The 115,343-nt window shown below is 38.6% G+C and carries 112 protein-coding genes, 2 tRNA genes, 1 other RNA gene, 5 pseudogenes and 2 other annotated features (2 of these 122 running past the window's edge); of the genes and pseudogenes, 83 read left to right on the top strand and 37 right to left on the bottom strand.

What is annotated here, in order from left to right; translation table 11 throughout:
- From JCM15457_RS04040 to dltD, 15 genes and pseudogenes are all read left to right on the top strand, one after another.
- On the top strand, positions 1-366 hold the 3' end of the coding sequence (locus JCM15457_RS04040; RefSeq protein ID WP_034987901.1) for a DHH family phosphoesterase. It extends 606 nt beyond the left edge of the window; 366 of the gene's 972 nt are visible here — the last part of the coding sequence; its start codon lies off the left edge, out of view; it ends in the stop codon at positions 364-366.
- Positions 359-1,681: a DEAD/DEAH box helicase gene (locus JCM15457_RS04045; RefSeq protein WP_034987903.1), complete on the top strand. Its 1,323-nt coding sequence runs from the start codon at positions 359-361 to the stop codon at positions 1,679-1,681. The genes JCM15457_RS04040 and JCM15457_RS04045 overlap by 8 nt, the downstream gene beginning before the upstream one ends.
- A gap of 288 nt (positions 1,682-1,969) precedes the next feature.
- A pseudogene (alaS, locus tag JCM15457_RS04050) lies at positions 1,970-4,617 on the top strand (alanine--tRNA ligase).
- A gap of 294 nt (positions 4,618-4,911) precedes the next feature.
- The gene (locus tag JCM15457_RS04055) at positions 4,912-5,175 is read left to right on the top strand and encodes an IreB family regulatory phosphoprotein (protein ID WP_034987905.1); all 264 of its coding nucleotides are present in this window, start codon (positions 4,912-4,914) and stop codon (positions 5,173-5,175) included.
- Entirely contained in the window at positions 5,172-5,612 is a 441-nt protein-coding gene (gene ruvX, locus JCM15457_RS04060) for a Holliday junction resolvase RuvX (protein ID WP_034987907.1), read from the top strand. Before JCM15457_RS04055 ends, ruvX begins: the two co-directional genes overlap by 4 nt.
- 15 nt (positions 5,613-5,627) lie before the next feature.
- The gene (locus JCM15457_RS04065) at positions 5,628-5,915 is read left to right on the top strand and encodes a DUF1292 domain-containing protein (protein WP_034987909.1); all 288 of its coding nucleotides are present in this window, start codon (positions 5,628-5,630) and stop codon (positions 5,913-5,915) included.
- Between the two features lie 160 nt (positions 5,916-6,075).
- Entirely contained in the window at positions 6,076-6,330 is a 255-nt protein-coding gene (gene zapA / locus JCM15457_RS04070) for a cell division protein ZapA (RefSeq protein WP_034987910.1), read from the top strand.
- Between the two features lie 8 nt (positions 6,331-6,338).
- On the top strand, positions 6,339-6,881 hold the full coding sequence (locus tag JCM15457_RS04075; protein ID WP_034987912.1) for a CvpA family protein: 543 nt from the start codon (positions 6,339-6,341) through the stop codon (positions 6,879-6,881).
- A gap of 12 nt (positions 6,882-6,893) precedes the next feature.
- Positions 6,894-9,254, top strand: coding sequence for an endonuclease MutS2 (locus JCM15457_RS04080; RefSeq protein ID WP_034987916.1), 2,361 nt, complete (start codon positions 6,894-6,896; stop codon positions 9,252-9,254).
- 83 nt (positions 9,255-9,337) lie between these two features.
- Positions 9,338-9,646, top strand: coding sequence for a thioredoxin (trxA, locus tag JCM15457_RS04085; protein ID WP_034987918.1), 309 nt, complete (start codon positions 9,338-9,340; stop codon positions 9,644-9,646).
- 332 nt (positions 9,647-9,978) lie between these two features.
- A complete protein-coding gene (locus tag JCM15457_RS11885) occupies positions 9,979-10,128 on the top strand; it encodes a teichoic acid D-Ala incorporation-associated protein DltX (RefSeq protein ID WP_081778182.1) in 150 nt (49 codons plus the stop codon).
- A gap of 17 nt (positions 10,129-10,145) precedes the next feature.
- Positions 10,146-11,669 carry a D-alanine--poly(phosphoribitol) ligase subunit DltA gene (gene dltA / locus JCM15457_RS04090; protein WP_034987919.1) on the top strand — a complete coding sequence of 508 codons (1,524 nt, stop codon included), beginning with the start codon at positions 10,146-10,148 and terminating at the stop codon, positions 11,667-11,669.
- Positions 11,669-12,874: a D-alanyl-lipoteichoic acid biosynthesis protein DltB gene (dltB, locus tag JCM15457_RS04095; protein WP_034987922.1), complete on the top strand. Its 1,206-nt coding sequence runs from the start codon at positions 11,669-11,671 to the stop codon at positions 12,872-12,874. Before dltA ends, dltB begins: the two co-directional genes overlap by 1 nt.
- A gap of 21 nt (positions 12,875-12,895) precedes the next feature.
- Entirely contained in the window at positions 12,896-13,126 is a 231-nt protein-coding gene (gene dltC, locus JCM15457_RS04100; protein ID WP_034987926.1) for a D-alanine--poly(phosphoribitol) ligase subunit DltC, read from the top strand.
- Positions 13,126-14,379, top strand: a complete 1,254-nt coding sequence (dltD, locus tag JCM15457_RS04105; protein ID WP_034987929.1) for a D-alanyl-lipoteichoic acid biosynthesis protein DltD — start codon at positions 13,126-13,128, stop codon at positions 14,377-14,379. The genes dltC and dltD overlap by 1 nt, the downstream gene beginning before the upstream one ends.
- Before the next feature lie 359 nt (positions 14,380-14,738).
- On the opposite strand, the gene JCM15457_RS04110 is transcribed toward dltD, so the two are convergent.
- Positions 14,739-15,251, bottom strand: a complete 513-nt coding sequence (locus JCM15457_RS04110; protein WP_034987932.1) for a YslB family protein — start codon at positions 15,249-15,251, stop codon at positions 14,739-14,741.
- Positions 15,252-15,422: 171 nt separating this feature from the next.
- Here JCM15457_RS04110 and JCM15457_RS04115 point away from each other — a divergent pair, with 171 nt between their 5' ends.
- The 5 genes from JCM15457_RS04115 (at position 15,423) to JCM15457_RS04140 (ending at position 17,729) form a co-directional block, all read left to right on the top strand.
- Positions 15,423-16,019 carry an XTP/dITP diphosphatase gene (locus JCM15457_RS04115; protein WP_152537270.1) on the top strand — a complete coding sequence of 199 codons (597 nt, stop codon included), beginning with the start codon at positions 15,423-15,425 and terminating at the stop codon, positions 16,017-16,019.
- The gene (locus JCM15457_RS04120; RefSeq protein WP_439645836.1) at positions 16,016-16,555 is read left to right on the top strand and encodes a metallophosphoesterase; all 540 of its coding nucleotides are present in this window, start codon (positions 16,016-16,018) and stop codon (positions 16,553-16,555) included. The genes JCM15457_RS04115 and JCM15457_RS04120 overlap by 4 nt, the downstream gene beginning before the upstream one ends.
- A 258-nt stretch (positions 16,556-16,813) precedes the next feature.
- Positions 16,814-16,886, top strand: a tRNA-Glu gene (locus JCM15457_RS04130).
- Between the two features lie 309 nt (positions 16,887-17,195).
- On the top strand, positions 17,196-17,489 hold the full coding sequence (locus tag JCM15457_RS04135; RefSeq protein WP_034987943.1) for a hypothetical protein: 294 nt from the start codon (positions 17,196-17,198) through the stop codon (positions 17,487-17,489).
- 167 nt (positions 17,490-17,656) lie between these two features.
- Positions 17,657-17,729: transfer RNA gene (locus JCM15457_RS04140), tRNA-Gln, on the top strand.
- Between the two features lie 120 nt (positions 17,730-17,849).
- Here the strand turns inward: JCM15457_RS04140 and JCM15457_RS12335 are convergent.
- The 6 genes and pseudogenes from JCM15457_RS12335 to JCM15457_RS04160 form a co-directional block, all read right to left on the bottom strand.
- Positions 17,850-18,809: pseudogene (locus tag JCM15457_RS12335) on the bottom strand (ISL3 family transposase).
- Entirely contained in the window at positions 18,742-19,098 is a 357-nt protein-coding gene (locus JCM15457_RS12035; protein WP_152537273.1) for a transposase family protein, read from the bottom strand. Before JCM15457_RS12035 ends, JCM15457_RS12335 begins: the two are co-directional and overlap by 68 nt.
- Before the next feature lie 301 nt (positions 19,099-19,399).
- A complete protein-coding gene (locus JCM15457_RS04150) occupies positions 19,400-20,044 on the bottom strand; it encodes a hypothetical protein (protein WP_034987947.1) in 645 nt (214 codons plus the stop codon).
- 14 nt (positions 20,045-20,058) lie between these two features.
- Positions 20,059-20,409, bottom strand: coding sequence for a hypothetical protein (locus JCM15457_RS04155; RefSeq protein ID WP_051993281.1), 351 nt, complete (start codon positions 20,407-20,409; stop codon positions 20,059-20,061).
- A complete protein-coding gene (locus tag JCM15457_RS11630) occupies positions 20,402-21,178 on the bottom strand; it encodes an AbiH family protein (RefSeq protein WP_051993282.1) in 777 nt (258 codons plus the stop codon). The genes JCM15457_RS04155 and JCM15457_RS11630 overlap by 8 nt, the downstream gene beginning before the upstream one ends.
- Positions 21,178-22,050, bottom strand: coding sequence for a DUF8370 family protein (locus tag JCM15457_RS04160; RefSeq protein WP_034987950.1), 873 nt, complete (start codon positions 22,048-22,050; stop codon positions 21,178-21,180). The genes JCM15457_RS11630 and JCM15457_RS04160 overlap by 1 nt, the downstream gene beginning before the upstream one ends.
- 803 nt (positions 22,051-22,853) lie before the next feature.
- Here JCM15457_RS04160 and JCM15457_RS12245 point away from each other — a divergent pair.
- On the top strand, positions 22,854-23,261 hold the full coding sequence (locus tag JCM15457_RS12245) for a hypothetical protein (RefSeq protein WP_034987953.1): 408 nt from the start codon (positions 22,854-22,856) through the stop codon (positions 23,259-23,261).
- 463 nt (positions 23,262-23,724) lie between these two features.
- Here JCM15457_RS12245 and JCM15457_RS04175 read toward each other — a convergent pair whose 3' ends face one another.
- From JCM15457_RS04175 to efp, 8 genes are all read right to left on the bottom strand, one after another.
- Entirely contained in the window at positions 23,725-24,309 is a 585-nt protein-coding gene (locus JCM15457_RS04175) for a hypothetical protein (protein ID WP_235725560.1), read from the bottom strand.
- Between the two features lie 211 nt (positions 24,310-24,520).
- Positions 24,521-24,682, bottom strand: coding sequence for a hypothetical protein (locus JCM15457_RS12135; RefSeq protein WP_156406579.1), 162 nt, complete (start codon positions 24,680-24,682; stop codon positions 24,521-24,523).
- Between the two features lie 806 nt (positions 24,683-25,488).
- Positions 25,489-27,132: a 6-pyruvoyl-tetrahydropterin synthase-related protein gene (locus tag JCM15457_RS04190; RefSeq protein WP_034987962.1), complete on the bottom strand. Its 1,644-nt coding sequence runs from the start codon at positions 27,130-27,132 to the stop codon at positions 25,489-25,491.
- A 262-nt stretch (positions 27,133-27,394) separates the two neighbouring features.
- Entirely contained in the window at positions 27,395-28,582 is a 1,188-nt protein-coding gene (locus JCM15457_RS04195) for an MFS transporter (RefSeq protein WP_034987965.1), read from the bottom strand.
- A 761-nt stretch (positions 28,583-29,343) separates the two neighbouring features.
- Positions 29,344-29,838 (bottom strand): hypothetical protein, encoded by a 495-nt coding sequence (locus JCM15457_RS04200; protein ID WP_034987968.1) that lies wholly within the window; start codon positions 29,836-29,838, stop codon positions 29,344-29,346.
- Positions 29,839-30,089: 251 nt separating this feature from the next.
- Positions 30,090-30,341: a potassium channel family protein gene (locus JCM15457_RS12600; protein ID WP_338040117.1), complete on the bottom strand. Its 252-nt coding sequence runs from the start codon at positions 30,339-30,341 to the stop codon at positions 30,090-30,092.
- A gap of 527 nt (positions 30,342-30,868) precedes the next feature.
- Complete coding sequence (locus JCM15457_RS04210) at positions 30,869-31,180, bottom strand: hypothetical protein (protein WP_034987969.1); 312 nt, start codon at positions 31,178-31,180, stop codon at positions 30,869-30,871.
- Positions 31,181-31,418: 238 nt separating this feature from the next.
- Positions 31,419-31,976 carry an elongation factor P gene (gene efp, locus JCM15457_RS04215; RefSeq protein WP_034987971.1) on the bottom strand — a complete coding sequence of 186 codons (558 nt, stop codon included), beginning with the start codon at positions 31,974-31,976 and terminating at the stop codon, positions 31,419-31,421.
- 402 nt (positions 31,977-32,378) lie between these two features.
- On the opposite strand from efp, the gene JCM15457_RS04220 reads away from it, so the two are divergent.
- Positions 32,379-33,026, top strand: a complete 648-nt coding sequence (locus tag JCM15457_RS04220) for a DUF1345 domain-containing protein (RefSeq protein WP_034988327.1) — start codon at positions 32,379-32,381, stop codon at positions 33,024-33,026.
- 133 nt (positions 33,027-33,159) lie between these two features.
- Entirely contained in the window at positions 33,160-34,269 is a 1,110-nt protein-coding gene (locus JCM15457_RS04225) for an SLC13 family permease (protein ID WP_034987973.1), read from the top strand.
- 342 nt (positions 34,270-34,611) lie between these two features.
- Here the strand turns inward: JCM15457_RS04225 and JCM15457_RS04235 are convergent, their stop codons facing one another.
- The 4 genes from JCM15457_RS04235 to JCM15457_RS11635 all read right to left on the bottom strand — a co-directional run bounded on the left by JCM15457_RS04235 (position 34,612) and on the right by JCM15457_RS11635 (position 37,948).
- Entirely contained in the window at positions 34,612-35,229 is a 618-nt protein-coding gene (locus JCM15457_RS04235; RefSeq protein WP_034987977.1) for a sugar O-acetyltransferase, read from the bottom strand.
- A gap of 616 nt (positions 35,230-35,845) precedes the next feature.
- Complete coding sequence (locus tag JCM15457_RS12505; protein ID WP_268870103.1) at positions 35,846-35,977, bottom strand: hypothetical protein; 132 nt, start codon at positions 35,975-35,977, stop codon at positions 35,846-35,848.
- Positions 35,978-36,147: 170 nt separating this feature from the next.
- Positions 36,148-36,438, bottom strand: a complete 291-nt coding sequence (locus JCM15457_RS04240; protein WP_034987978.1) for a hypothetical protein — start codon at positions 36,436-36,438, stop codon at positions 36,148-36,150.
- A gap of 649 nt (positions 36,439-37,087) precedes the next feature.
- Positions 37,088-37,948 (bottom strand): sunset domain-containing protein, encoded by an 861-nt coding sequence (locus tag JCM15457_RS11635; protein WP_051993283.1) that lies wholly within the window; start codon positions 37,946-37,948, stop codon positions 37,088-37,090.
- Between the two features lie 381 nt (positions 37,949-38,329).
- Here JCM15457_RS11635 and JCM15457_RS04250 point away from each other — a divergent pair, with 381 nt between their 5' ends.
- On the top strand, positions 38,330-38,692 hold the full coding sequence (locus tag JCM15457_RS04250; protein ID WP_034987980.1) for a hypothetical protein: 363 nt from the start codon (positions 38,330-38,332) through the stop codon (positions 38,690-38,692).
- A 130-nt stretch (positions 38,693-38,822) separates the two neighbouring features.
- Positions 38,823-39,602: a tyrosine-protein phosphatase gene (locus tag JCM15457_RS04255; RefSeq protein WP_034987983.1), complete on the top strand. Its 780-nt coding sequence runs from the start codon at positions 38,823-38,825 to the stop codon at positions 39,600-39,602.
- An 81-nt stretch (positions 39,603-39,683) separates the two neighbouring features.
- Here JCM15457_RS04255 and JCM15457_RS04260 read toward each other — a convergent pair whose 3' ends face one another.
- Positions 39,684-40,370 (bottom strand): beta/alpha barrel domain-containing protein, encoded by a 687-nt coding sequence (locus JCM15457_RS04260; RefSeq protein WP_034987984.1) that lies wholly within the window; start codon positions 40,368-40,370, stop codon positions 39,684-39,686.
- A 228-nt stretch (positions 40,371-40,598) separates the two neighbouring features.
- Between JCM15457_RS04260 and JCM15457_RS04265 the strand changes: the two genes are divergently transcribed.
- Together JCM15457_RS04265 and JCM15457_RS04270 are read left to right on the top strand one after the other, a co-directional pair.
- Positions 40,599-41,504, top strand: coding sequence for a phosphatase PAP2 family protein (locus JCM15457_RS04265; protein WP_034987987.1), 906 nt, complete (start codon positions 40,599-40,601; stop codon positions 41,502-41,504).
- A gap of 117 nt (positions 41,505-41,621) precedes the next feature.
- Positions 41,622-42,494: a cation diffusion facilitator family transporter gene (locus JCM15457_RS04270; protein WP_034987989.1), complete on the top strand. Its 873-nt coding sequence runs from the start codon at positions 41,622-41,624 to the stop codon at positions 42,492-42,494.
- 264 nt (positions 42,495-42,758) lie between these two features.
- Here the strand turns inward: JCM15457_RS04270 and metF are convergent, their stop codons facing one another.
- Both metF and metE read right to left on the bottom strand, forming a co-directional pair.
- Positions 42,759-43,631, bottom strand: a complete 873-nt coding sequence (gene metF, locus JCM15457_RS04275) for a methylenetetrahydrofolate reductase [NAD(P)H] (RefSeq protein WP_034987992.1) — start codon at positions 43,629-43,631, stop codon at positions 42,759-42,761.
- Positions 43,618-45,882, bottom strand: a complete 2,265-nt coding sequence (gene metE, locus JCM15457_RS04280) for a 5-methyltetrahydropteroyltriglutamate--homocysteine S-methyltransferase (RefSeq protein WP_034987995.1) — start codon at positions 45,880-45,882, stop codon at positions 43,618-43,620. Before metE ends, metF begins: the two co-directional genes overlap by 14 nt.
- 141 nt (positions 45,883-46,023) lie before the next feature.
- On the opposite strand from metE, the gene JCM15457_RS04285 reads away from it, so the two are divergent.
- The 5 genes from JCM15457_RS04285 to JCM15457_RS04305 all read left to right on the top strand — a co-directional run bounded on the left by JCM15457_RS04285 (position 46,024) and on the right by JCM15457_RS04305 (position 51,131).
- A complete protein-coding gene (locus tag JCM15457_RS04285; protein WP_034987997.1) occupies positions 46,024-46,956 on the top strand; it encodes a LysR family transcriptional regulator in 933 nt (310 codons plus the stop codon).
- Between the two features lie 181 nt (positions 46,957-47,137).
- Positions 47,138-48,595: an amino acid ABC transporter substrate-binding protein/permease gene (locus JCM15457_RS04290; RefSeq protein ID WP_034987999.1), complete on the top strand. Its 1,458-nt coding sequence runs from the start codon at positions 47,138-47,140 to the stop codon at positions 48,593-48,595.
- Complete coding sequence (locus JCM15457_RS04295; RefSeq protein WP_034988002.1) at positions 48,595-49,335, top strand: amino acid ABC transporter ATP-binding protein; 741 nt, start codon at positions 48,595-48,597, stop codon at positions 49,333-49,335. Before JCM15457_RS04290 ends, JCM15457_RS04295 begins: the two co-directional genes overlap by 1 nt.
- A 92-nt stretch (positions 49,336-49,427) precedes the next feature.
- Entirely contained in the window at positions 49,428-49,694 is a 267-nt protein-coding gene (locus tag JCM15457_RS04300; RefSeq protein ID WP_034988003.1) for a hypothetical protein, read from the top strand.
- Positions 49,695-49,922: 228 nt separating this feature from the next.
- A complete protein-coding gene (locus JCM15457_RS04305) occupies positions 49,923-51,131 on the top strand; it encodes an MFS transporter (RefSeq protein ID WP_034988005.1) in 1,209 nt (402 codons plus the stop codon).
- 90 nt (positions 51,132-51,221) lie between these two features.
- On the opposite strand, the gene JCM15457_RS04310 is transcribed toward JCM15457_RS04305, so the two are convergent.
- Entirely contained in the window at positions 51,222-51,551 is a 330-nt protein-coding gene (locus tag JCM15457_RS04310; RefSeq protein ID WP_034988007.1) for a hypothetical protein, read from the bottom strand.
- Positions 51,552-51,666: 115 nt separating this feature from the next.
- On the opposite strand from JCM15457_RS04310, the gene JCM15457_RS04315 reads away from it, so the two are divergent.
- The 3 genes and pseudogenes from JCM15457_RS04315 to manA all read left to right on the top strand — a co-directional run bounded on the left by JCM15457_RS04315 (position 51,667) and on the right by manA (position 54,347).
- On the top strand, positions 51,667-52,356 hold the full coding sequence (locus JCM15457_RS04315; protein ID WP_034988008.1) for a histidine phosphatase family protein: 690 nt from the start codon (positions 51,667-51,669) through the stop codon (positions 52,354-52,356).
- Positions 52,349-53,349: pseudogene (locus JCM15457_RS04320) on the top strand (serine hydrolase domain-containing protein). Before JCM15457_RS04315 ends, JCM15457_RS04320 begins: the two are co-directional and overlap by 8 nt.
- 32 nt (positions 53,350-53,381) lie before the next feature.
- Entirely contained in the window at positions 53,382-54,347 is a 966-nt protein-coding gene (manA, locus tag JCM15457_RS04325) for a mannose-6-phosphate isomerase, class I (protein ID WP_034988011.1), read from the top strand.
- 287 nt (positions 54,348-54,634) lie between these two features.
- Here manA and JCM15457_RS04330 read toward each other — a convergent pair whose 3' ends face one another.
- Together JCM15457_RS04330 and JCM15457_RS04335 are read right to left on the bottom strand one after the other, a co-directional pair.
- Positions 54,635-55,339, bottom strand: a complete 705-nt coding sequence (locus JCM15457_RS04330) for a type 1 glutamine amidotransferase (RefSeq protein ID WP_034988014.1) — start codon at positions 55,337-55,339, stop codon at positions 54,635-54,637.
- A 2-nt stretch (positions 55,340-55,341) separates the two neighbouring features.
- Positions 55,342-56,691 carry a Mur ligase family protein gene (locus JCM15457_RS04335; protein ID WP_034988016.1) on the bottom strand — a complete coding sequence of 450 codons (1,350 nt, stop codon included), beginning with the start codon at positions 56,689-56,691 and terminating at the stop codon, positions 55,342-55,344.
- A 232-nt stretch (positions 56,692-56,923) separates the two neighbouring features.
- Between JCM15457_RS04335 and JCM15457_RS04340 the strand changes: the two genes are divergently transcribed.
- The 28 genes from JCM15457_RS04340 (at position 56,924) to JCM15457_RS04475 (ending at position 82,103) form a co-directional block, all read left to right on the top strand.
- Positions 56,924-57,508 (top strand): thymidine kinase, encoded by a 585-nt coding sequence (locus JCM15457_RS04340; protein ID WP_034988329.1) that lies wholly within the window; start codon positions 56,924-56,926, stop codon positions 57,506-57,508.
- A 57-nt stretch (positions 57,509-57,565) separates the two neighbouring features.
- Positions 57,566-58,648 (top strand): peptide chain release factor 1, encoded by a 1,083-nt coding sequence (gene prfA / locus JCM15457_RS04345; protein WP_034988018.1) that lies wholly within the window; start codon positions 57,566-57,568, stop codon positions 58,646-58,648.
- Complete coding sequence (gene prmC / locus JCM15457_RS04350; protein ID WP_034988020.1) at positions 58,641-59,492, top strand: peptide chain release factor N(5)-glutamine methyltransferase; 852 nt, start codon at positions 58,641-58,643, stop codon at positions 59,490-59,492. The genes prfA and prmC overlap by 8 nt, the downstream gene beginning before the upstream one ends.
- A 15-nt stretch (positions 59,493-59,507) precedes the next feature.
- Positions 59,508-60,536: an L-threonylcarbamoyladenylate synthase gene (locus JCM15457_RS04355; RefSeq protein ID WP_034988024.1), complete on the top strand. Its 1,029-nt coding sequence runs from the start codon at positions 59,508-59,510 to the stop codon at positions 60,534-60,536.
- A 54-nt stretch (positions 60,537-60,590) separates the two neighbouring features.
- Positions 60,591-61,220: a uracil phosphoribosyltransferase gene (gene upp, locus JCM15457_RS04360; RefSeq protein ID WP_034988330.1), complete on the top strand. Its 630-nt coding sequence runs from the start codon at positions 60,591-60,593 to the stop codon at positions 61,218-61,220.
- A gap of 392 nt (positions 61,221-61,612) precedes the next feature.
- Positions 61,613-62,326, top strand: coding sequence for a F0F1 ATP synthase subunit A (gene atpB / locus JCM15457_RS04365; protein ID WP_034988026.1), 714 nt, complete (start codon positions 61,613-61,615; stop codon positions 62,324-62,326).
- A gap of 19 nt (positions 62,327-62,345) precedes the next feature.
- Positions 62,346-62,570 carry a F0F1 ATP synthase subunit C gene (gene atpE, locus JCM15457_RS04370; RefSeq protein ID WP_034988029.1) on the top strand — a complete coding sequence of 75 codons (225 nt, stop codon included), beginning with the start codon at positions 62,346-62,348 and terminating at the stop codon, positions 62,568-62,570.
- A 48-nt stretch (positions 62,571-62,618) separates the two neighbouring features.
- Positions 62,619-63,143: a F0F1 ATP synthase subunit B gene (gene atpF / locus JCM15457_RS04375; RefSeq protein ID WP_034988031.1), complete on the top strand. Its 525-nt coding sequence runs from the start codon at positions 62,619-62,621 to the stop codon at positions 63,141-63,143.
- Positions 63,130-63,672 (top strand): ATP synthase F1 subunit delta, encoded by a 543-nt coding sequence (gene atpH, locus JCM15457_RS04380; protein ID WP_034988033.1) that lies wholly within the window; start codon positions 63,130-63,132, stop codon positions 63,670-63,672. Before atpF ends, atpH begins: the two co-directional genes overlap by 14 nt.
- Before the next feature lie 22 nt (positions 63,673-63,694).
- Entirely contained in the window at positions 63,695-65,206 is a 1,512-nt protein-coding gene (gene atpA, locus JCM15457_RS04385) for a F0F1 ATP synthase subunit alpha (RefSeq protein WP_034988035.1), read from the top strand.
- A 19-nt stretch (positions 65,207-65,225) separates the two neighbouring features.
- On the top strand, positions 65,226-66,173 hold the full coding sequence (locus tag JCM15457_RS04390) for a F0F1 ATP synthase subunit gamma (protein ID WP_034988037.1): 948 nt from the start codon (positions 65,226-65,228) through the stop codon (positions 66,171-66,173).
- A gap of 22 nt (positions 66,174-66,195) precedes the next feature.
- The gene (gene atpD / locus JCM15457_RS04395) at positions 66,196-67,599 is read left to right on the top strand and encodes a F0F1 ATP synthase subunit beta (RefSeq protein ID WP_034988040.1); all 1,404 of its coding nucleotides are present in this window, start codon (positions 66,196-66,198) and stop codon (positions 67,597-67,599) included.
- Between the two features lie 17 nt (positions 67,600-67,616).
- On the top strand, positions 67,617-68,042 hold the full coding sequence (locus JCM15457_RS04400; RefSeq protein ID WP_034988042.1) for a F0F1 ATP synthase subunit epsilon: 426 nt from the start codon (positions 67,617-67,619) through the stop codon (positions 68,040-68,042).
- A 405-nt stretch (positions 68,043-68,447) separates the two neighbouring features.
- Positions 68,448-68,684, top strand: a complete 237-nt coding sequence (locus tag JCM15457_RS04405; protein ID WP_034988045.1) for a DUF1146 family protein — start codon at positions 68,448-68,450, stop codon at positions 68,682-68,684.
- Between the two features lie 82 nt (positions 68,685-68,766).
- Positions 68,767-70,071 (top strand): UDP-N-acetylglucosamine 1-carboxyvinyltransferase, encoded by a 1,305-nt coding sequence (gene murA / locus JCM15457_RS04410; protein WP_034988048.1) that lies wholly within the window; start codon positions 68,767-68,769, stop codon positions 70,069-70,071.
- 198 nt (positions 70,072-70,269) lie between these two features.
- Positions 70,270-71,265 (top strand): rod shape-determining protein, encoded by a 996-nt coding sequence (locus JCM15457_RS04415; RefSeq protein ID WP_034988051.1) that lies wholly within the window; start codon positions 70,270-70,272, stop codon positions 71,263-71,265.
- 42 nt (positions 71,266-71,307) lie between these two features.
- Positions 71,308-71,556, top strand: coding sequence for a membrane protein insertion efficiency factor YidD (gene yidD / locus JCM15457_RS04420; protein ID WP_034988052.1), 249 nt, complete (start codon positions 71,308-71,310; stop codon positions 71,554-71,556).
- 22 nt (positions 71,557-71,578) lie between these two features.
- Positions 71,579-71,803 (top strand): DUF2969 domain-containing protein, encoded by a 225-nt coding sequence (locus JCM15457_RS04425; protein ID WP_034988053.1) that lies wholly within the window; start codon positions 71,579-71,581, stop codon positions 71,801-71,803.
- A gap of 90 nt (positions 71,804-71,893) precedes the next feature.
- Positions 71,894-73,093, top strand: a complete 1,200-nt coding sequence (locus JCM15457_RS04430) for an FtsW/RodA/SpoVE family cell cycle protein (protein ID WP_034988054.1) — start codon at positions 71,894-71,896, stop codon at positions 73,091-73,093.
- Between the two features lie 88 nt (positions 73,094-73,181).
- The gene (locus JCM15457_RS04435) at positions 73,182-73,535 is read left to right on the top strand and encodes an arsenate reductase family protein (protein ID WP_034988055.1); all 354 of its coding nucleotides are present in this window, start codon (positions 73,182-73,184) and stop codon (positions 73,533-73,535) included.
- A 162-nt stretch (positions 73,536-73,697) separates the two neighbouring features.
- On the top strand, positions 73,698-74,477 hold the full coding sequence (gene sufC / locus JCM15457_RS04440) for a Fe-S cluster assembly ATPase SufC (protein ID WP_034988056.1): 780 nt from the start codon (positions 73,698-73,700) through the stop codon (positions 74,475-74,477).
- A 15-nt stretch (positions 74,478-74,492) separates the two neighbouring features.
- Positions 74,493-75,785, top strand: a complete 1,293-nt coding sequence (sufD, locus tag JCM15457_RS04445; protein WP_051993284.1) for a Fe-S cluster assembly protein SufD — start codon at positions 74,493-74,495, stop codon at positions 75,783-75,785.
- Entirely contained in the window at positions 75,766-77,004 is a 1,239-nt protein-coding gene (locus tag JCM15457_RS04450) for a cysteine desulfurase (protein WP_034988057.1), read from the top strand. Before sufD ends, JCM15457_RS04450 begins: the two co-directional genes overlap by 20 nt.
- The gene (sufU, locus tag JCM15457_RS04455; RefSeq protein WP_034988059.1) at positions 76,991-77,464 is read left to right on the top strand and encodes a Fe-S cluster assembly sulfur transfer protein SufU; all 474 of its coding nucleotides are present in this window, start codon (positions 76,991-76,993) and stop codon (positions 77,462-77,464) included. Before JCM15457_RS04450 ends, sufU begins: the two co-directional genes overlap by 14 nt.
- Positions 77,465-77,485: 21 nt before the next feature.
- A complete protein-coding gene (sufB, locus tag JCM15457_RS04460; RefSeq protein ID WP_034988061.1) occupies positions 77,486-78,889 on the top strand; it encodes a Fe-S cluster assembly protein SufB in 1,404 nt (467 codons plus the stop codon).
- 57 nt (positions 78,890-78,946) lie between these two features.
- Positions 78,947-79,108, top strand: a complete 162-nt coding sequence (locus tag JCM15457_RS11895) for an IS3 family transposase (protein ID WP_081778183.1) — start codon at positions 78,947-78,949, stop codon at positions 79,106-79,108.
- A 988-nt stretch (positions 79,109-80,096) separates the two neighbouring features.
- Positions 80,097-80,297 (top strand): cold-shock protein, encoded by a 201-nt coding sequence (locus tag JCM15457_RS04470; protein ID WP_034988066.1) that lies wholly within the window; start codon positions 80,097-80,099, stop codon positions 80,295-80,297.
- 864 nt (positions 80,298-81,161) lie between these two features.
- Positions 81,162-82,103 (top strand): NAD(P)H-binding protein, encoded by a 942-nt coding sequence (locus JCM15457_RS04475; protein WP_034988069.1) that lies wholly within the window; start codon positions 81,162-81,164, stop codon positions 82,101-82,103.
- Between the two features lie 356 nt (positions 82,104-82,459).
- Here JCM15457_RS04475 and JCM15457_RS04480 read toward each other — a convergent pair whose 3' ends face one another.
- Entirely contained in the window at positions 82,460-83,005 is a 546-nt protein-coding gene (locus JCM15457_RS04480) for a DUF975 family protein (protein ID WP_161633660.1), read from the bottom strand.
- Positions 83,006-83,297: 292 nt separating this feature from the next.
- Here JCM15457_RS04480 and JCM15457_RS04485 point away from each other — a divergent pair, with 292 nt between their 5' ends.
- Entirely contained in the window at positions 83,298-84,239 is a 942-nt protein-coding gene (locus tag JCM15457_RS04485; RefSeq protein WP_034988070.1) for an NAD(P)H-binding protein, read from the top strand.
- Positions 84,240-84,402: 163 nt separating this feature from the next.
- Here JCM15457_RS04485 and JCM15457_RS04490 read toward each other — a convergent pair whose 3' ends face one another.
- Positions 84,403-84,684 (bottom strand): hypothetical protein, encoded by a 282-nt coding sequence (locus tag JCM15457_RS04490; RefSeq protein WP_034988071.1) that lies wholly within the window; start codon positions 84,682-84,684, stop codon positions 84,403-84,405.
- A gap of 240 nt (positions 84,685-84,924) precedes the next feature.
- Between JCM15457_RS04490 and JCM15457_RS04495 the strand changes: the two genes are divergently transcribed.
- A complete protein-coding gene (locus JCM15457_RS04495) occupies positions 84,925-85,764 on the top strand; it encodes an aminoglycoside phosphotransferase family protein (RefSeq protein ID WP_034988073.1) in 840 nt (279 codons plus the stop codon).
- A 132-nt stretch (positions 85,765-85,896) separates the two neighbouring features.
- On the opposite strand, the gene JCM15457_RS04500 is transcribed toward JCM15457_RS04495, so the two are convergent.
- Genes JCM15457_RS04500 through JCM15457_RS12345 form a run of 4 tightly spaced genes read right to left on the bottom strand, consistent with a single transcriptional unit; the run spans position 85,897 to position 90,492 of the window.
- On the bottom strand, positions 85,897-86,820 hold the full coding sequence (locus tag JCM15457_RS04500; RefSeq protein ID WP_034988074.1) for a Ppx/GppA family phosphatase: 924 nt from the start codon (positions 86,818-86,820) through the stop codon (positions 85,897-85,899).
- A gap of 2 nt (positions 86,821-86,822) precedes the next feature.
- Positions 86,823-88,988 (bottom strand): RNA degradosome polyphosphate kinase, encoded by a 2,166-nt coding sequence (locus tag JCM15457_RS04505; protein WP_034988076.1) that lies wholly within the window; start codon positions 88,986-88,988, stop codon positions 86,823-86,825.
- Complete coding sequence (locus JCM15457_RS12340; RefSeq protein ID WP_235725563.1) at positions 88,985-89,590, bottom strand: hypothetical protein; 606 nt, start codon at positions 89,588-89,590, stop codon at positions 88,985-88,987. The genes JCM15457_RS04505 and JCM15457_RS12340 overlap by 4 nt, the downstream gene beginning before the upstream one ends.
- Positions 89,587-90,492: a hypothetical protein gene (locus JCM15457_RS12345; protein ID WP_235725565.1), complete on the bottom strand. Its 906-nt coding sequence runs from the start codon at positions 90,490-90,492 to the stop codon at positions 89,587-89,589. The genes JCM15457_RS12340 and JCM15457_RS12345 overlap by 4 nt, the downstream gene beginning before the upstream one ends.
- 292 nt (positions 90,493-90,784) lie before the next feature.
- Between JCM15457_RS12345 and JCM15457_RS04515 the strand changes: the two are divergent.
- Together JCM15457_RS04515 and JCM15457_RS04520 are read left to right on the top strand one after the other, a co-directional pair.
- A pseudogene (locus JCM15457_RS04515) lies at positions 90,785-91,905 on the top strand (D-alanine--D-alanine ligase family protein).
- Between the two features lie 356 nt (positions 91,906-92,261).
- The gene (locus JCM15457_RS04520) at positions 92,262-92,819 is read left to right on the top strand and encodes a DNA-3-methyladenine glycosylase I (protein WP_034988078.1); all 558 of its coding nucleotides are present in this window, start codon (positions 92,262-92,264) and stop codon (positions 92,817-92,819) included.
- A gap of 170 nt (positions 92,820-92,989) precedes the next feature.
- On the opposite strand, the gene JCM15457_RS04525 is transcribed toward JCM15457_RS04520, so the two are convergent.
- From JCM15457_RS04525 to JCM15457_RS04535, 4 genes are all read right to left on the bottom strand, one after another.
- Positions 92,990-93,484, bottom strand: coding sequence for a universal stress protein (locus tag JCM15457_RS04525; protein WP_034988080.1), 495 nt, complete (start codon positions 93,482-93,484; stop codon positions 92,990-92,992).
- Positions 93,485-93,567: 83 nt separating this feature from the next.
- Positions 93,568-93,852 (bottom strand): hypothetical protein, encoded by a 285-nt coding sequence (locus tag JCM15457_RS04530; protein WP_051993285.1) that lies wholly within the window; start codon positions 93,850-93,852, stop codon positions 93,568-93,570.
- 227 nt (positions 93,853-94,079) lie between these two features.
- Positions 94,080-94,270: non-coding RNA, 6S RNA (gene ssrS / locus JCM15457_RS11900), on the bottom strand.
- Between the two features lie 35 nt (positions 94,271-94,305).
- Positions 94,306-95,604: a replication-associated recombination protein A gene (locus tag JCM15457_RS04535; RefSeq protein WP_034988335.1), complete on the bottom strand. Its 1,299-nt coding sequence runs from the start codon at positions 95,602-95,604 to the stop codon at positions 94,306-94,308.
- A 146-nt stretch (positions 95,605-95,750) separates the two neighbouring features.
- On the opposite strand from JCM15457_RS04535, the gene JCM15457_RS04540 reads away from it, so the two are divergent.
- On the top strand, positions 95,751-97,862 hold the full coding sequence (locus JCM15457_RS04540) for a hypothetical protein (protein ID WP_034988082.1): 2,112 nt from the start codon (positions 95,751-95,753) through the stop codon (positions 97,860-97,862).
- A 281-nt stretch (positions 97,863-98,143) separates the two neighbouring features.
- Here JCM15457_RS04540 and rpsD read toward each other — a convergent pair whose 3' ends face one another.
- Both rpsD and JCM15457_RS04550 read right to left on the bottom strand, forming a co-directional pair.
- The gene (gene rpsD / locus JCM15457_RS04545; RefSeq protein WP_034988085.1) at positions 98,144-98,752 is read right to left on the bottom strand and encodes a 30S ribosomal protein S4; all 609 of its coding nucleotides are present in this window, start codon (positions 98,750-98,752) and stop codon (positions 98,144-98,146) included.
- A gap of 217 nt (positions 98,753-98,969) precedes the next feature.
- Positions 98,970-99,425, bottom strand: coding sequence for a free L-methionine (R)-S-oxide reductase MsrC (locus tag JCM15457_RS04550; protein ID WP_034988089.1), 456 nt, complete (start codon positions 99,423-99,425; stop codon positions 98,970-98,972).
- Positions 99,426-99,590: 165 nt separating this feature from the next.
- Between JCM15457_RS04550 and ezrA the strand changes: the two genes are divergently transcribed.
- The 15 genes and pseudogenes from ezrA to JCM15457_RS04625 form a co-directional block, all read left to right on the top strand.
- The gene (gene ezrA / locus JCM15457_RS04555) at positions 99,591-101,297 is read left to right on the top strand and encodes a septation ring formation regulator EzrA (protein WP_034988090.1); all 1,707 of its coding nucleotides are present in this window, start codon (positions 99,591-99,593) and stop codon (positions 101,295-101,297) included.
- A 293-nt stretch (positions 101,298-101,590) separates the two neighbouring features.
- Positions 101,591-102,739, top strand: a complete 1,149-nt coding sequence (locus tag JCM15457_RS04560; RefSeq protein WP_034988093.1) for a cysteine desulfurase family protein — start codon at positions 101,591-101,593, stop codon at positions 102,737-102,739.
- A gap of 23 nt (positions 102,740-102,762) precedes the next feature.
- Complete coding sequence (gene thiI / locus JCM15457_RS04565; RefSeq protein WP_034988096.1) at positions 102,763-103,980, top strand: tRNA uracil 4-sulfurtransferase ThiI; 1,218 nt, start codon at positions 102,763-102,765, stop codon at positions 103,978-103,980.
- Positions 103,981-104,021: 41 nt separating this feature from the next.
- Positions 104,022-104,232, top strand: a binding site (T-box leader).
- A 52-nt stretch (positions 104,233-104,284) separates the two neighbouring features.
- A complete protein-coding gene (locus tag JCM15457_RS04570) occupies positions 104,285-106,945 on the top strand; it encodes a valine--tRNA ligase (RefSeq protein WP_034988098.1) in 2,661 nt (886 codons plus the stop codon).
- 204 nt (positions 106,946-107,149) lie between these two features.
- Positions 107,150-108,456, top strand: a pseudogene (locus tag JCM15457_RS04575) (bifunctional folylpolyglutamate synthase/dihydrofolate synthase).
- Positions 108,457-108,483: 27 nt separating this feature from the next.
- Entirely contained in the window at positions 108,484-109,134 is a 651-nt protein-coding gene (locus JCM15457_RS04580) for an HAD family hydrolase (protein WP_034988100.1), read from the top strand.
- A 49-nt stretch (positions 109,135-109,183) separates the two neighbouring features.
- Positions 109,184-109,855, top strand: a complete 672-nt coding sequence (radC, locus tag JCM15457_RS04585; protein ID WP_034988102.1) for a RadC family protein — start codon at positions 109,184-109,186, stop codon at positions 109,853-109,855.
- Positions 109,856-109,941: 86 nt separating this feature from the next.
- Entirely contained in the window at positions 109,942-110,154 is a 213-nt protein-coding gene (locus JCM15457_RS04590) for a cold-shock protein (RefSeq protein ID WP_034988104.1), read from the top strand.
- A 169-nt stretch (positions 110,155-110,323) separates the two neighbouring features.
- Positions 110,324-111,328 carry a rod shape-determining protein gene (locus JCM15457_RS04595; RefSeq protein WP_034988106.1) on the top strand — a complete coding sequence of 335 codons (1,005 nt, stop codon included), beginning with the start codon at positions 110,324-110,326 and terminating at the stop codon, positions 111,326-111,328.
- 94 nt (positions 111,329-111,422) lie between these two features.
- Positions 111,423-112,274 (top strand): rod shape-determining protein MreC, encoded by an 852-nt coding sequence (gene mreC, locus JCM15457_RS04600; protein WP_034988108.1) that lies wholly within the window; start codon positions 111,423-111,425, stop codon positions 112,272-112,274.
- A gap of 12 nt (positions 112,275-112,286) precedes the next feature.
- Complete coding sequence (gene mreD, locus JCM15457_RS04605) at positions 112,287-112,802, top strand: rod shape-determining protein MreD (RefSeq protein WP_034988110.1); 516 nt, start codon at positions 112,287-112,289, stop codon at positions 112,800-112,802.
- A 14-nt stretch (positions 112,803-112,816) separates the two neighbouring features.
- Complete coding sequence (locus tag JCM15457_RS04610; protein WP_034988112.1) at positions 112,817-113,488, top strand: septum site-determining protein MinC; 672 nt, start codon at positions 112,817-112,819, stop codon at positions 113,486-113,488.
- Between the two features lies 1 nt (position 113,489).
- Positions 113,490-114,296, top strand: coding sequence for a septum site-determining protein MinD (minD, locus tag JCM15457_RS04615; RefSeq protein WP_034988113.1), 807 nt, complete (start codon positions 113,490-113,492; stop codon positions 114,294-114,296).
- A 54-nt stretch (positions 114,297-114,350) separates the two neighbouring features.
- Positions 114,351-114,579: a binding site (T-box leader), on the top strand.
- Between the two features lie 72 nt (positions 114,580-114,651).
- Positions 114,652-115,302, top strand: a complete 651-nt coding sequence (locus JCM15457_RS04620) for an amino acid ABC transporter permease (protein ID WP_034988115.1) — start codon at positions 114,652-114,654, stop codon at positions 115,300-115,302.
- A 13-nt stretch (positions 115,303-115,315) separates the two neighbouring features.
- Positions 115,316-115,343: the 5' end (the start) of an amino acid ABC transporter ATP-binding protein gene (locus JCM15457_RS04625; protein WP_034988118.1), read on the top strand. The gene runs 611 nt beyond the window's last position; the window shows 28 of its 639 coding nt (coding positions 1-28); the start codon lies at positions 115,316-115,318; its stop codon lies beyond the right edge, outside the window.

Raw genomic sequence — 115,343 nt, forward strand, 5'->3', positions numbered from 1 at the left:
GCTTACGTCTATGAGAATATGACGATTACGGAAAATGGAGCGGCATATATCGTATTAACCAGAGAAGTGATGGCAAAATTTGCGATAAAAGATGCAAGTACTGCTCCAATCGTACCTTTACTGGGTAAAATAATCGGAGTCAAGTGTTGGACAATTCTTGTGCAGCAAAAGGATGGATCCTTCCGGTTGCGCATTCGTTCAAAGGGACCTGTTATTAATGAACTTGCTAAAGAGTATGCAGGAGGAGGGCATCCGTTAGCAAGCGGGGCCTTTATGCCTGATGCAGAGAAAATACCAGAATATATTAAGAAGCTGGATGCCGTAGCTGCTAGTTACGAGGATCATACAGGAGAAACTAATGATTAATTCATTTAAAGAATTTGGTTTTCAGCCTTTTCTTGAAAAGGCGTTAGATAAAATCCATTTTACAGAACCAACTGAAGTTCAAAAAAGATTGATACCACTGATAATGAAAAATCAGAGTGTTGTGGGTCAGTCCCAGACAGGAAGCGGGAAAACACATACTTTCCTGTTGCCGATATTGAATGCAATCAAAGTGGACAATGAGAGTGTTCAGGCAGTCATTACAACACCAAGCCGTGAACTTGCATATCAGATCTATGAAGCCGCAAAGCAATTGGGTGACCAAGAAGACCATCCGCTAATGATTCATAACTATGTAGGAGGAACGGATAAACAGCGACAAATTGAAAAGCTGCATCATCATCAACCTCAAGTGGTGATCGGCACACCAGGACGAATTCTAGATCTAGTCAAAAGTAATGATTTGGATATTCACAATGCACATTACATGGTAGTAGATGAAGCTGATATGACTTTGGATCTGGGATTTTTGAAGGATGTTGATGCAATCGCATCGACCTTACCAAAGGATTTGCAGATGCTAGTCTTTTCTGCAACTATTCCTGCCAAACTTAAACCATTTCTGCGCAAGTACATGCAGGATCCAGTCATTGAAGTTATTGAAAATAAGAATATTATCAGCCCGACGATCCACAACTGGTTACTTTCAACCAAGGGGCGGAATCGAAATGAGATAATCTACAAATTGTTGACGATTGGACAGCCATATATGGCATTGGTTTTTACCAATACTAAAACACGTGCTGATGAATTGACAGACTTTCTGCGTGCCCAAGGGTTAAAGGTAGCTAAAATTCATGGTGGAATTCCACCTCGACAGCGTAAGCGTGTTATGCGTGAAGTTCAGAATCTAACATATCAGTTTGTGGTAGCAACTGATTTGGCGGCTAGAGGTATTGATATTGAGGGCGTGTCGCATGTCATTAATGATGATCTGCCTGATGATCTGGAATTCTTCATTCATCGAGTGGGTCGAACTGGGCGTAATGGGATGTCGGGCACTGCGGTGACGCTCTATAGTCCGAATGATGATGAAAAAATCTCTGAACTCGAAAAAATGGGAATAAAATTTCAACCTAAGGTTTTGAAGAACGATGAGATCGTTGATTCATATGATCGTGACCGACGGCAAAAACGTAAGGTCAAGAAAGAACAACTTGATATTAATTTGATTGGTTTGGTGAAAAAGGAACGTAAGAAACGTAAACCTGGATATAAAAATAAAATCAAAAAAGCAATCAGACGTAAAGAACAACAGGAACGAAAAATCTCACGTAGGCAAAAGAAACGTGACTAATAGCTGTTCGTACGATTGACATTTTAATTTTTTTTGGCTATACTTTGAGAGAATTCAGGATATGCTTGGTGGGTGCGTCATTTAAAGAGAGGATCCGATTGGTGCAAGGATCAGTGACATCCATTCAAGTGCTCCCTGTAAAGATAGAAAAAACGTCACTCAACGTTATCGAGCTTAAAGAGGTAAACGACAACATCGTTGCAAGTAAGGTGGTACCGCGCAGAAAGCGTCCTTACTCGCAGCGGTGTTTTTATGTTCATTAAGAAGAGAAAGGGTGTAATTTTAAGAATGAAAGAGCTGTCAAGTTCACAAATCAGACAAATGTATTTGGAGTTTTTTAAAGAAAAAGGGCATGATATTATGCCAAGTGCATCACTGATTCCACATGATGATCCAACTTTGCTGTGGATCAACTCCGGAGTTGCAACAATGAAGAAATTTTTCGACGGGAGTGTTGTACCGAAGAACCCGCGTATTACCAGTTCACAGAAGAGTATACGAACGAATGATATTGAAAACGTTGGGCATACAGCTCGTCACCATACGCTATTTGAAATGTTGGGAAACTTTTCTGTCGGTGATTATTTCAAGAAGGAAGCCATCACATGGGCGTGGGAATTATTGACAAGTCCTAAATGGTTTGCGATGGATAAAGAACGTTTGTATGTCACGGTCTATCCTAAAGACACCGAAGCTAAACGTATTTGGCATGAAGTTGCTGGTGTATCCCAAGATCATATCTATGAAGTTGAAGACAACTTTTGGGATATCGGACAAGGGCCTAGCGGACCTGACTCAGAAATTTTTTATGATCGGGGGCAGGACTTCAATGACCTACCCGAAGATGATCCAGAAAACTATCCTGGCGGTGAAAATGAGCGTTATCTCGAGATCTGGAATATTGTCTTTTCTGAATTTAATCATAAACCCGATGGAACCTACGAGCCGCTTCCACATAAAAATATTGATACCGGCATGGGTTTAGAACGTGTAGTTTCAGTTTTTCAGAACGCACCAACTAACTTTGAAACTGATCTTTTCTTGCCACTTATTAAACAGACAGAAAAGTACAGTGCTGACAAAAAATACGGTCAGTCAAAAGAAAGCGATGTTTCCTTCAAGGTTATCGCAGATCACATTAGGGCAGTTACATTCGCAATTGGTGATGGGGCGATTCCGTCTAATGAAGGCAGAGGTTATGTTATTCGTCGCTTGATCAGAAGAGCTGTTATGCACGGTCAAAAACTAGGAATAGAGCATGCATTCTTGTATGAATTGGTACCTGTTGTTGGCAAAATTATGCAGTCGCATTACCCTGAAGTACTCGAACAAGCAGACTACATTGCCAAGGTTGTGCGTAGCGAGGAAGATCGTTTTAACGAGACTTTGAAAGATGGACTTGAGCTTCTTAATGAGATGATTGTGGAAGCTAAGAAACAATCAAGTAAAGAACTGTCGGGTAAGACAGCATTTAAGTTATATGATACCTATGGGTTCCCAATCGAATTAACGAAAGAGTACGCAGATGATCAGGGAATGTCGATTGATCAAGCTGGTTTTGATCAGGAAATGAAGCAGCAAAAGGAACGAGCTCGTGCAGCGCGAAGCAATGCTAAATCAATGGGAGTTCAAAAGGGGCTCTTAACAGATATCAAAACAAAAAGCAGTTATGTTGGATATGATCGCCTGAAGGTTGAAGGGACTTTAAAAGATATCATCGTGGAGGACAAACTCGTTGAAAAGGTCGAGAACGGTTCTGCACAATTGATCTTTGACCAGACACCATTTTATGCTGAAATGGGTGGTCAAGTTGCTGATACTGGAAGTATAAAAGATACTGAAGGTAAAACAGTTGCTGTAGTAACGGATGTGCAGCATGCTCCAAATGGCCAGAATATGCACACTGTTAAGGTTTTGCATCCGCTAACTAAAGAAAAAGTGTATGTTCTCCAAGTGGATAAAGCCTTACATGATAAAACACGCAAAAATCACACGGCAACTCATCTGCTTGATCAAGCCCTGCGTGATGTTTTAGGATCACATACGCATCAGGCTGGTTCCTTAGTGGAGCCTAATTATCTGCGCTTTGACTTTACCAATCTCGGCTCTGTGACAAGGGAAGACTTACTGAAGATTGAAAGAATCGTCAACGAAAAAATCTGGCGAACATTCCAGTCAGGACGATTGAAACTGACTTTGATTCAGCCAAAAAACTCGGCGCAATTGCACTTTTCACTGAAAAATACGGTGATATTGTCCGAGTTGTAAAAATCGACAACTACTCGATTGAATTGTGCGGTGGGAATCATGTTGATAATACTAGCGAGCTTGGGTTGTTCAAGATCACATCTGAATCCGGTGTAGGTGCAGGCGTCAGACGAATTGAAGCCGTGACCTCAAAGGAGGCATATGAATTTCTCGAAAAACGTAATCAGCTCCTTGAAAGTATCAGCGAACAGATGAAAATTGTACAGCTAAAAGAAATACCACACAAATTGGAGCAATATCAAGCTCAGATTAAGGATTTAGAACAACAAAAACAAGCGCTTGAAGATAAGTTTGCACAACAACAAGCAGACTCAGTCTTTAAGCAAGTTGAGGAAATCAAGGGCAAGACTTTGATCAAGGCACAAGTCAAGGTTTCGGGAATGGCACAGTTGCGTCAGTTAGCTGACCAGTGGAAAACCAAAAAGTATTCAGACGTATTAGTGCTCGCCACAGCAACTAAAGACGGAAAGGTCAATTTGATTGCCGCAGCAAGTGCATCAGCAGTCAAAGCAGGTTTGAAGGCTGGAGATTTGATCAAAACCATTGCTCCGTCAGTTGGCGGCGGTGGCGGTGGCCGTCCAGATTTGGCACAGGCTGGTGGGAAAACCCCCGCTGGGATTGCAGATGCTTTGAAGGCTGCCAGTGAATGGCTCGAACAAAAAGCATAAGAATAATTTCGCTTTTTCAATTTTAAATAGCGTATTTTAAAGGGATCAGGTCAAGCTTTGCATTTTGACCTGATCCTTTATTTAAGCTGAGTTATCATAATTAGATTCGGACTATGTTATGCTTATAACTTACAATTTTAAAAATTAACGTTTGTTGCTGTATTCTATCCATTAGCCAACTTTCATTTGACAGTTGTGTTACGGAAAGGTTACAAGCATGTGTTTTGATTGTGACGAGCTTTTTTCTCTAGTAGAATGATACTAGGAGTTGTTATGCATGCGGAGGTGCTTGCGATGAGTTCATTAGATAAGACAATGTATTTTGATTTCGAAGACGGGCGTCGAAAAGGCGTACATGAAACCTTAGACACTGTGTATAAGGCATTGGAGGAAAAGGGGTATAATCCGATAAACCAGATTGTGGGATATTTATTATCTGGAGATCCGGCCTATATTCCTCGTTTGAATGATGCACGTAACTTAATTCGAAAACACGAACGCGATGAAATAGTTGAGGAATTGGTTCGATCATACCTTGACAAGGGGGAAATCAAGTGACGCGCTTAATGGGCTTGGATGTTGGCTCCAAAACAGTTGGTGTTGCCGTTAGCGATCCATTGGGATGGACGGCTCAAGGTATCGAGATTGTCGCGATAAATGAAGAAAAGAAAGAATTCGGCATTGAACGTGTCAAAGAACTGGTCAAGAAATATGAAGTTACTGGTTTTGTTCTCGGTTTACCAAAGAATATGAACAATACTTCAGGTCCAAGGGTTGAGGCTTCTCATAATTATGGTTCCTTGCTTGAAGAAACTTTTGGTTTGCCGGTAGATTATCAGGATGAACGGCTGACAACAGTTGAGGCTGAAAGAATGCTGGTGGAACAAGCGGACACGTCGCGAAAAAAGCGAAAAAAGGTCATTGATAAGTTGGCGGCTGGCTTGATCTTACAGAACTATTTGGATCGCAAAGGGCCCTTGCTCAGTGATAACTAGAAATGAGGAATATCCATGGACGAAAAAGACAATTTAATAACGCTCGTAGACGAGAATGGGAATGAAACGTTATACAGAATTTTGTTCACTTTTGAATCTGATGATTATGGGAAATCATATATCTTGTTAATTCCCGCTGATTCGCAGCCGGAAGAGCAAGTAGATGTGCTTGCCTTCTCATTTGATCCAGATGAAAATGGCGAAGCGAATGATGCTGAGTTGCATGATATTGAAAGCGACGAGGAATGGGATATGGTCGAAGGAGTGCTTGACACTTTCCTGAATGATGAAAAGATGCAGTAACTGCTTTTTTGGAAACTGATGTAACGATAGAGTCTATCTTTATAAGACTCTATTTTTTTTCACACAGAAGATTTGCTGGACGAGGCAAACATTAGTTTTGTCGCTTCTCTATTTATGCTAAAATTAGTTAGTGCATTCTGAATTGAAGGAGGTCAATAAAATGTCTGAGGGAAAAAGACGTTTTAAAGCCCATATAGACGGTAAAGACTATATTATCATTGGGGAGAGTAGTACCGAACATATGGAGACCGTTGTAAAATTAGTAGACCAGCAGCTTCAGGAAATCAATAAGTTGCTGCCGAATCTGAGCAAGGAAAGGGCAGCGATCCTGTTAGCGATTAATGCTGTGTCCGATCAGATATATAAACAAGAGGAATTGGATAGATTAGAACAGCAGACGGATGACAACAAGTAGGTGAAAACATGCTTATATCTTTGCTAATAATTATAGTATTGTTTTTTTCATATATCAGAGGGGCTAGACGTGGCTTTTTTTTAACGTTAATGAATTTTGTTGGAATTATTGCCTTGTTTATAATTGCAAATATATATGCTGATACAGTGAGCTTTTGGATTGAGAAGACCGTTGCATTTTTCACGGGAAAAACATCTTGGAGTGCAGCTCAAGGTGCTGCATTTACCGGTAGTACCTTATTTTATCACGGGCTTGCATACTGGCTGATCATTATTGTCGGAGGAATTATTTTCAGTTCGGTCGCACGTAAGTTAAATTTGATAACCCGTTTACCCGTTATCAGCCAGCTTAATGCAATAGCTGGTGGGATATTGTCATTAGTGATATCCTACTTGCTTATTTTTGCCACTCTGTTGATTTTAGCTGGCTGGCCGGCAGAAAACGTTAACCGCAGTGTGAAACAGTCATCACTGGCAATGTTTATTTTGAAGGAAACTCCAGTTATTTCACAAAACCTATACCAAAATTATTTACAGCAGCCAAACGAATAGGGGGGTGCGAAAGTGAATACGAAAGCATTAGATGTTCTGGAATACAATAAAGTAATTAAAAAATTGTTTCAATTCATTGTTACTCCGATGGGTGAAAAAAAAGTGCGCTCATTACAGCCAAGCAATGATCTGAGTACAATTCAAAAAGCTTTGGCTCAAACCAAAGACGGTGCTGATATTTTGCGACTTAAAGGGGGGATTCCGCTCCCTAAACTGCATAATATTAAGCCTTATTTGAAAAGATTGGATATTGGTGCAGCGCTAAATGGCAAGGAACTTGCGGCTATTGGTCGTGTTTTGCGTGCAACAAATGAAGTCAGACGTTTTTTTATTACTCTGGACGACGAAAAAGTTGAACTAGAAGAACTTTATGGACTAACAGACGATCTGCAGGTTTTACCGGAAATAAATAAACGACTTCTTACAGCTGTCGAAACTGATGGTCATGTTACTGACGAAGCATCCAGTGTTTTGCGTAATATTCGCAAAGCAATTGCAACGACGGAGAATCAGCTGCGTGACCGTTTGTCAGACTTCATTCATGGTAATTCTGCAAAATATTTAAGTGACGCAGTGATAACGATCAGAAATGATCGTTATGTTATTCCTGTCAGGCAAGAATATCGCAACCATTTTGGCGGCGTTGTCCATGATCAGAGCTCGTCGGGGCAAACCTTGTTCGTCGAACCAAAAGCAATCGTTGAATTGAACAATCGACTAAAGCAACAGCAGGCACAAGAAAAAGAAGAGATTCAGCGTATACTACAAGAACTCTCAGAGTTGATCGCACCCTATACAGCAGAGTTGGAAAACAACGCTGATATTTTAGGGACTTTTGACTTTGTCAATGCTAAAAGCAAATATGCAGCTGCCATCAAAGCAACAGAACCGCAGTTGTCGGTTCAAAATGATATCTACTTAAGACAGGTTTGGCATCCATTGTTGAAAATGGAAGAAGCTGTCCGTAATGATATCATGCTGGGCAAGGATTATCAGGCAATTGTTATTACTGGTCCAAATACAGGTGGGAAGACGATAACGCTTAAGACCTTAGGCCTTATTCAGATGATGGGGCAAGCGGGCCTGTTCATTCCAGCTTTTGAAGGCAGTCGAATAGGGATTTTTAATGAGATATTTGCAGACATTGGCGATGAACAATCTATTGAACAGAATCTTAGTACTTTTTCATCGCATATGACCAATATTGTTTCTATTCTTGAAAAGATCGATGAACACTCGCTAGTGCTGTTCGATGAGCTGGGAGCCGGAACAGATCCGCAAGAAGGCGCAGCTTTGGCAATTGCTATTTTAGATGCAGTCGGTGCTAAAGGCAGTTATGTTTTAGCAACGACTCATTATCCTGAACTGAAAGCGTATGGCTTTGATCGTCCGCAAACTATCAATGCCAGCATGGAATTCGATGTTGATACGCTGCAGCCGACCTACCGTTTGCTAATCGGTATTCCCGGAAGGAGCAACGCGCTAGATATTTCGCAAAGGCTTGGTCTGGATAAGCAGATAATCAACCAGGCACGTCAGTTGACACGCAGTGACAGTCAGGACTTGAATAATATGATTCAAGATTTGGTTCAGAAACGACGTATGGCTGAAGAAGAGCATATTAGTTTGCAGCAGAATTTGCGTGATGCAGAGAAATTGCATGCAGATTTAGAAAAAGAGTACCAAAAATTCGACAGCAAGCGGGATGACCTGCTTGAAAAAGCCAAGATAAAAGCCAACAGTATTGTGGAAACTGCCACCCAAGAGTCGGATAAACTAATTGGTGAGTTGCGACAGATGAGATTGAATGCTGGTAGTCAGGTTAAGGAAAATGAATTGATCGATGCAAAAACAAAAATGAATCAATTGCATCAACCAACTAACTTACGCAAGAACAAGGTTTTGCAAAGGGCCAAACGACAGCAAGAATTTCATTCCAACGATGATGTCATGGTGAAATCTTACGGACAGCAGGGGGTTTTACTGCAAAAACTCAGTAAAAACGAGTGGGAGGTCCAGCTAGGAATTCTCAAGATGCGGATCAGCGAAAATGACCTTGAAAAAATACGGGTTAAGGACAATAAGACAAAAGGCACGCGGTCAACGCTGAAAACAGCAAGGCAATCGCATGTGTCGCCCCGCCTTGATTTACGTGGGCAGCGTTATGAAGAAGCATTGACTAATGTTGACCGTTATATGGATGCTGCTATTCTAGCCGGGTATGCCTCAGTAACGATCGTTCACGGCAAAGGGACCGGCGCTTTGCGTCAGGGAATTACCGATTATCTGACGCAAAATCGAAGTGTCAAAAGTTTCAAGTTTGCACCGCCGAATGCTGGTGGAAATGGTGCAACGGTTGTTTATTTTAAATAAGAAATGTTAGGCAGATAAGTTGTTTTTTTGGCTCTTTCTGTTATGATTTACTTACAAAAAGAAAGCTAGGGAGGAATTTTGAAATGAAAGAATTAACAGATAAGACATTTGATAATGAAACAAGTGCAGGTGTGACTTTAACTGATTTCTGGGCTACATGGTGTGGCCCGTGCCGGATGCAGTCCCCGGTTATTGAACAGCTTGATGAAGAATTAGGCGACAAAGTATCTTTCAGTAAGGTCGATGTTGACCAGAATACTGCCGTAGCAAGTAAATTCGGTATTATGAGCATCCCAACTCTGCTTATCAAGAAGGATGGCGAAGTTGTTGATACTTTAGTAGGCTACCATCCTAAAGAACAGATTCAAGCAAAATTAGAGCAGTATATCTAAACTTTATTAGATTGATTTAATGAATAGCTGGCCTTCCTAATGCGAATGCTGCCTGAGCGCTATGGGCGTAGTTTTGGCACAATTTGCGTTGGAAGGCTTTTTGTGTTGCAATTGTTCTTAAAAGTATTGACTAATTCAACAGACAAATATTATTAAGTTTCTTAAATTTTGCTGCGACAATCTTTATAAAGTTTTATGAAAATTATGGTTGTAAATATTTCATTTTCGTGACATTCTAGATAATAGGCAATTTGTTAGCCGGCTATTCGTCGCGCAATTAGGGATAAGCTTAAACATCTAAAAAAGACAGATGATGTTGGGAGGCATAACTTATGAACAAGAAACAGGCCCCTCTGATCAAAAATGAAGTTTTGCGTTTTGTTTTACGAACAGCGCTGTATTTTGTGATCATGTTAATTTTGGTCTATCTGTATAATTACAGTGGAATCAATGGGCCGCATTTTATTTACAACGAGTTTTAATCAGGGAGAGATAACGAATGAAAAAGAATATCATTGAAAAAATTGATGAGTATGCTGCGACTGACCCTAGTCGCGTCGCATATGAATACTTAGGGAAGGCTAACACTTACCAAGAATTAAAAGAGTATTCAGATGCACTAGCAGCTTATATCGATTCAATGGGATTGGCTGAAAAAACACCGATCATTGTTTATGGTGGACAAACTTTTGAAATGGTAGCTGCCTTTTTAGGGGTAGTCAAAGCGGGACATGCCTACATACCGGTCGACACAAATTCTCCAGGAGAACGATTGACGATAATCAATCAAATAGCTAAGCCGGCAGCATGTATCGCAGTTGAAGAGCTGCCTCTGGCTATGCCGGGGTTACCACTCATCGACCCCACGGAGCTGGAGAGTATTTTTGGCAAACATGTCCAAGGAACTTCCAAGGAGAAATGGATCGCTGGTGACGACACTTTTTATATAATCTTCACTTCTGGAACAACGGGTGTTCCGAAGGGAGTCCAAATCAGTCATGACAATTTGGTGAGTTTCCTAGATTGGATGCAGAATGATTTTGGAATCAGTAATAGACAGAGTTTCTTATCACAGCCGCCATATTCCTTTGATTTATCGGTAATGGATTTGTATCCAGCTTTGACACGCGGTGGCAGATTAGTCGCGTTACCGAAATCAGTTACTGACAATTTCAAAGAACTTTTTGCTGAGTTGCCTAAACTTGCTTTGAATGTCTGGGTTTCAACACCCTCATTCATGGATATCTGCTTATTGGAACCAAGTTTCAATGAACAGAATTATCCGAGTTTGTCACACTTCCTTTTTTGTGGGGAAGAGCTGACGCACAAGACAGCGGCAACATTGAATACACGTTTTCCGCACGCACATGTTTTTAATACATACGGACCAACGGAAACAACGGTTGCTGTCAGTCAAGTCGAGATCACCAAGCAGGTCTTAGATGATTACAAACGACTGCCTATCGGGATTGCGAAGACGGATACCTCGATCCGAGTAGTAGATGACCAACTGCAGGATGTTCAGAAAGGGCAGGATGGTGAGATTATTATCAGTGGCCCAAGTGTATCCAAGGGATATTTGAACAATGCCGAGAAAACAAAGCAGGCTTTTGTTAAGCTACATGGACAGACGGCTTATCGAACCGGTGATTTGGGCCAGTTAGATAGTGCAGGGCAGTTACTTTATAAGGGGCGGATTGATTTTCAGATCAAGCTGCATGGTTTTCGAATTGAGTTGGAGGAGGTTGATCATCACTTGGACCAAGTTTCTCTGATATCACAAGCAACAACGGTACCTAAATATGGTAAAGATCATAAAGTAAATCAATTGATCGCTTATGTTGCGGCCAAAAAGAATGATTTTAAAAGCAATTTTGAGTTGACGAAAGCAATCAAAGAAGAGTTAAAAAATCTGATGATGCCATATATGATGCCACAAAGATTTGTGTATCTTGATGCTCTACCACTAACACCTAATGGTAAAGTCGACCGTAAGCGTCTGATTAAAGAGGTCAACGGATAATGCCGAATATGCAGCCGTATCAAAATCCAACGTATTTTTTAATCTTAGGTGTAGCACTATTGCCGATTATGATCGGAATGTTGTTTGGAAAAAAATTACATTGGTATCAAACGTTGATCTCTTTTGCCTTCTTGCTTCTGACCTTTGGCGGTCCAAAATGGGAGCAAGGAATTGCATTGATCTGTTATATTGTTTTTGAGGTTTGTTTAATCGGAATATATCATGCGTACCGGCAAAAGAAAAATGCCACGTGGATCTTTTACCTAGCAGTTATTTTAGCGATAATCCCACTGGTGATCGTAAAGATCACACCGGCACTTGAACATGGACGGGCGTCTTTTATCGGTTTTCTAGGTATAAGCTACCTAACGTTTAAGGTAGTTCAAATAATAATGGAGATACGCGATGGGATCATTAAGGAGTTCAAGCCTTGGTTGGTACTCCAGTTTTTACTATTTTTCCCAACGATTTCCTCGGGGCCTATAGACCGATATCGACGTTTTGTTAAGGATTATAATAAGTCGGTTGTGCGCGAGAAATACTTGGAACTACTCGACAAGGGTGTTTGGTATATATTCTTAGGTTTCTTATATAAGTTTATCTTAGCGTACTATTTCGGTTCAAGACTTGAACCAGTTGTTTCACGGTTAGCAGTTAGTCATGGTGGTATATCTTGGTGGCTCGTAGCGTATATGTATGTGTACTCGATGGACCTATTCTTCGATTTTGCCGGATATAGTTTATTCGCAGTTGGTGTAAGTTATATTATGGGAATTGAAACGCCGATGAACTTCAACCGACCGTTCAAGGCACATAACATCAAAGACTTCTGGAACAGGTGGCATATGACATTGTCGTTTTGGTTCCGTGATTATATCTATATGCGGTTAGTATTTTTTATTATGAAGAATAAACTGATAAAAAGTCGAATAACGATTGCAAATGTGGGGTATTTTACATTGTTCCTGATCATGGGATTCTGGCATGGATTGACATGGTATTATATTGTTTATGGTCTCTTCCACGCATGTGCTATTATATTATGCGATGCATGGCTTCGCTTCAAGAAGAAGCACCAAGCACATATTCCAAGTAATAAATTCACTGAGGCACTTGCAATCTTTGTAACGTTTAATACAGTTTGCTTTAGCTTTTTGATTTTCTCGGGATTTTTAAATGTATTATTTTTCCACGGTACAAATTAATATAAAAGGGGATATTTAAAAATGAAGGATCAAGTTATTGAAATTTTAGAAAATTTAACAGGAAGCGATGAAGTCGGCAAAGATTTAGATGTTAATCTGTTTGAGTCGGGCCTGCTTGATTCAATGGGAACAGTGCAGCTTTTGTTAGAACTACAATCTCAATGTGGCATTGATGTTCCTGTGTCTGAGTTTGAACGTAGTGAATGGGATACGCCTAATAAAATAATTGCGAAAGTTGAAAATATGCAGTAATGAATGTTTTCAAAAAACTATTTCAAATTTTTGGGCCTATAGCTCTTGCGGCACTTATATTGTTTGTTTTTCTCATCTCCCCGTTCGGTGTCAAAAAAATATCGCAAACAACGATCCAAAAAGCAGCTCTTTCACAGTCGCCTAATATCTTTAAGGGATCAGCGGTGAAAGAAGCAGCCATGTCGCAGAACTATGTTCCATTCTTTGGATCATCAGAACTGTCCCGTATGGATGCCTTACACCCGTCGGTCTTAGCGCAAAAATACCAACGTAACTATCGTCCGTTTCTCTTAGGATCGCCTGGAACACAGTCACTTACTCATTATTGGGGGATGCAAGGCATAAGTAAACAGCTTACAAATAAAAAAGCTGTTTTTATCATTTCTCCGCAATGGTTTGTGAAAAAGGGGATCGATCCCAATGCTTTCAGTTTTTATTATTCCAATCTGCAAACGGTCGAATGGCTGCGTCATGCTCGTGACACGCGAATGGATCGGTATGCAGCCTCGCGTTTACTGAACATGCCGTCCGCACGTTCGTCAGAGACGTTGGAACGATGCATTTTAAGAGTTGCGGCGGGACAAAAACTAACTTCGAATGAAAAAACATATTTGGATTTGAAATACAATATGTTGAAGCATGAGGATCAGATGTTTTCAATGCTGATGTTGAAAGACAGAAGGTCCTTGATTGAAGAGGGCGAAAAGCAGCTGCCCGACGAATACAATGTTGCAAAACTAAGCCAAGTTGCAGAAAACTTAGGACACAAGAATACGACCAATAATCGTTTCAATGTTGATAATAATTTTTGGAACAAAAGGTTAAAGAAGAATTATCAAAAACTAAGGAACGAACAGAGCAATTTTAGCTACCTTAAGTCCGTTGAGTACTCCGACTTCCAACTTGTCTTGAATCAGTTTGCAAAACAACATACCGACGTACTCTTCATTATCCCGCCGATTAATCAAAAGTGGGCTGATTATACTGGTTTATCGATGAACATGATACATCAGTTCAATCATAAGATTAAACATCAATTGAACTCGCAAGGATTCGATAACGTTGTTGATTTGAGTGATGATGGTGCTTCACCATATTTTATGCAGGATACGATCCATTTAGGTTGGAAAGGCTGGCTTAAGGTGGATCAGCATGTTAATCCATTTTTGAGTCAGAAACAAAGAACTCCTGTTTATAAAATAAATAACTATTTCTACACGAAGAGTTGGCAGCAAAGAGAAAATATTAACTAGGCGAACAGATAAATTTTGTGGTACATTAGTTCAAAAGTCTTAAGCTAAATCAAAAAGAGATTGGGTCAAAAGATACAATTGATCCGATCTCTTTTTGTTGTTTTCAGGGGGATTGTAAAAAATATTCGCCTTACTGGTTAGTCATGGCGAGGATGTATTGTATGGGCACGACTTGCAACACGTACTTCGCTATAATCCAAGAAGTGGAATGTGCCCCATGAAACGTGTCTATGTGGAATATAAGAAGAGGAGGCAGGTTATAATTGAGGAATACTTTAAAAGCTAATTTTTGGTTGATTCAGCTCTTGATCTTAGTATGTTTTTTAAGCTTCATAAATGTGTTCCATCAAATTCTTCGTCTATTCCTTATTACTTTTTTCAGTCAATTCAGTTAAATGAAGCGGGTCCTGTTCTGGAATAAGATTAGGATCTATTTTATCGTTGCGGTCCAACTGATTAAGGAACGTTACAACATTTTTACGCTTATCAATATCTTTAATAATCGTTTCAGAAATAAAGCCATTTTGATTTTGAATCGTTTCAGCAATGAAACCTGCTTCGAGTAAGAAGTCTGCTTGGGGATTATTTGTAAGACGCTGTTTTACGATCGTCCCTTCCAATTTGAAGATTTGCTGTTTCTTATCACTTTTTGTTTTTTGCAGTTTGCCCCAGTTTGCCTGCTGGAAAAACAAAGGAAGATCCTCTTCAGCAGCTAAGAGAAATTCGCGTGCTAGTTTTTTTCCAGACCAGTACAAAATATTAGCGTTATCGCCGATCAAGTCCGGCAGTAAGTAATCTCGGATAAGTGCGTATCCAAATAGTGCGGTTTGTTTGTTGCTGTCCATCAATTCGTGGAATAGTTTGGCATCCATGGTTAGTCTCCTCTGTTAAAATCTATCTTCAATTATACCTTGCTGATTTTTAAAACAAAGACTAAAATCATATTTTTCATCAATTTGAATAAATTTGCTGTGCTGGAAAGAAATGTGAAAATGTATTATATTTGTAAAAGTAGTTAAATGCTTTTTAGTGGAGGCAAGCTTGTGACAACAATTTTGATAGCAACAAAAAATGAAGGTAAGGCAAAAGAATTCAGGGCCTTTTTTGAACCTAGGGGTTTCAAAGTCAAAACATTGAATGAGATGGAACAGGTACCGGAAATTATTGAAAATGGACAAACATTCGAGGAGAATGCACTTCTTAAAGCAGAGACATTGACAAATAAATTAAAAATGACAGTACTGGCGGACGATTCAGGTTTAATGGTCGATGCGTTGAATGGTGCTCCTGGTATTTTTTCAGCGCGCTATGCGGGGGACCATGATGATGCTGCTAACAAGGTTAAACTGCTGCATGAATTAAAGGGAGTACCGACAGATAAGAGAACAGCTACCTTCCACACCTCATTGGTAGTGACAAGCATTGCTAGAAAACCGCTTATCGTCGAAGGTAATGTGAAAGGCTTTATCTTGGAAAAAGAACGGGGAACAGATGGTTTTGGCTATGATCCACTATTCTATCTACCAAGTTTGAAAAAAACTTTTGCTGAGCTGACACCCGCTGAAAAAAATAAGGTCAGCCATCGTGGTAAGGCTGTTAGGGCTTTGAGCGTGAACTTTGATGATTGGTGGGAGAAATGATGAGTGAAGAGAAGACGAAGATATTGGTAGTCAGTGATAATCATGGTGACCATAAAATATTGGATAAGTTGATTGCAAAATATGACGGGGTGGTCGATGCAATGTTTCACTGCGGTGACTCGGAATTGGAACCTGATGATAAAATTTTTGAGCATTTTGCAGTGGTCACGGGCAATTGTGACTATGATCCTGAATTCGCAGAGTATCTGGTACAGGATATAAACGGTACGCGTGTGCTATTAACGCATGGTCATTTGCTGGGTGTCAATTTAGGCTTGGCACGCCTGAGCCTTTTTGCGCAAGAGAAGCAGGCACAGATTGCTTTATTTGGGCATACACATCGCTTAGGAGTCGAATACATTAATGGGTGTCTCTACCTTAATCCAGGCAGTATTAGCTTCCCACGGGGAAAATACAGCCAACTAGGCGGAACATATGCGATTATTGGCATAACGCCTGCACAATTTGAGGTCAGTTACTATAATCGTGCTTTTGAAAAGGTTCCTGAGCTTCAGTTCGTTTTCACTAGGAATTAAAAGTTTAAGGCAAAGGAAGATGAAAGTGCAAAACGAATTAAAGCAGCTTTATATTAAATTATTAAAATGGAGTGTGACAGTTTTAATTTTGTTTGTATCAAAACAGATTTTGGGTTACAATTGGCTGGACTTAGTAGTTATTGCAGGATGCATCTATTGCCTTTTTATCTTTGCGGTCTGTATTTATCTGCAATACAAGATTTTAAAAAAATAGTCTTGACAGTTACTGTGGATAATGTATAATTATAAGAGTAATTTTGCCCGTTGGTCAAATTGGTTAAGACGTCGCCCTCTCAAGGCGGAGTTACGGGTTCGATCCCCGTACGGGTGATAATAGTATCTCTTTTTAATAATAGGAGATGGGCCAAAACTTGGTTTTGGCCCATCTTTATTGCTATTGTGAGGCTTTTTAGCAACAGTAGCGAGCATAATAAACTCGGAGTGAAGAAGCTTGATTTTTTATTTCAGAAGGTTTTTACACGCAAAAAAACATTGTGGCGCAGCTGTGAGGCATGCTGAGTTTTAAGAAAAAAGTGCAGATTAAATAAATTGATACTATAGTTTAAACTGCTATAATTGAATATGAAGTCGGTCGTTGGGCTTTATACGATAAATGAGTGGTTAGTAAAGGAGGAGTGACATGCTGAGAAAAACTAAAAACTTTTTACAGGCAAACAACATAAACTATAAAAAAGAGCACGTCAATCCACTGATTGTTCCGGAAAGAGTTTATGTTCTAAAATTCGGGAAGACAAAACTTAACAATCGTTTTATCGTTGAGCACACATATACTTGGACAGGTAGGATTAAGATAAACAAGATTTCTCTGCGTTTACACGGGCAACAGAGCCCGCGTGAGTTTCCAAATGAAACAGAGCTGTTGCACTACCTGAAGAGGAACATCAAGCGTTATACAGCTGATGTCAAAGAATAATAGCCAAAGACAAAAGAGCTGGAGCAACATCAAAGATGACCTGCCCCAGCTCTTGTCTGTCTAACGTAATCCAGCGCTAAAATGGATTACAGGTATCTGAGCAGATATTTTTTAGAAATTCTATTGACAAAAAAGCCAAAATCTATTATTATGAAATAGTTGATTTTTGGGCATTCGCCAAATTGGTAAGGCAGCGGACTCTGAATCCGCAATTTACTGGTTCGAGCCCAGTATGCCCAATGATGTCACTTAATTGACCGTTAATCGAGGTTAACTCCTTGATTAGCGGTCTTTTTATTTTTTGAGTCTCTGTCAAACTATATTGGTGGAACCATGAAGTCATCTGAATAGAGGGCTTCTTTATTTTACAATTAAAAGAATTCTGGCATAAAAATGATTCATAGTTTTAAATCCATAACAGATGCGTTTAAGTGCTTTGATTTTACGATTGATTCCTTCGATAGATCCATTGGAAAGCGATGATTCACAGCTATTTGAAATATATTTTAAATTCTTTTTCAGGGTTGTAATTGAAGTATCCATTGGGGATTGCTGTTTTTTGTAATTAGTTAGAACTCGATTGAGTTTTTGGAAATTTTGTTTTTTAATTGCTTCTTGTATTTGGTGAGCTATTTCATATAGCATATTTAAGTTTTGAACTAGTAGTAAGCCCTAAATCAATCAGGTTTTGTTGCGTCATATATTCGTTAAGGCCTCTGAAATATTGTGTTTTTGAACAATTGCTTTTTCAGTGTCTTTATGAAACAAACGCCAATTGATTTTTAAAGCTTTGTAAACGCGATTATGCTTATCGCCTTGTCGCTTTAAAAGCGTAACTCGAAGTTGATCAAACGCCTGATGTACCAATTGAACAATGTGAAAACGCTCAATAATGATTTCAGCATTCGGGAAAAGGCGTCTGCTGAAAAATTGATAATTGACATTCAAATCAATGACAACTGATTTAACGGCTGAACGCTCAGCAAGAGAGTAACGATTCTCAAAGTAAGCGCAAATACTTTTAGACAAGCGATTATCAAGAATTGAGACCAAATTATGATTTTTAGCATCGATGGCAATAAATGAATATGATTTGGCAACAGATTTGAACTCATCAAAACAAAGATGTTCAGGAAGAGCAGCAACACGCCGAGGTCTTTGAAAATTACGATATAAGATTCGTGCAACTGAACTAGGTGAAAGACCAACTATCTTGGCAATCGTGACGCTGGTAAGTGATTGTTTGGCTAATTTAAAGACAGCAGAATTGAGTCCGGTTGTAAGAGTGATTTTTTTCAACAATTGGAGTATGGGCTCCACAAGTTATTTGACAAGATTTACAAAAATAACGTTGTTTTCGAAGATACATCAAAATCATTGGACCATTAAGCGTTGTTAAACGAAGCTTGGTTAAGGTGATGCCATTTTTTATTAATGATTCAAAGCCACAGTTAAGGCAGTGGAAAAGCTGATAACTAAGACGAGCATGGACAACTTTAAAATGAAAGACAATGCCTTTTTTAGTGGGTTTAAGGTCTTCAACTTTAGAAAATTTGATATTTGGGTCTTTTATTTCAAGTAATTGTGCGATAAAATTCGATTGGGACATGGTTTATCCTTCTTTCGATTGGGTTTGGTCACTTAAATCGTAACATAGGATGCCATGTCCTTTAACGTATAAAACAAAAAACTGATGTTGATTTTATGTTTCACCAATATCAGAAAGTATAGACCCGATTATTCTAGAGAATCTTTTTTGTGTGCAAACAAATAGATCCTCTAGTTAAAGAGAGTCCATGAGTGATGTGGATTGTTCAAGTCCACTTTATGATGTGAAATACTATAAGTATCACCATTTCTAACTAGATGATATCATTTTCTGATTATTTAAGTCCAATATGTAATAGTCGTTAAACACCTTTTAGCTTTTCTGAAACATTTTTTGTAAAACCAAGTTTATTCAAAAGTTGTTGATAACTTTTAAAATAATTCTTTTCGTTTATTAAGGTGCCATCATCTGTTCTCATCCAAAAGTTTCCTCTTGAGTCTTTAAAAAGCATAATGACACCGTAGTTTACACCATTAAGGCTTGAGGAATATTGTAGATTATTTGGATAGAAATTATATATTTCTTTTTCAGGAGGAACTATATCTAGAAACCATTTGTATGAGTCACCATATTTTTTTATTTCCTGAATTTTACTGTTATTGTATTTTTGAGAAACTTTTTTATTACCATTAAAATTTCTTTTTACAACAATTAAGTAAACATTGTAGATAGGTTGAGAAGAAGAATTGATAGCTTGTACAAGAAAATTCATGTTACCATTAGGAGTTTTTTTATGTTGATTAATCCATGAAGAAACATCTGTAGCTTGTGCAGATAAAGATGCATTTTGCTTACTTTTAAACTCACTTTGTGTTATTTTTAACTGCTTATTTGTGCAAGAAAGTGATTTATGGTTAAAATAAATTGTTACACCAAGAGCAATAATGGTGATAGCTGTAGTAATATAAAAAGGAATCCAGTCGGATTTGGAATTATTTTTTGTCACAATTTGTCTCCCCTCTAAAATTCATTACTTTTAAGATGCTTAATCTGTAGTCTGTTTTCTAGCATTAATTTTGTCATTAAATTTTTTCCATGAGCACCTGTTAAAGATTTTTCCCCATATATGGAAAGTAGTTTTTGAATTTGGTGTTCATATGTAATCATTTCTTCTGAATTTTCTTCATGAAAGTTACCATAATAGAAAACAAGAGTTACATCACTATCATAGATATTAAGATAATCAAAGACAGATTGAAAGTAAGCATAGTCAGCAACGGCTAATGAATGACCAAAAAACTTTATATATTTAATACCCTTATCAAGAAAATCGAATGCTTGTGATTGATTTTCAGTTAAAGAGTTATGCATAATTTTCGACTCTTTGGTAAATTGGTGATGTAGATGGAATAGTAGATGAGTCTAATCCAAATATGATGTTTTTGTCGTCAGTAGTACCATGAATATTTCTAGTGAATTCATTATAATCTCCAAGTACAGAATAGTTAAAAGTTAGAATTTTCTTATTAGAAGTACGAGTTACATCCATTGAATTTAGTAACTCAATATATTTGTAAGGAGAAGCAGTAGTTGTGTCTAAGTCTAAATAGTCTGTAAAAAGTTCTTCAAATTGATTCAATTGGTTAAGTAGAAATGTATAAATAGAAAGTTCAGATGAACTGACTTCAAAAATAATAGATTTTTTTTCAATATTTGTATCACTTAAATCATATTCCACTGATTTTTTAATACTTTTAATTATTAATGCTAGTCTTTTATTTTTCTCAAAAAAATTCAAATATTCAAGTATAGTTAAATCTACCTTTTGGATATGTTTTTCATTCTGAATTAGTACTTGTCTAATATTACTTTCAATATTTCTCCATTCAGGGTTGTCAGGAAGTTTTATTAATTGAAAGTAGTATACCCAAACATTAACAGTTTTATTATCAAGAAGAGAATCACCAATTGACTTATTCACTTGGTATAAAGTGGTATTGTTCTCATATTCTGTATATTTTGGGAATTTTGATATTTTATCATTATTGTCAAGCCAACCGAAAAACTCATTATATGAGTTTTTTTGACCTAGAGCTAAATCAAAGCCATTACCTAATATTACAAGTCGTTCTTTCACCATCAGCTCTTCCCCTTGTTATCCTTAGTAAGTTTTTCACAAAATTTTAAAAATAAATCAGGATTTGTTTTGGTTAAGGATATATCTATTTCTTTACTTGTCATACCAGGGTACATACCTTTTACAATTTTCTTTAGTTCTTTTTGATTAGCTTTAAATTTAGGGTCATTTTTCAACAAATCAGCTCGTATTTTATCAAAAATTACAGATTGAAGATATTTTACTGAACTACCTTGATGGGAAGAAACAGCAATTTTTTTGGGGAAGAGAACAATTCTCTCACCGTCAATTTCAAAATATTTTACAACGATTTTTTCCCACGAATGTTTTTTTTCATTCCAAGAAAATCTATCAGCTTTATGGGGGAGCATTTTTTGACCATAGACTTTTAAAATTTTCTCTGTATAATCTGAAAGTTCTGCATAGATTATATTTGTGATTAAATCGGAATAGCTGTCTGGTCCGAAGTCTAACACGAATATATTAAAAACTAGTGAGGTAGATAAAATAACATTTTTATCCAGCTTAACTATTTTTTCAATATCACTAATTGTATTCATTGCTTCGACTAGAGCATCAAATTTTGGACCATGACCATTTACTTTATTTTTTGATTCTCCAAGATGAGTATCATTTACTTCATGTATATTCTTTAACAGTTCTAATATTTCGTTCTCTCTATTATCGTCATGAAGTTCTAGTAATGTTTTAAAAAAATCCCCAATTTTTTTAGAAGCTAAGTCATGATTAAAATATTTATTATTAGAAAAAACAATTTTGGTTGGGTCAAGATAGCGCTTAGTATCTGTTGCTGTTTCAATATTGAAACAATTGAGAGACTTTGTATCTACATCAAAGTAGTTTGAAATTTTCAATAAGATTCCTTCTTTCTTTTTTATGAAATTATATTTGAGATAAATTGAATGTAATATTTTTAATGCTTTTTTAGTATACACCCAGTTTTAAATTTGTCAAGAAAAAATACAATATATAGCATCTTATTTTTACTATGTATACAATATATAGTATTATGCACTTATTAAATTATATAATTTGAGACATAAATTACTGCTACTTTTAAGATTGCTATATCTTTAATTCATTTATACGTATTTTATTCATGGATATTTATGGTAGAGTAGTTAGGTTAACAATATTTCATGGCATAATAAAAAAACTGCTACTCGATTGAGTAACAGCCACTTGCCGCCAGAAGATTTTGAACGTTGTTAGTGTTTTGTTAGTGTTCAAAAGATACTCACAAGGTAAAAGATTGATATAACAGCTATTTAGTGGCTGTTTGTGATTGGAACCGCGAGCCAGTATGCCCAATGATGTCACTTAATTGACCGTTAATCGAGGTTAACTCCTTGATTAGCGGTCTTTTTCATTTTTTTTAAATAAAATATAGCCACTAACAAGAGCTCTTTGTCAACCGCTGTTGATGAGAAGACTTTATGCAGATGCTCTATAGACTTATCTAAATGCAATAGTATCAGAGTTAAGGTTAAAGCTAAATGTAGAAATATGTTTAGATGTTAATTCTGTAATTATCAATCAACGATAACTGATTTAATTGCTCTAGGTACAGGTAAAAATCAAATATTATCTTCACAAGATAGTATCAAGATTTTGCAGAACAAAAATGTTTGTGGAGTAATGGAACTACTATTCCAATTTGGGTAAAGGTCAATCTTACACAGTTAAACAAGTTAGTGGTAATAAGGTATTACTTTCAAATATCTTAAGTTGGATTGATAAAAGTAATGTTGAGATATTGCAGACAGCTAAACAGGTTAAAGCAACTACTGGTAATAGCTTAGTAATAGTAGATGTTGTACTTGGATACAACACTATTCTACAGCTACAAAAGTTTTATGACATGCGTATTCAGGAAAGTAGTCCAAGCAGCCTTATAAAGGTGCTAAAAAAGCATCTAGGAGTTGTTCAAGTCGGGTTAATGGTAACTAGTACCATTCTAATGCAGAGGAAAGCTAAGACACCTGTAGATGGTAAAATCTCTGCTAAAAGCAACTTAGTAATGTACATGCAGACGTGTATTAATCGTGGAATGACACCATTTTAAATTGAACTAAAATATGATAAGTTTAAATTAGGAAACAGCTTAGATAAATTAGGCTCCCTATATTATTCTAGGAAGTCTTTTTTGTGCAAACAAATAGACTCTCTAATTAAAGAGAGTCCACGAGTGATGTGGATTGATTAAGTCCACAGTCAGGCAAAAAAACTTGACAAATTTTATACCCTTAAGTCTATCCATATACTGTCATTCTCTATCAACGTTGTCTAGTTTCTGATATACTGATTATTGGCTACAGTGTAAGGCTGATTACCTTATTCAAGCTGTATGCTAAGTGGTGAAAAGCCTTGATAATCTCCTTAAGTCTAACTACTGAGTTGGCAATAAAACTAGTTATCATTTTTCTGATTTTAGAGCTAACAAGAAGTAGGTCATTACTCATTAGATTAATTTCTAGGGGGTTTTTATTCATGTTCTTGCATTCTTTGAAGTTGTTGAGGACTGAGTATCATATCAATAAATTTTTTTGATTGGAATTTAAATCAGTATATTGACCTTTATGTTTATCACGTCTTAATTTTATTTTTACAATATGTCTAAACGCTGATTGTTCATTTTGGCTTAAAGAGTCATAAAAATTAATTAAATATTTTGCTTGATTAATAGTTAATTTTTCCTCTTCAATTATTATGTCTGAAATACTTTGCTGAAATTCCCCATCATAAAATTTATCTTTAAGAGCTGAAGATAGTATCTTTTTCCAATAATTCTTTTTATCAGTTTTGATTCTATTTTTAGTAACTATGTTATTATCCTCATCATAGAAAGTTTCATTATTATCTTCAAATGTATCAACAAATTTATTAATACAAGAGCTACCAACAATCATTTTGTTTTCATTATTAATATTTCTAATAGTGTACTCGTACCTAATATCGGGATGTTCACAGAGTTTACAAGTATAATTAGAATACTCATTGTCTTCTAAACCAGCATATATCCATTCGTTTCTTGCTTTTTGAAAGTTAGACTTATTGATACTTAAAGCTAATAAATTTCTTGTGGCAGTTTGCAACCATATATTATCTGTCATTTTGGTTTGTCTCCTTTCTAAAATTCATTACTTTTAAGATGCGTAATCTGCAACCTATTCTCTAATATTAATTTTGTCATTAAATTCTTTCAATGAGCACTTTTTAGAGATTTTTCTCCATATATAGAAAGTAGTTTTTGAATATAATGTTCATATGTAATCATTTTTTCTGAATTTTCTGCATGAAAGTTACCATAACAGAAAATAAGAGTTACATCACTATCATATATATTAAGATAAGATAATCAAAAATTGACTGGAAGTAAGCAGAATCAGCGACAGCTAATGAATGACCAAAAAACTTTACATGCTTAATGCCCTTATCAAGAAAATCAAATGCTTGTGATTGATTTTCAGTTAAAGAGTTATGCATAATTCTCGACTCTTTTGTAAATTGGTGATGTAGGTTGTAAAATGCTTTAAATTTATTTCTCCGTAATGTGGTTAAACTATAAGATTGGTTTTAACAGGCTGTAAAACTTTATTTTTGACATTTGAAAGTAGGATCTGAGCAATCCATAATATATATGTCTAATAGTTAAATTCATAGCCTGATATTTCCCCAGCCTTGCATGCTGTATGCCAAAATAGAGTTGCTTTAGGTGCTTTTAGGTAGTAAACTTTTACAACGAGCATGGTACATAAAATTGAGTTACCTCTTACGAGGCAGCTCTTTTTTTTATGAAAATAAATAGACCTCAGCAATTAAGATGGAGTCCATAGGCGTACTGAGTAAGCCCGCTCAAAAAATTAGCCTTTTGAGTATGATCTTTAATTAAACCGTATTTCAAAGGGTGATGAGCGCTATTTCTGTTGTGTAATTGTTTATCATTATTGGTGTTCAAGTGCGATGACAAAGAGTAAAAATAAAGCACCAGAATTAATAGTGATGTTTTTTCTATATCCAAAGTAACCTCTTTCTTTAGTTCATTTTTTAACCTCACTTACATTGCTTCCTCTATGTTTAGATATATTGCTTTTGTATAAGGGAATAAAAGCAACAAGCCAATGTTAACAATACAACTTACCTGATTCTATACAAAAAGCCCTCAGGTTAACCATAACTAGAGGAACAAATTGCAATATTTATTTTAAAGTAGACATTAGAATTGAAAATTATATATTTGGGTAAAATAACAAGAGAGTAGTTAGTGTACCAAGACTTTGTAAAAAGTAATATCAGCTTTTGATAACAGGTGATTTTGATTTATCGTGTTTCTGATAAATTTTTCTTAAGTATAAAAAGATTAGGGCTGCTAATGAAAATACAGATATTAGTTTTGCGACATTGCCTAGTCTAGTATATCTTGAAGTGATTATAATTTTTTTGCTGTTTTTTGGAACATATAGCTGAACCGTTCCTCTATTGGACGTCTTAACTTTGGTTTCTTTCCCATCTATTGTTGCATGGACACCTAGATACTTTAGAAAAGGGGTGTTGAGAAACTTACCATCTTTATTTGGAGATACTGGAATAGTAACATGGGTGTCACTCGCGACAAAAGGTACTTTTTTTGTTTTGCCATTTACCACGAATTCTTTGTTGCCAATGGAATCTTTATTTTGACCAGCGCTTATGATTGGATAGTAATCGAGTGATTCTTTCCCTATGACACTTGACATGAAGGTATTCTTGTCAACAGAAAACCATGACTCTTTAGTTATATTGAAAGAGATAGAAGTATTTATAGATAGCGATAAAAACAAAAGCAAAATAATATTTTTTGTTTTAGTGTCTTTAAGAAGCCAAGCTCCTATAGCAGAAATAAGCAGTGTCGCGACTTCAAGAAAGCGCCAAGGGTATTGAATTATCTTTAAAGGGGTGTTTTGAAGTAAGCTCCACGGAAACAGTTTAGTAGACAATAAAATTAGTACAACAGTTATTAACCACACAACTCTGTAAGTATAGCCCTCAACTTTTAATCTTGATGAACTTACCACAAATACGGTTAATAGTACCAAACCTAATATCGCTCCGCCGATGTTGATTGAGTTATTTAATGAATTATTTATCAACCAGCTAAGATCTAGTGCTGTAAAATTTAAATCGCGGATAGCGGGAGGATTTATCTCTATGAAACGCATTTGTTGGAGCATTGGTAACCAATAGAATGATGTTAAACCAATTGTAAGTAAAGCACTTTCTGAAATTTTTATTAGTAATGTTCTTTTGTATTCGAGATTTGCCCACAAACAGATAAGTAATAATAAGAGTGTGAAAGCTAAAAATACTGCAGAGAGTACGTGAGAATAAATTACCAATGAAAAAGACAGTGAAAGCAATAGCCAATAATCAAAATCATATTTAATAATTATTTTATAAAAACTAAGTAAAATAATCGGAAAGAAGGTAATTGCTATAATTTCACCTATGTCACATCGTTGAAAGACATCAACAGCTCTATAGCCAGAAAAAGTATATAGAATGCTAAAAATAGCAGCGGCCTTATTGTTTTTGAAAGCAGCCTTACAGCTATAGTACGAAGTTATAAAGGTAAAAAATGTTAATAAAAATAGAAAGAATATGAGACTAAAGGTACCATTATTAAAGAGTTTGTAAAAAATATATGCTGGATAAAATGTTAGCCATGGGTAGAAGTAGTTAACTCCATGGCCTACACCTTTAAATGAAATATAGTTTATAGGGTTTGAAAATGCATGCCCTATTCCGTAAAGACGTGATAAATGAAAATTCAGATCTCTTTCAAGAAAATTACCCACTCTCATTTTTTTATCGTAAAAGAAAGGAACTAGGTATAGATAACTACCTAATAAGCTTCCGATAACAACTAAAAAGCTATTTTTTAGTTTTAAAGTTTTCAAGTTAAAAACTCCCCCTAAATGTCAGCTTTTAATGTCATCAGCATTTGGACTAATTGATGGAACGGTACATATATGTGTAGCTGAGTCGTATTGCAAGTCTTAAACTTCTGTCGTGAGGAGAAGGGTAAGACTTTTCAACTTAGCCCATTTTTAATAAACCAAACAAAACAAATCATATCATCATACTTACCATTATAAAGTAGTAATCATAATTAGAGTAGACAATCTAAAAAAATATTGTACTAGAATGTTGCTAAGCAGATCAATTTGAGGATGCGTGTATTTTGCGGGCGATTGAAAGATTTAGAAGCCAAGTAAATAATAACGCCCCGAGTGCATAGATACCCCCGCCAACTCCAATAGAAATCAGTCCATGATGTTCAACTAGAATACTGCCTGTGGCCGATCCAAGAGAGATCCCAAAGTTAGAGAAGATTGAGTTCAGCGCGGATGCCAAGACTAGTGACTGTGGATAGTCACTTTTTGCAACCTTAAAGAAATGTACTTGAATTGGCGAATTCAGAAGGTACATTGTGATTCCCAGCAACATTATGACAATAACACCTGCCCATTTTATGTGAATGAAGGGTAATAATAGAATAAATAGGGCTAGTTGACTAAAATAGATAAAATAAATCTTGTTCAAGTTTTGGTGTTCTGCGATTTTTCCGCTTAATTGGTTGCTGATAATGGAGGTTATGCCGAAAATGAAAAGCAACAGTCCAAGTGATGATGTCTTAAAACCTAAAGCACTCGTAAAAAGCGGGCGCAAATAGGTAAAGAGCACATTTATCCCGCTTGCACTGAACATAACAAGCAGACTGGCCAGCCAAATACGGCTGTCTTTTATAATTATCCATTGTTCACTGAACTTACTACTGTGTGGCTGTAGATCGCGCGGCATATAGAGAATAAATAAAGCTAGAGTCACTATACTTACCATGGTAATCGCGAGGAAAGAAAATCTCCACCCAAAAGAGGTGCTGATCCAGGTCCCCAAAGGCACGCCAAAAACAGAAGCAATACTGAAACCTGAAAAAATCCATGAAATCAGCCAAACGCGTTTTTGGACAGGGGCAACCAGATTACCGAAAGTCAGTGCTAATGAAATTAGAACCCCAGAGACAAGTGCTGTTAAAATTCTTGAAAAAACAAGCATTGAATACCCGACAGCGACAGCACTTAAAATATTGCTGAGGCTAAAGATAAGAAAAAATAAAATTAAAGATCTAAAATAACGAAAATTGCCAATGAAAGCTGTCAGGACGGGGGTTGAAAAGGCATATACAAACGCAAAAATAGTAACCAAGTATCCGACAGAAGTCACTGGTTTATCGAATTGCAAAGCAACATCGTTTAAAACACCGACGATAATAAATTCACTGCAACCAAGGACAAAAGCGATCGAAACAAGAATTATAACCTTAACTCTGAAACTACTATTTAACATTGCCTATTTCTCCTCTCTTATGTTTAAAATAAAGGTCAAACAGAAGAATCTTAGCAGCCTTAAATAGTGATGTCAATAATTAATTATGATGCCTAGCTGATCAGCAAAGCAGTTAAAGCTTTGATAGTCGAAAGTGTTGTAAATAAAATTGCTTATGAATGAGCTATTTAAATAAAATAGCCGATTTGTTTAACAATTATTGTACTGGATGCAGATATTAGCTTAACAGTGCGGTTATTGCAAAGAAGACGCGTATTTTTGCTACGAGTAACTCTAAACTAAACGCGGAGTTTTAATTTTTGCATCAGTTGCTCATAGAAGAGAAGAATGAAACTTGCAACGACTGAAATAATTACTGGTAAAAACAGGTGAGATCAAGATGGCAATCTATAGCAAACAAGTCCTTGTCTGTCACTATAGTAAAGGATAAACTCAGCGGAAACTACGGAAATATCAGACAGATATTTAGATTTAAAGCATACTAAGTGAAGTGCAGTAGCTCTGAAGAACTAGAAGAACAGTTCAGAGGTCTCTTAACGAATGCCATTATTAATAAATGTGTAAACTATGACCAATTTGTTAATGCTGACGTATGTAGATGTGACTGTCCGTGGAATTCCTGACCTTGAGAACCCAGTAGAACTTGTTCAAAGTCCTTCTGGACACAAAAAGGGCTAATTACTCGATGATATGGCTGCAAGTAATTAGCTAGTATTACTTTTTGTACGTATGTCTTGCACCTATGGTTAAAATGCAATTCTTTACTCATTGTGGATTATTGAAGCAGGGTGAGCGTGTTTATAGGGGCCTTCAAACAAAAGTCTTCGCTTATGATCTGTCCGCAAATATTCAAGGTGTGTTTTGTGTTTGTTTTTATTTAATTTAGCAAGTGGTGCTTCATTTTGATAGGAATGGACGTAAAAAATCTCAGCCATGTTAAATGACAGAAGCAAGGCTCCTAGGATCATAAAAGATCTGCTCAACTTCCAACTGACCGCTGGCTGCTTGCGATTAAGTATTTTTCTAAAAGCCCAAGCAGCAGTCAGTGTCAGTAGACACAGTAGCGTAGCTCTTAGAAGATGAGTACGCGAAAATATGCAAAAAACTGCGATAATGAACGAAGAAAATGATGCTGTGGTAGTTTTTTCATAGTGTTTATTTTTGTTTGAAAAGACGATTAGAAAGACTGTACTAATTACAAACACAATCATGGCTATGAAGAAAAGCGATGTAGTGATACCATCAATAAAACGCAATATCGTTCCCTCCTAATTGGTTCAAAATACGTAAGTAATATAGCAAAATATCTAAGTGGATGGCTAAGCTCAGTACACGCCTGCTTTTACACTTATCAATAGATTACCACTTTTAATAAAAATTTGACAATTATTTTCTAGATTGTGAGTAAGAATGCTACATGGCTGCATTAGCTAGCTGATGACAGTATTATTTTAACAAAAGAAGAGTTCTAAGGCTGTATACATCTAAAATAAGTATTTCTAGTGTTTTAACTTATAATTACTTCTTTTAGTTTTGTATTTTCTTTTTCGATTTGTTCTAGCTTTTCCAATACTTTTTTATTGCTGTCTTCTTCGTGTGTGAAAAAAGCAGTAAGCAAACTTGCCAGCATCCCTATAAATCCAATCCCTACAAACATTAGCAGAACAACTGCGAATTTTCCAATGGTAGTATGTGGAGAAACATCACCATAGCCAACCGTTGTTGCAGTGGCAATTGCCCACCAAAATGATTCTCCCAATGGGGTACTTTCAGCTAATGCTCAAGTATATCAGACCATTTGTTTTCAAAAATTTTTTTATGTTATTTTGCAATTTACCGCTCAAACTCACCAGTCTTGTTAAACGTAATATTCTTATTATGCGAGCTGCTCTGGTAATACGTGCAAATCTAGCTACGCGAAAGAAACTAAAAGCAGAATTTATGGGTATGATAGCTAGTAAGTCTCAAAGATTGTTTTTGAGAAATTCATTTTTACTTTTTGCTAACGCCAGACGAGAAAAGAAGTCAACAGTGAATAGCAGTAAAATACTGTTATCAATATAAATATAAGGCGGACTGCTTAACTGCAAAATATTCGCATAATCCAGTATTACCAAAACTATAGAAGTAACGGTCAAAAAAATAATTATGACATCGTAGATTTTCTCAAATTTATCGGTCCTAAACATAGTTGCTTTGTTACAAAAGCAAGCAATTAACGGAATAACTACTGTAATTTGAAGTTTGATCAATTTAATGCTTAGTGGTCATTTTGTTAAATGATTTCTATGAAAAGTCCATTTCCACTACGGATTCTTCCAATTCTTCCAAAATCTCGTTATCCTCGATGAAATTGGCCCAGCTTTTTTGGGGCGCCAAGGCATCTTCTTTGATGTACATCTTTAATTTGTCATGAATACCAGTGATGAAGGTAGCAAGCATTTTATCTGCTGCACGTTCCAACATTGTTTCATTCCAACGTTTTGCTGGTTGTCTTTTTTTGTTTTTTGCTTGTTGGAAAACTAAAGCTTTATCCCAAAAAATCTTAACAGCACGACTATTATTATTTATATATTCCTGCAATTCTTGTTTGTTCACTATTGTTTCCTCCTATTTTTATAATAAAGATTCATTCAGACGTTGTGATTGCTGGTCTAACGACTGATATTGCGAATGCTGCCGCATGCAATTGAAAATGTTCTGTGCAAAAAAATAAAAGATTTCCTTCGGTGCAATCATTGGTCAAAAACCCAAATGGACCGAAAGAAATCTTTTTTACTTTCACCTCTAGAAGGGGCATATGCTCAATAAATAGTTGTCTATTTTAAATCGTAAACTATGCGCGCTGCTTATAAGCTCCAGTGGAAGTATTGATAACCAACGTGTCGCCTTCTTGAATGAAGTCCGGCACAGCCACTACTAATCCCGTTTCCAAAGTAGCAGGTTTTCCACCACTGGCTGCGGCAGCACCCTTGATATTAGGTGCTGTTTCCGTGACACGAAGTTTGACGGTAGTTGGCAGTTCTACTCCAATCAGTTCTTCATTACAAAAATCCAATTGAACCTTTAATTCTGGGATTAAATATTTTACTTCACTTGTAATTTGATCAGCCGAAAGTTCGTACTGATTATAGGTGTCTAAATCCATGAAGTAAAAAACATCACCCTGTTTATACAAATATTGTGCCTGCTTTTTGTCAACAAGTGCTAACTCAACCTTTTCAGAGGGACGCATAGTTGTTTGAACAATAGAATTAGAACGGATATCCTGTAATTTCATCTGCATAACTGTATTGCCCTTGCCAGGCTTGTGATGATTAGTTTCCAGTACTTTAATCAATTTGTTGTCTTTTTCAAAAACCATACCTGATTTTAAATTAATCGCTTCTACCATTTATGACACACTCTCCATCTTTTATTAACCGCAAAAGTTGCAACATTTGGAACGAAAAGACTTAGGGGGAGCTAGGGATAGTGCAAAACCTAAAATCAACATTTCTAAATCCACCAATCATTATTATTTGCTACACTACTAATTCTATCATATTAAGCGCACACAAAGTACAACTCAGAATATTTAAATAATTACATTTAGTAAAATAGTTCCACGTCAAGGCTTGTTGAAATTAGTGCATCTTCCGCTTGAGAAACTTTCGAGCAGAAATTCACTAGAGAACGCTATATAGCGAATCAATGAAGTGTCTCGGTAATCAGACATGATGCTAATTAATCGAGTTTGCGTTAGAGAAAAACTACAATGAAAATAATAAATAATATGGTCAACGGAGGTTTTCTTATGGTGAAAGAACAAGGAAAAAATATTTTGCGGCAGAAATGGATGCACTTTGTGATTGCTGTGATGTTAGGGCTCGTCAGCGGGCTCATCTTAAAAGTTTATTTCAATTGGGAGATTTCCCTATTAATGAGTTGGAACGCAGGAGCTGTCACAGCAATGGCGTTAATGTGGTTTAATTTTCACCCATTAACGGGAGAACATACTAAAAAAGTTGTCTTAACCGAAAGTATACGGTATTCCTTTTTAGATATAGTGATTATCATAGCTAGTTGTGTTAGTTTGGGCGTTGTTGCAATTTTAGTAACTGTCGGCAAGGGGAATCCCTTAGAACTCGGTGTGGGGCTGGTAAGCATACCTATTTCATGGAGTCTAGTGCATGCGATATATACCTTTCATTATGCTGAACTCTATTATAAAAAGAGTTATGGGCAAAAAGAAGGCGGGGTCAACTTCAATAACAACGAACTACCAAGTTTTTGGGATTTTGCCTATTTGTCCTACACGATAGGCATGACTTATCAGGTGTCTGATACGAATTTTTCAACTACGAGTTTTCGCAAAGCAGCCTTAGGCCACGCCATGATTTCATTTTTGTTCAACACTGTTATAATTTCGATACTTGTTAATTTTATAGCCGATTTAGCATAATCTAAAGTAATTGAGATCTCTGTGAGAAGCTGTGCATCAAAATCAGCTATGATGAGTGAAGCTTACTAGAGTTGAACGAAATATGCTAAACTGAATTATTGTAAATACATGAATTGGGAAAGTTGGGGCGCAAATGTTAAGAGTTTTAAAACGGCTTTCAGCTGATAAGACGTTTATTTTTACAGCATTGTTAGTCGTTGTTTTTACTATGTTCGGGACTATCAAGTTTTCTGACATTGATACAAAGACGATTCTTTCACTTTTTTCGTTGCTTGTTATGGTTTCAGTATACGAGCAAAAAAAATTCTTTACATTTAGCGCTAATGCAGTTCTGCTAAAATGCAGCTCAACACGCGAGGTCATTTTGGTAATGTTCCTATGTTCTTTTGCGGGATCGATGTTATTTACCAATGACGTTGCGATAATTACACTGGTTCCGATTTTTTTTAGCATCAGCAAACAAATAAAAATATCTAAAATTATGCCAATTTGTCTTTTAACGATTTATGCTAATTTAGGTAGTGCAATAACAACCTTTGGTAATCCGCAAAATCTATATCTAACAGCGCATTACCGACTCAGTATATTTGATTTTTTAGCACATTCCAGCGTGGTAGGTTTGTTTTCATTGGTTAGTCTCGTTATTTCCACGTTGTTTTTTCCCAAGAAATCTATTTCGAAACTTGAAGTTGCGCAGGTAGAAATCGAATGGTCGAAGATGAAGTGGGTCTTTTTGGCGACTATTATTGTTCTCTGTGGTATTTTAGAGCTCATCCCAATCTGGATCTCGGTGCTGGTCAGCCTTTTTTGCGCATTGACGGCGGATAAAAGAGTTTTTTCTAAAATTGATTACGGAATTATCTTAACGTTTATTAATTTTTTTATGGTCGTGGGAGCTGTGAGCCGAATTGATTTTGTTCATACTCTACTGCTTAAAAACACGCGAAATACACTGTCAACATTTATTTCTAGTGTTATTAGCAGCCAATTTATCAGTAACGTTCCTGCTGTGGTCCTTTTGTCAAAGTTTACAAATAACACTTATGGCCTTTATTTAGGAGTGACAATAGGCGGGTTAGGAACTATCATTGCTTCTTTAGCTAATTTGCTGGCTTTGCGGCAATATAATGCTTTCTCGCAAGATCATAGTACATTCAAGTTCTTTAAAACATTTACCTGGGTGAACGTTGGCTACCTTGCTGTTTTTATGTTGGTTGGCTGGGGGTTAATATGGCTGCAATGATGAGTGTGGCAAAAAATTAAAGATATATCTTGAAAAAATGAGCGAATAAAAAATAAGCAAAAAAGTAAGTAATAAGTGCTTATTTAAACAATATAATTCTGTTGCCAACCTTTTTCTACTTTACAGTTTGTTTTTTGCGACTCTTTCGTAAACTGCACGGGAGATGTTTTTCTGTGTTTTTCAAATACTCTGCTGAAGCAATTTGAATCATTAAAATCACAGTTCAGCACTATTTCTGTTATATTTTGATCACTGTTTTTTATGAGTTCAACGGATTTATTGACTATATGTAACTCACTTTCATTGTAAATTTTTTGCTTTAAACAGTCTGACAAAAGATGATCAGTTGTCTCTTGTCTTCAAATAATTTGCTTTTTCAGCTTGCCAGTATTTTTCATCTGTGGCTGTTATTTTGCGGATAGGGTGGGCGGGAACGCCTGCTGCAAGCACGTTAGCAGGAATATCTTTAGTGACAACTGCGCCTGCACCGATTACAGTATTATCACCAATTGTGACACCGGGACAGATGGTGACGCCACCTCCTAGCCAAACGTTGTTGCCGATTTTGATCGGATGTCCATACTCCAGATATTCATTGCGCACACTTGCTGCGAGGGGGTGCCCGGCAGTGTAAAGCCCAACGCGTGGGCCAAATAACACATTATCGCCAATAGAAATGGGTGCTATATCTAGGAAGATACTGTCATAATTTGCGTAGAAGTTCTTCCCTAAATGAATGTTCTCTCCATAATCCATACGTGTAGGAATTTCAATGTAGGCGTCTTCACTAGGACAATCTATCATTTCTTTAAGTAATTGTGTTCGTTTAGTATTCTCCTGCGGCAAAGTTTGGTTATATGTGTAAACGCGTTGTTTTGAATTTTGACGCATTTTAACAAGTTCGGCATCATTTGAAGAGTAAAGCTTTCCCGCAATCATCATTTTCTTCTCTGAAGTCATAAAATACCTCCTGTTTTTAACTACAAAAAATATTATAGCATGAAATAAAGCGCTCTCGAAGGCAAGTAACTCGCAAGTATGGAAGAATATATTTTTAGTATCAGCGCTAGATTATTCTGAAGATAGATGTGCGGGCGACATGGTTGCTTACTTGGAAGTAATTATGTAAGAGTACCAAAAAGGCTGGGTCAAAATGAAAAATATCCCAAAAGGTAAATTTTAACCTAGCTCTTTTTATTTATTACATATAAACGTGTTTCATAAGTCTCAATTCTCCATCTACCTCGAATTTTGCCGACTTTGTAATGCCTAAAAAAGCCGTTGTTGAAATAAACAACAACGACTGAAAAATGCATTTGCTATCTTTATACAGAGCTGGAATCAAGATGCCCACACGTCTCAACTCACCACTCATGCTAGGCTAAATTGGTTACAAATTCAAGGGTTGAAATAAAGCCTTTACAAAATCTTGACAAATCATTTGTAAAAACAATTTATCATTTCTTATTTTAGAAACTAAAAACCTCTAGTAGTTCTGCGACACGATTCAATGTGATATCCATCATTCATTCGTGAACTACTAGAAGTTTACAGGCAGTTAAGCAAGAGCTAGCTGTTAAAGCTGATTGCTTGTATGTTCTTCGGCAGACAGCTTGAAGATGTCATAAAGTGCTTTTGCAAGCGTGTTATTTTTATTTTCAACGCCATGCTGCCGCAAAATATTACTAATTTCTGTTTCTGTAAACATCCAGCACACACCCCCTTTCTCGAATGATAATCTAAGTATAACGCAAAAGTCAAAAAGAATGGTGTAAAAAATATAAAACTGATATTACTATGAGTTCTACTAAGAGAAGGGGAAAACTAAGAAATAGATGGAAAAATGACGCATAAAAGGGAATTGCGGGAAATTGCAGCCTATTCTTTCTTGACAGGCGTATTATTTTTTGAATTAAGGCTTTTAATAATTTGATCATTTTGTGCGATTAGTACCCAGTTCTGTTCTACAATCGCTCTTAAATAACTAGCTGTTGCCTTTTCAGCAACATAATCGCTTGAAATTACTTTTTTGCTGTTTTTAAGAAGCTGTTGTTCTTCAAGTTCGCTCAAAATAGCCCTAACTTGCCAGAAAGCATCTCTGTCTAAATTGGCTAATCCTCTATCTTCCAAGAGTCCTTCTGCTTTTTTATTGTTATTGAATAGTGACATTTTCAAGCATCCTTTCTAAATAATGTCTTTAAAGATATTGTAGCACTTTGTAAGTGGTACAAATAAATACATAGTAGTACCTGTAGAATTTATTTTTTTAAAATGTACAAAAAAGCAGTCCAAATATATACAACAGATTAGTGAAACAAAGAACTGGGTCCATTACTTTTACCCAGCTCTTTATTAATTAATTCGGTAGTCTATATGACTTTTGTCCCTAATCCAGTGAATCTTATCTTAATGGTTTAATTTGATTTTTCGGCACTGGGAAAAATGTAGGATCAAGCAGACATATTTGAATAATCAAAAAATGAGAGTTATGCAAAGCAAAGCTACGAACATGAGGATTTTTACTATTGAGCTAATGTGGAATTTATTAACATCATACACTTCATTTCATCTAATGGGAGTCCTAAAATGCTTTCGTTCGCCGGGGCTTCCACCTGATATAGTAGTCAATAACTACCAGCCATCAAGATTATATATGCTTTACGACATCCTAACTCAGAATATTTATCCAGATTCTTCCATAGTTGCTCAGCAAAACAATTCTTTCAAAGTTATTATTTGCAGCCTTTATTGGATATTTCTGCGGCATTTTTCTGCCACATATTCTATAAAAAAGTATTTGCTGCAAGGACCGCCGTTTCTAGCGCAAAGCTTTTCGATAACCTTGTGCCTGTGCTTCTTGTTCATTGTTAAAGTAAACTGCATTGGCTGAGTTCATATGATATCCCGCCTGTCCTGGAACATGGTAAATATGTGATCTTGAATTTCCGATGATCTGTCCTTGGGTACCAGTGTATAAATCACTGCCAGTGGTATTATTATCACTTTGTGTCTGTACGGCAGCAGAACTAGCAGCAGCTCTAGAGGATGCAGCTGCAGTGCTTGACGATTCAGCGTTTCTGGACGCTTGAACTGCTGCCGCTTCACTTTGAGCCTTAGCGATACTGGATGATTCTGCCGTTTTAGATGATTCAGCAGCTGCTGATTTGGAAGATTCTGCAGCCGAGCTGCTGGCAGATTGCATTGCGGCAATACTGGATGACTTTGCCGCTTTAGAGCTGGCTACTGCTGTCAAATATGTATCTGATCGGTTGTAAATACTCATTTGTTCCTGGCTGTGTTTTTTGCCGGCAGTTGCAAGTACTTTAAGTTTCATTTTTTTCTTCGAATCAGCCAGTTTAACTTTGACTTTGAAATGTTCGTTTTTGGAAACATTTCTTTTGATTGTTTTAAAATCCTTGCCCTTGATCCAAAGCTGTGCATTTTTGATGGACTTTCCCTTTATGTAAAAAATGCCATTTTCATTAGTTTGGTATTTAGATGAAAGATCATCTTTTTTCGAGGTAACCTCAATCAACTTTGACTGCTTGACCTGTGCAGCCTTTACTTCTTGAGTAGTGATGGAGTGTGTGAAGGTTACTGCTGATGAAAATGAAAAAATTGAAAGTATGAGCACACTAGCCTTGGCTAGATAACCGTTGAACCTTTTCGAATGAAACATTGTTTTCCCCCTAAATAAACAGCTTTTAAAGTCATCAATTTTGGACTGTAAGAAGTACAACTTACAAATTTATACTTTTATTAACGCTCTAATAATATCACATCTTGGATAATTATGTGTATTTTATTACCCATTAAAATGGGGCAGCTGGATAATTTTAAAAGATACAGTATATAGAATGCATAAATATCTGCAAGCAATATTTTGTCTTTATTAAAAATCTATTGAGCTTTGAGAACATAGAAATTCTGACGAGTTGATGGAAGGTGCAAGAGTAAAAAGCTATTGCAAAGATAGTCAAAGCTTGTGCAGATATCAAGCATCTAGTAGAGGTTTCAGTATATAATAGAAGAGGAATTATGCTTACAAGGTGGTGGAGGTATGGTATATCAGTATGAACCTAATGACGACATCAAAGACCAAGTGAGGATCATTATGCGAAATTTTAATGAAATTCAAGTTGCTTATAACGCTGTTTATGAGCCGGACACCTGTGTCTACGAGAGTAAGAAGCATATCATCATCATTGACAATGCTTGTAGTTCTTGTCAAGAACTGCTGCGCTGCTATAAAACAGGTGTTAAATATAGAACTGATTTAGAATTTCTAATCAGAAAAGCAAAGCATATACTGGCAAAATTGCCGCAGACATACGATGATATTACTCGAACCGAGCGTGACTCGATCTATACTGCAATTTCATTGCTGCAGCTGCGTTTTGATGGTAAGTTTCTAGATGAATAACCTTGATCTTAGCCCTTTGAGAGAGTCCAGTTAGACGGGTTTTAGATAACAAATTGTTACCGGATTCAGTTCTGTAAATTAATTTTGTATTGAATTTAAATCCATTTGTGAGAGGCAAGGTGATTAGAAGGTGAAGCAAGAGCGGATTTTAGATGTTCCCTCCAGTGTGAATTTACGTGAACTGGGTGGATATAAAACGCGGGATGGACGCATAATTCGGTGGCATAAATTATTACGTTCAGGTGATATGAGTCGTTTGTCAAATAAAGCAGAGAAACAGTTATTAGGGTACGGTCTTAACTATGTGATAGATTTGCGTTCACCTTTTGAAAGCAAGATGTCGCCAGATCGGCTTCCCAAGCGGACAATTTATCGCTCTTATCCCGTTTACCCGTTAGGAAATAGTGAGTCCTCAGATTTGCCGGTAATAGATGAAGACGATACAGTTGAGAATAATTTCTCGGAGCCATATGCGATAATGATCCTCAGTAAGCATTCTCAGCTAGCATTTCGGATGATGTTTGCTGATCTTCTTGCTAATGATGAAAAGGGACGTTCGCTGCTTTTTCATTGTGCTGCTGGAAAGGATCGCACGGGAGTAGCTGGCTTTTTAATTTTGGCAGCGCTGGGCATTGATTATCAAGTTATCAAACGTGATTATCTGCTAACAAATCTAGTTTATGAGACAGTTAACCAAGCTGACTTACGTAAAAAGTTGCAAAGCGACAACTTGATGGATTTTATCAATGAGATGAATTCATCATTCTATGTACAGGGGAGGTCACTAGATACAGCACGACAGGCCTTGATAACAAATTATGGAAACGTGCGTGGGTATATGCATGATGCTATGCAGTTGTCAGATAAAGATTTAAGTGATCTGCAAAGGATTTATTTGAAGAGAGGCTAGGGATGTCTTTGTCAAAAGAAGCTTTCATTAAGAAAAAATCTTCGTGCAACTTCTGTTGCCGAAGATTTTTTGTATTGCTGCTTAATGTTCATGCCGATATTTTTCCATTTTCTTTTGAAAAGTTGCCTCGGTTACTCCATATGCTGTAAAAGTAATTGCATTGGCCCCTGCAGCAATAGTTTTCTTTATTTGTTCGTCAGATTTGCCGCCTGATGCAATTATCGGGAAGTTTGGTGCAATTTCAGCTAATTCTTCTCGCAACCATCGGACAAGTTCGGCTGTTTCCTTGCCGCCAGCAACGTTGAACGCTTTAACACCAGCGTCAATTCGGTCTTTTATGTTGATACTCTTGTTTACCACTGTGTAAATAATTGGAACGTCAACGACCTTACCTACGCTGATAACCGTTTCAAGTGGTGTGGGGGCATTGAGGACGACAGCTTGTGCTCCGTTTTCCTCTGCAAAAAAGCCAATGGTTGCTGAGCGAAGGCCCTTTGTAAGCCCACCGCCGATCCCAGCTAGAATGGGAACGTTTGAGACGGTTGAGATAGCTTGGAGTATCTTGGTGTTGGGTGTCCACGGATAAACTGCTAGTACTGCATCTGCATTACAATTTGCAATGACCGCAACATCCATTGTATAAATGATACTTTTGATCCTCTTACCAAAGAGATTGATACCAGATGCGTCTCTGATGACAGCTGGTGTTTCAACGATATCTGCTCTTAGTTTTGAAGTTAAATTTGGGACAGCTTTTTTGGATTCCAATACTTTCCGACCTCGATTTTCAATGATTTATTGAACCAGATGAAACTAAAAGTAAAACCTTTACTAAGGTAGATTATAAAAACAAAAACGTCTGATAGCAAACATTGTGCAGCTTTTTAGCAAAACAAAAATTTACAAGCATTTTACCTGTTCACAGACAAAATAAGATAAGATCTTTACAAATGGATGGTACTATGTGTCTGTTTCAAGAAGAAGGAGAGTGAGCACATGTCTAATATTTTAAAGAAGAAACTATTCATAGCCTCAACAATAGTTGCAGTGATTCTCTTAGGAATTGCGGCTTTCGCAGATTTAGCAATAAGTAACGGCATGATCAATTACAATAGTATTTTTGGGACTGTTTTTCAAACATTTGGAGAGTTTCCAGTGTATTTTATTTTTGTGCTAAGTGGAGAAATTGCGGTAGTTTACGCTGTTCGCCGTAAAGAAGACAAATTGTTAGCCATCCCACTGTTTGCCGGTGGACTCGCTTTATCAGCGTGGCAGGTCAAACAGTATTTGAATGAGGCTTCAAGTTATTCGATCGCAGCATTGACCAATATACATAACGGTAAAGACATGGGTTTAGCAAATAGTGACACTAACACTGGCGGTTTATCCTTGCAAGTAGCTCTTATTCTCTGGATAGTTGTATATCTCTGCGTCACTGCACTTGTTGTTTTCTGGATGAAGAATAAAAGTGATCAAGAAATAAAAAAGTATTTGCTACTAAGTATATTTGCATCTTTAACAGTATGGTTTTCCCTCGAGATAAACGGAGCCCTCAAAGATTTCTGGGGACGGGTTCGTCCCTATGAATTAAGTGCTTCGCAAAATGATTTCACCTCATGGCTGCATCCCAATGGTGTTAACGGTCACAAATCTTTTCCTTCGGGACACACAATGGCGGGAACACTCTGTATTGTATTTTCATGGTTTGCTGTTGGTGCCGTTCGTAAGCGTCTCTGGTTATTTGGAGTAGTTTATGGTGGGCTGATGGGATTGTCCCGGGTGATTATTGGAGCACATTTCTTATCTGATGTTGTATTTTCGTATTTTTTAACCGCATTGTTTATCTATATTGTGCGCAGCTTGTATGATCATATAATAGAAGATGATTTAAAACTGCATTGATTACAGGTATTTGAGTTGGTAATTTTTCTTGATAGGGGGAGCTATTTTGTTTTAATAGACCATGGCGGCAATTTAGGTTAAAATTGAGTATCAAATATGCTGACAGGGAATGATTAGGTGAGTAAGCATAGAAAACAATATGGTTTGCCTTTTAAACTTGGAATTGGACTGAATACACTTTACATCGTTTTTGAGTTGACTTTTGGGACGCTGTTCGGCTCTGTAGCTTTAATGACAGATGCTATGCATAATCTGAGCGATGTTTTAGGACTTATTGTATCGTGGCTCGCTGGGATTATCAGTTTTAAGAAGCGAACACCTAAAATGACGTACGGTTACAAGCAAGCAACGGTTTTAGGAGCATTTGCTAACGCAGTTTTTGTGTTGGCCGCAATGATCTGGATTATTATAGAAGCAATTGCTAACTTGGGTACTTCTGGAACCAAGCAAGGCTTGGGGGTTGCCGCAATTGCGTTACTAGGTGTTTTGGTTAACTTTGCGACGGCTTTTCTTTTTCAAAAGGACAGTAAGAAAGATCTGAATATCAAGGGTGCTTTTGTGCATATGGCAGCTGATGGGATGGTTTCTCTGGGAGTTGTTATTTCTGGAATACTGATCAGTCTGACCGGATGGGGACGCATTGATTCGCTGACAAGTATAATTGTGGCAGTTATAGTTATTTATTCATCTTGGGGGCTGCTCAGACAGTCGCTGCAGTTGTTGATGTCAGCTGTTCCAGATGATGTTGATGTTGAAGAGATTGTTCAAGTTATTCAAAGTTTTGGTGCAATTGAAAACTATCACGATCTGCATGTTTGGGGAATTGGAACTAATGATGTCGCGGTATCAGTGCATATCAGTTTGAAAAGGAATGTTAACTCCGCAAAAGTTTTAGAATTACTTACTAACAGATTAAAGGGGTTAAATAAAGTTACACATACTGTTATTCAAATCGACTGTCCGCAAGCTGAAGTCGAAAACGATTATTGAAACGTTTTGAAGTGTAAGACACGAGATAGATAAGGAGAGAGTGTGACATAAGTCGGGAAAATTCGAGTTAGACGGAGAATTTTAACTTATGGAACACGTTTATACGGAATAAAAGAGGGAGCTGTACCAAAATTTACCTTTTGGCACAGCTCCTTCTCTTTGTGCTTGGGAGATATTTTGGGAAAATCAGGCAAAATAAAAAATCCAGTTAGAAAGGGAAGACCTAACTCTAACTGGATCTAGATACATTCTTTTACGTATTAATTAATTGTTTAGCTGAGCACTTGAATTAAATAAAGAACCGATCGTGTTTTGGATGTTGATTGCCGTTTCGGCATGATTCATTGTGTACAGGTGAATACCCGCGGCTCCACGAGTTATAAGGTCGACAATTTGATCAACTGCATAAGCTAGCCCAGCTGTCCGTAGTGACGCGGGATCATGTTCATACTTATCAAAAATAGCTAGAAACTTTTTTGGAAGATGGGCTGATGTCGTTTTGATCAGCCGCAGTGCTTGTTTTCTGTTAGTGATGGGCATGATACCTGCTATGATTGGAACTTTGATGCCCGCCAAAGCACAATTTTCCTTGAATGTGAAAAACCTGTCATTATCGAAAAAAAGTTGTGTGATCAATTGGTTGCACCCTGCGTCAACCTTTTGCTTTAAATAGCGGATATCTGAAACTAAATCAGGTGATTCGGGATGGATTTCAGGATAGCAAGCGCCTGATATCTTAAAACCAGGTTTCTGGGCGTGAACGAATCTGATCAAATCACTAGCATATTTAAAGTCGTCTTTACGTGGAACTTCTGGAATAATGTCACCACGAAGAGCAAGTAACTGGTGAATATGTAAGGAATCTAGTTCCGTCAATATTCTTGTGACTTGTTGGGTATTGAGATAAGCGGCTGGCAGGTGAGCAATTGCTGGTACTTTTAAAGTATTGTTGATATAACCGGCCAATTTGAGCGTCGTTTCCTCAATGTTGCTTTTGTTGTTGCTGCAGGTAACACTAATGAAGTTAGGATTTAGAGCTTGCAGTCGATCAAGTGTTTCCTTAATGTTTGCAGTGCCTGCAGCAGTGTTAGGTGGAAAGACCTCAAATGATAGTGAAGGATGATTAACGTTCACCATCTTCAAGCTCCTTTCGGATTTCTTTTGCTGCGCTTGTTAGATTCTCCAAGCTGGCTTTGGTCTCGCGTTCTCCGCGTGTTTTAAGACCGCAGTCAGGATTGATCCACACTTTGTGTTCTGGAACTTTTTGCAGAATTTTGTGAATAGCGTTCTTGATTTCCTCAATTGAGGGAACCCGTGGTGAATGAATGTCATAGACTCCGGGGCCAACTTCTGTTTGAAAATGTTTTGCTTGCAACTCATCAAGAATTTCAAGGTTTGAACGCGAAGCTTCAAATGAAATAACGTCTGCATCCATGTTATCAATAGCAGGTATGATATCAGTGAATTCACTGTAGCACATATGTGTGTGTATTTGGGTCTCGGGTTTGACTTTACTATGAACTAAGCGGAAAGCCGGAATTGCCCAGTCGAGATATTCGCTATACCAGTCGCTTTTGCGCAGAGGTAGTTTTTCACGCAACGCAGCTTCATCGATCTGGATCACGCGGATACCGTTGCCTTCAAGGTCTAACACCTCTTCTTGAATTGCAAGTGCAATTTGAAGCGTGGATTCGCGCACAGGAATGTCCTCACGCGGGAATGACCAGTTCAGAATGGTTACTGGGCCAGTTAACATTCCCTTAACGATTTTATCAGTTTGATCTTGCGCATACTTAGACCACTTGATTGTGATTGGCTTTTGGCGTGTAACGTCCCCCCAGATGATAGGAGGTTTCACACCGCGGGTACCATAAGATTGAACCCAGCCGTTTTTACTGAAAAGGTAACCGCTCAAATTTTGTCCGAAGTATTCAACCATATCGTTGCGCTCAAATTCTCCATGGACTAGGACATCAAGCCCGATTTCTTCCTGCCACTTGAGCCATTCGTCGATTTTTCCAGCGATAAATGAATCATATTCTTTCTGCCCTAATTCATGGCGTTTAAAGCGTGCACGTGTTTTTTTGACTTCACGTGTTTGTGGGAATGAGCCAATTGTGGTAGTTGGCAGCAGTGGCAGCTTGAATTCCTTTTTTTGTATTGCTTCACGTTTGGAGAATTCTGGGGTGCGGATGAATGAATCTTCAGTTAAATTAGCGATTTTTTCCTTTAGAGCTTGATTGCTCTTGATACGATTTCCAGTGAACAAATGTTGATTCTTAACTAGTAGTTCAGCAGCCTTACCTTCTAAAATAGAAGAAAGTTCGCCAAGTTCGTCGAGCTTTTCTTTTGCAAATGCAAAATGAGCTTTAATTTCTGGCTTGAAATCTTCATTGGCTACGCTGAAGGGAACATGCAGTAACGAACACGAAGTCGAAAGAACAATATGTTTAGCAGGCAATTGATGGATAATATTCAATGATTGTTCATAATTATTGCGCCAGATGTTTTTACCATTAATAATGCCAGCAAACAAAATTTTTCCATCAGGAAAACCGCTTTTGACAAGTTCTAGTGTTTTTCGTCCTTCAATAAAATCAAGACCGAGACCGTCAAAATCAAGTTTGACTAAGTCAGTGTAGTTATCTCGGACATCACCGAAGTATGTTTGAAGCAGGATCTTTAGTTGCCCTTTTTTAGTCAGCAGTGTTTCGTAGATCTTATTGAATAAGGCTCTGTCCTGTGCTGACATGTCCTTAACAAGTGAGGGTTCATCAAGCTGCAACCATGATGCTCCCAGTTTATTGAGTTTTTCGAACACTTCTGCATACGCAGCAGTGATTTGCGAAATAAAATCTTCTGGTTTAACTCCGTCTGCAAATTCGCTTAAACTAAGCAGTGTGTATGGACCGACTAATACAGGACGGGTGCTGATGCCTGCTGCTGCGGCCTCTTGGAATTCAGCAAAAATTTTGTTGCCTGTTAATTTAACTTGAGTTGTTTTGTCGAATTGGGGAACGAGGTAATGGTAATTTGTATTAAACCACTTTTTCATTGGCAGAGCTTTGATGTCACCTTTTTCACCTTGATATCCACGGGCAAGTGCAAAGTATTTGTCTAAGGGACTAAGTTTTAAAGCAGCTGCTTTTTGCGGAATTATATTAAACAGCAGTGCGGTATCAAGTGTGGTGTCGTAGAATGAAAAATCATTGCTCGGGACATAGTCGACACCGGCTTCTTGCAGTAGTTTCCAATGCTTCAATCGCAGCTCAGCTGCTTGAGCAAATAGTTCATCTTGGGTAATTTCATTGCGAAAATATTTTTCAGTATTGAATTTTAATTCACGATTCTCACCAATACGTGGGAATCCGATAACAGATGTGGTCATACAATTCTCCTCCTTCATTGATTATGAATAAAATAACATTATATTTGCATATTGGATAAGTGGTATAATTAATTATTTGATATAGCTAATAGCTATATCAAGGTGGTAAAATAAAAACATAATCTTTAACGGAGGTGTAAAATGCGCTTAGAACAGCTTGAGTACCTAGAAATGATCGTAAAAACAGGTTCTTTCAATGAAGCGGCTAAGAGGCTTTTTATGACACAGCCCAGTCTCTCAAATGCAATCAAAAAACTTGAAGAAGAACTGAGTATCAAGTTACTTCTGCGAACGAAGACAGGTGTTTCGCTAACGGACGACGGTAGGGAATTTATGAGTTATTCGCGGCAAGTGACTGATCAGGTTGACTTGCTGCGTGAGCGTTATAAAAAACATGAACCGCGTAAAAAAGCTTTTTCTGTTTCCGCGCAGCATTATGCTTTTGTCGTGAATGCTTTTGTTGAATTATTGCGGGGGTTGGATGTTGATGAGTACAATTTCACTTTGCGAGAGACCGAGACCCAGAATATTTTTGATGATCTAAATGAATTTAAGAGTGAAATCGGCATTTTGTACTTAAACGGATTTAATAAAAAAGTTTTGCAGAAAATAATGAAAGAAAACGAGCTGGAATTTCAACCGCTTTTTGTAGCCAGACCGCATATTTTTGTTGGCTATCGCAATCCGTTGACAAAAAAACGGAGTGTCAAGCTAGCAGATCTTGAGGATTACCCATACCTTTCATACGAACAGGGAGATGCAAACTCTTTCTTTTTTGCTGAAGAGATTTTGAGTACAATTGTACACAAAAAGAACATTAAAGTGAGTGATCGTGCAACAATTTTTAATCTAATGGCAGGTGTTAACGGCTATACGATCAGCTCTGGAATCATCAGTAGTGATTTAAATGATGATAAAATTGTTGCGATTCCACTTGAGGTAAATGACTCAATGACGCTAGGCTTAGTCAAGCACAGGCAGCTTGAACTGAGTTTGACGGCACAACAGTATTTGAAGATATTGAAGAGACATATTCGTAATTATGGGTTTCAAATTGTCGACGAAAATAATTAGGTTGAAAAGCTAACATAACGTGGAATTCTCTAATCTATTTTGCAAATCAAAGTGAAAACGGACTTCATCTTTGCTAAAAAAAGTATTTCAATCCATAAAACGCTATCAAAATAGTGATGTGCCATTTTATAACAGAAGTATGATATACTTACTTAAATTAAAAGATATAGGGGAAGATAGAATGAAAAAGATTATTGCTCTGATAAGTTGTATGTTTGGCTTGTTTGTATTTATAAACGTTTATCATGAACCACAGGTAAATGCCGCAGAGAAGACATATACAATTGGAACTGACGTAACGTTTCCCCCATTTGTATATGCCGACTCAAACAATAACTATGTTGGAATTGATATGGACCTGATTCGTGCGATTGCAAAAGAGGAAGGCTTTAAAGCAGAAATTAAGCCAATCGGTTTTAATGCTGCTGTACAGTCCTTGAGTTCTGGACAGATTGATGGCGTAATTGCAGGGATGACAATCACCGATGAACGTCGTCAGAAATTTGATTTTTCGACACCTTATTATAAATCAGGGATTGTTATGGCGGTTGCTCCTAAGGGCAACATCAAGGGCCTCAAAGATCTCAAAGGCAAACGAGTTGCTGTTAAAACAGGAACGGCGGGCGCTACATATGCTAATTCAATCAAGGATCGTTATGGTTTTAGAACGGTAACCTTTGACGATTCAGACAATGTGTACAATGATGTTAAGAACGGAAATTCAGCGGCTTGTTTTGACGATAGTGCAGTCTTAAATTATGGCGTTAAGACAGGCTTAGGACTTAAAGTTGTTACTAAGCCGACAGATATCGGCAGCTATGGATTTGCTGTTGAAAAGGGCAAGAACAAAGAGCTGATGGCTAAATTCAATTCAGGGTTGAAGAAGTTAAAGGCTAATGGACAGTATAATAAGATTGTTGAGAAATATACTGGCGAGTCTGCCACTGCTGCTCAGAAAAAGGCCAGTGCTAAAGCCGACAGCGAAGGCCATACTTTTATTGGATTGATAAAACAAAATAAATCTGCTATTCTTGATGGTATTTTTGAAACGATCAAATTGACGGTCGTATCAATTATCTGTGCTACGATTTTCGGTGTTTTAATCGGGTTGCTTGGCGTATTACCAAGTAAGTTTGCACGCGGAGCATCGACAACGATTATTTATATTTTTCGTGGCTTACCGTTACTTGTTTTAGCACTGTTTATCTACAATGGTGTTCCAAGCTTGACAGGCTCCAAGGTTCCAGCCTTTGTTGCAGGTATTATTACCTTGACACTGAACGAAGGAGCGTACACAGCCGCATTTGTTAAGGGCGGGATTGATGCTGTCGATTCTGGTCAAATGGAAGCAGCTCGAAGTTTGGGACTGCCATTTGGCAGATCGATGCGTAAAGTGATTTTACCGCAAGGAATTAAAATCATGATTCCGTCATTCATCAATCAATTTATTATTACATTGAAGGATACCTCGATCCTGTCAATTATCGGAATACTTGAATTAACGCAAACTGGGAAGATCATTATTGCACGTAATCTGGAAGGGTTTAAGATCTGGACGATTATTGCTTTGATTTACTTGATTATCATCACAGTATTAACACTATTGTCTAAATGGGTAGAACGGAGGATCAATGATTAATGAAGAATTTAAAAGTTGATGTAACAGATTTAAAGAAGAACTTTGGCGACAATCATGTTTTAAAAGGAATTGATTTTAAAGTTGCTCAAAATGAAGTAGTTGTCCTGATTGGTCCTTCTGGATCTGGGAAGAGCACCTTGTTGCGTTGCTTGAACCGTTTGGAGGATCCAACCTCTGGTAAAGTTATCATTGATGGCAATGATATCAGTGATTCAAAAACAAACATTGATCATGCACGTGAGAATATTGGAATGGTGTTCCAGCACTTTAATCTTTTCAATAATTTGACTGTTGGTCAAAATGTTGAACTTGCTCCCGTTGAGCTGGGAAAAATGTCAAAAGAAGAAGCTGTTAAGATGGCTAAAGAACTTTTAGACACAGTTGGTCTGGATGATAAGTATGAGGCCATGCCACAGTCCTTGTCTGGTGGGCAGAAGCAGCGTGTGGCAATTGCACGTGCACTTGCGATGAATCCAGATATCATGTTGTTCGATGAACCAACATCTGCGCTTGATCCAGAAATGGTTGGGGATGTTCTTGAGGTAATGAAGGATTTAGCCAAGAAGGGCATGACAATGGTTGTTGTTACACATGAAATGGGCTTCGCTAAAGAAGTGGCGGACCGAGTAGTTTTCATGGCTGATGGTAAAGTAATGGAAGAAGGAAGTCCCGAGGAAGTCTTTGACAATCCGCAGAATGAACGTACTAAGACTTTCTTGGAAAAAGTTATCAACGTTTAATCAGCTTATAAATTGTCACAGGCATCCGTACTATTAGGATAAAATAGGTATTGTTGTCAAGGTTGTTTTTGTATTGATGAGGGGTGAATTACATGTTCAAAGTTGTCTTAGTCATGCATGACTCTTCCACAAATGACTATTATCGAATGAATAAAACCTATTTTGAGAGTATGCCAGTCGCAGGACAATATATCTATAACTCTGACGGGCTAGCCTATCAGGTTGAAGAAGTTGCTGAATTTGCCGGATATGTTAGCAGCAAGGGTGCGACTACGATTCTTGTCGTACATCCAGTAGATAAAAATGAACCTGTAAGCAATTTGTATGGACTGGATATCGAACGTGACCTAGACGATTAATCTAGAAGCAAAAGATGAATAGTATTTCGAGAGGATCAAGCCTTGAGCGATTGCAGTAGAAAGAAGCTGTCGCTTGTGGCTTGATTTTTTTGTGGACGAACAGCATTTTTTTAGCGATAATTAACAATGAATTGTAAAAAAGCTTCTTAAAATTGAGTACGGAGCTAGAATATTGAGAGTTGCAGGTGTTATTATTAGAATATCGCTTAAAGAAGGGATTGTTTTTGTGTGGCTAAAAATGCAACAGGTGAGCGCCAGGCTGTCTGGAGAAAAAGTTTTTTGATTTTGTGGATAGGGTGTTTCATCACAGCGCTAGGATATTCAATGACGATGCCATTTATCTCATTATACCTGGATACTTTAGGGCATTTCAGTAAATGGGAGCTTAATGTATATTCAGGGATTGCTTTTTCAGTTACATATTTATCTCAAGCAATTGTTTCTCCGTTTTGGGGAAACTTAGCAGACCGCAAGGGAAGAAAACTAATGTGTTTGCGTGCTTCTGGGGTCATGGCCTTCACTATCTTTTTTGTAGGGATGGCACAGAGTGTGCTGATGGTCATTGTTTTGCGGTTGCTCCAAGGGGCATTTTCGGGATACATTAATAATGCGACTGCACTTATGGCAGGTGAGACACCACATCAAAAGAGCGGTCAGGTGATGGGGAATTTGATGACTGCCAATGTGACAGGGACCTTGCTTGGTCCGCTTTTTGGAGGAGTTATTGCAGGCGCTGTCGGTTATAGAATGACGTTTTTCATTACAGGTATTTTGATGGGATTAGTTTTTGCATTAACTTTCTTGTACGTGACGGAGCACTTTACTCCCATTCCTGCAAAGAAAATAAAACCAATGGGTAAGATTTTTCACGAGTTGAAACAGCCTAGGCTGATCATCGTGATGTTTATAACGACCCTCTTTGTGCAGTCTTCATTGATGTCGATTTCACCGATCATCAGTTTATTGGTAAGACAATTGATGCATGGTCAAGGGAATGTTTCTCTGGTCAGTGGTTTTGTAGCAGCTATGCCAGGTTTTGGAACGTTGCTGTTAGCTTCGAAAGTAGGACATCTAATGGATAAGATAGGACCAGAACGAGTTTTACTGACAGGTTTGCTGGCAACAGCAATTATTTTCGTTCCCATGTTTTTTGTTACCGCACCATGGCAGCTGGGACTTCTGCGTTTTTTGCTCGGTCTTTCCAGTGCAGCTATGCTGCCAGCTGTACAGACGATCCTGACACTGGATGTCCCAAATGAAGCATTTGGAAGGATTTTCAGCTATAATCAATCATTTCAAGCTGCTGGTGGGGTTGCGGGGCCGATGGTTGGATCTTTTGTTTCGAGTCTTTTCAGTTATGAGTCCGTTTTTCTGGTAACAGCAATGCTGGTTGCAATTGATCTGATGATGGTTTTGCGTGTTGTTCGAAGGTCTTGAATTTGACATATTAAGATAAAAATGTTGCAGGAAAGCTAAGTTTAAGCGCAGCTTTCTTGCAACATTTTTTGTTTATCGATTCGCCGAGAACTATTCGAAAGATATTTCAAGCAGATAGCTTTTGGCACGTGTAATGTGGGTCGTTGTAATCCAGATATTTTTAAAATACGAAACAGGCCCTTTAGTTTTTGCCTGATAATGGTCAAGCAATTCGCCATGTTGTGCAATGAACGCATCTTGCATTTTGTTAACCATCAGTCTATTGTCAGGAAAATAGATTTCTTGATCAGAGACTTTTACGCTATCAGGAATGATTAAGCGAATGGTGTTACTGTATGAGGTGCTCAGTTGCTTGTAGTGATCTGGATGACGTTTTAGGAAGGATAATAAATTAAAAATTGAATCTGAGTTACTTGCCATGTGATCAATCCTTTATAGTTAACTCAACTAACAGTTTATTTGGTATAATTGTACTATCTGATAACTGATATGTAAAATAGGTAAAAGCAGTTTATCTGCTAAGGAAGTGGAATGAATGGTTGTTCATTTTTATTTAGTAAGACATGGTCAAACTGAACTTAATCGCCGCCGCCGGCTGCAAGGAATTACCGATTCCCCATTAACTAGAAAGGGAATTGCTATGGCGGAACATCTAGGCAAGGATCTCAAAAACGTTGAATTTAGCGCAGCTTATGTTAGTGATCTTAAACGCACCCAAGAAACTGCACGGTATATTTTAGAACAAAATAACAATAAGAAACCAGCGACCACAATAACAGCTGGTTTGCGTGAACTCAATTTTGGAACCTACGAAGAAATGAAAAATCGTCAACTAGTACCAACAATTCTAAAAAAAATAGGGTTACGAAAAATTATTGCTGCTTTTCGCGCACAGCAGCACGTTGCCGCGGTCACCAATTTGTTCAAGATTATGGATACAGCAGCACAGAGTGAAAGTGCACAACAGCTTAATCGAAGGATCACACGGACCCTAAGCGAGATAGCGCGTGAATACAAGGATGTGCAAGGTGAGGTCAACATTTTAGTTGTCGCACATGCGGTTGTACTTTCAGTTTTTATTGAAGGGTTAAAAGGAGATGTACCATTGTTGTTGTTGAAAAATGCACGTGTCAGTAAAGTTGATTTCGAAAACGGAGCTTTTAAAATTGTTAGTATTAATCAGAAAAAGTTAAATAATGATAGAAGTGAACAAAATGATAAATAAAAACACAGTGAATATGTTGCATCAACTTGTCAGCGAGAAAATCGTTCCGGGAGTTTCTTATGCAATGCTGCATCAGGGGCATCTTCAGGCCGAGGTTTTTGGAAAAAGGCAGCTCGTCCCTGTTGAAGAAGAGCTGAAGCCGGCTTTGTTGTACGATGTAGCCTCTCTCACGAAAGTTATCGGGACCACGACTGTTATTTTAAAGCTTGTCGAAGAAGGCAAGCTCAAGGTTGACGATCCCGTTAAGAAATATCTTCCGCAGTTTTCTGATGAACGCGTTACACTGAGGCATTTTTTGACACATACATCAGCTATCACGGGTTATATAAAGAATCGAAATTCTTTGAACGCTGAACAGCTAATTGAGGCACTTTATACCTTGCATACAGGAGACTGGTTTGAAAAAAAGGTCGTTTATACAGATGTTGGAATGATCTTTCTTGGACTGATTATTGAAAGGTTATATCATAAGCCGGTCCAACAGGTAATTACTACGGAAGTGTTACAACCTCTGCAAATGAACGAAAGTACCTTTAACCCAGATCCTGCAATGTGTGTCCCTACTGAGTTGTCACCTCAACGCGGACTTATTTGTGGACAGGTACACGACCCTAAGGCTAATATTATCGGAGAGCGCTGCGGTTCAGCGGGGCTTTTTATGTCGCTGTATGATTTAATTAAGTTTTCACTCTGGATGCTGGGCTCATCTTCAAACAAAAGGGTTCTGCATGAAGAAACCATTGCGCATTTATTCAATGATCAGACACCTAATAGACAGTTGGGACGTTCTTTGGGATGGGATCTGCGTTTTAATAAACAAGGAAGCGCGTGCCTGTATCATACCGGTTTTACGGGAACCTTTATTCTCTTAGATAAAGAGAAACAGGATGCCCTAATTGTTTTAACAAACAGGTTCATCCGCGCGCAGCAAATGATCTTTTTTTGGAGAAACGCGATGAAATAATAGCGCAGTACCTAAGTGAAAAGAAGTAGCGCAGCAAATTATAGTTATAGGAGGAATGACAGTGGAACAACCACTCTTTTTAAAACCCTGCTTCCAAGAAAAAATTTGGGGCGGTCAAAGACTAAAAACAAAATTTGGTTATGATATTCCAAGCGACCACACGGGAGAATGTTGGGCGATTTCGGCGCACCCACATGGACCAGCGACTGTTTTGAATGGGCAGTATAGGGGGCAAACGTTAGCGCAATTATGGCGCGATCACCGTGAACTATTTGGCAATGCACCGGGAGATGTTTTCCCGTTACTGACCAAGATTCTTGACGCACGAACTGAACTTTCTGTGCAAGTTCATCCTGATGATACTTATGCCTTGAAGAACGAGCATGAACTTGGTAAAACTGAATGTTGGTACGTGATCGCTGCAGACGAAGATTCCGAGATGATTTACGGGCATCATGCCAAGACAAGAGCGGAACTGACAGAATTGATCAAAGAAGGGCGTTGGAATGATCTTTTAAGGCACGTTCCAGTTAAAGCAGGGGATTTTCTTTATGTGCCTAGTGGAACCATCCATGCGATCGGCAAAGGTGTGATGGTTTTGGAAACACAGCAAAGTAGTGATACGACATATCGCGTCTATGACTTTGACCGTATAGATAAAAAAAGCGGGCAAAAACGCGAACTGCACATCAAACAGTCTATTGATGTGACGAATGTTCCCCACCTGGACCCACAACTTGATATTACGAAAAAACAGCAAGGCGATGCTGTGATTACAAAATTTGTTGCAACAGACTTTTTCAGTGTATATAAGTGGGAGCTTCCCTCTGGAAAGGCAGCTTTTCGTCGGCAGGAGGCACCATATACGTTAGTTTCAGTCCTTGATGGTCAGGGAAAAATAGATGTTGCGGGGAAAAGCTATCCATTAACTAAGGGGCAGCATTTTATATTACCATATGGCGTTAAAGAATGGATTTTGCACGGCAAGCTCTCAATCATTGCCTCTGAACCTGGAATTAAGGCTTAAATCGGCTATTTTGACTTATGGAACACGTTTATACGGAATAAAAGAGAGGCTGTGCCAAAAGTGAAATTTTGGCACAGCCTCTTCTTACCTATGGTTAGTCAAGGAGAAAAATGGGAAAAAATCCGACTACTCAAGCAACACTATGGTTCTCACAATCTCATGCCAAAACGAGTGTAAATAAAACAGTACGCTATCTGAAATTGAAAGCAGCAATGTGCGGCCTGCTAGAATCAAGCCATAAGGTAAAAACTATTCTTGACTATTATTCTCTGTGATTACATTTTTACTCAGTAAGTTGGTTTGACGATCAGTTTTTCCTGCTGTTCTAAATCAGCGGTGGGGTATTTTCGTTTGAGTGCAGTTAATAACAATCTTTTTGCTAGCTCACCATTACGTGCCAAAATAGGTCCATGAAAGTAGGAACAAAAGACATTTTTATAAATGGCTCCTTCAGATTTGTCCTCGCCATTATTACCATGTCCGCTAATAACGTTGCCCAAGGGGCGCTCACCTTCCCCTAGAAAGGTAAGCCCGTTGTGGTTCTCAAAACCGTGGTATGTCTGGTCAGTTTCAACATTCTTTATAACGATATCACCGATAAAACGATGATTGTCTTGGCTCTTAGTATAATGCGGTAAAGCACTAATGCCTTTAATACGCTCACCGTCAGCACCGATATAGTATTGGCCCAGCAGCTGATAGCCGCCGCAAATAGCGAGCATTGGTCCGCCATCTTCGATATAAGCAGTTAGGTCTTCCTTTTTTCCTTGGATATCTTTGGAGACAATGACTTGTTCATAATCTTGACCACCGCCAAAGAAGGCTAAATCATATTTTGCGGGTTCAAAAGGCTGCTTCAAACTAACTATTTCAGAAGTCAACTCAACATTCATTTTTTTAGCATAATAGTTAAGTACAAGAATGTTTCCAATATCACCATAAGTATTCATTAGATCACCATATAAATGAGCTACTTTCAATGTATAAGGCATTATTATTCCATTCCTTCCTTAATATAATTTTGTGAAGCCATTGCCTTGCGCAGTTGTAAGACAGCGGTATAGGTCGCTAAAACGTAAACATGCTTTGTGGGCATCTTTTTAATAGATTCAAGAACTGCATTTAAATTTTCCCGTTCTTCGAAGTTCTCAGGGACAACTCCAGCAACTTTGAGACGAAAGGCTATGTCGCGGTATCTTTCTCCACCAGCGAGGACTTGGGGGATTCTGTCAAATGGCAGTTCCTCAAAACGACCGTCCCAGATCCAGCTAGTGTCAATACCGTCTGCATAATTCGCGTTTAATAAGACAGCCAATGAGAAGGGTTCTGAATCTGTTTTGATCATACTTAGCACTTGGTCGAGTCCAACTGGATTTTTGACCAGAATCAGAGTGACTTCTTTGCCATCTATTGAAACTACCTCTTGCCGGCCAAAGACTTTTTCATCTTTGCTGCCTAAAGCTTGTATAATTCGACTTGTGTCAACTTTAAAATAATGTCCGACACTGTAAGCAGCTAAAGCATTATAAATATTATAGGTGCCGCCGATATGCAATGTTATTGGGTGACCGTCGATTTCAAAGGTTGATGTAGTTGGTGTTTGTTTTGTTATCTTCGTCACTTGATGGTCTAAGACCGGACGCTTGAAATCACAATTTGGACAGTAATATTTTCCTAGATTGCTGTAAGTTAGTTGGTAATAGTGAAGAATGTTTTGACATTTTGGACATAACAGCCCATCCGTATTAGGTGCAGCCATCTGTTCTTGGTCTTTTGCAGCGTTAAAACCGTAGTAGATAATAGGGTTGGGAAGTTTTTCACTATTGAAGATCGGTGCATCACCATTTGCAATAATTGTTGCTTTGGGTGCCAACCGAATTCCTGCAAGTATTTTAGAATAGGTCGTGTAGATCTCGCCATAGCGGTCCATCTGATCTCTGAAAATATTAGTTAATACAAAAGCGCTCGGGTTAACATAACGTGTGATCAGAGCAACGTTGGCTTCATCAGTTTCTAGGACGGCTAAAGGTTTCCCTGATTTAGTGCGTTGTGCTGTTAAGAAGGCCGTTACAATACCTTGTTTCATATTTGATCCGCTGGGATTAGTCAGGACGTTGTCATAATTAGTTCGTAAAACTTTGACAGTTAAGGCGGTCGTTAATGTTTTACCGTTTGTTCCAGTAATGATAACGACATCATAATTTTTGGATAAAGTCTGTAAAACCTCAGGATCAAGTGCAAGGGTTATTTTACCAGGTAATGCTGTTCCTCCATGTAGAAAGTTATGCAAGAACCAGTACGATGCACGACCAGCTGCAATTGCGACTGAGCTTTTAAACGACATGCTTTTTCCTCCGTTTCAAAGCGATATAATGAATTACTTAAAGAATCGCTTTGTTTGATAATATCATTTTGTATCATATCATAAATACTGATGAGTGTATGTTTTTTGCTAGCTTTTACTGTGAAAATTAATATTTTTGAAGGGATTGTTTTTATTTTCAATCAAGTGTAGTGAAATTTTGGTGAAAATCATATATACTTGGTAGGAGAGTCTTGATTTGGAGTGGATCATTTTGGCGCAATTATTTTTTCGTTATGGGGCAATGAATAGTGGCAAAAGCATCGAAATACTGAAGGTTGCGCATAACTATGAGGAACAACATAAAAGTGTCATTATCATGACAAGTGCGGTTGATAAACGTGAGCAGGTCGGCTATATTGCAAGCCGGATCGGCATGAAGCGAAGGGCCGTACCAATTTATGAGCAAACGGATATTTACAAGGAAGTAATTAAACGCGATTCGCAGACTGCATGTGTACTTATTGATGAAGCGCAGTTTTTAATTAAACATCATATAGTTGAATTGGCAAAGATCGTTGACGAACTTAAGATACCAGTTATGACTTTCGGTCTAAAGAATGATTTTCGCAATGAGTTGTTCGAAGGGTCGAAATATCTTCTCTTGTATGCAGATAAGATAGAAGAAATGAAAACAATTTGCTGGTTTTGTCAAAAGAAAGCGATCATGAATCTGCGAGTTAACGATGGCAAACCTATCTATGAAGGAGAACAGATAATGGTTGGCGGCAATGAGTCTTATTATCCTGTCTGCCGACGGCACTACCTGCATCCGCCGCTCCCAGATAGGCGTCGATGATACATATTTTACTATATATCTATAGAAGAATTCATTTTTTGATGGAGGAAATTATTAATGAACGATTTGTTTGATAGACTGCAGACACTTAAGGACCGTTATGAAGAATTAGGTGGTTTGCTGTCTGACCCGGATGTTATTTCTGATACCAAACGTTTTACCAGTTTGTCGAAGGAGATGGCTGATTTACGTGAGACAGTTGAAAAGTACGATCAGTATAAAAAAGTAACTGACTTGATCAAGGAAGATGAAGAATTACTTGGTGAAAAACTTGATGATGAAATGGCTGCAATGGCTAAGGAAGAATTAGCAGAAGCTAAGTCCGAACGTGAAAAATTGGAAGAGGAAATCAAAGTCTTGCTGCTTCCTAAGGATCCTAACGATGGCAAGAATATTATTATGGAAATTCGAGGAGCTGCTGGTGGAGATGAAGCTAGTCTTTTCGCTAGTGATCTCTTCAGTATGTATGCTAAGTATGCAGAAAAACAGAAGTGGTCGATAGAAGTTCTGGACAAGAATGTTACTGAGGTAGGTGGCTTTAAGGAAATTGCACTGCTTATCAATGGCGAGAGCGTTTATTCCAAACTTAAGTATGAGAGTGGAGCACATCGCGTCCAGCGGGTACCTGTTACTGAGTCTGCAGGACGGGTTCATACTTCCACGGCGACAGTAGTTGTTATGCCTGAAGAAGAAGACGTCGAGATCGAAATCGATCCAAAAGATATTCGAGTCGATGTTTATCGGTCTTCCGGAGCTGGTGGACAACATATTAATAAGACATCGTCTGCTGTTCGAATGACCCATCTCCCAACGGGAATTGTTGTTGCAATGCAGGATCAGCGTTCACAACAGCAAAACCGTGAAAAAGCAATGAAGATTTTAAAGGCACGTGTCTATGACTACTATTCATCCAAAGAACAGAATGAATATGATAAGAACCGTAAATCAGCTGTTGGAACGGGTGATCGTTCTGAAAGAATCAGGACTTATAATTATCCGCAAAATCGTGTTACTGATCATCGAATTGGTTTGACCTTGAATAAATTGGATCGGATCATGAATGGCGAACTTGAAGAAGTGATTGATGCTTTGATTCTGTATGATCAAACAAAGGCTTTGGAGAACTTGCAAAATGAGTAGTTTAACGTATTTTGAAGCCCAAAAATGGGCTTCTTCTTTTGTGTCTAAGCACAAGATTGATAAAAGCACGGTCGATATGTTGTTGTTGGGGATGAAAGATTGGAATCTGACTGACTTGTTGCTAAATTATCGCGTCCAGATGCCGGTAGCAGAATTTGAAAGATTTAAGAGTATGGTTGAAAAGGTCTGTCAAGGATGGCCCCCACAGTATCTACTTGGTGAAGCTTCTTTTTTGGGGCGTAAGTTTAAGGTAACAGAAGACACCCTAATCCCTCGGCAAGAAACAGCGGAGCTGGTTGAGTGGGTGCTGATGGACTTTAAGGATGAGCAACGCTCCTTAAATGTTGCAGATATTGGAACGGGGACAGGCATCATTGGCATTTCGCTTAAACTGGAGAATCCCCACTGGAATGTTACCTTGACAGATATTTCTTCTGCTGCACTTTCGGTGGCAGATGCTAATGCCCGTAGATATAAGCTTAATACAAAAAATGTCTGCAGTGATTTGTTTTTAGCATTAGATGAACGTTTCGATGTTATTGTATCTAATCCCCCTTATATCGCTGCGGCAGAAAAAAGTTTGATGGATAAGAGTGTTATCACATATGAACCACATGTAGCACTTTTTGCTGCAGAAGAAGGGCTTCACGTCTATCGCCGCATGGCAGCTGAGATTGAACCATATTTAAAAGCCGAAGCTGTCTTGTACTTAGAAATTGGTTTTCAACAAGGTCAAGCTGTGAAACAAATTTTTCAAGACGCTTTTCCTAATGCGGATGTTTTTCTCCGCAGTGATATTACAGGGCATGACAGAATGATTAAAGTTGTTTTTCATAATTCTTGATGAGAGGGTGAACGAATGTTAATCACAAAAGTATATAAACCTAGTGAAGTTGAAAAAGCTGCCGATGAACTGAAAAAGGGTGAATTGATAGCTTTCCCAACAGAAACTGTATACGGTCTGGGGGCGGATGCAACAAATGAACAGGCTGTTAAAAGAGTTTACCTGGCAAAGGGCCGTCCTTCTGACAATCCGTTGATTGTTACTGTGTCGTCGCTTGAAATGGTGCAGAAGTATGTTAATGACATCAGCGAAGACGCGCAGAAACTTATTAAACGCTTTTGGCCTGGGCCTTTGACTTTGATTTTTAAAATTAAACCCGGTTCGCTGTCTAAGGCGGTAACTGGGGGATTGGAAACCGCTGCTTTTAGGATGCCAGCTAACCGTGTGACTCGTGAACTGATTGACATGGCAGGTGTACCGTTAGTAGGTCCGTCAGCTAACTCGTCTGGTAAACCCAGTCCGACAACCGCTGCACATGTTTTTCATGATTTAGAAGGCAGAATTGCTGGAATAGTTGATGATGGTCCGACGTCGGTGGGAGTGGAATCCACTATATTGGACATGTCAGTTCAACCGCCGACAATTTTGCGGCCTGGAGCTGTTCTTGGTGAAGAGATTGAGCAATTTCTTGCAAAAGAAATAATCTTTGATCGGCATAAGGTCACCGCAAAAGAAACCCCTAAAGCTCCAGGGATGAAGTATAAACATTACGCTCCGGCCGCCCAAGTTTTGATCGTTGACGCCCAAGATTGGCAAGCTGCTTTTGAGTGGGCAAAAAGGCAGACAGAAGATATTGGAGTTATGGGATTGAAAAGTGCTCTTCCGAGTGCTCTTCCAGCTAACTGCATTGCTTATGATTTAGGAACAGACATTCATACTGCAAGTCAACGTCTTTTTGCTGGACTCAGGTATTTTGATAATGAAAAAAGAGTAAATTGGATTTTAGCCGCTGGCTTTCCTGAAGAGGGTTTAGGTACAGCGTATATGAATCGTTTGAAAAAATCTGCTGGAGATCAATTTTTTAAAAAAGAAAGATTGAACTAGTAAAAAACAATATTATCAGCTAAAATATACTAGGAAGAAAAAGGAGTGGCTAAATTGGGAAAGTTTGAAGTATTGGATCACCCACTGATACAACACAAGTTAACAATTATTCGTAATGAGAATTGCGGAACTAGAGAATTCAGACAAGTCGTTAATGAAATTGCAGAATTAATGGCTTATGAAGTTTCACGCGACATGCCTTTAGAGGACTACGAAGTCAAGACGCCCATTACCAAGACAGTTCAAAAACGTTTGGCTGGCAAGAAGGTAGTGATCGTCCCTATTCTCCGGGCCGGCTTGGGAATGGTTGATGGAATACTTGAACTGATTCCAGCGGCAAAAGTTGGTCACGTTGGAATGTATCGTGATGAAAAAACTTTGAAACCAACAGAATATTTTGTTAAAATGCCTGATAATCTTGCTAGTCGGGATATTTTTATTGTTGATCCTATGCTAGCGACAGGCGGCTCGGCTATCATGGCTGTTGATGCACTCAAAAAACGCGGTGCTGTGAATATCAAGTTTGTTTGCTTGGTTGCTGCTCCCGAAGGAGTGAAAGCCTTGCGCGACGCTCATCCTGATATTGATGTCTTCGCGGCATCACTAGATGATCATTTAGATGAAAATGGTTATATTGTCCCAGGACTTGGTGACGCTGGTGATCGGCTTTTCGGAACAAAATAATGACGACCGTTAAGAGCTGCAATACGATTGGACTTCATTTTCAAAGAGCCTAGTATTGTATATGTTAAAGAAACTGTACCTAAATATCAGTTGGGGTACAGTTTCTTTTTAGTATATCAAAACAAGCTTAAATTAATTGAGAATTTTTGCACAAAAACATTGAAAAACCTGAAAAATGTTTTTTGATGAAATAATATTGTAATGCAGTTAACACGCTTAAATCAGTGTGGAATACGCTTTCTTGAGTTTTCAATGACATTTTGTGTTTTTTGTAAAATGGTGGTATGATTTCTTGTGTATTCAAAGATTGGTTTTCTTTGGAACCTTTTGTACCATGCTTTTTCCAATAATCGTTGGGTCATGCATCCAACCGTGAAAAGAGGTGAGACTTGGTGAATGAAGGAGCTTATGTTCAGAAGCTTTTTGGTATTCCCTTTAACCTTAGTAATGATATTCCAGGATTAATAACGGCAGTGATCGTCTTTTTTTTATTGTTTTGGTTGTCAAGAAGTATTCAATTGAGACCTAATAAGAGACAAAATGTTATTGAATGGTTGATTGATTTTACTAATGGGATTGTTAAGGGCGTAATGCCGGATGAAGAAGGCAAAAGATTCGGGTTATTGGCATTTACATTGTTTGTGTTCATTTTTATAGCCAATCAATTGGGGCTGATGTTGCAATTGACCGCAAATGATAAGAGTTATATCTCTAGTCCAACATCAAATGCTATGACCACGTTGTCGCTTGCGTTTATGGTTCTTATGCTTGCACATTTCCTCGGTGTTAAGAAATTTGGCTTTAAGGGGTATTTTAAGAATACTTATTTAAGCCCCATTCCATTTTTATTTCCACTGAGCGTGCTCGAAGAATTTACGAATTTTTTGACGTTAGCTCTTCGTTTGTATGGGAATATCTATTCCGGTGAAGTTTTATTGAAGTTGATTTACAAGCTTGCAACTTCTTTTGGTATTGCGTCATTTATTCCGGCGATACCATTAGAATTAATCTGGCAGGGGTTCTCTGTCTTTATTGGAAGCATCCAAGCCTACGTCTTTGTTACATTGACCATGGTTTATATTTCTCAAAAAGTTGAAAAAGAGTAAACAAGGAGGATTTCTAATTATGAGTTCATTAGCTTTAATTGGTGCAGGTTTAGCTGCAGCTGGTGCTGCTATCGGTGGTGCTATTGGTAACGGTCTTGTTATTTCTAAAATGTTGGAAGGTATGGCACGTCAGCCAGAATTATCAGGTCAACTGCGTACAAATATGTTTATCGGTGTTGGTTTAGTTGAAGCTGTTCCTATCATCTCGATCGTTATTTCATTCTTATTATTTGCAAAAGGTTAAACAGTTCTTTTGTCAATATTTAGTTGAGTATAGAGGAGGTGTCAATAGATGAGTTCAACATTTTTATTAGGTGCTGCTAATGGGGTCCAATGGGGCGATACGATCTTTTATCTTGTCCTATTCATAGTCTTAATGGCATTATTGAAGCATTTTGCTTGGGGCCCAGTCAGTGAGATGATGGAAAAACGTGCTGATAAAATTTCTGATGATCTTGATTCTGCAGAATCGGCACGTAAGAAAGCAGAGGACTTGGCTGCACAACGGCAATCTGCCTTAAAAGATTCTCATTTTGAAGCTTCTAAGATAATTGAACGAGCAAAGAAGAATGGTGAACAGCAGAAGGCTACAATCGTTAGCGATGCACAGGAAAAAGCGCAGACGTTAAAGGTGAATGCTAAAGAAGATATTTCCCGTGAACGTCAAGATGCTTTAGACAGTGTCAAAAATGATGTTGCAGAGTTATCTATTGAAATTGCTTCGAAAATCATTCGCAAAGATTTAAATGCAAATGACCAGAAGGCCTTAATTGATTCTTATATCGAAGGGTTGGGGAAGCAAAATGAAGCTAAGTAGAGAAATGGTTGCTCATCGTTACGGAAAAGCTTTATTTGATTTAGCAGAAGAACATGATATTCGTCGGCCTTTGTTAGAAGAACTGACAGAATTGAAAGGGATCTTCGAGGAGCAGCCGGAGTTAAATGTATTTTTAACTAGTAAACAAATTTCATATTTAGATAAGGTGAAGATGATTAAGCTTCTAACGAAGACAGCATCGCAAACAGTCACCAATTTGTTAAATATGACCTTTGATTATGGACGTATCTGTAATCTGGATGCGATCATTAATGAGTATATCAGATTGAATGATGAATTTGAAAGGACAGTTCGAGCATCTGTTGTTACTGCCATCAAATTAGAAGATGCTCAAAAAGAAAGACTTGCATCTTCATTTGCAGGCGTAGTTGGTGCTGAAAAGGTTTATCTTGATGAAAAGATCGATCCAGAAATTATTGGCGGGGTTGTTCTTAAGTCGAATAGCTACATTTATGATGGTTCGATCAAGACCAAGATTGCACGCATCAAACGTCTGTTATTGAAATGAATTATAAAGAGGTGAAACTTCTATGAGCATTAAGGCTGAGGAAATCAGTGCTCTGATTAAGCAACAATTAGCGAATTATCAAGATGAGCTCAGTGTAGATGAGGTTGGTACCGTCACTTATGTTGGTGATGGTATCGCCCGTGCTAATGGGCTCGATAACGCCTTAGCTGGTGAATTGTTAGAATTTGATGATGGCACATATGGAATGGCTCAAAACTTGGAGTCAAATGATGTTGGTATCGTTATTCTGGGTTCATTCAAAGGAATACGTGAAGGCGATAATGTTAAACGTACAGGCCGTATTATGGAAGTTCCAGTTGGAGACGCTCTGATAGGAAGAGTTGTTAATCCTTTGGGACAAGCTATTGATGGTTTAGGCGAAATGAAAACTACAAAGACACGTCCCGTTGAGAAGAAGGCTCCTGGCGTTATGGAACGTCAATCAGTTAAGGAACCACTTCAAACAGGACTTAAGGCTATTGATGCCTTGGTTCCGATTGGACGTGGACAACGTGAATTGGTTATTGGGGATCGTAAGACAGGTAAAACTTCAGTTGCGGTCGATACGATTATTAACCAAAAAAATGAAGATATGATTTGTATTTATGTTGCGATTGGTCAAAAGGAATCGACAGTTCGCGCACAGGTTGAAACGTTACGCAAGTATGGTGCAATGGATTACACAATCGTTGTTTCTGCTGGCCCTTCGTCACCTGCGCCTTTGCTGTGGTTAGCTCCTTACGCTGGTGCAGCAATGGGTGAAGAGTTCATGTATAATGGCAAGCATGTTTTGATTGTTTATGATGACTTATCAAAACAAGCTGATGCTTATCGTGAACTTTCTTTGATTTTGAGACGTCCACCTGGTCGTGAAGCATATCCTGGAGATGTTTTCTACCTGCATTCACGTTTGTTAGAACGTGCAGCTAAGTTGAGTGATAAACTGGGTGGCGGTTCAATGACAGCTTTACCATTTATTGAAACTAAAGCTGGAGACGTTTCCGCTTATATTCCAACTAATGTTATTTCAATCACTGATGGACAGATCTTCCTTGATAGCGATAACTTCTATTCTGGTGTTCGTCCTGCGATTGATGCCGGAACTTCAGTTTCTCGTGTTGGTGGTTCTGCTCAGATTAAGGCGATGAAGAAGGTCTCTGGGACATTACGTCTGGACCTTGCTTCCTATCGTGAACTTGAATCATTTGCCCAATTCGGTTCTGACTTGGATGAAGCAACTCAATCCAAGTTAAATCGTGGACGGCGAACGGTTGAAGTGTTGAAACAGCCATTACACAAACCATTAGCTGTTGAAAAACAAGTTTTGATCCTATATGCTCTGACACACGGTTTCCTTGATTCGGTTCCTGTGGATGACATTGCACGTTATCAGGATGAACTGTTTGACTTCTTTGACAATAATAATAAAGCTTTGTTGGATTCTATCAAAGAGACAGGTGAGCTGCCTGCTGCAGACAAACTTGATTCCGCTCTTAAGGATTTTGCAGAGTCTTTTCAAGCAACCGCAAAATAAGAAAGGTTGGTGAGAGTTAATGGGGGCTTCTTTACAAGAAGTTAAACGGCGTATCTCTTCGACTAAAAAGACAGAACAGATCACTGGTGCTATGCAGATGGTTTCGACTGCCAAGTTGAGTCAGATACAGCGCCACACGACTAGTTATCATGTCTATGCTGACAAGATACGTAGTGTTATTACTCATTTGGCACAAACACATCTTCTAGATGGAAAAGTGGTCAGCGACTCGGCCAGCACACCTAAAAAAAATAAGGACCAAGTTAGCGGACTTGATATGCTGACTAAAAGGGATGTCAAGCACACCGGTATAGTCGTTATTACATCTGATCGCGGTCTCGTTGGAAGTTACAACAGCAATGTGATTAAGCAGACGATGGAATTAATAAAAAATGCAGGTCATACCACAGATGACACAGTCATTATTGCTTTAGGTGGAACTGGTGCCGATTTCTTCAAAAAACGCGGATACAATGTCGCTTTTGAGTATCGTGGTATTAATGACATACCGAAGTTTAGAGATACCCAACAATTGGTCAAAAAAATTGTTGGAATGTATGATGATGAAACATATGATGAACTGTTCGTTTGTTATAATCATTTTGTTAACACATTGACTTCTGAGTTCCGTGCTGAACAAATGCTCCCAATCTCAGCAATTAATATTGGGGACGATGATTTAACACAGAAATCGGATGAGGAATACGCTCCAGTGTACGAAATGGAGCCTTCTCAAGATGCAATTCTGGAAGTTGTGTTGCCGCAGTACGCTGAAAGTCTTATTTATGGAGCTATTTTAGATGCTAAAACATCAGAACATGCTTCTAGTTCGACTGCAATGAAATCTGCTACAGATAATGCAAAAGATATTATTTCTTCGCTCGAATTGCAGTTCAATCGTGCACGTCAAAGTGCTATTACAACAGAAATTACAGAGATCACAGGTGCACAAGCTGCCCTAGATTAGGATGACAGGAGGAATTAACAAGATGAGTTCTGGTAAAGTAGTCCAAGTTATCGGACCTGTTATTGATGTTCAATTTCCTCTTAGTGAATCTTTACCCGACATTAATAATGCACTTCATGTGGAACGTGAAGACGGCTCGAAGCTGGTTATTGAAGTTGCACTTGAATTAGGCGATGGTGTTATGCGAACAATCGCTATGGATTCAACAGATGGGGTAAAACGCGGAGCTAAAGTTGAAGATACAGGTTCTTCGATTAGCGTTCCTGTTGGTAAAGATACATTAGGAAGAGTATTTAATGTTTTAGGTGACACCATTGATAATGGTCCGGAATTTGATAAAAATGCGCGTCGCGATCCAATACATCGTGATGTTCCAGCATATGATCAATTGAATACTGGAGTCGAAATCCTTGAGACAGGTATCAAGGTTATTGATCTTCTTGCACCTTATGTCAGAGGTGGAAAGATCGGGCTCTTCGGTGGTGCTGGTGTTGGGAAAACTGTTTTGATTCAAGAGTTGATTCACAATATTGCTCAAGAACACAATGGGATCTCAGTTTTCACTGGTGTTGGAGAACGTACTCGTGAAGGTAATGACCTTTACTTTGAAATGAAGGATTCTGGTGTTCTTGAGAAAACAGCCATGGTGTTTGGTCAGATGAACGAGCCGCCTGGTGCACGTATGCGTGTTGCCCTGACGGGATTGACTATCGCTGAGTACTTCCGTGATGTTGAAGGACAGGATGTGCTGTTATTTATTGACAACATCTTCCGTTTCACACAAGCTGGTTCTGAAGTTTCAGCTTTGCTTGGTCGTATTCCATCAGCCGTTGGGTATCAACCAACTTTAGCTACTGAAATGGGGCAGTTGCAGGAACGTATCACATCAACGAAAAAGGGTTCGGTTACATCTATTCAAGCTGTTTATGTTCCAGCTGATGATTATACTGACCCGGCTCCAGCAACAACCTTTGCCCATTTGGATGCAACAACTAACTTGGAACGTAGTTTGACACAACAAGGTATCTATCCAGCTGTTGATCCATTAGCATCGACATCTAGTGCGTTGGAACCTGAGGTAGTTGGCGAAGAACATTATGAGGTTGCAGTGGAAGTTCAACATGTATTGCAGAGATATCGTGAACTGCAAGATATTATTTCTATCTTAGGGATGGATGAACTTTCTGACGAGGAAAAAGTAATTGTTTCTCGTGCACGTCGTATTCAATTCTTCTTATCACAAAACTTCTCAGTTGCTGAACAATTTACAGGTGTCCCAGGTTCATATGTTCCAGTTGAGGAAACTGTAAAAGGCTTTAAAGAGATTTTGGAAGGTAAGTATGATGATCTTCCAGAAGATGCTTTTCGTTCGGTTGGACGTATTGAAGAAGTTGTTGAAAAGGCAAAAAAATTGGCTAGCAAATAATAAGGAGGTAACGTTTAATGGCTGAGCAATCTGTTTTGACAGTTAATATTGTTACTCCTGATGGTAGTGTCTATGAAGAACAAACTACAATGGCTATCTTTAAAACGACTGTTGGCGAAATTGGTGTTTTGCCGAATCATATTCCATTGCTTGCCTCACTGCAAATTGATGAGGTTCGTGTAAAAATTGATGGAACTGATGATAAATTTGAGGAAATTGCTGTTAGTGGTGGTTTTGTTGAGTTTTCTAACAACATTGCGACTGTTGTTGCTAATAGTGCTGAGCGCAAGGAGAACATTGACTCTGATCGTGCTGAGCGTGCTCGAAAACGCGCAGAAGAAAAACTTGCGCGTGCAAAACAAGAACATGATGTTGACACGCTGCGTCGGGCAGAAGTTTCATTGCGTCGGGCAGTTAATCGTTTGAACATCTCAAAACATTAGATAGCATGCTTAATATTTAAAGATGCCGAAATAAATTAGAGGTACTTTGAATTACGTACGTTAATTAATAGTCCGAAAAGTAAAAAGTGTCATGGGCTGTTAGATTCGCTTAATAACTCGAAATTGTGAACACAACAATCCTTTTGCTGTGAGAAGTTAGATAGAGAATTATGACTTATGAAGTATGCTTCTATCAAATAAAATAAGAGACTAGATCAAGAATTTATTTTTGATCTAGTCTTTTTTATTCCTTATTTGTCAAAGAAGCTGTCTTTTTGGAATTGGCTGTTAAAACGTGTTTTATATGGATAAATAATTAAAATATTACAAATTAGTTACATTTTTAAAGACGGACGTTTTGTTTTATGCTATTATTAATCTGAAAGAAATAAGGGGTTGTTTTTTATGAAGTATTATGGCTTTTTAGCTTTATTGACATTGGTGAGTCACTTTGCTTTTATCACGCTGGCATTTGTCAGCATTCAGTCATTGCGTCTTGATCGATGGATAACTCCTGGGAGACAAAGGTATTTTAACATTTTGTTAGTGATGCTAGCGATTACGATCGGTTATACCTGCAGCTCCTTTTTCCTCAGTTTTGTTGATAATGTTCGTAACCTTACATACTTGCTGTCACTATGATCGAGCATATGTTGTGTAGTATTTTTTGTACGTTATAATTTAAATTATTTGTCGAATAATGAGACGTTTTGGAGGAATTGTATTGGAAAAGATTATCGTGCATGGTGGGAATCCACTAAAAGGTGAAGTTAGAATTGAAGGAGCTAAAAATGCTGTTTTGCCTATCTTAGCAGCTGGTTTATTAGCTAGTGAAGGTAAAACTTATTTGGATAATGTCCCAGTTTTGTCAGACGTTCATATGATGAACAATATGTTACGATTCCTAAACGTCAAAGTCGACATGGATGAAGAAAAGAAAACTGTTTCTCTGGATGCAACAGCCGAGCCTTCATACGAAGCGCCATTTAAATATGTTTCAAAAATGCGGGCTTCAATCGTTGTTTTCGGACCTCTCTTAGCTAGATTGAAACATGCCAAGGTCGCAATGCCTGGTGGTTGTGCAATTGGATCACGACCAATCGATCTGCATTTGAAGGGCCTGGCAGCAATGGGTGCAAAAGTTGAACAGCATGATGGGTACATTGAAGCCTTCACTACTGGTTTAGTGGGTGCTAATATTTATCTTGATTTTCCGAGTGTTGGTGCGACTCAGAACATTATGATGGCAGCAACACTTGCTCAGGGAACGACAGTGATTGAAAATGTTGCACGTGAACCTGAGATTGTTGATCTGGCCAACTTCCTTAATCAAATGGGCGCAAAAGTCACTGGCGCTGGAACAGAGACGATAAAAATAGTGGGAGTCAAACACTTGCATGGTGTACGGCATACAATTATTCAAGATCGCATCGAGGCTGGAACGTTTATGGTTGCTGCTGCGGTCACTAAGGGAAATGTCCTGATTAAAAATGCAATTGCGGAACATAACAAACCGCTGATTTCAAAATTAGAAGAAATGGGTGTTAAGGTTATCGAATGCGATGAGGGAATACGTGTTATCGGAACAGGTGCCTTAAAACCTGTTTCTGTTAAAACTTTGCCGCATCCTGGTTTCCCGACAGATATGCAACCACAACTCTCAGTATTGCAGCTGATGGCTGCAGGTACAAGTATGCTCACAGAAACTGTTTTTGAGAATCGATTTATGCATCTCGAAGAATTACGACGTATGAATGCCAATTTCAACATTGAAGGCAACTCGGTCGCTCTCCAAGGACCAACAGAATTTCATGGAGCAGAGGTTGAAGCGACCGATTTACGTGCAGCTGCCGCTTTGATTCTGGCGGGCCTTGTTGCTAAGGGCTATACACAAGTATCACAACTTAAATACTTAGATCGCGGTTATTATAATTTTCACAAAAAACTGGCAAATTTGGGTGCGGAAATAAAACGCATCGATGAGGAAACCGCAGCGACGTATCCGCTGCATCAAGGCAGTAAGGCTTAAATGAATTATACAGCTATTTGATTACTACCTATGAGTGGGGCTAATCTTAATTTTTTATATTGTTTGGTGCCACGGATGATTGAATATTTTTGTACAAGCTTATTTGTGCTATAATAGGAATGATTTTTTGCATATAATCTATGCCTGGTGCTAATTGATTGTGCAACAATACATCCACTTTATTGAAGGAGAGTAATTATGGCTAAAGATATCGGTATTGATTTGGGAACTGCTAACGTTTTAATCAATGTGCAAGGCAAAGGCATTGTTTTGAACGAACCTTCGGTAGTCGCGATCGATACACAGACAGGACGCGTCTTAGCAGTTGGATCAGAGGCGTACAAAATGGTAGGCCGTACACCGAGCAATATTCGCGCAATCAGGCCTCTTAAAGACGGTGTGATTGCCGATTTTGATATAACTGAGCAGATGCTGTCATATTTTATTAAGAAATTAAACGTTAAGGGATTTATGTCCAAACCGAATATTTTGATTTGTTGTCCGACCAATACAACTTCGATTGAACGCAAAGCAATTCGTCAAGCGGCAGAAAAGTCTGGCGGTGGTAATGTTTATCTTGAGGAAGAACCTAAAGTTGCCGCTATCGGGGCAGGATTGGATATTTTTCAGCCTCATGGAAATATGGTTATTGATATTGGGGGCGGAACCAGTGATGTTGCTGTTATTTCGTTAGGCGATATTGTAGTCAGTCGTTCTTTGCGAGTTGCTGGTGACCGTCTGAGCAATGATATTTCTTCGTATGTTAAGAAGAAACATTCACTTCAGATTGGCGAACGCACCGCTGAGAAAGCTAAGATTGAAATTGGGACGGTTGTTGCGGGGCATCGTAAAAAGGAAATGGAGATCAGAGGTCGAGACATTGTTAACGGATTACCGCGGACTATAAAGTTATCTTCTGATGAAATTGAAAAAGCTTTGCGTGATACGATGCTTTCAGTAATTGCTGCTGCTAGGGAAGTTTTGGAGCAGACCCCTCCTGAATTGGCTGCAGATATTATTGATCGTGGAGTAATCTTAACAGGTGGTGGCGCATTGTTAGATGGAATTGATCAATTGTTCTCTGATAACCTGAAGGTTCCTGTAATGGTTGCTTCTACGCCTTTAGATGATGTTGCTCTAGGTACTGGTGCTTTGTTAGATCATATCGCAAAGAGTAAAAAGAAAACCAAATAGTGTACGTGAATAAAGGATGAATTTGGAAGAAAGGTGCAAGAAATGGGCCAATTGCTGATAATAGTAGTTAGAAGCTATCAGAGGTTTGTTTCACCTCTTTTCCCACCAAGTTGCCGTTATTACCCAACTTGTTCAAATTATATGGTGCAAGCCTTAAAAAAGCATGGTGCATTTAAAGGGACTTTGATGGGCATTGCACGGCTCTTACGGTGTCATCCTTTTGTGCGCGGAGGATATGATCCGGTTCCAGATCACTTCAGTTTAAAACGAAGTCAAAGGGATACAAAGTAAAGCATTATTAGGAGGAAAACCCGTGGCAAGAAGAGAGAAGAATGTTGAGATCTTTGAGGAAGAGAAGATGGTTAATGGCAACATCGTTTTAGAGTTAAAGACAGAAAAAAATGAGCTCGGTTCTGTCAGACAAGATGGAAACAGGTTTGTTGTACTGTTGCCTAACGGTGAAACGTTCAAGGCTAGTTCTCAAAAAGAAGCTATCAATATTTTGATTCGAGACTATCATTTGCATCGAGTTAATTAAGTATGTTTTGTCGACTAGCTCATTTTAATAGTCGGCAATTTATTTTTTAGTTGAAGAAAAGTAAATATTTGTTTAAAAGGAGGATCAGCTTTGGCAGAAAAACAACTGACAAGGGCGGATAATGATGATTCACGTATCGATTACGGTATTGTTTTTTCAGTGCTGGTTCTAGCTGTGATCGGAATGGCATCGATTTATGTTGCTGCAAAACATGATACCAGCACTACCAGTATCGCAAGGGCTATGCTCATGCAAGTCGTGTGGTATGTATTGGGGACAACTGCGGTGGTCGTGATTATGCAATTTGATGCTGAGCAATTATGGAAACTTGCTCCCGTCGTATATGGGGTAGGCATTGTGCTTTTGCTGCTCGTTCTTGTCTTTTATAGTCGAGCTTATTTTGCCAGCACAGGGGCAAAAAGTTGGTTTTCTATTGCTGGATTGACTTTTCAACCGTCAGAGATCATGAAGCCCGCTTATATTCTGATATTAGGGCGAGTCGTTTCGCAACATAATAGCGAGTACCCCGTACATACAGCTAATTCTGATTGGCGCTTGCTAGGGAAAATGATTGCGTGGACGATCCCAATTGCTGTTTTGCTGAAACTTCAAAATGATTTTGGGACGATGCTGGTTTTCTTTGCAATACTTGGCGGAGTAATCTTAGTTTCTGGCATTACATGGAAAATTATTTTGCCGGTCGTCTCATTTGCAACTGTGATAGGTGGAACAGCTATTTTCTTAGTTGTGTATGGAAGAAGTATTTTGATGAACTTTGGCTTCAAAGCATATCAGTTTGACCGTGTGGAAGCATGGTTGAATCCATCAGCAAGTACTTCTGGCAGTAGTTACCAATTGTGGCAGAGTATGAAAGCGATTGGTTCAGGAAAATTGTTAGGTAAGGGTTTTGATGTTTCGAAGGTTTATGTGCCGGTGCGGGAGTCAGATATGATCTTTTCAGTTATCGGTGAAAATTTTGGCTTTATTGGAGGTTGTCTCCTGATCTTTATATATCTGTTATTGATTTTCCAAATGATTCAGGTAACTTTCGATACGAAAAATGAATTTTACGCATATATTTCTACTGGAGTTATAATGATGATTTTGTTTCATGTTTTTGAAAACATTGGAATGAGCATCGGATTATTGCCTTTGACGGGTATCCCACTGCCATTCATAAGCCAAGGGGGTTCGGCACTGGTTGGAAATATGATTGGTATCGGTTTGATCATGTCAATGCGCTATCATAATAAAAGTTATATGTTTAGCAGCAGTAAAGAATTTCATTAAAAAAAGATTAGATTAAGATTAGCTATTTTTATAGTTAGTCTTTTTTTGTATAATGGGATGGAAAGTTAATGAAAAGGGAGTACTTTAAATGAAAAAATTTTATTGTTATAACAGGTGCAGCACATGTCGCAAAGCGCAGAAGTGGTTGGACGAAAATAATGTTGAATATGAAAATATTGATATCGTGAAGGATACTCCAACGGCTGCAGAATTGGCGGAGTGGATCGGAAAGAGTGGGCAACATCTTAGATATTTCTTCAACACCAGTGGTATTAAGTATCGAGAGTTGAAGCTCAAAGACAAGGTGCCAACGATGAGCCTTGAAGAGGCTAGCAAGGTTCTGAGTAGCGATGGAAAACTTATTAAACGGCCACTGATGGTTGAGGGAACTCATATAACCTGTGGCTTCAAAACTGATGTGTATGAAAGCGAATGGAAGTAGCTTTTGCAAAGTAAAACAGATTCTTTGATTTAAGTGAGTATATAAGTACTAGAACGATTGGTCAGAGCGAGCAGATGTGTAATTTTGTGATAATTTTTATTAATTGAAAATGATTCGCAATTAGGATAGAATGTTAGCATACATTAATTGGGGGAATCATCAATGTCAACACTTGAAGTTAAGGATTTACACGTATCGATCGATGGTAAAAACATTTTAAAAGGCGTTAATTTAACAATGAAAACAGGTGAAATTCACGCTATTATGGGACCAAACGGAACAGGAAAATCAACACTTTCAGAAGCAATTATGGGACATCCCGCATACAAGGTAACACAAGGAGAGGTTCTGCTGAATGGTGAGAATATTCTTGAATTGCCGGTTGATGAACGTGCACGGGCGGGCCTTTTTTTGGCAATGCAGTATCCAGCAGAAATACCAGGTGTTACGAATGCTGAATTTATCAGAGGGGCAATCAATGCACGTCGTCCAGAAGATAAGCCACTTTCAGTGCGCAGCTTTTTGAAGCAATTGGATAAGACGATGAGTGTTTTAGATATGACTGAGGAGATGGCTGATCGCTATTTAAACGAGGGCTTTTCCGGTGGTGAAAAAAAGCGGAATGAGATTTTACAATTAATGATGATCAAACCCAAATTTGCCATCCTTGATGAGATTGATTCAGGTTTAGATATTGATGCTCTTAAAGTCGTTTCGCGTGGTGTTAATCAAATGCGTGGCCCGGAATTCGGTTCATTAATCATTACGCATTACCAACGTCTTTTGAATTATATTGTGCCAGATGTTGTTCATGTCATGATGGGTGGAAGAATTGTAAAACAAGGCGGACCTGAACTGGCTAAACGACTTGAAGATGAGGGTTATGCTGGCTTGCGAGATGAACTTGGATTAGACATCAAATTAGTAGACGAAGAAGCTTAAGGGAGATGTGAGTTTATGACGGTTGATTTAAAGAAATATCCGGCTATTGCCGAATATGCGAAAAAAACAGCAGAACCTACTTGGTTTACGGAACTAAGAACCAAGTCCTTAGAAAAGGCATCTTCACTAGAGCTCCCTTCTTTTGAGAAAATCCGCTACCAGCGTTGGCCGATTCAGTTGGAGCAGCCATTAGAAAAAAAAGGCTCGCGTAAAGAATTGATTGAAACGCTCAAACCCGAGCAAACGGGGAATATGGTTGTTCAATTAGGACAGAATACACTTGAATTGAAAATCAGTTCAGAGATGCAGGATCAGGGAGTAATTGTCTGTGATTGGCAGACTGCTCTGCGTGAGCATGGTGATTTAGTGCAGAAATACTTTATGCAAAAGGCAGTTAAGTTTGACGAGGATCGTTTAACTGCACAGCATGTTGCACACTTAACAAGCGGTTTGTTTATTTATGTTCCCAAGAATGTTGTTTTGAAAGAAGCGTTTACGAGCTACTTTTTTCAAGACGCGACTGCCAAAAATGATTATGTGCACCATGTAATTATTGTCGTGGGTGAAAATAGTGAATTTTCGTATCTTGAAAATCTAAAAACAGTTGGTGAGCAGGCAACGACGGCTAACATTATTGTTGAAGTGGTTGCCCAGGAAAATAGCCATGTTAAATTTGCAAGCGTCGATCGTTTAGGGGCTAACACTACAACTTATCTTAATCGTAGAGGTCATCTGAAAAAGAACGCTAAAATTGACTGGTCAATGGGAATGATGAACGACGGAAATATTGTTGGTGACTTTGATTCTGATTTAGCTGGTGACGGAGCTCATTCTGAGGTCAAGATTGTTGCGATTTCAACGGGTAAGCAGGTTCAAGGAATAGATACACGCGTGACCAACATCGGTAAGCATACTATTGGTCATATCCTGCAGCATGGCGTTATCCTTTCGCGCTCAACTTTGACTTTTAATGGCATCGGTCACATCATTAAGGGTGCCAAGGGTGCCGACGCCCAGCAAGAAAGTCGTGTGCTGATGCTCTCAAATAAGGCAAAGGGAGATGCCAATCCTATCTTGCTGATTGATGATAACGATGTTACTGCCGGACATGCGGCAAGTATTGGGCGGGTGAACCAAGAACAGCTGTATTACCTGATGAGTAGAGGGCTGCCAAAGAAGGTAGCTGAAAGATTGGTCATTATCGGCTTTTTGGGACCGGTCTTAGCAGCAATCCCATCGAAGGTGATTCGTGCACAGTTAAAGGCAACTATTGAAAGGAAGCTTATCGATGGTCAAAAAGATGAGTAGTTATGTCGAGGATTTCCCAATATTAAAACAAAAAGTTAACGATGAACCGCTGGTTTATTTAGATAATGCGGCAACAACCCAAAAACCGCGTGCGGTGGTTGATGCAATTACTAATTATTATTACCATGATAATGCGAATGTGCATCGCGGAGTGCATACATTAGCTGAACGTGCGACAGAGGCTTTTGAAGCAGTGCGGACGAAAGCTGCACATTTTATTAATGCGCCAAGTAAGGATGAAATCATTTATACTAAGGGTACGACAGAAGGTCTAAACTGGATCGCAGCTAGTTATGGGCAGACACATGTTAAAGCAGGCGATGAGATCGTTATTTCATATATGGAGCATCACAGTAATTTGGTTCCGTGGCAGCAATTAGCGAAGAAAACAGGTGCAAAACTTAAATATATTGAATTGCAGGCTGATGGACAACTTGACATCGAAAGTGCTCAGCGGCAGATCACTGACAAAACTGCGATCGTTTCCTTAACACATGCTTCTAATGTTTTAGGGGTAGTTAATCCAATTTCTGAAATTGCCAAGATAGCTCACCAGCATGGTGCAATAATGGTTGCTGATGGTGCTCAGTCAACACCACATATGAAAATTGATGTTCAAGCATTAGGGGTCGATTTTTTTGCTTTTTCAGGGCATAAATTAATGGCACCAACCGGAATCGGTATCCTTTGGGGCAAGAGTGAACTTTTGGATGACATGCCTCCACTGGAATTTGGCGGTGAAATGATCGACTGGGTCCAATTGCAGGAAACGACTTTTAAAAAGTCTCCATGGAAGTTTGAAGGCGGTACGCAGAATATTGCGGGGGTCGTTGGCTTAGGAGCTGCGATTGACTATCTAGAACAGATTGGAATGGATAATATTCAAAAACATGAACAAGAGGTCATTAATGCTGTTTTACCTGAATTGCAACAGATTACGGGTTTAACTATTTATGGACCGCAAGAAGCACAAAAGCGGACGGGAGTTATTTCCTTTAATCTTGATAAACTTCATCCGCATGATGTTGCTACTGCACTTGACATGGAAGGCATTGCGGTGCGAGCAGGTCATCATTGTGCTCAACCGCTGATGGAATATCTAAATGTTTCAGCAACTGCAAGAGCCAGTTTTTATTTATATAATACATTGGAAGATGGCAAGCGGTTAGTTGAGGGGATTAAAGCTACAAAGGAGTTTTTCAAGAATGGCACTATCTAAGCTGGAAAATCTGTATCGGCAAATGATCTTAGAACATGCGACACATCCGCACCACCATGGTGTGCTGGATAAGGCTGATCAAGATATTGAATTGCGAAATCCAACCTGTGGCGATGTGCTGCAGCTGCAAATTGAATTAAAGGGTGGAAAAGTAGCAGACATCGCGTTTTCCGGTTCGGGCTGTACGATCAGTCAAGCATCTGCAAGTATGATGACAGATGAAGTTATAGGCAAAACACCGGAACAAATCGCTAAGATGGTAGTTGCTTTTTCAGAAATGGTAACCGGTGATGAACCGGATGATGTTGATGAAATTCTAGGAGATGCAGCAATCTTGGCTGGAGTTGCACAATTTCCGGCACGAATTAAATGTGCAACATTGGCATGGAAAGCTGTCTATCAAGCCACAAAAACGGATGATAAGAAAGCAACACTTGGTTTCTTGCATCATGATGAATAGATAATTAAGGGAGGTCTCTGAATGTCAGATGCAAATATGCTTGGATTAGGCGGAGAATATAAATACGGTTTTAAGGATGATATCAAGCCAATTCTGACAACCGGTGAAGGTTTGAATGAAGATATTGTTCGTCAAATCTCAAAGGCTAAAAATGAACCGGCATGGATGCTGGATTTTCGTTTAAAGTCGTTTAAACGCTATAAGGAAATGGAAATGCCGGATTTTGGACCGGATTTATCAGGAATTGACCTTGATCGGATCAACTATTTTAGACGAGACAGTGACCGTGTGGCTCGTAAATGGGAAGATGTCCCTGATGATATCAAGAATACGTTTGATCGTTTGGGTGTGCCCGAAGCTGAACGTAAATATCTAGCGGGTTCATCTGCACAGTACGAATCGGAAGTTGTTTATCATAATATGCGTGAAGATTTTGAGAAGCTTGGAATCGTGTTTATGGATACTGATTCAGCACTTCAAAAGTATCCTGACCTGGTTCGCAAATACTTTGGCAAACTTATTCCCCCTTCTGATAACAAGTTTGCAGCACTTAATTCAGCTGTCTGGTCAGGTGGCACATTCATCTATGTTCCAAAGGGCGTTAAAACAGAAGTACCTATCCAGAGTTATTTTCGTATTAATGCCGGAAATAGTGGGCAGTTTGAAAGGACACTGATCATTGTTGATGAAGGTGCAAGCGTAAATTATGTTGAAGGATGTACAGCACCTAATTATTCTGAGGATAGTTTGCACGCAGCTGTTGTTGAGGTCAATGTTCTAAAGGACGCGTACTGCCGTTATACGACGATTCAGAACTGGTCGGACAATGTATATAGTCTTGAGACTAAACGTGCACAAGCGTTAGAGAATGGCACTATGGAGTGGGTTGACGGCAACTTAGGTTCCAAGGTCACTATGAAGTACCCAAGTGTTTATCTAAATGGTCGCGGTGCTCGTGGAACAATGCTGTCGATCGCATTTGCAGGAAAAGACATTGATTCTGACACAGGAGCAAGGATGATCCACAATGCAAAGGACACCTCAAGTTCAATTGTTTCTAAATCTTTGTGCAAGGATGGCGGTCGAGTAGATTATCGCGGGAAAGTTCGTTTTGGACGCAACAGCGATGGCTCATTCTCACATGTTGAGTGTGATACGATCATTTTAGATGATAAGAGTGCGAGTGATACGATACCCTTCAATGAGATTAAAAATGGCAATGTTTCGATGGAACATGAAGCAAAGGTCTCGAAAATCTCCGAAGAGCAGCTTTATTATCTAATGAGTCGTGGAATCACAGAGGAAAAAGCAACAGAAATGATAATTATGGGATTTGTTGAACCGTTTACTAAGGAATTGCCAATGGAATATGCGGTTGAGCTTAATCGTTTGATTGAATATCAGATGGAAGGTTCTGTCGGATAGCTATATCAATAGAAATGGGCGCGCATGAATTATGAATATAAGTGTGACTGTGTTTAATTGGGACTTAAACGAGAATGTTTAAGGCGTATTAGGTTTATTTCTCTCAGTGAACTAAGAACGTTAGTGGAACATTATGTTGCTTGGTATAATACCCAGCGAATTTCACTTAAGCGGCATGGATTAACTCCAGTCGAATATCGTAAACAGTATCTAATCTAACAATTAAAACAAACATGTCCAACTTTTTTAAGGCAGTACAAAGTCAGAAAATTTGAGTACTAATTCGAAGGTAGACGGAGAATTTTGCCTTATGGAACACGTTTATATGGAATAAAAGAGGTGCTGTACCAAAAGTTAACTTTTGGTACAGCTCCGTTTGTTTACTCAGCGAACAAGAGGATTGGTTGAGTAAAGCAGTGTTTAAAATGAAAAAAATTCTAACGTTTGGATCATTTTGATACTGAAAATTATTTATTATTTGTATTTCAGTGTTTGCAAGATTAACAGCTGACGAGGAGTCTAAGAGGGTAAAACTAGCAAAAGGTAATAATTTGATGTTACAATGGTGACGGAGTTGAGCTTCTTTAATTTTAAGGAGGTGAAAATATTGAATGCATTTCCTGTTAAGTTTTGTAGAAATTACTGAAAGGAAGTGATCCACATATCTCCTAGCAAGTAGCGACTTGCCTTTGTAAGATATGAAGGGGGCAAAGATAATCTTTTCCCAAATTCAATATAATTTAAATTCCAATAATAGGCAGAATAAAAAAGGAGCTGGATCAGAAATTCTGATCTGGCTCCATTAATATTTGTCAAACAGTGTGTTTAAAAGTTGCAAGGGCATGTAAGTTATCTTGGAGACATTTTTTGACTCGTGACATATGAATAGCCACCTTTATATATAGATGGAATATGGCAAGATCTGATATTGAAATACGTTAATTCATATATTTCAGTTTGGGTTATATGTTTTCTAATTTTAATTAAAAAAATAAAATCAAACGTGCTTATTACCATCAATTGTGATTATTTATAAGTATAATTTAAATTAAATCATTTGCATTTTCTAATATTTAGAGTATACTAAGAATCAAGTTAGCATTTGCACGGAGAATATGAGTATCATTTTTATGTTATTTCTGAAATTCCTTCAGGTGTTGATCGTCGTTTGTCACTTTGGTTTTTAATCCTAGGAGGATTTAGATATATGAAAAATGGTACAGTAAAATGGTTTAATGCAGATAAGGGTTTTGGTTTCATTACTGGAGAAGATGGAAATGACGTTTTTGTTCATTTCTCTGCTATTCAAAAGGATGGTTTCAAAACATTAGATGATGGTGAAAAGGTTACGTTTGACGAAGAAAACGGCGACCGTGGTCCTCAAGCTGTCAATGTTGTTTCGCAGTAATTTAGTTTAAACCTAATGAGACGGTCTTGACAGTTGTTTACTGTGAGTCGTCCTGAAAGAGTTACGGCAAGCTGATACCTTGTGGTAGCTCTTTTTATATATGATAACAGACGCTTTTGAATTTGGGATAAGTGTAAAAAGAGAATCATTTTTAATGATTTTACGATCTTAAGATATTTGAAAAAGATTTTTTCTAGAGAAAAATAGCAGCAGAATTAGTGTTTGTCCATCGGTAACAGGGGCGTTAAAGCATAATTAAAAGGACTTGCTCTATTAATTAAGAGCAAGTCCTTTTTCGTTAAAGTGTTGTAATAAACTGTACATTGTATTATCATAATGGTAAGGTAGCGTTGTAGAAACGATCATCGCAGACGTTTGGCTACCTACTACTTCCTAAGAACCTTATCACAGTCCAGCGAAACTGTGGTGAGGTTCTTTTCATGTTCTCTAACCTATACAACACAAGAACAGTTTACAACTATATCTTGATACAGGTCAAGAGGGAAGAATTGAACGTTTTTGGTGTAATAGTTATTTATTCAAAACATGCGAATATTCATTGATGTTATAAAAAATATACAGTAACTATAATTGATTTATAGTTGATATATAGCTGATTTAAAGCAGTTTTTGTAGAAGATGCTGAGAACTAGGAACTTCTTTATTCAAAAAACTAAATAATATTAAGGTGAAATAATTTGATTATTTTCGAAGGATTGTTGAAAAGTTGTATTTAACTACGCTAATGATAGATTTTCGGAGAGGGATATTTTGGTCTTGGCTGTTAAGTTTTTCTTTTGTATTTTCATATGAAATCCCTTACAATATACATGTTGAATGCATCACAATTAAGGGGTGAGTGTGTTGAGAAAAATCATTATCAATGGAATAGATGGTAACTTTGGCAATCTTGTTGCAAAAAATATTCAAAAGTTAGTACCTGACACACAATTAATTTTTACTGTTCCTACAGTTAAAAAGCTTTCAGAATATTCTGGAAGTGCTGTTCAGGTAAAAGTTGCGGATTTTAATTCAAGGGAGAACCTAACTGCTGTTTTTAAAGACGCCTCCAAGGTTCTTCTGATTTCAATGCCCTTTGTTGGAGCTAAAAGAAGAGCAGCACATCAGAATGCTATCGCCGCTTGTGTAGCTGCGAATGTTAAGCAAGTCATATATACGTCTGTCATATCAGCATCAAACCCACTCAACCCGAGTATTGAAAATATCGATCATGGTTATACTGAGTCAATTATTCAAAATTCGCCATTAGATTATATTATTTTAAGAAATTCTTTATTTGCTGAGGCCTTTATTACTGATTATTTTAGGCTTGTAGCCGCAGGAGAAAGGGTTGCAGCAAAGAATATGGGTGAGGGACGTGTGGCATTTATTTCGCGAAGAGATGCAGCACTGGCAGCTGCAGCTGCATTGAATAATACCTTACTACACCGAGAGATCTTAAATATTAATGGTAGAGTTCCACTGACTTTTAAGGAGTTTTTGAATATTGGAAATAAGGTCACAGGTAATGATATTGAATATCAGCAGCAGACTGATGAGGAAATGTACGCATACTTTGACAAAATTAAAGTTCCCCGAACAACTGATGGTGATTTTTCTAAGAGCCCGTTAAAAGAGACCTCTGAAGGAATGGTTTCTTTTGGAACGACTGTTAGGGAAGGTTATTTGGATATCCCAGTTAACGATTTCTCCACGTTGACTAATTGTCAGCCACGCACACTTAAGTATATGTTCGAACATGCAGCTGATTTTCAGTTGGGTGCAAGACATCCAACTGAAAAATAAAAAATACAGTTATTTAGTTTTTAATATAATTTGAATAAGGAAGAATGAATATAGCCTAAGTCTGTAAAATCTGAGTATTACGAATATAGCAAGTTCTCTCACCATAAATAACACGAAACTAGACGGAAAATTCAACATAAGCAACATATTCGTGCAGAACAAAAAAAGGACTGAAACAAAATTTAACTTTTGAAGTGTCCTATAATAGTTAGGCAAAATCTAATTATTATGGGGTACTTCAATTTTGATCCAGTCCCGACTATTTTAAAATGATATTACGCAATTAGGTTGTCTCAACTAGCTGTTTTTTCCGTTTGGTAACTGCTGGTATATTCCCAATATAAGTCTTGTAACCACTATTTGGTCAGATTAACGTAGTAGTTGGCCATTGTCAATCGATAGTACGGCATCGTCCAAAGACCGGCAATTCCACCGGTGACTATCGTTAACAGCCAATAGCCGATAAAACTTAACTGGAGAACAAAGTATTCCCATTTGTGGTTGGTCATTAAGATCCTGCTTTGTGTAATTGCATCACGGTATCTGATTTTATTGCCTTGATCAATTTGATCACGGTAAATAAAGATTGCTTGTGAATAGGCAAGTGATTTGATAATTCCGGGGATGATCAAGACAAATGTCCAAAGAAAGATCCATATGGCCTGTAAAATTGAAATCAGAATCGTTCCGATTACGTAGTCGCGCCGCTGAAATAGTTTTAAACAATCCACGAAGGGGTTATCCAATTTTTGCGTTTGACGATGGATGTCAATACAGGCAAACATTACACTTACGATCAAAATTGAGAGAATGATAGAGAATATAACGTTTGCAATGGACCAGATGTTCCAAATTGATGAATAATCCAATTGACCTGTTATGGTAGATTGTTCTAATTTCATCGAATTGCGGCTTGCAAAAGAGTTTATGAAGTAAACAACGAAGACCAATAAAAATAATTTAAAGAAATATGAATAATTCCGATTGAGCAGCTTTTTGGAATTGCGTTTTAGTTCTGTTCGATTAATGACGAACACTTCCTTTCAATACTAAAAAGCGTAACAAGGATTATTTTGAATGTAAAGTGGCAATTAGGAAAAGATCTGCACTTGACGCTTAAGCAGTGTAGTAGCGTACCATAGATGGCATAAATTATTTTTAGAAGATTTTTTTCCAAGAAAGGTGGAGTATATTATGAGCAAATTAATTGTAACTGGTGTTGACGGTAATTTTGGCCGTGAAACTGCTCGTGTAATTCAAAAGTTGGTTTCTAAGGAAAAACTGGTTTTTTGCAGTTTTGATCCCACTGTTCTTGAACAATACGCTGAACAAGGGATTGAAACACACACTACAAATTTTAACAGTGTTGATGGACTTGAGGAAGCTTTTGCATCTGGAGAAAAGTTGCTACTGATTTCGATGCCATTTGTGGGCGTTAAGCGGCAAGCTGCACATAGAAACGTTGTCGAAGGGGCCAAAAAAGCGGGAGTCAAGCAAATAGTTTATACGTCATTGGTAAATGCTGATGATCCTTCAAATCCAAGTATAGAAAAAATAGACCATGCATATACGGAGAGATACATCAAAGATTCTGGGATGGATTACATTTTTTTAAGAAATTCACAATATGCAGAAGCGATGATCACAAATTATTTTACCTACGCTAATGGCGATGGAGTGCTCAAGAATAACCAAGGCGATGGAAAAATGGCATATATTTCGCGCAAAGATTGCGCTAAAGCTGCAGCATTTGCTTTGGCTTCTGAAAAATATAAGAATAAAGTACTCAATATCAATGGCTCAGAATTGTTGACGATCAAAGATTTTGTTGAAATTGGTAACGAGGTGACGCAAAATACCGTTGTGTATCGGCAAATCAGTGATGAAGAGAATTACCGAATTTTTGATAAAATGGGTGTACCGCGCACGACAGAGGGCAAGTTTAAAAAAGGGTCAGAAGCTCCATTCTCGTCTGATGGAATGGTTACGTTTGGACAAGCAATTCGCAAGGGAAAAATGGATGAATTTACAGACGATTTTAAACAATTGACAGGAGACGATCCGCTAACAGTGAGGTATATGTTTGAACACTCAAATAATTTTCAAATTGGAGAAAGGCATTCAAAGGACAGTTAATGGGGAGATGAACTTTGTAAAAAATTGAAAAAACGTCAGGCAATTCGGACGAATGTGTTCGCGGTTGTCTGGCGTTTTTTGTTGCGAAGTAGGAAGCAAATTTCAAGGCAGCTAAAAAGCGAAATGTCTTAAAAAAGATAGACTATGCGCGTGCTTACTCTTGTTAACGTTTAGCGTTGGTTTTTTCTTTCTCAGCTAAAAGTTTGATTATTTTATCGTTTTGTGCGATTAAAATCCAGTTTTGTTCCACGAGTGCTCGCAAATAAGAGATTTTAGAATCATCACTGCGGTCTTTGATTAATAGTCTTTTGTCATTGCGCAAGAGATTCTTATTGTCAAGTTCACCTAAGATTGCCTCAATCTGTTCGGATGTTTCACTGGATATATCATCGAGACCCCGGTCTACTAAGATCCCTTTGATTTTATTGTTATTGAAGATCCCCATCATAAGCCCTCCTTTTCAAAATAGTATCCTTAATCAAACTATAACATTGGTGAAGTTAATATTCCTTGTAAACGCTTAGATACTGTGTTTAAACCGAGCCTTTTTCATAGTTTATTTGGAATAGTGAAGCGATGATTAAGGAAAAAGTGAATTATTCTTAACATAGTATAGTAAGGCTTCTTGCTATTTAGAATATTGTTAAGTACAATTAAGTTAGTACATGACAGGGGAGGAAGACATATGCTAGTCGAGTTTTTAAATGATTATTACCAGGCTAACCTAAAAAGCATTCACGATGTGGCTGGTAATCAACATTTAATTGGCTACAGTAAGGTTTTCAAAAGCCCATTATTCGTCAAAATTTTCAAGGAACGTGATATGTTTTACGCGGAGCAGCACGTTAATCAGGTTTACTACCCAGAGATTTATTTGGATAGTGTTATTTTTGGGGACAGGTACGTCGTAACTCTTAAAGACAGAGAGTTAAAGGAGATTTCAGCACAAAAGATTAGTCCAAAAAGAGCATATGCTTTCGGCCAGTTGCTTGGTGATTTTCACAAAAAACTAACGGGAAAGGCCACTGTTCATCAAAGTGATAAACGACTCTCAGAACAAATTCAGTATCATGTAACTAAGTTGCAAACGACGGAATATGAGGCAGTAGTTAATGAAGTACAGCGACTGCTGACGCCCGATTTTGAACGGGCAGATATGGAGTATGCACAGCTTCCTAAGGTTGTCTTGCACGGAGACTTCAGTACGCGCAACATCATGAATTATCGAGGCAAAAAAATTTTGATAGATTTTGAACGTTCACATATGGGAACACCTTACCAAGATTTTATCAAGTTTTTTTATAACGAGGTCAAGAAACCAGCACTGCGACATAGTTTTATTAAAGGTTACGAAACAAGACACGATTTTGAGATCCCAGGCAAAGAAGTACAACGCTGTTTGCTATTTTTATGTGCATTGGATATTTGTGAATACAATGTAACGCATCCTGAGCGTAAATTTGGTGAAATGCCGACAGCGATGTTAGAAACCATCCAAAAAAATGATGCCGTTTTGGCACTTTAATGCTTGCAGAACAGCATTTTTAACCTAAAATAAGCTGGAAAATCCTAGTTAAAACCGTTTTTAAGGTTTTATAGGACTCTCCAGCTTATTGTCGTTTTTATGATGAATACTTAATTTATGTAAAATCCCGCATTAAAGCGAGTCAATGTAATCAAGCAAGGCGCCTTCACGTAAACCATTATTTGAAAATAGGATCTCTGGGATATGCAAGGTCCTTAGGATTAAGGAAATAGGAATTAGGCCGCCGATAATGACATCTGCACGTGCTTTAGCCAGTCCAGGAATCTTCTCACGTTTTGCTTGATTAAGATCAACTAAATCTGCAAAAATTTCAAAAGCTTCTTCACTTGTAAGTCTGTAGCCGTGAAGGCAAGGTAATTTATCCTTATTCTGCTTTCTGCGTGCAATTTTGGCTAAAGTTCGGTTACTGCCCCCAAGGACAACGAGCTGCGCTTTATGGGCATCAAAAAGCCAGTTAATATCAGTAATTTTTTTCTCGACAAAAGTCATAGCCTTAAATAAGTCGGAGGCAGCAATTTCATTATTCAATGAGAACTCTTGTGAGACGGTTACTGAACCAAGTGGCAAGCTAATTAGGTCGCTGACCTCTTTGTTCTTTACTAAAATGAGTTCTGTGCTGGCACCCCCCGTATCCATAATAATACAGTTGTCTTCGATAGGAAGTGTCCGTGTCACACCTAGAAAATCAAGATATGCCTCTCGCTCTCCGGAGATAACATTAAACTCGATTCCAATGCGTTTCTTTACGAGTTTCAGAAAATCAGCCTGATTTCTGGCCTGTCTCACAGCAGCGGTGGCTAAAGCTGTTATTTTAACGTTTTTTAATTTCGAATAGGTATCCTTGAATGTGGATAAGGCTTTAAGTGTTCGCTCGATGGGTTCTTTCTGTAGGATCTTCTTAGACCCCATATTTTCTGACAGACGGACCATTTCTTTTAACTGATGGGTAACTTTGACTTCTTTTTTGTCGTTTATCTGTGAAATTGTCATCCTGATTGAATTTGAACCAAGATCGATTACCACAAAATTTTCCATTTTTACTCATCCTCCTTGTCACCAGATAAGTGTACCATACTTTCATGGCGGGTCATCGGATGAAAAACTGATGCATCCCTTTTGGCATCATGCTTTTGTTTAAGCAAAAGTTTATTTTTTTGTTGGGCCTCTTGGACGAAATGCTCCTGTGCGTTTAATGGTGTCAGACCACGTCGGTCCAGTTTTTCGAATTGTTCACCGCGCAAAACGCGGGTTTTGATGTTATCCTGCCACATTGTCGAAAAAATTGAAATTACTTTCTGCCGCAGATTGTCTTGCAGGACCGGGAACAAAAGCTCAACTCGCCGGTTTAGGTTGCGAGTCATCATATCAGCGCTTGAAAGATAAACATCCTCATTACCGCCATTGTAAAAATAATATATACGGCTATGCTCTAAGAATCGTCCAATAATCGAATGGACATGGATATTTTCACTGACATTAGGAATCATTGTTTTCAAGCAACAGATGCCGCGGACAATCAGATCGATCTTAACACCGGCAGCTGAAGCTTGATAAAGCTTTTCGATAATTTTTTGATCGGAAAGTGAGTTCATTTTCATTTTTATTGCTGCCGGCTGTCCCTTTTCAGCAGCATCAATTTCAACATCAATTTTCTTATTGATGAAGGAACGAATTTTTTTAGGGGAGATATGCAATTTGTGGAAATAAGGGGGTTTAGCATATCCCGATAACATATTAAAAATATTCGAGGCATCAATTCCCATGTCTGGATTGGCAGTTAAAATGCCCATATCTGTATAGAAATTAGCAGTCACATCATTGTAGTTTCCTGTTCCTAAGTGCATATAACGGCGAATACCATCTTCATCCCGTCGGATAACAAGTGCAAGCTTACAGTGGGTTTTTAAACCAACTAAGCCATAAATAACGTGGCAGCCCATCTTTTCAAGCTGTTTGGCCCAGCGAACATTATTTTCTTCATCAAAACGTGCCTTAACCTCTACCAGTACTGTGACCTGCTTGCCATGTTGAGCTGCCAAACCAAGATACTTAATGATAGGTGAGTTGCCGGAAACACGGTATAAAGTCATTTTGATGGCTAAAGTATTCGGATCAGAGGCAGCTTGGGCAATGAATTGGACAACCGAACTGAAAGAATCATAAGGATGCTGCATAAAGTAGTCATGTTGCCGAATCGCTGTAAAAATGTTTTTGCCGGGTGCTAATTTTGGATCGATATATGAATTATAAGGCGGGTACCGTAACTCTTGGTGACCGGAAACTAAACGTGGCAGTTTCTTCAAGAACGTCAGGTCAACTGGTCCGTTAATTCGATAAACAGCCTTTTTGTCTGCATCGAGTGTTTTAATCAAACGTTCCCTAAGATGGCTGCCCATTGTATTTTCGATCTCAAAGCGCATGATTCCACCGTGTTCTCTTTTTTTTAGTTGCTTTTGGACCTCACGTAGTAAATCGGATGTGTCTTCTTCAGCAACGTCAAGGTCCATATCGCGAATAACGCGATAGGCTGCGACTTCGCTGACTTTGTAGCCGGAGAACAGGTTTTCAACAAATTCTTTAATAATATCTTCAATCAAAATAAACGTATTATCACTATTGGGCAATTTGATGATGCGTCCGAAAACTTCAGGTATTCTGATTGTTGCGAAACGTTTATTATTTTGATTATCTGATTCATGAATACGAACTGCAAGATTCAATGAATTGTTGCTAATGAAAGGAAAAGGGCGTGAAGAGTCGTCAGCCAGTGGTGTAAGGACTGGGTACAGATCATCATTAAAATAACGTTTGATAAATTTATACTGCTCATCATTCGCCTCTTGCGGGGTAATGATCCGGATATTATTTTTTTCGAGTTGTGGCAAGAGTGAGCGGTTATAAGTTGTATAGCGTTTAGCAACCATTTTCTGTTCTTGTTCGTTGATGGCATCAATTTGCTGCTTAGGTGTCATTCCAGAAGCGTCGGTTGATTGGATGTTAACAGAATACATTTTATTGAGTGAGGCAACCCGAACCATGAAGAATTCATCTACATTGCTTTGCGTAATACCAAGAAAATTAACTCTTTCTAGCAAGGGGTTATCAATGTCACGCGCCTCTTCTAAAACACGACCGTTGAAGTCAAGCCAACTCAATTCACGATTTTTGAAATATTTGTGTTTGTTAAATTCTGATTTCTTCATTTTTGTTGTCTCCTTTGCTTCAAAATCGGATCGATTCCAAAGACCTCTTTGAATAATGCAGACTTATTGTTGAATGACCATGCTTCCAGAGCGATATTTTGGTTTGAGTAGGCATAGATAAACATGGTCGAACCTCGCAAAGAAACTGAGATCTTTTTAATTTTCTGTTCACGGGCATCATCCAAAGCATCAGCTAGGCGCAAGATAGCTGCAAGTTTTGCAACACTCATTTGAACTGTCGGTTCAAGCTTTTGAAAATGAGGCTGATCTGTTTCAGGAGTTTCACTGCTATGATAGCGCGAAACTTCGGCAATGATCTGATTCTCATCATTTGAGAGACCAATTAGTCTAGTTGCTTCAAGAATATAAGCAGAGTGGCGGTAATGTTGCTGCTGATTGATGTAATTACCAATATCATCAACGATACAGGCAATATTAAGCAGTAACCGTTCCCGTTTTCCAAGATGATGGATGCGCTTGAGTTGATCAAAAAGATGCAAAGCCAGTTTGGAAACATTTTGGCGGTGCGCATGACTTGTAAGATAACGTGATGCTAGGTTTTCAGCTGAAGTTAGAATCATTCCGTTCAAGTCAATACTCATGAGCCAGTTCTGGTTGCTCGTTCAATGGCAAGACCATCTGAGACGGCAATGTTTGTGATGATTACCTTTTTGGCAGCAATCAGTTTTATAATTTTCTCAATAAGAATGAAGTAGGGAATAATACGCCCAATCTCATTTTCATCAAGGTCGAAAAAGTTCATCAGATATTGATCTGAGGATTTGATAACAGTAGCATAAAGTTTTTTAAAATCTTCAACATTCATTGTGTAAGATGTTTTACCGGCAGGGATGAATTTTTGTGCGAGCACATAGGCATCTTGCAGCACAAGATTTGAACTCTCTTTTTTCTTGGAAAAAACATGATGTAGGTGTTCAAGTTTGCTGCCGATATAATCTTCAATAACTTCGACAGAGTCGCTTGCACTCAGCTTCATAGCCGCGGAAATTTCCCCAATGTGCGAGGAACCTAAATCAATGTTCCAAGTGGAGATGAATTTCTGTTCGTCAAATTGCGATAAAGAAGCACGTTCGATACCTAAACTTAACAAATAGGTGGATGTTAGACTGAGCTTTTCGAAATTGTCCAGATGAACCTTGACAGCAGTTGCTTTGTAGTACGTCAGTTGGCTGGTGCTTAGCCATTTTATATGTAATCCTGTTCGAATGTAGAGCTGCTCACCGAGATAGCGCGCCCTAATAGTATCAAGCTGCTGCTGGTTACCCCAGAGTTTTACATTTTTGACACCGTAATCTTTTGCTAGTTGGAGGTAGCCATTGATAGCGCCAGCTATTTCCTCAACGCTTTGATCATACTGATAATTTTTGTTGGAAAAGGTATTTGAAAAGACATTCTCGACTTTCGTCAATTTTTTTAAATCAATAATTGAGAGTTGAATACGTCTAGGTGTCATGTAAATGATACCGAAAAGTTTCATTGCCACAATAATCACCCCGCTCTTTCTTCTTTACCTAATTCTAACAACCATCTTAAACTTTATAAAGAAAAGATTGTGTAAAATTTGGGTATTTTTTGTACCAAGTATTAAAAAGCTTGTCGCAGGCTGCTGTACTTCTAATTGATATTTTTTAACTGACAAGTTTTGCTCTACGTGTTATGATGCTAGAGGGTATAGGGCAATAGAAGATGTTGTTTCTCTGTACATTAAGCAAAAAATTATCGTATAATAGGTAAAACCGTATAATAAGATTAGGGAATAGGAATGAGATATATTTATGGACAAAAAGAAATTGCACGTTGCACTGTTTTTTGGAGGAAATTCATCGGAGCATGATGTTTCAAAACGTTCGGCACATAATATCTATGATGCAATGGACAAGAACAAGTATGATGTTTCAGTCTTTATGTTTACCAAGGATGGATATCTGTTAGGAAACAAGGATTCAATGCGCATCTTTGATGGCGAGGACGAGGATAAAGTTGTAGCGGAAATTTTGCCAAAAGTCGACTTTACTAATCCTCTGGCCAATATTCAGAATATCTCTGAAGTGAAAGACATTGATGTTTTCTATCCCGTTATCCACGGCAACATGGGTGAAGATGGGACTATTCAAGGACTATTCCGGCTATTGAATAAACCTTGGATTGGAAGTGGGGTAGGATCATCTGCTGTTTCATTCGATAAAGATTGGACCAAGCAGTTGTTGACGCACAATGGTGTGCGCAATACGAAGTATCTTGTAGTAACACCAGAGAATCAAAAAGAATACACATATGAAAAATGCAGCGCAGAATTAGGCAAAACGCTTTTTGTAAAGCCGGCCCGTCAAGGCTCATCTGTTGGTATTTTCAAAGTTGACAACAAGGACGAGTTTGACCGTGCAGTAAAAGATGGATTCCATTATGATTTTAAACTTTTAGTCGAAGAATCAATTGAACATCCGCGTGAAGTTGAGTGCTCTGTTTTAGGTAACCGGGATATCAAGGCATCAAAATTAGGTGCGATTAGAATTCCAGAGACAGATACTTTCTATGACTATAACAATAAATTTGTGGATGCTTCTGGCGTTGTTTTTGATTTACCAGTTGATCTGCCTGAGAAGTTGGCTAAGGAGATCACACAAATGTCACTAGATGCATTTCGTGTGTTAGGTAATCGGGGACTGGCTCGGATGGATTTCCTTGTTGACCAAAACGATGTACCGTATTTTGGAGAGGCTAATACATTGCCAGGATTCACAAACATCTCGTTGTACCACAACTATGGCAAGTTTCAGGGATAAATTACAGCGACTTGATTGACAGATTGATCCAGTTAGCAATTGAAGAGTTCGATGACAATGCCAAGTTGCATTATGATTTTGTTGAACTTGGTGAGGAAAAACTCTCAAAATAGCTTAAGCCGTTTGAATAAGCTGATTTGACTGTATCTGCAATTTACGGTTAAACAAACCAGCCGATCTGGCTATTGAAAAATATTAATTTGTATGATGTGAGCTTTAAATACAGGGGACTGGGTCAAAAATTAATTTTGATCTAGTCCTTTTATGTATGTTATAAGTTAAAAAATTTTCGGTTAGGTTTGTATTGTTTGTAGCAGAAGACTAATTATATTTGTAGTTTCAAGCTAGTATTCAAACTTACTTTTTACTATTTCTAGTCAGGCGACCAGTAAGTTTTTGCTTGAAAATGTAAGTATTTAGCGTATTAATAAGATAATGAAGAAAATAAAGGCTCTTGGGAGGCTCTAAAATGATACAGAGGTGTGATTGGGCAACAACAGGAAGTGAACTCTTGTGTGATTATCATGATAATGAGTGGGGAGAAAAAAACGAAGACGAGCGTGCTGTTTTTGAAATGCTGAGTCTTGAAATTATGCAGGCAGGCTTAAATTGGGACCTAGTCTTGAAGAAAAGGCAAGCCTTCAGAGAGGCCTTTGATGGTTTTGAAATCGAGAAAGTGGCAGTATATGATTCGACAAAAGTCGAGGAACTTAGACATGATGAAGCTATTATTCGAAATCAACGCAAGATACTCGCCATAATCAATAATGCTCAAGCAGCTAGTAAACTAAAAGCTGAAGGGACAGGACTAGCTGAGTTTGTTTGGCAGCTGGCAGATAACAAAGTAATCGTGAATAATTGGAAGCACGCTGAACAGGTTCCATCTAAAACACCTTTTTCACAAGAAGTCGCTGTCAGGTTGCAAAAAAAGGGGTTTAAATTTGTGGGACCGACCATCGTATATTCCTTTTTGCAGGCAATTGGAGTTATCGATGACCATCTGTCTTATTGCTCATTTAAAAAGTAACAGAAGACGAGGATACTCATAATGAGAAGTTGTGATAGTTCACACTTAAACTAATGAGATTGAATGCTGAAACGCATTAATTCGTAAATCATATCTTAAACAAAGTAGGGTCGAGACAATTTTTTTGCCTCGGCCCTACGAAATATACTAATGATGAACTTGCCTAATTGTTATTTGTTTTTGCGCTCTTTATCTTTTTGAAGAACAGGGTTATTTTCCAAGTCAGTTCTAACAACCAAAACATCACACGCAGCTGTACGCGTTACATATTCAGTCACTGAACCAATCAGTAAACGTTCGACCGCATTTAAACCGGTTGCACCGATCATAATCAAATCAGTATTTTCTTCTTCAGGAATTTCTTTTGCAATAATTACTTTTGGTGCGCCGTATTCAATTGAATAGTCGGTGTTTTCTAAACCAGCTTTTTTAGCCTCTGCGACATAACCTTCAATTGTTTTACGTGCAGTATCGGTAATTTGCTCAACCATTGCCGTGTCAAAACTGGAAATATTTTGAAAAGCTCGTGTGTCCACGACATGAACTAAATGCAACTTAGTTTGTGGACCGTTACGTTTAGCAACTTGAACAGCTTTTTTGAAAGCAAGTTCTGCTTCTTTCGATCCATCGACAGGCACAAGAATGTTTTTGTATTGTTGTAACATTGAAATCACCCTTTCTATTTACCACACTTCCATTCTACGTTATTTTAGACTAAAAAAAAAGTGAAAACAATTACATAATAGCATTATTGGAGAAAAATCAATAACATGATTGGGAGTGTTGCAATCACTATAACATCAATGATTAAAACTACTGCGAGAATCCAAGTGGCAAAAAAGAAACCTGTTAGAAAAGTAGCTAGTGCCGCAACAAGAAGTAATATGCCATATATTCTTACGATCACAGACAAAGCATGATTGTTTTCTGGATGAAACATTAAAAAGGTTTTATGATGATGCGTATAGAGATAGTAACCCAAGAAAAAAATGATTCCTGTTAGAAACAGAGTTAGAATATTGACAATGTTCATATGTAAAACTCCTTTAATGATTTGTACTGCATATTGGACTAAAGACTCAGACAATTTAAAAAAGGCTGTAGCCAGATGGAGTCAGAGGCCTGAGCGTTGATTGCTAAATTTAAGAAAAAAGCGTTAGCAGCAAAAGTAGATAATTAGTTCACAAAGTATAGGCTTAAAATAAAGAGGCTGGACCAAAATATAACTCTTGGTCTAACCTCAACAAAGTAAGGATACTTTGAAAATCCGCTTGATGCCGTTAATCGTCTCTGTAGTTGAACCCGCTCTCAAGCAGGTGGTTTTCGTTCAATCAGTTTTTAACTTCCCAAGCAATGCCTAGGCATGTTAGCCGCTGATTATCCCAAAAGCCGTAATTATAGGTGTTCGGTCAACCTTACGTTATGAGACAACGCGTACACCTCAGATTCAACTTTATTCTAGCATAGAGGTAGGTGTTTAGCAATTTTAAGAATTATTGTCCCTATAGGATTTTTTTACCTGTTGCGCCTTTTTTAAGCGCATATATTGTTCCTTCAAAGCTTTCTCGTAACGACCATTTGTTTTAGGCTGATAGTAATATTTGTCAACTAGTTTAGTCGGCAGATACTGCTGTTTTGTCCAATCATGTGGGTAATCGTGCGGGTATTTGTAGTCTATCCCTCTACCAAGCTTGCTTGCTCCAGCATAATGTGCATCTTTAAGATGGGGTGGGACTTCACCGTAATTACCACTGCGAATATCGCTGAGAGCTGCATCGATGGCCGTTATAGCTGAATTAGACTTAGGAGAAAGGCACAGATCAATAACTGCGACAGCCAATGGAATACGTGCTTCCGGCAAGCCAATTTTTTCAGCAGCTATGACAGCCTGTACTGTTTGGGCGGCAACACGCGGATTGGCAAGGCCTATGTCTTCATACGCTATTGTCAACAAACGACGGTTGATGCTTATCAGATCCCCAGATTCAATGAGGCGTCCCATATAATGCAGAGCAGCATCAGCATCAGAACCACGAATTGATTTCTGAAAAGCCGAGATGACATCATAGTGCGCATCACCGTCCTTATCCTGAATCAATGACTTACGTTGAATACATTCTTCAATAACTTGCAGATCAATGATAATTGTACCTTTTTCATTGGGAACAGTGGACTTGGCAGCAAGTTCAAGTCCATTGAGTGCACTGCGCAAGTCGCCGCTTGTTGCACGGCAAAGATGAGTTAGCGCTTCTGAGGTCAATTTGAGTGGCATTTTTCCCAGCCCGTGCTGTTTGTCTATTAAAGCTCTTTTAACGGCATGCGCAATATCCTGCTCACTTAAAGGCTTAACTTCAAAGATTTGTGTGCGGCTTCTAATAGCCGGATTGATCGCAATATATGGATTCTCAGTCGTTGCACCAATCAGAATAATACGGCCATTTTCAAGATGAGGTAAGAGGAAATCCTGTTTGGGCTTGGTTAGACGGTGAATTTCATCCAGCAAAAGGATAACAGTCCCGCTCATTTTGGCTTCTTCGGCCACAACTTCTAGTTCCTTCTTAGAATCTGTAGCAGCATTTAATGTGCGGAAGGCATATTTTGTGGAACCGGCAATTGCACTTGCAATGCTGGTTTTTCCAGTTCCTGGCGGGCCGTAGAGAATCATGGACGATAACAGACGGGCATCAACCATCCTGCGAATTATCTTTCCTGGACCGACGAGGTGCTGTTGTCCGACAACTTCATCAATGGTTTGCGGACGCATACGAAAGGCTAACGGTTGTATCATAATTTCTTCTCCTTTATTAATGCACTTATTATAACATTATCTAAATCAGATTATGACGTGCAAGCATTGAATCTATCTGTACGTTTTTGCCAGATTTGTTATAATTGCTGACAAGGAATAATAATGAAAAGGTGAATAAATATATGCTAGAACTTGATGAAATCGGCAAACAAATTGTCAAAAATAATTTTAGTGCAGCTTTTAATGCAGTTAAATGGCAGGTAAAGAGGACATGGAGAGTTGCCCCCACAGTTTCTGGAAGAGCAGTGGACACTAAGAAAATTAAAGATATCCAATTAAGCAAATGTTGCAAGTACAAGATTGCTGAGAACATAATCAGTCTGCAAAATGACGGCTGGTACAGCAAAGAAAGTCTGCAGAAAAGAATGTTGTTAGATCAATATCTGCTTCAAGAAAATTTGGGGGCTAACAATATTTTGTGGCCTATGAGCGTTGTTGAAAGCGGAACGGAAAAAGTTTTAGGTGGTGTGAAAGTGCGGCTGCAATTGCCTGAAGAGTTGCTGCTTGAACTCTATAAAAGCAAGTTTGAACAGCTTAAGATCGATTACATTGGGTTTCGCAATCAAGTTTATATGAAAATACTGCAGCAATTTGCAAACTATCGCTGGCTGCTGACATACTTAACAGGGGCAACTCCTTTTGGCGAAGGTGCAAATGCAAGTCCAGTTCGTTCGCAAAGCGAATGCTGTTCGATCCCGGTTTTAAAAGCAGCAGATCAGGTAGATTATCGTTCCCTGCAGAGTTATTTGCAAAACAGTCAGTACAGGCAGACAAGAAAAACGGATGGGGTAACAGTCGCTTCTTCGTTTGAGAACGAAGTCGAAATGCTACAAAAAGGGATCCATTACCTAGAGATACCGCATCTTGATTTAGATCCCTTTGCGATTACTGGGATCAGGCCGGAAATCTTAGATTTACTTGAAGCATTAGCAGCGTTTTTCATTGCGACGCCAGGAATCAGGAACGAAGAGATGGCAGCGACTTTGCAAAAAAATAGACAGTTAAATCAGCAAATTGCACATGAAAATCCATTTTCAGCTACTGAGTGCCAATTACAGGCACAAAAAACGTTAAATAAGCTGCAACGTTTTGTACAAGCTGTCGGTCTAGGTGAATTAGAACAATCCTTGGACAAAGCGATCGCATTATCCAAGGCGCCAACTGAAACTCCAAGTGCCAAGCTGCTCAGAGGGCATGCTGGAAGACCAATGACTACAAGTGCGCAGCAGTTGGCTGTGCGTAATGGAACTAGTAATGAAAGTTTACTTGATCATTCCGAATTGAGAATACTTGATGATAACAGTCGTTTGGTTTTATGCGCGGCTTTTAAGCTCGGAGTATCTTATTCGGTTGTTTCTTCACAAGATAAACTGATCAAAGTCGGTAATACTATGCTTGAGTGTGGTATCCAGACCGAAGATAGCAGTGCAGTCATGCAAAAAGTCTGGAGTAATCGACAATTAAGCAAAAAAATAGCTGCAGCTGCTGGATACACGGTTCCCACTCAATGGAATGTGTCCCAAAAAAGTGAGATAGCTAAAGTTTACCAAGAGGTCAAAGGAGCTGCCATAGCGATAAAAAACAACCGCACCTCTGGGACTCATGTTTTTAGAGTACCGCCAACTCAAAAGCTGTTTGCACAGACGGTTAAACAATATCTTACTTTAGCTGCTCCTTGTCTGGTCGAACAAGTGGTGACCGGTGCACCATACACTGCCTTGCTTGTAGGTGGGAAAGTTGTCAGTTTAGTCGAACGCATTCCACAAAATATTGTTGGAAATGGTCGTTCAACAATCAAGCAATTGATCCAAAACAAAGAAAATGAGCGAAAAAAGTTAGGACGATGTTTCGATTTTGGTGAAATACAGAAAAAAAGTTTAGCAGAACAAGGACGCACACTTACAGATGTTTTACCACGAGGAGTCCAACTGTATCTCCGTTATGATGCAAGCACGAAAACAGGTGCTGACTATCTTGAGGTGCGGGCAGAAACAGATGTATCATATTTACAAAGACTAGAAGAGCTTGCTGGTTTGTTGAAGATGAGTTCAGGTAGTCTTGATGTTCTTATTTCGAACATTTATCAACCGCTCGCTTCCGATGCGGAAAAGGGACAGTTTGTTTTCTTAAATGCACATGCGTTTCCACAATTATCAAAACATCAACATACGCTGTTGAAAGAGACACAAGCTATAGCTGAAAGTATTGTAAAAAATGCTGTCAGTCTTAAATGAAAAATAGCTGCAGCTAAAACACTGAAGAAGATGAGGCTGATCTCAGTACGAGAACGCGAATCCAGAGCAGGGTGGAGTTGTAGAATAGTGGCTATAAGTGTTTGGTGCTTAATAAAAAAATGACTTGTGGCACACGTTTATACAGAATAGCAGAAGGGGCTGGGTCAAAGTAACTTTTGACCCAGCCTCCCTTTGCATTCTTAGAGTAAGTGCGGTGATACTAAAGTAAAACAAAAAAGCCAGGTCCGAAGGACTCTGACTTCTAAACAAAAACTGTTTAATTACAGCTTGTTGTAGTATTCAACGATAAGAGCTTCATCAACTTCGCCTTCAAGTTCTTCACGTTCTGGTAAACGAACTAATGAACCTTCCAACTTGTCTTCGTCAAATGAAACAAATTGTGGACGACCAACAATAGCTTCCAAAGCATCCTTGACGATTTGAAGATTTTTTGATTTTTCACGTAATGAAATAACTTGTCCAACTTTGACTTCGTATGAAGGAATGTCAACACGTTTTCCATCAACAGTGATGTGACCATGGTTTACCAATTGACGAGCTTGACGACGAGTTGTAGCCAAACCTAAACGGTAAACAACATTATCTAAGCGACGTTCCAACAAGACCATGAAATTGTCGCCATGACGACCTTCACGAATTTTACCAGCTTTTTGGAATAAGTTAGAGAATTGACGTTCAGAAAGGCCATAAATCATACGTAACTTTTGCTTTTCGCGCAATTGCAAACCATATTCAGATAATTTGCGGCGGTTGTTTTGCCCATGTTCACCTGGTGCATATGGACGGCGAGCTAATTCCTTACCTGTACCGCTGAGTGATATACCAAGACGACGGGAAACTTTCCAACTTGAACCTGTATAACGAGACATAAAAAGATCCTCCAATAATTTATTTTTGGAGTAAAATAATCCGATGTATACTTTGTATTCGTGCATTTCGTTTTGCAATGTTCACTCTTGCAGCCGAAGAGGTACTAACTGACCAATAGAGGCAACGAAATGTTGACGAGCTTACCGCATACTGCTGCATTATTTTACACAAAAACAAGTATAACTGAATTGCTATGATTAGTCAAGCACAGGAAATTTATATTGGAAAGTGCTTAAGCAAAACCTCTGCAAATTCTTGAATGACCAGCTCATCTTCCCTTGTAAAGCGTGCAACACTTGGTGAGTCAATATCAAGCACACCTAGTTTGCGCTCACCCTTTGTCAATGGAATAACAAGTTCGGACATACTTGCTGCATCACAAGCAATGTGGCCGGGAAAATCATGTACATTTCTAACTCGTTGTACCTTTTGTGAGGAGAAGGCCATTCCGCAGACACCCTTGCCAATCTCGATGTGCATGCAAGCGACCTTTCCTTGGAACGGACCAAGAACTAATTCTTTTTTTGATTCATCATAAAGGTAGAAACCAGCCCAGTTAATATCGTGCAAGGATTCAAATAATAAAGCTGAAGCATTAGAAAGATTGGCGATCAGGTTATTTTCAGCCGTCAGCAAAGCATCAAGCTGTTGACTCAACAATGATTTTGCCACTGTTAAAAACCTCCGATTATTGTGATTATTGTTGTATTATCATGTGTAACAATGAGATGTCTATGCTATAATCAAAAATGAGTTACTATACAAATGGTCGGATACAAAATCGAGACACTAACAACTAGAGAGAATCAATGGTGATAATTAGGAGTGTGGGATCGTATGACACTAGTTTTGAGCATAATCGTTATAGTTGCAATAATAGCATATTTCTCTTTTTTTTACATACAACGCAGAAACAGCAAAAGGATAGAGCATATTCAACAGCAGATAAGTGAACTTGTGAATTCACCATTGCATGCAGGAATTGCAAATGCTGAGCAGATAAAGTTAGCAGGTGCAAGTCTGTCAATGTTTGAGGAAACGAAACAAGGCTATCTCTATTTAGTTAATCACCAGTTGCCAGAAATTTCTGAGCATTTAGATGAGATTGCTGAAGCAAATATGCATTATCATTTCTTTCAAGTCGGCTCCGAACTCAAAAACATTGAGCTAAAAATGCAGGATGCTGCAAAATTGGAAGAAAAAACAAAACTTGAAATCAGTGATGTAAAAAAAGATAATCAAGAACATCAGAAAAAATTAAAAGAATTGGAAGAAAAATATCAGGAGCTCCGCAAGACACTGCTAGCCAAGAATTTTTCGTACGGGCCGAGTGTTGATAAGTTGGAAGAAAACTTGGCTCAGATCGAAACGGATTTTGATCATTATGCTGATGTAGCTAATCAGGGAGACTATGTCAGAGCCAATGAGCTGCTAGGTAGTCTTGAAAAGAAGACAGAAGCTTTAGAAAAAGATTTGAAACAGATTCCACCGTTATACAGAAACTTGAAGAACATTTTCCCCGAACAATTGGATGAGATCAGTGCTGGTTACAAGCAATTAACAGAGCAGAAGTATGCGTTTAAGACTGACATCAATAAGAATGTATTGGAGCTCCGTGCATTGTTAGGTCAAAATGTTATTAATTTAAAAAAGCTTGATTTAGTTGAAACAGCTAAAATTGATAAACAGCTTGATACAGGAATAAACGATCTTTATGATGAATTAGAGCAAGAACTGAGTGCCCGAGAGGTCGTTGAAGAGAATGCGCCAGGTTTGAAAAAGTTCATTGAGCATGCTGAAAAGCAACAGCGCGACTTACTGATTGAGCTAGACAGACTTAATCAAAACTATACTTTTAATCATGATGAATTGGAGAATGGACACAAGTTGGAGAAACGCCTTAAAGTTATTGCTGGCCAGTTTAAACAATACCAGGAAAGTGTCGAAAAGGGCGCGGCTGTGTATTCAGAAATTCTGAAACAGCAGAAAAAACAAGCTGCTGACCTAAAGGATATTGAGGAAAAACAGGCAACTATCAGCGATGGTGTTCAGGATCTGTGGCGTGAAGAGCAGGAAGCAAAGGAAGCTCTACTAGAGTTTGACTCTGAGATTCATCGCTTAAAACGAGAAGTAGAAAAATTAAATTTGCCAGGTTTAAATAAAGAGTACTTGGATTATTTTTACAGGGTTAGTGATGAGATTGAAAAACTTGATCAGGACATTAATAGAATTCAGATCAATATGGATGAAATAACAAAGGCAATGATCAATTTGCAGGCAGATATGGATGTGCTAGGTGAGAAGACGAATGATATTATTGCCAGTTCATCACTTGCTGAACTTTTGTTACAATATGCTAATCGTTATCGTGTCCGCTATCCTGAGGTTGCGCATGCCAGTGCTGAAGCATATGAATTGTTCAATCATAAGTTTGACTACGCAGCTAGTTTGGAGAAGATTGCAACGGCGGTGGATAAGGTCGAGCCGGGGGCGTATAAACGAATCGAGGATGAGTACTATGCAACCAATCCAGCCAAAGACTAGGCTACTGCAAGTTCTCTTAACTTGATTTAATAGAATAAGAGTAGTACGAGCGCCAAGCGCTATTTACATTGGAAATTAACTACATGAAGATGAAGCTAAAGCATAGGTCAATAATTGCTTTGGCCTCATTCTTTTGTTAAGTATGCTAGAATTAAAATTGAGTTAATTTTTTTACTAAACTACTTTGCTGGACAGAAATTATAAGTTTGTTTTTTGCTTTTGATGTTGTAAAATGAAGCTCGTATGCATAAAAAATGATAGTTGAATATAAGTATTTTAAAGAGGGATTGGTAATGATATATTTAGACAATAGCGCAACTACGAAGATTGCTCCAGAGGCACTGGAGACATATACAGAAGTAAGTCAAAAGATTTGGGGAAATCCTTCTTCGCTGCATGCATTAGGTGAAAAGGCATATAGTCTGCTTGAACAAGCACGCAAGCAGATCGCAGGTCTGTTGGGTGTCAGACCTGAAGAAATCTTTTTTACAAGTGGCGGAACTGAAGGTGATAATTGGGTACTTAAGGGTACAGCCATTGAAAAGATGGGCTATGGCAAGCACTTGATTACTTCAAGCATTGAACACCCTGCGGTCCTGAATGCGATGGCTCAACTAGAAAAACTTGGTTTTGAGGTTACGTACTTACCTGTTGACAAACATGGGCATGTTTCTGCTGCTGATTTGAAAAAGGCGATTCGACCGGATACGATTTTAGTTTCGATTATGGCAGTTAACAACGAGATCGGTGCAATTCAACCGCTAGACGAGATCGCGGATGTCTTACAAGATTATCCGAAAATTCATTTTCATGTGGATGCTGTCCAAGGAATCGGCAAGGGAATTCAGCCGTTAATTATGAATAAACGAGTTGATTTTGTGACATTTTCAGGGCATAAGTTTCATGCTCCGCGCGGTATCGGTTTTATGTTCAAAAGACATGGTCGGAAGCTTGCTCCTCTAATGAGTGGAGGCGGCCAAGAAAAGAACTTGCGTAGTGGTACTGAAAACCTACCTGCAATTGCTGCAATGGCCAAAGCACTGCGTTTATTGCTGGAGTCTGAAAGTGAAAAAGTCCAGCAACAGCGCAAAATCAAGCAATTCATTTATGACCATATTAGCAAGTTCCCTAAAGTGACGCTGTTTTCAGAGATGAATGCTCAGTTTGCTCCTCATATTCTTTGTTTTACGATCAACGGTGTTAGAGGAGAAACAATTGTTCATGCGTTTGAGGATCAGGGAATTTATATCTCAACAACGAGTGCCTGTTCATCGAAAAAACATGAAATCTCAGGTACACTAAGTTCAATGGCTATTCCTGAGAAGATCGCGACATCTGCGATCAGGGTCAGTCTGGATGAAAATAATACGCTCGCTGAGGCAGAAGAGTTTGTAAAAGTATTTGATGAATTGTATAGTCGTTTTGAAAAGATTAATTCATAATTTTGTTTGAGAGGAAAAAGAACGTGGAATATTCAGAAATAATGGTTCGCTACGGCGAGCTTTCAACAAAGGGCAAAAATCGGCGGAATTTCATTGACCGCTTGGCATACAATGTACGTAAAAACCTGCATCAGTTTCCTGAGCTAGTAGTTAAAGCCCACCGTGATCGGATGCATATTCAGCTTCATGGTGAGGATAGTCAGGCTGTCATGGACAGCTTAAAAAGAGTTTTTGGAATTCAAAATTTTTCACCGTCAATAAAGGTCGAACGCGATATGGAGGCTGTCAAAGAAACAGCTTTAAAGATGGTCAAGGAACAATTTTTTGATGGGATGACTTTTAAAATAAATACACGTCGTTCGGATCATGATTTCGAATACGATACTAACCAAATTAATGATTTTTTAGGAGGATACATTCTAAAAAATATTCCAAAAATTAAGGTCAAAATGAAAGAACCTGATCTGCGTTTAAGGGTTGAGGTGCGCAAAAATGGTATCTTTTTATCTAGCCAAACAATTGATGGTGCAGGAGGAATGCCAGTGGGGACCGCCGGTAAGGGCATGATGATGCTTTCTGGCGGAATTGATTCTCCAGTTGCGGCATATCTCGCAATGAAACGTGGTGTTGAAATTGAAATGGTGCATTTTTTCAGTCCACCATATACAAGTGAACAAGCTCTGAATAAGGCTAAAGAACTTACGGCAAAACTGGCACCTTATGCAGGACACATCAAGTTTATCGAAGTTCCATTTACGGAGATTCAAGAAACAGTTAAACATGATGTACCTTCGGGTTACTTAATGACGGTTCAGCGACGGTTTATGTTGCGGATTGCAGCTTTGCTAGCTCAAAAAAGAAATGGGCTTGCGATCTTTAACGGTGAGTCCCTGGGTCAAGTTGCTTCGCAAACATTGGAAAGCATGCTGGCAATCAATGATGTTACTCCAATGCCTGTCTTACGTCCTGTAGTTTCGATGGATAAGAACGAAATTATTAAGATTGCACAGCAGATTGATACTTTTGACCTATCGATCAAGCCGTTTGAAGATTGCTGTACAATTTTTGCACCACCATCTCCTAAGACGAAGCCGCGTCTTGATAGAGCACGTGATTATGAAGCACGCTTGGACATCGACAGCTTGATCGAGCATGCCATGGCTGGAATAAAAGTTTCGGAGATCAAGGGTGGGGAAACATTCTTAAATCAGCAAGCAGAAGAATTTGCTGAATTACTATGATTTTATCTTGACTAGCTGTTTGAACAACGCTATTATAAGCCCTATAAGCGATGAACAAGAGCATCTGAACGATTGGGCCTGACAGAGAAGAGATAGAAAGTTGAGATATCTCGCAGGCTAAGTTTGGGTGGTAGCTTGTGAGCTGTTGACCTGAAAATTCCAGTAAGGTCGACCGGAACCTGTTCGTTAACATGGAATTAAGTGGGGTTGAAGACCCAATTTAGGTGGTACCACGGCAATGTCGTCCTAGTTTTATTACTAGGGCGTTTTTTGTTGGTTAATTATTTATGAGAGGATGATTTTAATGGCGAAAGAAATTTCAATGTCAACTAAATATGATCCAAAACAAGTTGAACCAGGTCGTTACCAGGCTTGGCTGGATCAGAATTTGTTTAAACCGAGTGGAGATAAAAAAGCCAAGCCGTATTCAATCGTTATCCCACCGCCAAATGTTACTGGGAAACTACATTTAGGTCATGCGTGGGATACAACATTGCAAGACATGATTATTCGGCAGAAAAGGATGCAAGGTTTTGATACTTTGTGGCTTCCAGGAATGGATCATGCGGGGATTGCAACACAGGCGAAAGTTGAAGCACGTCTTGCTGAACAAGGTGTTTCTCGGTATGATTTGGGGCGCGAGAAGTTTATTGATACAGTATGGAAATGGAAAGATGAGTATGCTGACATTATCCACAAGCAGTGGGCTAAGTTAGGGTTATCTCTTGATTATGATCGTGAACGCTTTACTCTTGATGATGGTTTGTCGAAGGCTGTTCGCAAGGTGTTTGTCAAGCTTTATCAAAAGGGCCTTATTTACCGTGGAGAGTATATTATTAACTGGGATCCCAAAGCACGAACAGCACTTTCTGATATTGAGGTTATTCATAAGGATGTTAAGGGCGCTTTTTATCATGTTAAATATCCTTTTGCTGATGATACGACTTTTGCGGGGAAAAAATATATTGAGATTGCAACAACACGTCCTGAAACAATGATGGGTGACGTTGCTGTCGCTGTTCATCCGAGTGACAAGCGTTATAAAGATCTTGTTGGTAAAACACTTGTTCTGCCGTTGCAGGGACGCCATATACCGATTATAGCTGATGAATATGTTGACCCCGAATTTGGGACTGGGATGGTTAAGATTACTCCAGCGCATGATCCTAATGACTTTGGTGTTGGTAATCGCCACGATCTGAAACGCATCAATACGATGAACGAAGACGCTACTATGAATGCGAATGCTGGGAAATACGAGGGACTAGATCGTTTTGAAGCACGTAAGGAAATCGTTAAGGATCTTGAAGATCAAGGATATATGTTGAGAGTCGAGCCAATTGTTCATAGTGTTGGACATTCGGAACGAACTGGGGTTCAAGTGGAGGCACGTCTATCAACGCAATGGTTCGTTAAGATGGAACCACTGGCTGAAGCAGCTTTGGCTAATCAAAAAACGGATGATCCAGTCAAATTTGTTCCAGAACGATTTGAGAATACATTTGAACAATGGATGAACAACATTCACGACTGGGTTATTTCACGTCAATTGTGGTGGGGGCACCAGATCCCTGCTTGGTATCATAAAAAAACCGGCGAAGTATACGTTGGTGAGGAAGCACCAAAAGATATTGAAAACTGGGAACAAGATCCAGATGTGCTGGATACATGGTTCTCAAGTGCCTTATGGCCATTTTCGACGATGGGTTGGCCTGACGAGAATGCAGCCGACTTTAAGCGATACTTCCCGACAGACACACTAGTAACCGGTTATGATATCATCTTCTTCTGGGTATCACGCATGATTTTTCAAAGTGTTGAGTTTACGGAGCGACGTCCGTTCGAACATGTCTTGATTCATGGTTTGATCCGTGATGAACAGGGACGCAAGATGAGTAAATCGCTTGGTAACGGAATTGATCCAATGGATGTGATCGACAAATATGGTGCAGATGCACTGCGTTGGTTCCTTTCAAATGGTTCTGCCCCAGGTCAAGATGTTCGTTTCAGCTACACTAGAATGGACGCAGCATGGAATTTTATTAACAAAATTTGGAATGCCAGCCGCTTTGTCATCATGAATCTGGATGAGGGGACACACGCAGAACTGCCTGAAAAAGCAGCTTGGAAATTGTCCGACAAATGGATTATTAGCCGTTTGAATCACACAATCGCAGAAGTTACTCGTCTGTTTGATAGTTTTGAATTTGGTGAAGCCGGACGGGCTTTGTATAATTTTATCTGGAATGATTTTTGTGACTGGTATATTGAAATGTCTAAGGAAGACTTGAACGGCACAGATCAAACGGCAAAGAAAAACACACAAAACATTTTATGCTTTGTGCTAGATCAAACCTTGCGGCTACTGCATCCAATTATGCCGTTTGTTACCGAAAAAATCTGGTTGTCAATGCCGCATGATGGCTCTTCGTTAGTAACAGCAAGCTATCCGACTACTGACAACGACCATGCCGATCAAAAGGCTGAAGATGAGATGGATAATTTGATTGAATTGATCAAGTCTGTTCGTAATAGCCGTGCTGAAGTCAATGCACCACTTTCAAGTGCAGTTGATATTTTAATTAAGACAAAGGATCAACGAACAAAGAATATTTTTGAGACCAACAAAGAATATATTGAACGTTTCTGCCATCCTAAAAAATTAGAAATTGCTGCAACTGTAGAAGCACCCGCGTTAGCAGTGACATCTGTTATTACTGGAGCAGAAGTTTACTTGCCATTAGCTGATTTAGTGGATCTTAATGAAGAGATCAACCGTCTTCAAAAGGATGTAAAAAAATTAGCGGCTGAAGTTAAACGCGGAGAAAACAAGTTGGGCAACGAGCGTTTTGTGACTAATGCACCAACGGAGATAGTCGAACAAGAACGGGAAAAGTTGAGCGGCTACAAAGAAAAGCTAACGGCTACAAAGGAAAGAATAAAGAAGTTAGAAGAAGAGCTTTAAACAACATATGGTGCTAGATACTGAAAAATCTTGTAGCTTAAAGTGCTGTGGGATTTGTAAGCGGTATGGTATTGGGATGTTTGGAAAAGACGCAAATATTAATTTTTTAATAACGGGGCTGGGTCAAATCATATTTGTCCTGACCTCGTTTGTTTTGCTTAGGTGTGCAAGAAGTTGCCACAAAATGAGAGGTAGGGTAAGAAAATGGGCATCAAAAATTATGAGGAAGCGCTCGCCTTTATCCACGGGAGAACTAAATTTAAAAAAAGTCCGTCTTTAGACAGGATGCGTAAATTCGTAGCTTATTTGGGCCATCCCGAAAAAAAATTTAAAGCAGTACATGTAACAGGAACAAATGGCAAGGGCTCAGCTACTGCTTTTTTGCGAAATCTGTTCATGTCGCAAGGCCTGAGTGTGGGAACCTACACGTCACCTTTTATAGTTAGATTTAATGAGAGAATTTCAATCAGTGGTCAGATGATAACAGATGATGAACTTGTTAGAGTGGCAAATAAAATCAAACCGACTGTTGAACAGTTAGATGAAGAATTGGCAGATCAAGAAGGCGGACCGACAGAATTCGAGTTGGTCACTGCAATCATGTTTGTTTACTTCGCTGAAAAAAAGGTCGATATGGCCGTGATAGAGGTTGGTATCGGTGGAACGTATGACTCAACCAATGTTATAATGCCATTAGTTTCAGTAATAACCACGGTTGCCTTAGATCATGCCAATCTTCTGGCAAGACTCTGCCGGAAATAGCTGCTCATAAGGCAGGAATCATCAAAGAGGGGCGTCCGGTTGTAATTGGAAGGTTGAGTGCAGAGGCAAAAAAAGTTATTGAAGAAACTGCTTGTATGAAGAATGCACAGCTGTATGCGCCGGGGGAAGGGTATCAAACTTCTCCAAGTAAGGCAACCCGTCATTGGGGTGAGGACTTTGAGTATACAGGGTTAGACAGGCGTTTGCCTAAATTACACGAGTCCTTATTAGGGCGTTATCAGATTGATAATGCTGCGGTTGCTCTTACGGCTTCCCTGTTAGTGGCTAAAAAGTTAGGATGGACGGTTCAAAATGCTGAAATCTATAATGCGTTGGCACATACAAATTGGCCTGGAAGATTTGAACTAATTAACCAGGAGCCAATGATCATTCTTGATGGAGCACATAATGAAGCAGCAATGGAAGAGGTAAAACAAACACTCTTGACTCATTTTGAAGGTCAGAGTATCTTTGTGATAATTTCAGTTTTAGCTGATAAGCAGCCGTTGGAAATGCTCAAAACTCTAGCTGCTGTTCCCAACGTCAAGATTGTTGCAACTACCTTTAAGGCTCCACGCAAGATTGCTCAGGTTGCTCCGCTTGTTGAAAATATCAAGCAGCTTGAGTATGAGGAACACTGGCAGCAGGCACTTGTCAAGATTTTGCAACAGATGTCAGCAACAGATGTGTTGTTAATTACAGGGTCGCTTTACTTCATTTCAGAAGTTCGTGGATATTTTACGACGTAAATAAGTGAGCGCTGAGGGGAGAATTCAATGAATTTAGACTTAGTTATTTTTGATATGGATGGTTTAGTTGTTGATTCGGAAAAAGTTTATTTTAAGGCAAATATGCTTGCGGCCGAGGCACTTAAAATGCCTTACTCTTTTGAATACTATCGACAGTACATTGGTGCAGGAACCGAAGAAATGCTGAACAAAATGAGCAATGATTACGGCAGCCAAAAACTTGTCGACGAATTTATTCGGCTGAGTCGTGAAAATGTATATGAGCTGGTTGAGAAAGATGGCTTACCTTTGAAGAAGGGGTTTATGGAATTGAGTGAATATCTGCATGACAGCCATATCAATAAAGCTTTGGCTTCAAGCAACGACAAAAGGGCAATTGATTACTTTTTAGAAAAAGCGCACTTGCAAAAGCAATTTGACTATATCGTGTCTACAGATGATGTTGCGCATGCCAAACCAGCGCCTGATATTTTCAATAAAGCATGGTCAGTTGCAGACGAACCGGATAAGAAAAAAACATTGGTCTTGGAAGATTCTATCAATGGAATCAATGCAGCCATCAGTGCTAATATTCCAGCTATTATGATTCCAGACTTGATTGAGCCGCCTGAACAGTTTAGACAGAAGCCGCTTGCAATTCTGGATGATCTTGCAGCGGTTCGCTCATTTATTCAATAATGGGCAACTTTATCCTACCTGGCGTATTTTACAGCAGGGGGGATTCATAATGGGGTTAACGAACAAAAGTACTGCACAAGAATTATTGCAAAGGGCAAAAAAATTCGGTGCTGAGTGTTTAAGTGACCGCGAACTACTGACTGTGATTTTTGGGAAAAAGATTGGAAGTAAAAAGTTGAACGGCGAGATAATCAACTGGTACGATTACTCCGATCTGCGCCAATTAAAATATTTTTCAGATGAAGAGTGGCGTTGTCTGTTAAAGGACGAAGCGAGCGTTCCCTATGCAAAAGTATTATGCGAATTTTCTGGGCGTCTGGAACGTAGGCCAAAACTGATTCTGGGTAGAATTTATTCCAGCAAAGAGATTGGTGAACAAATGATTGACGAGATTGGGATGTTTGAACAGGAAGTACTAGTTGTTATTCTACTGGATACTAAGAACCAAGTCTTGGCGCGCAAGATAATGTTTAAGGGAACGTTGGATGCGGCAACTGTCCATCCACGAGAAATCTTTAAATTTGCATTGCGTCATTCGGCAGCACGTTTGATGATTGTGCACAATCATCCGAGCGGTGTTACTATGCCTTCAGAAACTGATCTGGATCTGACTAAAAGATTGACTCGGTGCAGTGACATTTTAGGAATAGCCCTACTGGACCATATTATTGTTGGTGCTACGACTTATTTTAGTATGCGAGCAGAAAAAGTGTTGCGCTAAGTAATGTTCGCTTTTTCGTTCCTTCCGTTAATTAAAAAATTATGCTACACTCATTTTAGTTGAATATATAGGAGATGTGCCGCAAAATGCTTATGGGTAAAGTCCATTTTTTTGATAGTGAAAAAGGTTATGGTTTTATTACACCTGATACTGGGAAAGAAGATGTTTTTGTCCATTATACTGCGCTCAAAGTCAGCGGTTACAAAGCTTTGGAGGTCGGACAAGAAGTTAGTTTTATGATTGCAGAAGGTAAACGTGGCCCCCAGGCGGTCAATGTGATCCCACAGGATGAACTATGATTAATAATTAATTAAGAATTATAAATATATGAGCTTTTTTAAAGGATATCTTGTATGCTGAAACACATACTGCAAATTGTCTAAACGATGATGCATAATTATGATATAATACGGGTATTGCGGATTAGAGCATTACTTTATTGAGGCAAACGTGAAGGGATGAAAAAAAGTGTTCGGAATCGGGACGAAAAATATTGGAATCGACTTGGGGACGGCGAATACAATTGTCTATGCTGACGGCAAAGGCATCGTATTACGCGAACCATCAGTCGTGGCTAAAAACACAAAAACAGGTGAGATAGTTTCTGTTGGTTCAGAAGCACGTGCCATGATTGGGCGCACACCTGCTAGCATTGTTGCTATTAGACCAATGAAAGACGGAGTTATTGCTGACTATGATACTACTGTTGCAATGATGAAGTACTACATTGACAAGGCATTAGGTCATAAAACAGGCAAACCATATGTTATGGTTTGTGTTCCTAGCGGTGTTACAGAAGTTGAGAAACGAGCGGTAATTGATGCGACACGTGTTGCAGGCGCAAAGGATGCTTATGTGATTGAGGAACCATTTGCAGCCGCAATTGGTGCAGGTCTACCAGTTATGGATCCTACAGGAAGCATGGTAGTTGATATCGGCGGCGGAACAACTGATGTTGCAACGATTTCTTTGGGTGGAATTGTTTCAAGCCGTTCTATTCGAATGGCTGGTGATAAAATTGATGAATCGATCATTTATTATGTTCGCCAGCACCATAATCTTCTGATTGGTGAAAGAACAGCTGAACAATTGAAGATTGATGTTGCGTCAGCATCTGTTGAACTTGCGGAAGATCTTGATGATCAAACGATTCGCGGACGTGACTTGGTGACAGGTCTACCGAAGACGATCGACATCAAAGCAACAGATGTCGCACAGGCGATTCAGGAAGTTGTTGATGAGATTATTTCAGCAATCAAGGAAACTTTGGAGGAGACTTCCCCAGAGATTGCTGCCGATGTTATTGATCATGGAATTGTGCTTACAGGTGGTGGAGCTCAGCTACGTCACCTAACCGAAGTCATTTCTGAGGCAACGAAAGTTCCCGTATTCATCGCCTCTGAACCTTTGGATTGTGTTGCCGTTGGAACTGGTGAATCATTGAAGAGTATTGATGTAATGAAAAAAAGATAATACAGACGATTAAAGGCGTATCATATTAAGAGGTTGGGATTTAGTCGTCCAGCCTTTTGCTTATGATACGGCTTTCGTTTTTGTGGAGGTAATTATGCAAAGATTTTTCTTTAACAAAAGACTCATTATTGTGTTGGTCGTACTGATAATCAGTTTTGTTTTGATAGCTTTCTCGATCACTGTGCGTAATAATAAAGAAACACCTCCATTGGTCCAGCAAGTTGGAAATGATGCGTCCGGAATAGTTGACCGGGTGGTGGCTTATCCAGTGAATGGAATAAAAGGTGCATTAGGATCTTTTTCAGATCTGATGAATACTTACAGCGAAAACCAACGCTTAAAAGGCCAAGTTGACGGTTTAGCGGCTGAAAAAGTTACGAACCAGAATTTAGAAAAGGAAAACAAAAAGCTTAAAGAGCAACTCAAACTCAACAAAACATTGACTGATTATGAGACGATTTCTGCTTCTGTCTTAACGCGAAGTCCTTCGGCATGGCAAAACCAGGTTGTTATCAGTAAAGGTTCTCTTGCAGGAATCAAGAAAAATGCAGCTGTTATGTCTAAAAAAGGGTTAGTTGGACGTGTCACAGAGGTCAATAAGACTAACAGCAAGGTCGAACTGCTTAGTACAACAAACGATTCTGCTAATCGCTTTGCAACACAGGTGATGACTAAAGATGATAAGGTAGTGAATGGTTTGATTACCGGCTATAATGAAAATTCAAATTATTTGGTGATGGGGCAGATAACCGTTAAAACAGGAATGGAAAAAGGCGACAAGGTTATCACTTCCGGTTTGGGTGGAAATTCACCTAAGGGTTTGTATGTCGGAACAGTTGCTAAAGTTGAAGAAGATGACTATGGTTTGGCTTCAAAAGTTTATGTGAAGCCGGCTGCCGACTTTACAGATCTTGATGTTGTCACTGTTGCAAAAAGAGTTGATTAGAGGATGATGTAAATGCGGATTTCAAGAATGCGGTATTTTTTCCCACTAGGTTTGTTTATTGCCCTTTTTCTTGATGGTGCACTTAGTCAAGTTTTTGCGGGAGCAATGTTTACTCCAACACTTGCAATTGAAAGCAGACTGGTTTTATTGTGGATCGTCATGGCTGTTTGCTTTGGAAAGATCGATCATATTATATTATGGACTGTTTTTGCAGGCTTAGTTTTTGACTTGTATTATACGGGTATTATTGGGGCTTTTGTGGTTATCATGCCATTGATTGTTTATTTGACAAAACTGATGTATAGATTTTTTACACCATCATTTATTGTGGTACTATTAATATATCTGATAGATATAACGGTAGCCACCGTCGTGTTTTATTGGATTAATTTGCTGATAGGGTTCACTAATGTCTCAATGGCTGGATTTATTGGACTATCATTAGGATCGACACTTGCGTACAATTTAGCAGTGTTTGTGTTATTGTATTTTCCTTTACAGCGTTTTTTTGAATCCTTCTCAAGATAAGGGGAGTCTGACTAATGCAGAATGTTGTGTTGAAGGGGTATAAAGATGGCTACGAAATAACCTTGAATTCTGATGCTGATTTTAATGCTATCTTGGCTGAGTTAACTAAGTTATTTGCAGAATTACAGTTGGAGAAAGAAAAAAGCGAAGCGAAGTCAATCTCTTTTGACATCAGCACAGGCACACGTTTGCTGGATGCGGAACAAAAACAACAAGTTGAAAGAATTGTGAGCCGTTATCCTTTGTTTTCAATACATAGATTTACATCGAGTGTGATGCAGATTCAAGATGCGTTAGACATGATCGAAAGCCGCACTGTACATTTGAATGCCAGTACAATCAGAAATGGGCAAGTTGAGAATGTGAATGGCGACGTTCTGTTTGTCGGTGACCTGCATCAGGGGGGAATTTTACGAGCTAGTGGGAACGTCTTTACTTTTGGCAAGAATGAAGGGATTATCCATGCCGGTTACCCGAGCGATGCTGAGGCAATCATCATAGGTAATATCCACGCAAGTCAGCAAGTTCGGATAGCTGATGTTGTTGATATTGTTGAGGAAGATAAGATCAAGGATAGCGCCGAAACAGTTGTTTTTGTGAATGATCTCCATGTCTTGGAATATACTGAACGTGAAAAAGTAAAAATGATCAGGCCAAAATTATTTACGCGGATGGGGGGATATTAATATGGGAAAAGCAATAGTTATTACTTCTGGAAAAGGTGGAGTAGGTAAAACAACAACTTCTGCGAATTTAGGAACAGCACTCGCTTTATCAGATAAAAAGGTGTGTTTACTTGATCTGGATATTGGTTTGCGCAATCTTGATGTTATTCTCGGACTTGATAATCGTATTATTTATGACATTGTCGATGTTGTCCAAGGTCGAGCTAAACTTCACCAAGCGTTGATTAAAGATAAACGCTTTGATGAAAAGCTTTTCTTACTCCCTGCAGCTCAAAATGCGGATAAGTCTGTTTTGAAACCTGAGGAAGTAAAGGACATTGTTGATGAATTAAAACCGGATTTTGATTATGTTTTAATTGACTGTCCTGCCGGAATCGAACAAGGATTTATTAATGCAGTGGCTGGCGCGGATATGGCGATTGTTGTTTCGACGCCGGAGATATCGGCAGTACGTGATGCTGATCGTGTAATTGGTTTGTTGGAGAAACAAGGACTTGAAGAACCACCAATGCTGATTATTAATCGCATTAGAACACATATGATGAATGATGGGGAAGTAATGGATGTTGATGAAATAACGCAGCATCTGTCAATCAAGCTTTTAGGAATCGTTTTTGATGATGATCAGGTTATCAGTACTTCCAATAAAGGCGAGCCGATTGTGTTGAATGAAAAGAATCTTGCTGCACAGGGTTATCGTAACATCGCACGACGTCTGCAAGGTGAGACTGTACCACTTATGAATCTGGATTCTGAAAAAAAGAAGGGTTTTATTCAACGAATCAGTGCATGGTTTAAGAAAAATTAACTGTATTGACAGAATTAGAATTTGGTGTTACTTTTTTTAATAGTTGATTACAGAATAATAACGAGGAACAGAAGAGTAATTTGCAGCTTGAATTAAGAGATTGTTCGGTTGGTGGAAGGACAAGGCGGTTGCACATGAAACACATCTGTGAGTTAGCAAATTGAATTAAGTAGGTTTGTTCGGGGAAGCCGTTATCTTCTGAGTTCTGAAACGAACTTGATGAGGTCAGTTTTGCGAGAAACTGACACAGATGAGGTGGAACCGCGTACTTGACGCCCTCTTAGATGAATAGAGTCTAAGAGGGCGTTTTTTATTTATTATTTATTTGTTGTTTTAAAAAAGGAGTGGTAGTGAAATGTCTTATGTTTTAGCAATACTTCCTTCATTGCTTGAAGGGGCACAATTAACCTTGAAAATATTTTTATGGACCATTATTGGCTCGATTCCATTAGGACTGATAGTTGGTTTGGGACTTACGTCTCGTTTTGTTCCGCTAAAAGCCATTTTAAAATTTTATGTATGGCTGATGCGTGGAACACCGTTATTGTTACAGTTGATTTTTGTGTTTTATGGTTTGCCGCTGATTGGTAATGGAGCTTTTACTTTGGAGCGTTACGATGCAGCTTTATTTGCTTTTATTCTTAATTATACTGCGTATTTTGCTGAAATATTTCGTGGCGGATTGCAATCAATTGATCGTGGTCAATATGAAAGTGCCAAAGTTTTACGTTTGTCATATTGGCAGACAATTCGTAAGGTGGTAACACCCCAGGTCTTAAAAATTGTCTTGCCTTCAATCGGAAATGAAGTAATCAACTTGGTCAAGGATTCAAGTTTGGTATATGTTATTGGTTTGGGTGATCTCCTGCGTGCCGGAAATGTTGCAACAAGTCGTGATGTAACATTGGTTCCTTTGATTCTGGTCGGGGTCATCTATCTTCTAATGACAGCTGTGCTGACATTTATTTTGCGCAAACTTGAACAACATTACAGTTACTGGAAATAAGGGGGGAAATCATATGTTAGAGTTAAAGAATATCTCCAAAC

Source organism: Liquorilactobacillus sucicola DSM 21376 = JCM 15457 (assembly GCF_000612445.1).
Classification (GTDB): domain Bacteria; phylum Bacillota; class Bacilli; order Lactobacillales; family Lactobacillaceae; genus Liquorilactobacillus; species Liquorilactobacillus sucicola.

Excerpts from the sequence above, each read along its gene's own strand:
- JCM15457_RS04335 (WP_034988016.1), bottom strand. The coding sequence starts at position 56,691 with ATGTCGTTTAAAAGCTCAGTCGCAATTGCAGCTGGTCGTGCATCGTAC.
- JCM15457_RS12035 (WP_152537273.1), bottom strand. The coding sequence starts at position 19,098 with ATGTCCCAATCGAATTTTATCGCACAATTACTTGAAATAAAAGACCCA.
- JCM15457_RS04490 (WP_034988071.1), bottom strand. The coding sequence starts at position 84,684 with ATGGGGATCTTCAATAACAATAAAATCAAAGGGATCTTAGTAGACCGG.
- JCM15457_RS04265 (WP_034987987.1), top strand. The coding sequence starts at position 40,599 with ATGTCTAATATTTTAAAGAAGAAACTATTCATAGCCTCAACAATAGTT.
- JCM15457_RS04310 (WP_034988007.1), bottom strand. The coding sequence starts at position 51,551 with ATGGCAAGTAACTCAGATTCAATTTTTAATTTATTATCCTTCCTAAAA.
- sufB (WP_034988061.1), top strand. The coding sequence starts at position 77,486 with ATGTCAGATGCAAATATGCTTGGATTAGGCGGAGAATATAAATACGGT.
- minD (WP_034988113.1), top strand. The coding sequence starts at position 113,490 with ATGGGAAAAGCAATAGTTATTACTTCTGGAAAAGGTGGAGTAGGTAAA.
- JCM15457_RS04520 (WP_034988078.1), top strand. The coding sequence starts at position 92,262 with ATGATACAGAGGTGTGATTGGGCAACAACAGGAAGTGAACTCTTGTGT.
- JCM15457_RS04390 (WP_034988037.1), top strand. The coding sequence starts at position 65,226 with ATGGGGGCTTCTTTACAAGAAGTTAAACGGCGTATCTCTTCGACTAAA.
- JCM15457_RS04235 (WP_034987977.1), bottom strand. The coding sequence starts at position 35,229 with ATGACTTCAGAGAAGAAAATGATGATTGCGGGAAAGCTTTACTCTTCA.
- JCM15457_RS04290 (WP_034987999.1), top strand. The coding sequence starts at position 47,138 with ATGAAAAAGATTATTGCTCTGATAAGTTGTATGTTTGGCTTGTTTGTA.
- JCM15457_RS04285 (WP_034987997.1), top strand. The coding sequence starts at position 46,024 with ATGCGCTTAGAACAGCTTGAGTACCTAGAAATGATCGTAAAAACAGGT.
- JCM15457_RS04405 (WP_034988045.1), top strand. The coding sequence starts at position 68,448 with ATGAAGTATTATGGCTTTTTAGCTTTATTGACATTGGTGAGTCACTTT.
- JCM15457_RS04450 (WP_034988057.1), top strand. The coding sequence starts at position 75,766 with ATGGTCAAAAAGATGAGTAGTTATGTCGAGGATTTCCCAATATTAAAA.
- JCM15457_RS04240 (WP_034987978.1), bottom strand. The coding sequence starts at position 36,438 with ATGTCACTATTCAATAACAATAAAAAAGCAGAAGGACTCTTGGAAGAT.
- JCM15457_RS04590 (WP_034988104.1), top strand. The coding sequence starts at position 109,942 with ATGCTTATGGGTAAAGTCCATTTTTTTGATAGTGAAAAAGGTTATGGT.
- sufU (WP_034988059.1), top strand. The coding sequence starts at position 76,991 with ATGGCACTATCTAAGCTGGAAAATCTGTATCGGCAAATGATCTTAGAA.
- JCM15457_RS04045 (WP_034987903.1), top strand. The coding sequence starts at position 359 with ATGATTAATTCATTTAAAGAATTTGGTTTTCAGCCTTTTCTTGAAAAG.
- atpE (WP_034988029.1), top strand. The coding sequence starts at position 62,346 with ATGAGTTCATTAGCTTTAATTGGTGCAGGTTTAGCTGCAGCTGGTGCT.
- JCM15457_RS04055 (WP_034987905.1), top strand. The coding sequence starts at position 4,912 with ATGAGTTCATTAGATAAGACAATGTATTTTGATTTCGAAGACGGGCGT.
- JCM15457_RS04470 (WP_034988066.1), top strand. The coding sequence starts at position 80,097 with ATGAAAAATGGTACAGTAAAATGGTTTAATGCAGATAAGGGTTTTGGT.
- JCM15457_RS11630 (WP_051993282.1), bottom strand. The coding sequence starts at position 21,178 with ATGGTGAAAGAACGACTTGTAATATTAGGTAATGGCTTTGATTTAGCT.
- JCM15457_RS04300 (WP_034988003.1), top strand. The coding sequence starts at position 49,428 with ATGTTCAAAGTTGTCTTAGTCATGCATGACTCTTCCACAAATGACTAT.
- JCM15457_RS11635 (WP_051993283.1), bottom strand. The coding sequence starts at position 37,948 with ATGTTTCATTCGAAAAGGTTCAACGGTTATCTAGCCAAGGCTAGTGTG.
- mreD (WP_034988110.1), top strand. The coding sequence starts at position 112,287 with ATGCGGATTTCAAGAATGCGGTATTTTTTCCCACTAGGTTTGTTTATT.
- JCM15457_RS04175 (WP_235725560.1), bottom strand. The coding sequence starts at position 24,309 with ATGACAGATAATATATGGTTGCAAACTGCCACAAGAAATTTATTAGCT.
- JCM15457_RS04435 (WP_034988055.1), top strand. The coding sequence starts at position 73,182 with ATGAAAAAATTTTATTGTTATAACAGGTGCAGCACATGTCGCAAAGCG.
- JCM15457_RS04225 (WP_034987973.1), top strand. The coding sequence starts at position 33,160 with ATGTTAAGAGTTTTAAAACGGCTTTCAGCTGATAAGACGTTTATTTTT.
- JCM15457_RS04155 (WP_051993281.1), bottom strand. The coding sequence starts at position 20,409 with ATGCATAACTCTTTAACTGAAAATCAATCACAAGCATTCGATTTTCTT.
- atpH (WP_034988033.1), top strand. The coding sequence starts at position 63,130 with ATGAAGCTAAGTAGAGAAATGGTTGCTCATCGTTACGGAAAAGCTTTA.
- JCM15457_RS04560 (WP_034988093.1), top strand. The coding sequence starts at position 101,591 with ATGATATATTTAGACAATAGCGCAACTACGAAGATTGCTCCAGAGGCA.
- rpsD (WP_034988085.1), bottom strand. The coding sequence starts at position 98,752 with ATGTCTCGTTATACAGGTTCAAGTTGGAAAGTTTCCCGTCGTCTTGGT.
- JCM15457_RS04620 (WP_034988115.1), top strand. The coding sequence starts at position 114,652 with ATGTCTTATGTTTTAGCAATACTTCCTTCATTGCTTGAAGGGGCACAA.
- JCM15457_RS11885 (WP_081778182.1), top strand. The coding sequence starts at position 9,979 with ATGAACAAGAAACAGGCCCCTCTGATCAAAAATGAAGTTTTGCGTTTT.
- JCM15457_RS12340 (WP_235725563.1), bottom strand. The coding sequence starts at position 89,590 with ATGAGTATTGACTTGAACGGAATGATTCTAACTTCAGCTGAAAACCTA.
- JCM15457_RS04570 (WP_034988098.1), top strand. The coding sequence starts at position 104,285 with ATGGCGAAAGAAATTTCAATGTCAACTAAATATGATCCAAAACAAGTT.
- atpD (WP_034988040.1), top strand. The coding sequence starts at position 66,196 with ATGAGTTCTGGTAAAGTAGTCCAAGTTATCGGACCTGTTATTGATGTT.
- ezrA (WP_034988090.1), top strand. The coding sequence starts at position 99,591 with ATGACACTAGTTTTGAGCATAATCGTTATAGTTGCAATAATAGCATAT.
- JCM15457_RS12505 (WP_268870103.1), bottom strand. The coding sequence starts at position 35,977 with ATGTTTACAGAAACAGAAATTAGTAATATTTTGCGGCAGCATGGCGTT.
- JCM15457_RS04610 (WP_034988112.1), top strand. The coding sequence starts at position 112,817 with ATGCAGAATGTTGTGTTGAAGGGGTATAAAGATGGCTACGAAATAACC.
- efp (WP_034987971.1), bottom strand. The coding sequence starts at position 31,976 with ATGGTAGAAGCGATTAATTTAAAATCAGGTATGGTTTTTGAAAAAGAC.
- metE (WP_034987995.1), bottom strand. The coding sequence starts at position 45,882 with ATGACCACATCTGTTATCGGATTCCCACGTATTGGTGAGAATCGTGAA.
- sufD (WP_051993284.1), top strand. The coding sequence starts at position 74,493 with ATGACGGTTGATTTAAAGAAATATCCGGCTATTGCCGAATATGCGAAA.
- JCM15457_RS04075 (WP_034987912.1), top strand. The coding sequence starts at position 6,339 with ATGCTTATATCTTTGCTAATAATTATAGTATTGTTTTTTTCATATATC.
- JCM15457_RS04315 (WP_034988008.1), top strand. The coding sequence starts at position 51,667 with ATGGTTGTTCATTTTTATTTAGTAAGACATGGTCAAACTGAACTTAAT.
- JCM15457_RS04330 (WP_034988014.1), bottom strand. The coding sequence starts at position 55,339 with ATGCCTTATACATTGAAAGTAGCTCATTTATATGGTGATCTAATGAAT.
- JCM15457_RS04220 (WP_034988327.1), top strand. The coding sequence starts at position 32,379 with ATGGTGAAAGAACAAGGAAAAAATATTTTGCGGCAGAAATGGATGCAC.
- metF (WP_034987992.1), bottom strand. The coding sequence starts at position 43,631 with ATGGTGAACGTTAATCATCCTTCACTATCATTTGAGGTCTTTCCACCT.
- JCM15457_RS04415 (WP_034988051.1), top strand. The coding sequence starts at position 70,270 with ATGGCTAAAGATATCGGTATTGATTTGGGAACTGCTAACGTTTTAATC.
- JCM15457_RS04495 (WP_034988073.1), top strand. The coding sequence starts at position 84,925 with ATGCTAGTCGAGTTTTTAAATGATTATTACCAGGCTAACCTAAAAAGC.
- dltC (WP_034987926.1), top strand. The coding sequence starts at position 12,896 with ATGAAGGATCAAGTTATTGAAATTTTAGAAAATTTAACAGGAAGCGAT.
- JCM15457_RS04530 (WP_051993285.1), bottom strand. The coding sequence starts at position 93,852 with ATGAACATTGTCAATATTCTAACTCTGTTTCTAACAGGAATCATTTTT.
- JCM15457_RS04480 (WP_161633660.1), bottom strand. The coding sequence starts at position 83,005 with ATGAAATTAGAACAATCTACCATAACAGGTCAATTGGATTATTCATCA.
- prfA (WP_034988018.1), top strand. The coding sequence starts at position 57,566 with ATGAACGATTTGTTTGATAGACTGCAGACACTTAAGGACCGTTATGAA.
- JCM15457_RS04120 (WP_439645836.1), top strand. The coding sequence starts at position 16,016 with ATGATGAGTGAAGAGAAGACGAAGATATTGGTAGTCAGTGATAATCAT.
- JCM15457_RS04195 (WP_034987965.1), bottom strand. The coding sequence starts at position 28,582 with ATGTTAAATAGTAGTTTCAGAGTTAAGGTTATAATTCTTGTTTCGATC.
- JCM15457_RS04525 (WP_034988080.1), bottom strand. The coding sequence starts at position 93,484 with ATGTTACAACAATACAAAAACATTCTTGTGCCTGTCGATGGATCGAAA.
- dltD (WP_034987929.1), top strand. The coding sequence starts at position 13,126 with ATGAATGTTTTCAAAAAACTATTTCAAATTTTTGGGCCTATAGCTCTT.
- JCM15457_RS04065 (WP_034987909.1), top strand. The coding sequence starts at position 5,628 with ATGGACGAAAAAGACAATTTAATAACGCTCGTAGACGAGAATGGGAAT.
- JCM15457_RS04500 (WP_034988074.1), bottom strand. The coding sequence starts at position 86,820 with ATGGAAAATTTTGTGGTAATCGATCTTGGTTCAAATTCAATCAGGATG.
- JCM15457_RS04135 (WP_034987943.1), top strand. The coding sequence starts at position 17,196 with ATGCTGAGAAAAACTAAAAACTTTTTACAGGCAAACAACATAAACTAT.
- dltB (WP_034987922.1), top strand. The coding sequence starts at position 11,669 with ATGCCGAATATGCAGCCGTATCAAAATCCAACGTATTTTTTAATCTTA.
- sufC (WP_034988056.1), top strand. The coding sequence starts at position 73,698 with ATGTCAACACTTGAAGTTAAGGATTTACACGTATCGATCGATGGTAAA.
- JCM15457_RS12135 (WP_156406579.1), bottom strand. The coding sequence starts at position 24,682 with ATGCATAACTCTTTAACTGAAAATCAATCACAAGCATTTGATTTTCTT.
- JCM15457_RS04110 (WP_034987932.1), bottom strand. The coding sequence starts at position 15,251 with ATGGATGCCAAACTATTCCACGAATTGATGGACAGCAACAAACAAACC.
- JCM15457_RS04505 (WP_034988076.1), bottom strand. The coding sequence starts at position 88,988 with ATGAAGAAATCAGAATTTAACAAACACAAATATTTCAAAAATCGTGAA.
- zapA (WP_034987910.1), top strand. The coding sequence starts at position 6,076 with ATGTCTGAGGGAAAAAGACGTTTTAAAGCCCATATAGACGGTAAAGAC.
- trxA (WP_034987918.1), top strand. The coding sequence starts at position 9,338 with ATGAAAGAATTAACAGATAAGACATTTGATAATGAAACAAGTGCAGGT.
- JCM15457_RS04250 (WP_034987980.1), top strand. The coding sequence starts at position 38,330 with ATGGTATATCAGTATGAACCTAATGACGACATCAAAGACCAAGTGAGG.
- prmC (WP_034988020.1), top strand. The coding sequence starts at position 58,641 with ATGAGTAGTTTAACGTATTTTGAAGCCCAAAAATGGGCTTCTTCTTTT.
- JCM15457_RS04355 (WP_034988024.1), top strand. The coding sequence starts at position 59,508 with ATGTTAATCACAAAAGTATATAAACCTAGTGAAGTTGAAAAAGCTGCC.
- JCM15457_RS04400 (WP_034988042.1), top strand. The coding sequence starts at position 67,617 with ATGGCTGAGCAATCTGTTTTGACAGTTAATATTGTTACTCCTGATGGT.
- atpF (WP_034988031.1), top strand. The coding sequence starts at position 62,619 with ATGAGTTCAACATTTTTATTAGGTGCTGCTAATGGGGTCCAATGGGGC.
- JCM15457_RS04580 (WP_034988100.1), top strand. The coding sequence starts at position 108,484 with ATGAATTTAGACTTAGTTATTTTTGATATGGATGGTTTAGTTGTTGAT.
- JCM15457_RS04540 (WP_034988082.1), top strand. The coding sequence starts at position 95,751 with ATGCTAGAACTTGATGAAATCGGCAAACAAATTGTCAAAAATAATTTT.
- dltA (WP_034987919.1), top strand. The coding sequence starts at position 10,146 with ATGAAAAAGAATATCATTGAAAAAATTGATGAGTATGCTGCGACTGAC.
- radC (WP_034988102.1), top strand. The coding sequence starts at position 109,184 with ATGGGGTTAACGAACAAAAGTACTGCACAAGAATTATTGCAAAGGGCA.
- atpA (WP_034988035.1), top strand. The coding sequence starts at position 63,695 with ATGAGCATTAAGGCTGAGGAAATCAGTGCTCTGATTAAGCAACAATTA.
- yidD (WP_034988052.1), top strand. The coding sequence starts at position 71,308 with ATGGGCCAATTGCTGATAATAGTAGTTAGAAGCTATCAGAGGTTTGTT.
- JCM15457_RS04485 (WP_034988070.1), top strand. The coding sequence starts at position 83,298 with ATGAGCAAATTAATTGTAACTGGTGTTGACGGTAATTTTGGCCGTGAA.
- mreC (WP_034988108.1), top strand. The coding sequence starts at position 111,423 with ATGCAAAGATTTTTCTTTAACAAAAGACTCATTATTGTGTTGGTCGTA.
- JCM15457_RS04295 (WP_034988002.1), top strand. The coding sequence starts at position 48,595 with ATGAAGAATTTAAAAGTTGATGTAACAGATTTAAAGAAGAACTTTGGC.